This is a genomic window from Cloacibacillus evryensis DSM 19522 (assembly GCF_000585335.1).
Taxonomy (GTDB): domain Bacteria; phylum Synergistota; class Synergistia; order Synergistales; family Synergistaceae; genus Cloacibacillus; species Cloacibacillus evryensis.
Window position 1 is genome coordinate 775,344 of sequence record NZ_KK073872.1, and the last position, 115,343, is coordinate 890,686.

107 protein-coding genes, 2 CRISPR repeat arrays and 1 other annotated feature (2 of these 110 cut by a window edge) are annotated in these 115,343 nt (G+C 56.6%); of the genes, 65 read left to right on the forward strand and 42 right to left on the reverse strand.

Translation table 11 applies throughout. The features are described 5' to 3' along the window. The 3 genes in view from CLOEV_RS03345 to CLOEV_RS03355 are tightly spaced (each overlapping or abutting the next) and all read right to left on the reverse strand, a layout consistent with a single transcriptional unit that may run on beyond the window. Positions 1 to 68, reverse strand: partial view of an FAD-binding oxidoreductase gene (locus CLOEV_RS03345; protein WP_034441926.1) — the 5' end (the start) only. It extends 1,360 nt beyond the left edge of the window; the window shows 68 of its 1,428 coding nt (coding positions 1–68); it begins with the start codon at positions 66 to 68; its stop codon lies off the left edge, out of view. Next, positions 68 to 1,072 carry an electron transfer flavoprotein subunit alpha/FixB family protein gene (locus tag CLOEV_RS03350; RefSeq protein WP_034441927.1) on the reverse strand — a complete coding sequence of 335 codons (1,005 nt, stop codon included), beginning with the start codon at positions 1,070 to 1,072 and terminating at the stop codon, positions 68 to 70. The genes CLOEV_RS03345 and CLOEV_RS03350 overlap by 1 nt, the downstream gene beginning before the upstream one ends. Beyond that, positions 1,069 to 1,887 (reverse strand): electron transfer flavoprotein subunit beta/FixA family protein, encoded by an 819-nt coding sequence (locus CLOEV_RS03355; RefSeq protein ID WP_008710461.1) that lies wholly within the window; start codon positions 1,885 to 1,887, stop codon positions 1,069 to 1,071. The genes CLOEV_RS03350 and CLOEV_RS03355 overlap by 4 nt, the downstream gene beginning before the upstream one ends. A 220-nt stretch (positions 1,888 to 2,107) precedes the next feature. Between CLOEV_RS03355 and nrdR the strand changes: the two genes are divergently transcribed. The 8 genes from nrdR (at position 2,108) to CLOEV_RS03395 (ending at position 10,360) form a co-directional block, all read left to right on the forward strand. After that, entirely contained in the window at positions 2,108 to 2,584 is a 477-nt protein-coding gene (gene nrdR, locus CLOEV_RS03360) for a transcriptional regulator NrdR (RefSeq protein ID WP_008710463.1), read from the forward strand. After that, the gene (nrdD, locus tag CLOEV_RS03365; protein WP_008710465.1) at positions 2,577 to 4,700 is read left to right on the forward strand and encodes an anaerobic ribonucleoside-triphosphate reductase; all 2,124 of its coding nucleotides are present in this window, start codon (positions 2,577 to 2,579) and stop codon (positions 4,698 to 4,700) included. Before nrdR ends, nrdD begins: the two co-directional genes overlap by 8 nt. 3 nt (positions 4,701 to 4,703) lie before the next feature. Then, positions 4,704 to 5,393 (forward strand): anaerobic ribonucleoside-triphosphate reductase activating protein, encoded by a 690-nt coding sequence (locus CLOEV_RS03370; RefSeq protein WP_008710467.1) that lies wholly within the window; start codon positions 4,704 to 4,706, stop codon positions 5,391 to 5,393. Positions 5,394 to 5,466: 73 nt separating this feature from the next. After that, complete coding sequence (locus CLOEV_RS03375; RefSeq protein ID WP_008710469.1) at positions 5,467 to 6,606, forward strand: ABC transporter substrate-binding protein; 1,140 nt, start codon at positions 5,467 to 5,469, stop codon at positions 6,604 to 6,606. Between the two features lie 261 nt (positions 6,607 to 6,867). Beyond that, positions 6,868 to 7,761, forward strand: a complete 894-nt coding sequence (locus CLOEV_RS03380) for a branched-chain amino acid ABC transporter permease (RefSeq protein ID WP_008710471.1) — start codon at positions 6,868 to 6,870, stop codon at positions 7,759 to 7,761. Continuing rightward, positions 7,758 to 8,822 carry a branched-chain amino acid ABC transporter permease gene (locus tag CLOEV_RS03385; protein ID WP_008710473.1) on the forward strand — a complete coding sequence of 355 codons (1,065 nt, stop codon included), beginning with the start codon at positions 7,758 to 7,760 and terminating at the stop codon, positions 8,820 to 8,822. The genes CLOEV_RS03380 and CLOEV_RS03385 overlap by 4 nt, the downstream gene beginning before the upstream one ends. Next, positions 8,815 to 9,663 (forward strand): ABC transporter ATP-binding protein, encoded by an 849-nt coding sequence (locus tag CLOEV_RS03390; RefSeq protein ID WP_034441931.1) that lies wholly within the window; start codon positions 8,815 to 8,817, stop codon positions 9,661 to 9,663. The genes CLOEV_RS03385 and CLOEV_RS03390 overlap by 8 nt, the downstream gene beginning before the upstream one ends. Then, a complete protein-coding gene (locus tag CLOEV_RS03395; protein WP_008710477.1) occupies positions 9,656 to 10,360 on the forward strand; it encodes an ABC transporter ATP-binding protein in 705 nt (234 codons plus the stop codon). The genes CLOEV_RS03390 and CLOEV_RS03395 overlap by 8 nt, the downstream gene beginning before the upstream one ends. A 103-nt stretch (positions 10,361 to 10,463) precedes the next feature. On the opposite strand, the gene CLOEV_RS03400 is transcribed toward CLOEV_RS03395, so the two are convergent. The 8 genes from CLOEV_RS03400 to CLOEV_RS03435 all read right to left on the reverse strand — a co-directional run bounded on the left by CLOEV_RS03400 (position 10,464) and on the right by CLOEV_RS03435 (position 20,342). Then, positions 10,464 to 12,497 carry a M13-type metalloendopeptidase gene (locus tag CLOEV_RS03400; RefSeq protein WP_034441933.1) on the reverse strand — a complete coding sequence of 678 codons (2,034 nt, stop codon included), beginning with the start codon at positions 12,495 to 12,497 and terminating at the stop codon, positions 10,464 to 10,466. A 232-nt stretch (positions 12,498 to 12,729) separates the two neighbouring features. Continuing rightward, positions 12,730 to 14,250, reverse strand: a complete 1,521-nt coding sequence (locus CLOEV_RS03405) for an HAL/PAL/TAL family ammonia-lyase (protein WP_034441935.1) — start codon at positions 14,248 to 14,250, stop codon at positions 12,730 to 12,732. A 59-nt stretch (positions 14,251 to 14,309) separates the two neighbouring features. Next, positions 14,310 to 15,197 (reverse strand): FAD binding domain-containing protein, encoded by an 888-nt coding sequence (locus tag CLOEV_RS03410; RefSeq protein ID WP_034441937.1) that lies wholly within the window; start codon positions 15,195 to 15,197, stop codon positions 14,310 to 14,312. Then, positions 15,194 to 15,661 (reverse strand): (2Fe-2S)-binding protein, encoded by a 468-nt coding sequence (locus tag CLOEV_RS03415; RefSeq protein WP_008710485.1) that lies wholly within the window; start codon positions 15,659 to 15,661, stop codon positions 15,194 to 15,196. The genes CLOEV_RS03410 and CLOEV_RS03415 overlap by 4 nt, the downstream gene beginning before the upstream one ends. Then, positions 15,645 to 17,921: a xanthine dehydrogenase family protein molybdopterin-binding subunit gene (locus CLOEV_RS03420; RefSeq protein WP_051484860.1), complete on the reverse strand. Its 2,277-nt coding sequence runs from the start codon at positions 17,919 to 17,921 to the stop codon at positions 15,645 to 15,647. Before CLOEV_RS03420 ends, CLOEV_RS03415 begins: the two co-directional genes overlap by 17 nt. Positions 17,922 to 17,940: 19 nt before the next feature. Continuing rightward, the gene (locus CLOEV_RS03425; RefSeq protein WP_034441939.1) at positions 17,941 to 18,351 is read right to left on the reverse strand and encodes an aconitase X swivel domain-containing protein; all 411 of its coding nucleotides are present in this window, start codon (positions 18,349 to 18,351) and stop codon (positions 17,941 to 17,943) included. After that, the gene (locus CLOEV_RS03430) at positions 18,341 to 19,546 is read right to left on the reverse strand and encodes an aconitase X catalytic domain-containing protein (RefSeq protein ID WP_034441941.1); all 1,206 of its coding nucleotides are present in this window, start codon (positions 19,544 to 19,546) and stop codon (positions 18,341 to 18,343) included. Before CLOEV_RS03430 ends, CLOEV_RS03425 begins: the two co-directional genes overlap by 11 nt. Before the next feature lie 16 nt (positions 19,547 to 19,562). Beyond that, complete coding sequence (locus tag CLOEV_RS03435; protein ID WP_034441944.1) at positions 19,563 to 20,342, reverse strand: SDR family oxidoreductase; 780 nt, start codon at positions 20,340 to 20,342, stop codon at positions 19,563 to 19,565. A 243-nt stretch (positions 20,343 to 20,585) separates the two neighbouring features. Here CLOEV_RS03435 and CLOEV_RS03440 point away from each other — a divergent pair, with 243 nt between their 5' ends. Beyond that, the gene (locus CLOEV_RS03440; RefSeq protein WP_034441946.1) at positions 20,586 to 21,338 is read left to right on the forward strand and encodes an IclR family transcriptional regulator; all 753 of its coding nucleotides are present in this window, start codon (positions 20,586 to 20,588) and stop codon (positions 21,336 to 21,338) included. A 48-nt stretch (positions 21,339 to 21,386) separates the two neighbouring features. After that, positions 21,387 to 22,118 carry an SIMPL domain-containing protein gene (locus CLOEV_RS03445; protein WP_034441948.1) on the forward strand — a complete coding sequence of 244 codons (732 nt, stop codon included), beginning with the start codon at positions 21,387 to 21,389 and terminating at the stop codon, positions 22,116 to 22,118. Positions 22,119 to 22,608: 490 nt separating this feature from the next. On the opposite strand, the gene CLOEV_RS03450 is transcribed toward CLOEV_RS03445, so the two are convergent. Then, on the reverse strand, positions 22,609 to 23,784 hold the full coding sequence (locus CLOEV_RS03450; protein WP_245591101.1) for a M20 family metallopeptidase: 1,176 nt from the start codon (positions 23,782 to 23,784) through the stop codon (positions 22,609 to 22,611). Positions 23,785 to 23,876: 92 nt separating this feature from the next. Here CLOEV_RS03450 and ftcD point away from each other — a divergent pair, with 92 nt between their 5' ends. Together ftcD and CLOEV_RS03460 are read left to right on the forward strand one after the other, a co-directional pair. After that, the gene (gene ftcD / locus CLOEV_RS03455) at positions 23,877 to 24,554 is read left to right on the forward strand and encodes a glutamate formimidoyltransferase (RefSeq protein WP_281172963.1); all 678 of its coding nucleotides are present in this window, start codon (positions 23,877 to 23,879) and stop codon (positions 24,552 to 24,554) included. Between the two features lie 172 nt (positions 24,555 to 24,726). Continuing rightward, on the forward strand, positions 24,727 to 26,400 hold the full coding sequence (locus CLOEV_RS03460; RefSeq protein ID WP_034445245.1) for a formate--tetrahydrofolate ligase: 1,674 nt from the start codon (positions 24,727 to 24,729) through the stop codon (positions 26,398 to 26,400). 93 nt (positions 26,401 to 26,493) lie between these two features. Here CLOEV_RS03460 and CLOEV_RS15755 read toward each other — a convergent pair whose 3' ends face one another. Then, entirely contained in the window at positions 26,494 to 27,111 is a 618-nt protein-coding gene (locus tag CLOEV_RS15755; protein ID WP_051484861.1) for a TetR/AcrR family transcriptional regulator, read from the reverse strand. A gap of 299 nt (positions 27,112 to 27,410) precedes the next feature. Between CLOEV_RS15755 and CLOEV_RS03470 the strand changes: the two genes are divergently transcribed. Both CLOEV_RS03470 and CLOEV_RS03475 read left to right on the forward strand, forming a co-directional pair. After that, a complete protein-coding gene (locus CLOEV_RS03470) occupies positions 27,411 to 28,838 on the forward strand; it encodes a sodium:solute symporter family protein (protein ID WP_034441949.1) in 1,428 nt (475 codons plus the stop codon). A 76-nt stretch (positions 28,839 to 28,914) separates the two neighbouring features. Continuing rightward, positions 28,915 to 30,183 carry an amidohydrolase family protein gene (locus CLOEV_RS03475; RefSeq protein WP_034441952.1) on the forward strand — a complete coding sequence of 423 codons (1,269 nt, stop codon included), beginning with the start codon at positions 28,915 to 28,917 and terminating at the stop codon, positions 30,181 to 30,183. A gap of 132 nt (positions 30,184 to 30,315) precedes the next feature. On the opposite strand, the gene CLOEV_RS03480 is transcribed toward CLOEV_RS03475, so the two are convergent. The 11 genes from CLOEV_RS03480 to CLOEV_RS03530 form a co-directional block, all read right to left on the reverse strand. Beyond that, a complete protein-coding gene (locus CLOEV_RS03480; RefSeq protein ID WP_034441953.1) occupies positions 30,316 to 31,068 on the reverse strand; it encodes a class I SAM-dependent methyltransferase in 753 nt (250 codons plus the stop codon). A 16-nt stretch (positions 31,069 to 31,084) separates the two neighbouring features. Then, positions 31,085 to 31,528, reverse strand: coding sequence for a GNAT family N-acetyltransferase (locus CLOEV_RS03485; RefSeq protein ID WP_008710553.1), 444 nt, complete (start codon positions 31,526 to 31,528; stop codon positions 31,085 to 31,087). A gap of 127 nt (positions 31,529 to 31,655) precedes the next feature. After that, the gene (locus tag CLOEV_RS03490) at positions 31,656 to 32,936 is read right to left on the reverse strand and encodes a TRAP transporter large permease (RefSeq protein WP_008710554.1); all 1,281 of its coding nucleotides are present in this window, start codon (positions 32,934 to 32,936) and stop codon (positions 31,656 to 31,658) included. After that, entirely contained in the window at positions 32,936 to 33,442 is a 507-nt protein-coding gene (locus CLOEV_RS03495) for a TRAP transporter small permease (protein ID WP_008710563.1), read from the reverse strand. Before CLOEV_RS03495 ends, CLOEV_RS03490 begins: the two co-directional genes overlap by 1 nt. 408 nt (positions 33,443 to 33,850) lie before the next feature. Then, complete coding sequence (locus CLOEV_RS03500; protein WP_034441954.1) at positions 33,851 to 34,663, reverse strand: formate/nitrite transporter family protein; 813 nt, start codon at positions 34,661 to 34,663, stop codon at positions 33,851 to 33,853. A gap of 199 nt (positions 34,664 to 34,862) precedes the next feature. Then, positions 34,863 to 36,143, reverse strand: coding sequence for a TRAP transporter large permease (locus CLOEV_RS03505; RefSeq protein ID WP_034441956.1), 1,281 nt, complete (start codon positions 36,141 to 36,143; stop codon positions 34,863 to 34,865). Continuing rightward, positions 36,144 to 36,656, reverse strand: coding sequence for a TRAP transporter small permease (locus CLOEV_RS03510; protein WP_008710511.1), 513 nt, complete (start codon positions 36,654 to 36,656; stop codon positions 36,144 to 36,146). It abuts the gene before it with no gap. 84 nt (positions 36,657 to 36,740) lie between these two features. Further along, on the reverse strand, positions 36,741 to 37,724 hold the full coding sequence (locus tag CLOEV_RS03515; protein ID WP_034441958.1) for a TRAP transporter substrate-binding protein: 984 nt from the start codon (positions 37,722 to 37,724) through the stop codon (positions 36,741 to 36,743). Between the two features lie 61 nt (positions 37,725 to 37,785). Beyond that, on the reverse strand, positions 37,786 to 38,220 hold the full coding sequence (locus CLOEV_RS03520) for an aconitase X swivel domain-containing protein (RefSeq protein WP_008710573.1): 435 nt from the start codon (positions 38,218 to 38,220) through the stop codon (positions 37,786 to 37,788). Beyond that, positions 38,220 to 39,437 carry an aconitase X catalytic domain-containing protein gene (locus CLOEV_RS03525; RefSeq protein WP_034441959.1) on the reverse strand — a complete coding sequence of 406 codons (1,218 nt, stop codon included), beginning with the start codon at positions 39,435 to 39,437 and terminating at the stop codon, positions 38,220 to 38,222. Before CLOEV_RS03525 ends, CLOEV_RS03520 begins: the two co-directional genes overlap by 1 nt. A gap of 16 nt (positions 39,438 to 39,453) precedes the next feature. Further along, positions 39,454 to 40,749 (reverse strand): nickel-dependent lactate racemase family protein, encoded by a 1,296-nt coding sequence (locus tag CLOEV_RS03530; protein ID WP_034441960.1) that lies wholly within the window; start codon positions 40,747 to 40,749, stop codon positions 39,454 to 39,456. Between the two features lie 349 nt (positions 40,750 to 41,098). Here CLOEV_RS03530 and CLOEV_RS03535 point away from each other — a divergent pair, with 349 nt between their 5' ends. After that, complete coding sequence (locus CLOEV_RS03535) at positions 41,099 to 41,761, forward strand: GntR family transcriptional regulator (RefSeq protein ID WP_169732187.1); 663 nt, start codon at positions 41,099 to 41,101, stop codon at positions 41,759 to 41,761. 188 nt (positions 41,762 to 41,949) lie between these two features. Beyond that, entirely contained in the window at positions 41,950 to 43,140 is a 1,191-nt protein-coding gene (locus CLOEV_RS03540; RefSeq protein ID WP_034441962.1) for a pyridoxal phosphate-dependent aminotransferase, read from the forward strand. A 92-nt stretch (positions 43,141 to 43,232) separates the two neighbouring features. On the opposite strand, the gene CLOEV_RS03545 is transcribed toward CLOEV_RS03540, so the two are convergent. Continuing rightward, positions 43,233 to 44,012: a sulfite exporter TauE/SafE family protein gene (locus CLOEV_RS03545; protein WP_034441963.1), complete on the reverse strand. Its 780-nt coding sequence runs from the start codon at positions 44,010 to 44,012 to the stop codon at positions 43,233 to 43,235. 105 nt (positions 44,013 to 44,117) lie between these two features. Here CLOEV_RS03545 and CLOEV_RS03550 point away from each other — a divergent pair, with 105 nt between their 5' ends. Further along, the gene (locus CLOEV_RS03550) at positions 44,118 to 45,539 is read left to right on the forward strand and encodes an FAD-binding oxidoreductase (RefSeq protein ID WP_084482159.1); all 1,422 of its coding nucleotides are present in this window, start codon (positions 44,118 to 44,120) and stop codon (positions 45,537 to 45,539) included. Positions 45,540 to 45,652: 113 nt separating this feature from the next. Then, on the forward strand, positions 45,653 to 47,005 hold the full coding sequence (locus CLOEV_RS03555) for a YjiH family protein (protein ID WP_008710596.1): 1,353 nt from the start codon (positions 45,653 to 45,655) through the stop codon (positions 47,003 to 47,005). An 83-nt stretch (positions 47,006 to 47,088) separates the two neighbouring features. Here CLOEV_RS03555 and CLOEV_RS03560 read toward each other — a convergent pair whose 3' ends face one another. The 3 genes from CLOEV_RS03560 to CLOEV_RS03570 form a co-directional block, all read right to left on the reverse strand. Next, positions 47,089 to 48,453: an alanine/glycine:cation symporter family protein gene (locus CLOEV_RS03560; RefSeq protein ID WP_034441965.1), complete on the reverse strand. Its 1,365-nt coding sequence runs from the start codon at positions 48,451 to 48,453 to the stop codon at positions 47,089 to 47,091. A 258-nt stretch (positions 48,454 to 48,711) separates the two neighbouring features. Then, on the reverse strand, positions 48,712 to 49,212 hold the full coding sequence (locus CLOEV_RS03565; protein ID WP_008710599.1) for a GNAT family N-acetyltransferase: 501 nt from the start codon (positions 49,210 to 49,212) through the stop codon (positions 48,712 to 48,714). After that, positions 49,209 to 49,709, reverse strand: coding sequence for a GNAT family N-acetyltransferase (locus tag CLOEV_RS03570; RefSeq protein WP_169732188.1), 501 nt, complete (start codon positions 49,707 to 49,709; stop codon positions 49,209 to 49,211). Before CLOEV_RS03570 ends, CLOEV_RS03565 begins: the two co-directional genes overlap by 4 nt. 136 nt (positions 49,710 to 49,845) lie before the next feature. Between CLOEV_RS03570 and ilvD the strand changes: the two genes are divergently transcribed. The 7 genes from ilvD (at position 49,846) to CLOEV_RS03600 (ending at position 55,601) form a co-directional block, all read left to right on the forward strand. Further along, complete coding sequence (gene ilvD / locus CLOEV_RS03575) at positions 49,846 to 51,525, forward strand: dihydroxy-acid dehydratase (RefSeq protein ID WP_084482160.1); 1,680 nt, start codon at positions 49,846 to 49,848, stop codon at positions 51,523 to 51,525. A 140-nt stretch (positions 51,526 to 51,665) separates the two neighbouring features. Next, on the forward strand, positions 51,666 to 52,157 hold the full coding sequence (locus CLOEV_RS03580; RefSeq protein WP_008710602.1) for a ferritin: 492 nt from the start codon (positions 51,666 to 51,668) through the stop codon (positions 52,155 to 52,157). 91 nt (positions 52,158 to 52,248) lie between these two features. Continuing rightward, positions 52,249 to 52,773 (forward strand): flavin reductase family protein, encoded by a 525-nt coding sequence (locus CLOEV_RS03585; protein WP_008710603.1) that lies wholly within the window; start codon positions 52,249 to 52,251, stop codon positions 52,771 to 52,773. 4 nt (positions 52,774 to 52,777) lie between these two features. Then, positions 52,778 to 53,593, forward strand: coding sequence for a TIGR02757 family protein (locus CLOEV_RS03590; protein ID WP_008710604.1), 816 nt, complete (start codon positions 52,778 to 52,780; stop codon positions 53,591 to 53,593). A gap of 252 nt (positions 53,594 to 53,845) precedes the next feature. Further along, the gene (locus CLOEV_RS03595; protein ID WP_084482161.1) at positions 53,846 to 54,646 is read left to right on the forward strand and encodes an AlbA family DNA-binding domain-containing protein; all 801 of its coding nucleotides are present in this window, start codon (positions 53,846 to 53,848) and stop codon (positions 54,644 to 54,646) included. Beyond that, positions 54,591 to 54,824 (forward strand): hypothetical protein, encoded by a 234-nt coding sequence (locus CLOEV_RS17505; RefSeq protein WP_084482162.1) that lies wholly within the window; start codon positions 54,591 to 54,593, stop codon positions 54,822 to 54,824. Before CLOEV_RS03595 ends, CLOEV_RS17505 begins: the two co-directional genes overlap by 56 nt. Before the next feature lie 105 nt (positions 54,825 to 54,929). Continuing rightward, entirely contained in the window at positions 54,930 to 55,601 is a 672-nt protein-coding gene (locus CLOEV_RS03600) for a hypothetical protein (RefSeq protein WP_008710606.1), read from the forward strand. Positions 55,602 to 55,674: 73 nt separating this feature from the next. Here the strand turns inward: CLOEV_RS03600 and CLOEV_RS17390 are convergent, their stop codons facing one another. From CLOEV_RS17390 to CLOEV_RS03610, 3 genes are all read right to left on the reverse strand, one after another. After that, on the reverse strand, positions 55,675 to 55,806 hold the full coding sequence (locus CLOEV_RS17390) for a hypothetical protein (protein ID WP_256182072.1): 132 nt from the start codon (positions 55,804 to 55,806) through the stop codon (positions 55,675 to 55,677). A gap of 69 nt (positions 55,807 to 55,875) precedes the next feature. Then, complete coding sequence (locus tag CLOEV_RS03605; RefSeq protein ID WP_008710607.1) at positions 55,876 to 56,436, reverse strand: methyltransferase domain-containing protein; 561 nt, start codon at positions 56,434 to 56,436, stop codon at positions 55,876 to 55,878. 98 nt (positions 56,437 to 56,534) lie between these two features. Then, positions 56,535 to 57,518, reverse strand: a complete 984-nt coding sequence (locus CLOEV_RS03610) for a threonine ammonia-lyase (RefSeq protein ID WP_034441967.1) — start codon at positions 57,516 to 57,518, stop codon at positions 56,535 to 56,537. A 123-nt stretch (positions 57,519 to 57,641) separates the two neighbouring features. Here CLOEV_RS03610 and CLOEV_RS03615 point away from each other — a divergent pair, with 123 nt between their 5' ends. Together CLOEV_RS03615 and CLOEV_RS03620 are read left to right on the forward strand one after the other, a co-directional pair. Further along, entirely contained in the window at positions 57,642 to 58,730 is a 1,089-nt protein-coding gene (locus CLOEV_RS03615; RefSeq protein WP_034441968.1) for an alanine/ornithine racemase family PLP-dependent enzyme, read from the forward strand. Between the two features lie 374 nt (positions 58,731 to 59,104). After that, positions 59,105 to 60,514, forward strand: a complete 1,410-nt coding sequence (locus tag CLOEV_RS03620) for a sodium-dependent transporter (protein WP_034441969.1) — start codon at positions 59,105 to 59,107, stop codon at positions 60,512 to 60,514. A 35-nt stretch (positions 60,515 to 60,549) separates the two neighbouring features. Here CLOEV_RS03620 and CLOEV_RS03625 read toward each other — a convergent pair whose 3' ends face one another. Continuing rightward, positions 60,550 to 61,587: a potassium channel family protein gene (locus CLOEV_RS03625; RefSeq protein WP_034441971.1), complete on the reverse strand. Its 1,038-nt coding sequence runs from the start codon at positions 61,585 to 61,587 to the stop codon at positions 60,550 to 60,552. An 88-nt stretch (positions 61,588 to 61,675) separates the two neighbouring features. Continuing rightward, positions 61,676 to 63,064 (reverse strand): NAD(P)/FAD-dependent oxidoreductase, encoded by a 1,389-nt coding sequence (locus tag CLOEV_RS03630; RefSeq protein ID WP_034441972.1) that lies wholly within the window; start codon positions 63,062 to 63,064, stop codon positions 61,676 to 61,678. A gap of 271 nt (positions 63,065 to 63,335) precedes the next feature. Between CLOEV_RS03630 and CLOEV_RS03635 the strand changes: the two genes are divergently transcribed. The 3 genes from CLOEV_RS03635 to recD2 are packed head-to-tail and all read left to right on the forward strand — an operon-like array spanning position 63,336 to position 68,827. After that, positions 63,336 to 64,799, forward strand: coding sequence for a leucyl aminopeptidase (locus CLOEV_RS03635; protein ID WP_034441974.1), 1,464 nt, complete (start codon positions 63,336 to 63,338; stop codon positions 64,797 to 64,799). A gap of 32 nt (positions 64,800 to 64,831) precedes the next feature. Beyond that, the gene (locus CLOEV_RS03640) at positions 64,832 to 66,457 is read left to right on the forward strand and encodes an amidohydrolase (protein WP_008710619.1); all 1,626 of its coding nucleotides are present in this window, start codon (positions 64,832 to 64,834) and stop codon (positions 66,455 to 66,457) included. Between the two features lie 9 nt (positions 66,458 to 66,466). Then, positions 66,467 to 68,827 carry an SF1B family DNA helicase RecD2 gene (gene recD2 / locus CLOEV_RS03645; protein ID WP_034441977.1) on the forward strand — a complete coding sequence of 787 codons (2,361 nt, stop codon included), beginning with the start codon at positions 66,467 to 66,469 and terminating at the stop codon, positions 68,825 to 68,827. A gap of 68 nt (positions 68,828 to 68,895) precedes the next feature. Here the strand turns inward: recD2 and CLOEV_RS03650 are convergent, their stop codons facing one another. Further along, the gene (locus CLOEV_RS03650; RefSeq protein WP_034441979.1) at positions 68,896 to 69,660 is read right to left on the reverse strand and encodes an IclR family transcriptional regulator; all 765 of its coding nucleotides are present in this window, start codon (positions 69,658 to 69,660) and stop codon (positions 68,896 to 68,898) included. 226 nt (positions 69,661 to 69,886) lie between these two features. Here CLOEV_RS03650 and CLOEV_RS16770 point away from each other — a divergent pair, with 226 nt between their 5' ends. From CLOEV_RS16770 to CLOEV_RS03685, 8 genes are read left to right on the forward strand one after another with little or no spacing between them, the layout of a single operon-like run. Next, positions 69,887 to 70,051, forward strand: coding sequence for a hypothetical protein (locus tag CLOEV_RS16770; RefSeq protein ID WP_156938357.1), 165 nt, complete (start codon positions 69,887 to 69,889; stop codon positions 70,049 to 70,051). A 48-nt stretch (positions 70,052 to 70,099) separates the two neighbouring features. After that, complete coding sequence (locus tag CLOEV_RS03655; RefSeq protein ID WP_034441981.1) at positions 70,100 to 71,584, forward strand: sodium:solute symporter family protein; 1,485 nt, start codon at positions 70,100 to 70,102, stop codon at positions 71,582 to 71,584. Positions 71,585 to 71,639: 55 nt separating this feature from the next. Continuing rightward, on the forward strand, positions 71,640 to 72,857 hold the full coding sequence (locus tag CLOEV_RS03660) for a M20 family metallo-hydrolase (RefSeq protein WP_034441983.1): 1,218 nt from the start codon (positions 71,640 to 71,642) through the stop codon (positions 72,855 to 72,857). Then, on the forward strand, positions 72,854 to 73,858 hold the full coding sequence (locus CLOEV_RS03665; RefSeq protein WP_034441985.1) for an NAD-dependent epimerase/dehydratase family protein: 1,005 nt from the start codon (positions 72,854 to 72,856) through the stop codon (positions 73,856 to 73,858). Before CLOEV_RS03660 ends, CLOEV_RS03665 begins: the two co-directional genes overlap by 4 nt. Next, complete coding sequence (locus CLOEV_RS03670) at positions 73,851 to 74,936, forward strand: DUF362 domain-containing protein (protein ID WP_034441987.1); 1,086 nt, start codon at positions 73,851 to 73,853, stop codon at positions 74,934 to 74,936. The genes CLOEV_RS03665 and CLOEV_RS03670 overlap by 8 nt, the downstream gene beginning before the upstream one ends. 33 nt (positions 74,937 to 74,969) lie before the next feature. Further along, positions 74,970 to 76,637 (forward strand): FAD-dependent oxidoreductase, encoded by a 1,668-nt coding sequence (locus CLOEV_RS03675; RefSeq protein WP_034441989.1) that lies wholly within the window; start codon positions 74,970 to 74,972, stop codon positions 76,635 to 76,637. Beyond that, on the forward strand, positions 76,637 to 77,335 hold the full coding sequence (locus CLOEV_RS03680) for a succinate dehydrogenase/fumarate reductase iron-sulfur subunit (protein WP_034441991.1): 699 nt from the start codon (positions 76,637 to 76,639) through the stop codon (positions 77,333 to 77,335). Before CLOEV_RS03675 ends, CLOEV_RS03680 begins: the two co-directional genes overlap by 1 nt. Further along, the gene (locus tag CLOEV_RS03685; protein WP_034441992.1) at positions 77,325 to 78,716 is read left to right on the forward strand and encodes a dihydroorotase; all 1,392 of its coding nucleotides are present in this window, start codon (positions 77,325 to 77,327) and stop codon (positions 78,714 to 78,716) included. Before CLOEV_RS03680 ends, CLOEV_RS03685 begins: the two co-directional genes overlap by 11 nt. Positions 78,717 to 78,902: 186 nt before the next feature. On the opposite strand, the gene CLOEV_RS03690 is transcribed toward CLOEV_RS03685, so the two are convergent. From CLOEV_RS03690 to CLOEV_RS03710, 4 genes are all read right to left on the reverse strand, one after another. Continuing rightward, a complete protein-coding gene (locus CLOEV_RS03690) occupies positions 78,903 to 79,976 on the reverse strand; it encodes an iron-containing alcohol dehydrogenase family protein (protein ID WP_008710624.1) in 1,074 nt (357 codons plus the stop codon). 30 nt (positions 79,977 to 80,006) lie between these two features. After that, positions 80,007 to 81,236, reverse strand: a complete 1,230-nt coding sequence (locus CLOEV_RS03695) for a hypothetical protein (RefSeq protein WP_034441994.1) — start codon at positions 81,234 to 81,236, stop codon at positions 80,007 to 80,009. 127 nt (positions 81,237 to 81,363) lie between these two features. Further along, positions 81,364 to 81,608 (reverse strand) — a binding site (T-box leader). Positions 81,609 to 81,868: 260 nt separating this feature from the next. Continuing rightward, positions 81,869 to 83,446: an ABC transporter substrate-binding protein/permease gene (locus CLOEV_RS03705; RefSeq protein WP_034445256.1), complete on the reverse strand. Its 1,578-nt coding sequence runs from the start codon at positions 83,444 to 83,446 to the stop codon at positions 81,869 to 81,871. Positions 83,447 to 83,561: 115 nt separating this feature from the next. Beyond that, a complete protein-coding gene (locus CLOEV_RS03710; RefSeq protein ID WP_008710630.1) occupies positions 83,562 to 84,350 on the reverse strand; it encodes an amino acid ABC transporter ATP-binding protein in 789 nt (262 codons plus the stop codon). Between the two features lie 416 nt (positions 84,351 to 84,766). Between CLOEV_RS03710 and CLOEV_RS03715 the strand changes: the two genes are divergently transcribed. Next, a complete protein-coding gene (locus CLOEV_RS03715) occupies positions 84,767 to 85,882 on the forward strand; it encodes a 4-hydroxybutyrate dehydrogenase (protein WP_034445258.1) in 1,116 nt (371 codons plus the stop codon). Between the two features lie 118 nt (positions 85,883 to 86,000). Here CLOEV_RS03715 and scpC read toward each other — a convergent pair whose 3' ends face one another. The 4 genes from scpC to CLOEV_RS03735 all read right to left on the reverse strand — a co-directional run bounded on the left by scpC (position 86,001) and on the right by CLOEV_RS03735 (position 90,068). Beyond that, positions 86,001 to 87,449 (reverse strand): succinyl-CoA:acetate CoA-transferase ScpC, encoded by a 1,449-nt coding sequence (gene scpC, locus CLOEV_RS03720; RefSeq protein ID WP_008710633.1) that lies wholly within the window; start codon positions 87,447 to 87,449, stop codon positions 86,001 to 86,003. Positions 87,450 to 87,542: 93 nt separating this feature from the next. Then, entirely contained in the window at positions 87,543 to 88,010 is a 468-nt protein-coding gene (locus CLOEV_RS03725) for a nucleoside recognition domain-containing protein (RefSeq protein ID WP_008710636.1), read from the reverse strand. A gap of 28 nt (positions 88,011 to 88,038) precedes the next feature. After that, positions 88,039 to 88,683, reverse strand: coding sequence for a nucleoside recognition domain-containing protein (locus CLOEV_RS03730; protein WP_034441998.1), 645 nt, complete (start codon positions 88,681 to 88,683; stop codon positions 88,039 to 88,041). Positions 88,684 to 88,805: 122 nt separating this feature from the next. Continuing rightward, on the reverse strand, positions 88,806 to 90,068 hold the full coding sequence (locus CLOEV_RS03735; protein WP_034441999.1) for an amidohydrolase family protein: 1,263 nt from the start codon (positions 90,066 to 90,068) through the stop codon (positions 88,806 to 88,808). 633 nt (positions 90,069 to 90,701) lie between these two features. Here CLOEV_RS03735 and CLOEV_RS03740 point away from each other — a divergent pair. The 26 genes from CLOEV_RS03740 to CLOEV_RS03865 all read left to right on the forward strand — a co-directional run. After that, complete coding sequence (locus CLOEV_RS03740; protein WP_034442001.1) at positions 90,702 to 91,115, forward strand: helix-turn-helix transcriptional regulator; 414 nt, start codon at positions 90,702 to 90,704, stop codon at positions 91,113 to 91,115. 198 nt (positions 91,116 to 91,313) lie between these two features. Then, a CRISPR array of direct repeats spans positions 91,314 to 92,004; the repeat unit is 30 nt; unit sequence GAAGATAAAGTTCCTTTGAGGATTGGAAAG. 684 nt (positions 92,005 to 92,688) lie between these two features. After that, a complete protein-coding gene (locus CLOEV_RS03745; RefSeq protein ID WP_034442003.1) occupies positions 92,689 to 94,485 on the forward strand; it encodes a hypothetical protein in 1,797 nt (598 codons plus the stop codon). A gap of 26 nt (positions 94,486 to 94,511) precedes the next feature. Then, on the forward strand, positions 94,512 to 95,384 hold the full coding sequence (gene cas7i, locus CLOEV_RS03750; protein ID WP_034442004.1) for a type I-B CRISPR-associated protein Cas7/Cst2/DevR: 873 nt from the start codon (positions 94,512 to 94,514) through the stop codon (positions 95,382 to 95,384). Positions 95,385 to 95,388: 4 nt separating this feature from the next. Beyond that, a complete protein-coding gene (cas5, locus tag CLOEV_RS03755) occupies positions 95,389 to 96,168 on the forward strand; it encodes a CRISPR-associated protein Cas5 (RefSeq protein ID WP_051484866.1) in 780 nt (259 codons plus the stop codon). Continuing rightward, complete coding sequence (locus CLOEV_RS03760; protein ID WP_051484867.1) at positions 96,168 to 98,540, forward strand: CRISPR-associated helicase/endonuclease Cas3; 2,373 nt, start codon at positions 96,168 to 96,170, stop codon at positions 98,538 to 98,540. The genes cas5 and CLOEV_RS03760 overlap by 1 nt, the downstream gene beginning before the upstream one ends. Positions 98,541 to 98,552: 12 nt before the next feature. Beyond that, entirely contained in the window at positions 98,553 to 99,059 is a 507-nt protein-coding gene (gene cas4, locus CLOEV_RS03765; protein ID WP_034442006.1) for a CRISPR-associated protein Cas4, read from the forward strand. A gap of 21 nt (positions 99,060 to 99,080) precedes the next feature. Continuing rightward, positions 99,081 to 100,082: a type I-B CRISPR-associated endonuclease Cas1b gene (gene cas1b, locus CLOEV_RS03770; RefSeq protein ID WP_034442009.1), complete on the forward strand. Its 1,002-nt coding sequence runs from the start codon at positions 99,081 to 99,083 to the stop codon at positions 100,080 to 100,082. 1 nt (position 100,083) lies between these two features. Next, positions 100,084 to 100,347 (forward strand): CRISPR-associated endonuclease Cas2, encoded by a 264-nt coding sequence (cas2, locus tag CLOEV_RS03775; protein ID WP_034442012.1) that lies wholly within the window; start codon positions 100,084 to 100,086, stop codon positions 100,345 to 100,347. A 171-nt stretch (positions 100,348 to 100,518) separates the two neighbouring features. Next, positions 100,519 to 101,141: a CRISPR direct-repeat array (repeat unit 30 nt; unit sequence GCTTAGGATATTCCTGTAAGGATTGGAAAC). Positions 101,142 to 101,324: 183 nt separating this feature from the next. Then, positions 101,325 to 102,077 (forward strand): CRISPR-associated endoribonuclease Cas6, encoded by a 753-nt coding sequence (gene cas6 / locus CLOEV_RS03780; protein ID WP_034442014.1) that lies wholly within the window; start codon positions 101,325 to 101,327, stop codon positions 102,075 to 102,077. Between the two features lie 267 nt (positions 102,078 to 102,344). Next, positions 102,345 to 103,481 (forward strand): 1-propanol dehydrogenase PduQ, encoded by a 1,137-nt coding sequence (locus CLOEV_RS03785; RefSeq protein ID WP_034442016.1) that lies wholly within the window; start codon positions 102,345 to 102,347, stop codon positions 103,479 to 103,481. 41 nt (positions 103,482 to 103,522) lie between these two features. Then, entirely contained in the window at positions 103,523 to 103,831 is a 309-nt protein-coding gene (locus CLOEV_RS03790; protein ID WP_341459361.1) for a BMC domain-containing protein, read from the forward strand. Further along, the gene (locus CLOEV_RS03795) at positions 103,786 to 104,286 is read left to right on the forward strand and encodes a EutP/PduV family microcompartment system protein (RefSeq protein WP_198006153.1); all 501 of its coding nucleotides are present in this window, start codon (positions 103,786 to 103,788) and stop codon (positions 104,284 to 104,286) included. Before CLOEV_RS03790 ends, CLOEV_RS03795 begins: the two co-directional genes overlap by 46 nt. Positions 104,287 to 104,293: 7 nt before the next feature. Further along, positions 104,294 to 105,739, forward strand: coding sequence for an ethanolamine ammonia-lyase reactivating factor EutA (eutA, locus tag CLOEV_RS03800; RefSeq protein ID WP_245591103.1), 1,446 nt, complete (start codon positions 104,294 to 104,296; stop codon positions 105,737 to 105,739). Positions 105,740 to 105,804: 65 nt separating this feature from the next. After that, positions 105,805 to 107,175: an ethanolamine ammonia-lyase subunit EutB gene (locus tag CLOEV_RS03805; RefSeq protein ID WP_034442021.1), complete on the forward strand. Its 1,371-nt coding sequence runs from the start codon at positions 105,805 to 105,807 to the stop codon at positions 107,173 to 107,175. A gap of 12 nt (positions 107,176 to 107,187) precedes the next feature. Continuing rightward, complete coding sequence (eutC, locus tag CLOEV_RS03810; RefSeq protein ID WP_034442022.1) at positions 107,188 to 108,111, forward strand: ethanolamine ammonia-lyase subunit EutC; 924 nt, start codon at positions 107,188 to 107,190, stop codon at positions 108,109 to 108,111. Between the two features lie 17 nt (positions 108,112 to 108,128). Beyond that, positions 108,129 to 108,779, forward strand: a complete 651-nt coding sequence (eutL, locus tag CLOEV_RS03815; protein WP_008710663.1) for an ethanolamine utilization microcompartment protein EutL — start codon at positions 108,129 to 108,131, stop codon at positions 108,777 to 108,779. A gap of 3 nt (positions 108,780 to 108,782) precedes the next feature. Then, positions 108,783 to 109,349: a BMC domain-containing protein gene (locus tag CLOEV_RS03820; protein ID WP_034442023.1), complete on the forward strand. Its 567-nt coding sequence runs from the start codon at positions 108,783 to 108,785 to the stop codon at positions 109,347 to 109,349. A 1-nt stretch (position 109,350) separates the two neighbouring features. Beyond that, positions 109,351 to 110,838 (forward strand): acetaldehyde dehydrogenase (acetylating), encoded by a 1,488-nt coding sequence (locus tag CLOEV_RS03825; protein WP_051484869.1) that lies wholly within the window; start codon positions 109,351 to 109,353, stop codon positions 110,836 to 110,838. A 69-nt stretch (positions 110,839 to 110,907) separates the two neighbouring features. Then, positions 110,908 to 111,195: a BMC domain-containing protein gene (locus tag CLOEV_RS03830; protein WP_147564200.1), complete on the forward strand. Its 288-nt coding sequence runs from the start codon at positions 110,908 to 110,910 to the stop codon at positions 111,193 to 111,195. A 110-nt stretch (positions 111,196 to 111,305) separates the two neighbouring features. After that, positions 111,306 to 111,587 (forward strand): ethanolamine utilization microcompartment protein EutM, encoded by a 282-nt coding sequence (eutM, locus tag CLOEV_RS03835; protein WP_008710667.1) that lies wholly within the window; start codon positions 111,306 to 111,308, stop codon positions 111,585 to 111,587. A 28-nt stretch (positions 111,588 to 111,615) separates the two neighbouring features. Beyond that, entirely contained in the window at positions 111,616 to 112,380 is a 765-nt protein-coding gene (locus CLOEV_RS03840) for an ATP-binding protein (RefSeq protein WP_008710673.1), read from the forward strand. Beyond that, a complete protein-coding gene (gene pduL, locus CLOEV_RS03845; protein WP_008710675.1) occupies positions 112,377 to 113,030 on the forward strand; it encodes a phosphate propanoyltransferase in 654 nt (217 codons plus the stop codon). The genes CLOEV_RS03840 and pduL overlap by 4 nt, the downstream gene beginning before the upstream one ends. After that, a complete protein-coding gene (eutJ, locus tag CLOEV_RS03850; protein ID WP_034442025.1) occupies positions 113,027 to 113,845 on the forward strand; it encodes an ethanolamine utilization protein EutJ in 819 nt (272 codons plus the stop codon). The genes pduL and eutJ overlap by 4 nt, the downstream gene beginning before the upstream one ends. Before the next feature lie 22 nt (positions 113,846 to 113,867). Further along, positions 113,868 to 114,134: a hypothetical protein gene (locus CLOEV_RS03855; RefSeq protein WP_008710678.1), complete on the forward strand. Its 267-nt coding sequence runs from the start codon at positions 113,868 to 113,870 to the stop codon at positions 114,132 to 114,134. Between the two features lie 15 nt (positions 114,135 to 114,149). Next, positions 114,150 to 114,434 carry a EutN/CcmL family microcompartment protein gene (locus tag CLOEV_RS03860; RefSeq protein WP_008710679.1) on the forward strand — a complete coding sequence of 95 codons (285 nt, stop codon included), beginning with the start codon at positions 114,150 to 114,152 and terminating at the stop codon, positions 114,432 to 114,434. 4 nt (positions 114,435 to 114,438) lie between these two features. After that, positions 114,439 to 115,343 carry the 5' portion of a 4Fe-4S dicluster domain-containing protein gene (locus CLOEV_RS03865; protein ID WP_008710680.1) on the forward strand. It continues 442 nt past the right edge of the window, so 905 of the gene's 1,347 nt are visible here — the first part of the coding sequence; its start codon is at positions 114,439 to 114,441; the stop codon falls past the right edge of the window.

Sequence of the window (115,343 nt, forward strand, 5' to 3'; positions counted from 1 at the left end):
CCGCCGGGGCCGGTGACGGAGAGCAGCTCTTTATATATCTCTTCCGTTATTTTCCCATATCGCTCCATCAATGACGTTCCTTATATTTTTTGACGGCTTCGACGAGAGCGTTCAGCACCTCCATCGCGTCTCCCTGTACGCTGAGGTCGGCGACGCGGAAAATCGGCGCCTCCGGGTCCTGGTTGACGGCGATGATCGTCTCCGCGCCGGACATCCCGGCGATGTGCTGGACGGCGCCGGATATTCCAAAGGCGAGGTAGAGGCGCGGCGTTACGGATTTGCCCGACAGCCCCACCTGCGCCGAATACGGGGCCCAGCCGAGATCGACGGCCATGCGCGAAGCGCCGACCGAGCCGCCGAGAAGGCGGGCGAGCTCTTCAAGCCGGGCGAAGTTTTTCGCGTTTTTCATGCCCTTTCCGCCGGCAACGATTATCTCGGCCTCCTGCAGGGGAAGGCCGACCGCCTGTTCGGGGGTGAATTTTATGAACTTGATAAGCGATGAGAGAAGTTCCTCTCCTGGCGCGAACTCTATTACTTCGCCGGTACGCGACGCGTCCGACGCGAGCGGGCGTTTCGACTTGGGGCGCACTGTGCACATCTGCGGGTCGCGTCCCTTGGTCTTGATGTCAGCCATGACGTTGCCGCCGATCGCGGGCCGCGTCTGGATCAGCCGCTTGGTGGCGGGGTCGATCGCCATCTCCGTGCAGTCGGCGGTGAGGCCGCAGCCGAGCCGCGCGCTGAGCATCGGCATTACGGTGCGTCCCTGCGTCGTCGCCGAGGCGATGAGGATCGTCGGTTTGTATGTCTCGATCAGGTCGGCCAATGCCGCCACTTCGATATCGGCTTTGAAGTTTTCAAATTCGGGGGCGTCGGCGACGTATATCTTATCCGCGCCATAGCGGGCGAGCGAGGCGGCCTCTTCTTTGACGCCGCTGCCGATCACGACGCTGGCCAGCGGCGCGCCGAGCGCGTCTGCCAGTTCGCGTCCCCAGGCGAGCAGTTCGCGCGATACGGGGTGGATCTTTCCGCCGCGGACCTCGGCGAGAGTCCAGACCTCTGCGGTTTTCTTCATTTCGTGTCGCCTCCCGTCTCTTCCAGACAGTTTTTCTCTTCCAGCAGAGTCATGATTTCATTTATCGCCGCGCCGAGATCTTCGGAGGCGATGACCTTGCGCCCCTGGCGTGTCACCTTGGGGTACGTCACGTTGACGACCTGGGTCGCGGAGCCGGTGAGTCCGGTCTCCGCCGCGTCCATCGAGAGGCCGTCTGCCGTCTCCAGCGGGACCTCGGCCTCTTTGGCGCGGAGCTTGCCGCCCAGAGTGCACAGCCGCGGGATGTTCATCTCTTTTACGGGGATCACCATCGCGGGGAGCGGCGATTCGACAGTTTCGTGCCCGCCCTCGACGGCGCGCACGACGCGTATCTTTTCGTCGGTGAGCTCTTCGACGGCGCTGACGTATGAGAGGACGCCGATCCCCATCAGCTCGGCGCAGGCCGGCCCCACCTGTCCCGTTTCGCCGTCGGTGGCGCGCTCGCCCGCGAAGAGAAGGTCGAAGGGCCCCGCCTTGAGCAGCGCCCGTGAAAGGGTGCGCGCCGTAGCCAGCGTGTCGGCGCCGCCAAACTTCCTGTCGGAGAGCAGCAGCCCTCTGTCACACCCCATCGCGATGGCGTACTTGACGGCCTTCTGCGCCGCCTGCGGTCCCATCGTTACCGCCGTTATCTCAACGCCGGGACGGCTTTCTTTGATCCTCACCGCGGCTTCAACGGCGTGCAGGTCAAGAGGGTTAAGCTCGGCCTCGACGCCGTCGCGTATCATCGTGCCCGTATTCTCGTCTATTTTCACCGTGTCCACAGCGGGCACTTGTTTTACCAGTACTGCAATTTGCAAAATACCTTCCTCCTTTGAGGAATTTAAATAATATTTTAAAAAGATATACTCTATGTGCTGATGCGTCAAGGTTTTCGCGGATCTTTGCGGCGGCGTCCGCTCGTAAAAAATGAATCTTACGCCTCATTGCCATCGACAGGAGTAAAAATACCTACCGAAACACCATATATAGTGTTATAATTTTCTAGCTGAGCATATATAGCGGTTGGAGGAATAAATAATGAGATGCCCCGTTTGCGGCGCCCCGGAGACCAGAGTGATAGAGACGCGCAGTTCCGATGAGGGACGCGTCAACCGCAGACGGCGCGAATGCCCCGAATGCCAGAGCCGCTTCACGACGTACGAGCGGCTGGAGGAGAAGAGCTACCTGTGGGTAGTGAAAAAGGACGGCAGGCGGGAGGCTTTCGACAGGGATAAACTCATCCGCGGTTTTCAGCATGCCTGCGAGAAGCTGCCGGTGGCGCTGGATGTGCTTGAGGCCGCCGCCGCCCGCATCGAGGAGCGGGTGCGCGCTTCGGGGCAGGGCGAGGTATCGACGACGAGGCTTGGAGAGATGGCGGCGGAAGAGCTGCGCGGGATAAACAAGGTCGCCTACGTGCGATTTGCTTCGGTTTACAGAGAGTTCACCGATGTATCGAGCTTCACGAACGAAATAGCGAGGCTTTTGGATGACAAGGAGGCACACCGCAATGGTTGAGGAACTTATGAATAATTTCGGCAGACAGGGACATTTATTTGAAAATAAGGGAGAATCGACCGATCTTGCCCTTATGGTCGACGCGCTGGCTCAGGAGGAACGTTCCCCCTGGGACGCGAGCAGGATACGCGACGCGCTTATTATAGAGGCGGGAACGGACCCCGCCACCGCTGAGGGGATCGCCCTCGAGGTAGAGGACGACCTTTTGAAGTACGGACGCTCGAACGTCACCACCTCGATCATCCGCGAAATGGTCAACGTCAAGCTTTTCCAGCGCGGCCTCGAAGCCAAGCTCGCCGACCATTCACGCATCGGCCTTCCCGTGCACGATCTCGAGACGATGATGTTCAATAAGAACAAGGAAAACAGCAATACGAGCCATAATCCGGAATCGATCAACCTTTCGATCGCGGAGATGGTGCTAAAGGAGTACGCGCTGACGAAGGTCTTTTCAAAGGACGTCGCCGACGCGCACCTCAAGGGCGACATCCACCTTCACGACCTCGGCATGGTGAACCGCCCCTACTGTTCGGGGCAGAGCGTCGCCTATACGGCGCGCTACGGCCTCAATATTCCTTCAATAACGAGCGTTTCCAACCCCGCCAAGCACGCCGACGTCCTCCTCGCGCACATGCTGAAGATGACCTCGGTGTTGCAGAACCATTTTGCGGGCGCCATCGGCTGGGACGCCGTGAATATGTACTTCGCCCCCTACACGGTCGGCTGGGATTACGACAAATACCTCCAGCTCGCGCAGCAGCTGATCTTCGAGTTCAACCAGCTTGCGGGCGGCCGGGGCGGCCAGGTGGCCTTTACCGACGTGAACCTCTACTACGAGATACCGAACCACTTCCGCGACGTGCCGGCGATCGGGCCGGGCGGCAAGTTTACCGGCAAAACCTACTCCGAATACGACAAGGAATCGAAGATGTTCCTCCGGGCGCTCTTCGACGTCTACATGAGGGGCGACAGCCGCGGCCAGCCCTTCTTCTTCCCGAAACCGCTGCTGCACATCACCGATTACTTCTTTAAGGAAGAGGGCTGGGAGGAGTGTCTTGACCACGCCTGCCGCCTATCTTCGGAGAAGGGCAACACCTATTACGTGTTTGACCGCGGCGGAGTCGCGAAGCTCTCCGAGTGCTGCCGCCTCTCCTTCGAGCTGACGCCGGAGGACCTCAACGAGGCGAAGCATCCATGGAAGATGCGCTACTGCGCGCTGCAGAACATCACGCTGAACCTGCCGCGCGCCGCCTATAAGGCGAACGGGGACGACGGCATGCTCTTTGACATCATCGACGAAGAGATGGAGCTCGCCGCGAAGGCGCACCTCCAGAAGCGCGCCTTTATAAAGAACATCCTTGACCTCGGAGTGAAGGGGCCGCTCGCGGCGCTCTGCGTTTCGCACGACGACGAGCCTTATCTGCGTATGCGCAAGGCGAGCCACCTCATCGGCATCCTCGGACTCAACGAGATGGTGCAGGCGATGACGGGGGCCCAGCTCCACGAGAGCGAGGAGGCGGAGACCCTCGGGCGCGCCGTCATCCAGTATATGGATCTCAAATGCCAGCAGCTATCCGAGCGGTACGGCCTCAAGATCGTGCTCGAGCAGACGCCGGCCGAGAGCACGGCGCTGCGTTTCGCGAAGCTCGACCTGCGCGCCTATCCCGAAATCGCGAAGAACTACATCAAGGGGAACTTTGAGAGCGGCGAGATCTACTACACGAACAGCACGCACCTCAATTACAAGCTCGTGCAGGACCCGATCGACAAGGTGACGCGCGAGGGAGAGCTCCATCCGATGATCAAGGCGGGCGCGATCACGCACGTCTGGATGGGCGAGCACAAGCCCGATCCGAAGGCGCTGGCCTCCTTCGTAATGAAAACATTCCGGCATACGGAGAACGCGCAGGTCGCCTTCAGCCCGGAGTTCACGATCTGCAACGAATGCAGCCATATGGAACGCGGCCTCTCGGACCACTGCGAGTTGTGCGGTTCGGAGGATGTCGACGGCATCACGCGCGTCACGGGATACTTCACGCGCACTTCGTCGTGGAACGCCGGAAAACGCGGCGAACTTAAAGACCGCGCGCGCCGTCCTGTCGAAATGCCCGCGTAAGAGATGGAAAAGACAGCGGATACGAGGGCGGGGGGATATCTCCCCGCCTCTTTTTTAGACTGGGAGGGCCATGTCGCGGCGGTGATCTTCACCTGCGGCTGCAACTTCCGCTGCCCCTGGTGCCATAACGGAGAACTGGTGACGGCGCGCGCCGGCGAGCTGTCTATTGAAAAGATAATCTTCGACATAAAGCGGCGCGCGAAATTCCTTGACGGAGTCGTCATAAGCGGTGGAGAGCCGACGCTGTGGCCGGGGCTGCGCCCGCTCTTGGAGGAGCTCAAAGCGCTGGGGTTATCCGTCAAACTCGACACTAACGGGACGAACCCGGAGCTGCTGCGTGGCCTTATCCGGGATGGGCTGGTGGAACACGTCGCGATGGATGTCAAAGCGCCGCTTGACGCCGAGTCATACGCGAAGCTCACGGGAGTGCCGGTCGACATCGCGAAGATAACGGAATCTGTCGGGATAATAAAGGAGTCCGCCGCCTCATATGAGTTCCGCACGACCTTCGTGCCGGCGCTCCACGGTCCCGACGACATGCCGGCGATACGCGCCCAGCTCGGCGACGACCGGCATTGGGTGGTGCAGTGTTTTAAGCCGTCGGGATGCCTCGACGGGAAATTCCTTGAAAAAGAGGCTGCCGACCCCGAAAAATTAAAAAAAATATTGCCTGGAGTCAGAATTCGCGGCTGATATTTGATTAATTTTACGATATAATGCATTCAGTGTTCATTTCAACAAAGTCATAAAGAAGAGGTGTAGTGGAATGAAGTTAACCAAGAGTGTGGCAGTGGCTTTTTCATTGGTGCTCGTCATGGCCGGAATGGCGATGGCGGCGGAGACGGTGAAGATAGGAGTATATCTTCCCATTACGGGCGGAAACGCCATCGGCGGCCAGCTTGAACTTGACGGAGTCAAACTCGCTCACCAGCAGTACCCGACTGTGGACGGCAAAAAGATCGAACTTGTCGTCGTCGACAACAAGAGCGACAAGGTCGAATCGGCGAACGCCGTAAAGCGTCTGATCGAGAAGGATAAGGTGAGGGCGATAATCGGAACCTACGGCTCGTCGCTCGCGATGGCCGGCGGCGAAGTGGCGGAGAAGGCCGGAATCCCGATGGTCGGCACCTCCTGCACGAACCCGCTCGTAACGCAGGGCAAGAAGTACGTCTTCCGCGTCTGCTTCATCGACCCCTTCCAGGGCGCCGGCGCCGCGGACTACGCGCTTAAGGAGCTGAAGGCGAAGAGCGCCGCGATGCTCATCGAAGTCACCGAAGACTACAGCGTAGGCCTCGGCAACTTCTTCAAGCAGAACTTCACGAAGAACGGCGGCAAGATCGTCTCCGTGATGAACTACCAGAAGGGCGACCAGGACTTCACGGCTCAGCTGACTGAGATCATCAGCAAGAAGCCCGACGTCCTCTACATCCCCGCCAACTTCGCGGAGGGCGCGATCATCATGCGCCAGGCGCGCGAGCTCGGCGCGAAGTTCAGCATCCTCGGCGGCGACGCGATGGACAACCCCGAGATGGTCAAGATCGGCGGAGATTCGGTCGAGGGCTTCAGCTACACGACATTCGCCTATTCGCCCAACATGGCAGAGAAACTTATGAGCCCCATCCAGAAGCAGTTCACGGCGCAGTGGCGGAAGGCATTCCCCGGCAAAGACCCAGCGGCCCTCACCGGATGCGGCTATGACGCCTACCTGCTCATCTACAACGCGATCAAGAGCGCGAAGAGCACCGATCCCGCGAAGATCACCGCGGCCATCGCCTCAACTAAGGATATGCCCGGCGTAACGGGAACGACGACGATCAACAAGACGCATGACGCCGAGAAGTCTGTCGGCATCATCAAGATCGAAAAGGGCAAGCAGGTCTTCCACGCGATCGTCAACCCTAAATAGACAGTTGATCAGCGGCGCAGGCGCGCGGCCCGCGTCGCGACTTGATTCGGACTGCCGCGTGGTAAACATTTCCGCACGCTTGGCAGCAAAAGATATTATGGCCGCGTCCGCCCTTTAAAGGGCGGACGGCGGCCCTCGCGGTCCCGAATCAAGCCGCTTGGTGGTTTGCGCCTCTGCGCCGCCGCTCTGCTCCGGCTTTTCTGAAATCCAAAATAAAAAATGCCTTTCTGACAACGGGAGGATAAGTAAGAGGGGAAAAACATGACTTCTGACATGATGGTCCAGCATTTCTTCAACGCGCTTATGCTGGGCAGCCTTTACGGCCTTATCGCCATCGGCTATACGATGGTCTACGGCATCCTGCGGCTCATAAATTTCGCCCACGGCGACATCTTTATGATCAGCACCTATTTCGTCTTTCTTGCCATCACTGTGATGCATCTGCCGTGGATACCGGCGGTGCTGCTCTCGATCCTCGCCACCGCGGTCTTCGGCGTTATGATCGACCGCGTCGCCTACCAGCCGCTGCGCAACGCCCCGCGCATATCGGCCCTTATATCGGCGATCGGCGTCTCATTTTTCATTGAAAACCTCTGCCTCGTCATCTTCACGGGTGTCCCGAAGCCGATGCCGCGCTTCGAGCCGCTCGTCCGGGTCATGACGCTTGGCAACGTCCGCATTTTGCCGCTCGCCATATTCGTCCCGATAATCTCCTTCGTCCTGGTGGGCGCCCTGCTCTGGATGCTCTACCGCACAAAACCGGGGCTGGCGATGCGCGCGATCTCGCGCGACATAGAGACCACGCGTCTCATGGGCGTCAAGGTGGACCGCATCATCGCGCTGACCTTCGCCATCGGTTCGGCGCTCGCGGCCTGCGCCGGCATCATGTGGGCGCTGCGTTATCCTCAGATACATCCGTTCATGGGAATATTTCCCGGCCTCAAGGCATTTATCGCGGCGGTCCTCGGCGGCATCGGCTCCGTGCAGGGGGCGATGATCGGCGGCCTGCTGCTGGGATTCATGGAGATCATGCTCGTCGCCTTTTTCCCGGCGCTCTCCGGCTACCGCGACGCTTTCGCCTTCGTCCTGCTCATACTGATACTCTTCTACAAACCGACCGGCCTGATGGGTGAGAAGCTGGAGGATAAGATATGATGAAAAATTCGACCAAACTTACGCTCAACGTCATCTGCCTCGGACTCCTCGCCCTCTTCCTCTGGTGGGCGCAGGACAGCCTCGACGGCTACAAGATCCAGGTGCTGAACCTGATCGCCGTCAACGCGATCCTCGCGATCAGCCTCAACCTCATCTACGGCTTTACCGGCATGTTCTCCCTCGCCCACGCGGGCTTCATGGCGATCGGCGCCTACGTGACGGCGATCCTCATCCTGCCGGCGGCGCAGAAGGAGATGATGTACATCCTCGAACCGATGATGTGGCCCTTCTCCGTGATGCACGCCCCCTTCTTCATCGCCGTCGTCGCCGGCGGACTCGTCGCGGCCCTCGTCGGCCTGCTGATGGCGCTTCCCTGTCTCAAGCTCGGCGGCGACTATCTCGGCATCGCGACGCTCGGCTTCGGCGAGATAATCCGCGTCCTCTTCACGAACATGACGCCGGTCACAAACGGCGCGCTGGGGCTGAAAGGCATCCCGGCCTACGCCAACCTCGGCTGGAACTATTTCTGGTGCGTACTGACCTTTTATGTGATCGTCAAGCTGCTGTCGAGCAACTTCGGCAACACCCTGCGCGCCGTGCGCGACGACGAGGTCGCGGCGAAGGCGATGGGCATAAATACCTTCCGCACCAAGACGATATCCTTTGTCATCGGCGCTTTCTTCGCCGGTGTCGGCGGCGCTCTGATGGGCAGCCTCATCACCACGATAGACCCGAAGATGTTCAACTTCCAGCTCACCTTCAACATCCTGATGTTCGTCGTCGTCGGCGGCCTCGGCTCGATAACCGGCTCGCTCATAGGCACGGTGGTCATCACCGTGCTGCTTGAGTGGCTGCGTTTCGTCGAGGACTCAATAACGATCTTCTCGTGGGAGTTTGCGGGGGTCCCCGGTATGCGAATGCTGATCTTCTCGCTGCTTTTGCTCTTCATCATCCTCTACCGCCGCGAGGGAATAATCGGAGGCTACGAATTCAGCTGGGACAGCGCCGCGCGCTTAGCGAAGCGTATCTTCCGGGGAAAGGGGGCGCGCGCCAATGGCTGATACGATACTGAAGACTGAGGACGTCATGATAAAATTCGGCGGCCTCACCGCCGTCAGCGGCTTCACCATAGAGGTCGAGCGCGGCTCGATAACGAGCCTCATCGGTCCGAACGGCGCGGGAAAGACCACCTGCTTCAATATAATCACCGGTTTTTACAAGCCGACGTCGGGGCGCGTCATCTTTGACGGCTGCGACATCACGCCGCTGGAGCCGCACATCGTCTGCAAGAGCGGCGTCGCGCGCACCTTTCAGAACATCCGCCTCTTTACCGGCGGCACCGTGCTGCAAAACGTCATGACCGCCTGCTGGGTGCGCCAGCGGGCTCCGTGGTGGAGCGCGCCGCTCTATCTGCCGCTCTTCCTCCGCGAAGAGCGCGAGATACGCGGGCGTTCGATGGAGCTGCTCGAGGCGGTGGGGCTGGACAAGCTCGCGGGCGAGGTCGCCACGGGACTGCCCTACGGCGCGCAGCGTCGTCTGGAGATAGCGCGCGCCCTCGCGACGAACCCGAAGCTGCTGCTCCTCGACGAACCTGCCGCGGGCATGAACCCGCAGGAAAGCCAGGATCTGATGGACTTTATCAGAAGCATCCGCGATAAATTCGACGTTACGATATTGATGATCGAGCACGACATGAAGGTCGTCATGGGCGTCTCCGAATGGATACGCGTGCTTGACTACGGACAGCTCATCGCCGAGGGCACTCCGGCGGATATCCGCTCAAACCCGAAGGTCATCGAGGCATATCTCGGCAAAGACGCGGCCCGCGCCGGAGAAAGCCCCGCCCGCAGGGCGGCCTCCGGCGGGCGTCCGTGCGAGGGGGAGGAATCTGACCATGCTTAAGGTCGAAAATCTTTCGGTAAATTACGGCGGCATACAGGCGCTGCGCGGAATATCCCTTGACGTGCCGATCGGGAAAATAGTCACCCTTATCGGCGCGAACGGCGCGGGCAAGAGCAGCACGCTGCGCGCGATCGCCGGCCTTGTGAGAAACAAGAGCGGCAGCGTCACCTGGAAAGAAAAACACCTGATGGGACTCCAGCCGGAGCACGTCCTCGAGCGCGGCATCGCCCTCTGCCCCGAGGGACGCCGGATATTCCCGCACCTCACGGTGCTTGAGAACCTCAAGCTCGGCGGCTACAGCTGCAAGAATAAAGACGAGGAAGCTGCGGGCATAGAACGCGCCTTCACGCTCTTCCCGCGCCTGCGCGAACGCTCATGGCAGAAGGGAGGCACCCTCTCCGGCGGCGAACAGCAGATGCTGGCCGTCGGGCGCGCGCTGATGAGCGACCCGGAACTGATAATGTTCGACGAACCGTCGATGGGACTCGCGCCGATCCTTGTCGAAGAGGTCTTCAACATCATCGAACAGATAAACAAGGAGGGCAAAACGGTCCTGCTCGTCGAGCAAAACGCCTTTGCCGCGCTCAAGATCGCCGATTACGCCTACGTTCTGGAAGTCGGCGAGATCACCCTTCAGGGGCCGGGAGATGAACTCCTGAGAGATCCGCGCGTCGTCAGCGCCTACCTCGGAGGGTAAAAAAACGGATAATTTTTTATGAAACGAGCCTCCGCCATCGTCAGGCGGAGGCTCATTTGCAATATATGCCGCCGCAGGGCGAAATCAGCCGGCGCGGGCTATCCTACCAGAGGGCGATCCTCTTCTCCGGCGCGAGGTACATGCCGTCCCCGGGCTTCACATCGAAGGCGGCGTAGAATTCCGGCATCTGCTGGACGTTTACATTCGTGCGCAGATAAGAAAGCGGGTGGATGTCCATTTTTAGATAGTATTCCTCCGCCTCCTTGGTCTTGCGGCTACGCCACAGCCGGGCGTAGGCCTTGAAAAATTTCGCGAAATCGAATCCCGGCACTTCGCGGCCGATCGCCGTCACGCAAGAGATGCCGCCGAGGTCGGCGATCGCCTCGCTGATCACCAGTTCGCCGTCGGCCTTCACGCCGGGCAGCACCTCGATCGTCGAGAAGTAGTCGCTGATTTTCTTTGCGCGTTCGTCAAAGGCTTCGCGGTCCGCCTCCGTCCACCAATTGACGAAGTTGCCCTTCTCATCGTACTGCGAGCCGTTTGTGTCGAAGGCGTGCGTTATCTCGTGCCCGATCACCATGCCGATAGCTCCGAGCAATTCCTCCTCGCCTCCGGCGGGCGAATAGAAGACGCCGCCAAGAATGCCGGCGGGGATGTTGATCGAGTTGTCAGAGCCTGAATAGTAGGCGTTGACCGTTTGCGGCGTGACGTCCCACTTGCTCCTGTCCACCTTCGTGTTCACCAGCTTGATGTCGCGCAGGCGCTTGAAGTCGGCAATGGCGGCGACGGCTTCCACGAGATTGCCGCCCTCTTTCGTATCCTTAAAGTCCAACGCTGAAAAATCCTCCCACTTGTCAGGGTGGGAGACGCGCACCGTAAGATTGTCGAGCTTGATCACAGCCTTGTTTCGCGTGCTCTCCGTCAGCCAGCTCTCGCCGTGCAGCATGTTCCGGTAGTACCCGACCACCTTCGCAATAAACCCTTCTATCCGGGCCTTCGTCTTGGGGTCGGCGTATCTTTCTGCGTATAACCTGCCGAGCGGTTCTCCGAGATAGGCCGAAACCATTCCGTAGGCGTACTTTTCGTCGGGGACCGCGCCGCTGCTGCCCATTATGGCGTTTCCGCGTTCCACGGACCAGCCGCGCGTCTCGCGGTCCAGCAGGTTTGCTGTTGAAAACAGCGTACTGATGATGAGGTAGCTCTTTATATCCTCAAGATTCTCCGGGCGGTAGAGGTCGTTCAGGGAAGCTAGCCATTTCGGCTGCATGAGGACGAACTCGCGGCTGCCGCCGGAGCCCAGCGAATCGACCGCCGCGGTGAGCGGGAACCTTGTCGAAGCCTTGGCGAGCTCTTCCTTCGTGCGCACGTTGTAGAGGGCGGCCTGCGCCGCGGGCGAATAGAGCTCCTTCCGCCCCATCGCCTGCGCGGCCAGCTTTTTTTCGACGCGGAAGAGGCCGTCGTTCATCGCCTCGGCGCGGGCCTTGTCGTAGCCGGCCTTTTGCAGCAGCTTGACGATAAAAATATCGTTCGCCGCTTTGCGGCGTTTGGCCGAATCGCTGAGCTCCTTCGCGCGGTACTCGTCGGCATCCATCAGCAGCAGCCCCGTCGGGGCGATCGCCACCGTATTATTAGTAGCGTCTTTGTTGTCGGGCGTTACGCAGATGTCGAAGAGTACGGAGCCGAAGTGGGGATCGCGGACGTCGGTCAGGTAGGAAGTCAGCCCGTCCAGGTCACGGATCGCCTCGATGCGTTTGATATACGGCAGCACCGGCTCCATCCCGAGGCGGCCGCGGCTCTTCCAGTCGCGCAGCATGCCGTGGAACTTCTGCACCAGCGCCGCCTCGTGGCTTTTCAGAGAACGGTCCCTTAGCAGTTTCTTTCCCTGCGTCTCCACCTCGTCCTCTCTCTCTGAAAAGGAGCCGACGAGCATTTCTCCCTTTTGTATCTTAGCCGTTGAGAGCCATTCGTAGTTCACCGCGCGGTGAAAGTCGTCGCGGTATGAGGGCGCCTTAGCGCCGGCGGGGAAATCGGCGATGTCCGAATTGACCCATGCCGCCTCCGCGCTGCCGGCAACGCAAAAAAACGCGGCTGCAAACAGCAGTGCGCACTTAAACGCGCCGGTCCATGATTTGATCATTTATCCTACCTCCATCGTGCCTACTCTCACCATCCGCGCCGCCGACAACAGGCGCGATTCACGGAGAGGCTGCCGATATTGTAGCATAACTGCAAATACGGACCGGCGTGTCCTTCTATGGATATAACCCATGCCTTTTCACGAAAGATAATGTCATTCCTCTGACGGCATGGGTTATTTTGTTTGGTATAGATATATTGCGTTGTTCTTTAAACTTTTTCTCCGGCTGTTTTTACAGGAATTTATCCCTGACCTCTTTAAGCAGGACGCCGCCGTCGATGAACTCGTAGGCCTTGCGGATGTCGGGCGAGAGCGGCCGGTCGCTTTCGTAGAGTTTGAGTTCTTTACGGAACTCGCTGAAGGCGATTTTCGTGCCTCTGCCCAGCTCAAGCTCCTGCCCGCGCTTGCGCAGCTCCACCGCCTGGCAGGCGTGCATCATCTCCATGCCGTAGATGTACTTCATGTTGTCGATCGCTTTTCTCAGCTTTTGTACGACGAGCGGCGTGTTGTTGGCGTGGTCCTCGATCGCGCCCGCCAGCGCCATGTAGTCCACGGAGCAGGGGTTGGAGAGCAGACGGATCTCTGTGTCCATCATCGTGAAGGTCTTCTGGATGGTGCCGAAGCAGTGCGAGGCCCCGCCGTCATGGCTGAGGAAGCGCGGCAGTCCGGTAAGTTCGGGATTCGCGAGCTTGATCATGCGGTAGCAGGAGGCGCGCGATACGTGCGAGAGGACGATGGCCAGCAGTTCAAAGGCGGTGCTGAGCGAAGTCACCTCGAAGTTGGAGACGGAGATCATGCGCCTTTCCTCCGTGAGGACGCAGGGGTTGTCGTCGGTGCTGTTTATCTGTGTCAGCAGCGCCTCCTCCGCGTAGCGGACCGCGTCGCGCAGCGTGCCGTTTATATGCGCCGCGCCGCGGTAGCAGAGCGGGTCCTGGAGCGGCCGCCGCGGGTCGGGCTGATAGATGTAGCTGCCCTCGAGGTATTTGCGGATGCGTTCCGCGCTGTACTGCTGTCCCCTGTATTTGCGGGCCGCCAGAGCCGATGGGTCAAGCGGCGAGGTGTTTCCGTTCAAGCCTTCGAGCGCGAGGGCGGATACTATCTCGCCCGTGTCCGCGAGGTCTTTCAGCTCTTTGAGCGCCAGCGCCGCCTGCCCCGCGGAGAAGGAGTTGCTGCATACGATCGCCAGTCCGTCCTTCGGCCCGAGCTTTACCGGCTCGAGCCCCGCCAGTTTGTGGGCCTCAGCGGAAGAAATGCGGCGTCCCTTATAGTTGACGTCGCCCTCGCCGATCATCGCGAGCCCGATGTGTGAGAGCAGCGTGATGTCCGCTTCGCCGACGGAGCCCCTTTCGGGGATGACGGGATGGATGCCCGCGTTGAGAAATTCCGCGTAACGGCGCGCGATCGCGGGCTGTATCCCGGTGTTTCCCTGAAGCAGGCAATTCAGCCTGACGGCCATCACCGCGCGCACCTCGGCTTCTGAAGCCTCGGGCGCGATACCCAGAGAATGGGAATAGATGAGTTTGCGGTTGAAGTCGTCTATCTGGTCGGCCTCGATTTTGCGGTCTTTGTTCCAGCCGACGCCCCTGTTGAAGCCGTAGACCGGCGTTTCGTCGCGGGCAAGGTCATAGACGAGCGTTCTTGCCGCTTCGAGTTTTGCCTCGGCCTCGCGGCTTATCTCCGCCCGGGCCCCTTCGACCGCGATCGCCCAGACCTTTTCCACTGTCAGATCGTTGCCTGTGAGTATAATTTCCATTGTAATACGCCTCCGATTTTTATTGTTTTGTTATTTCATTAATAGAGAAGATGTTGTGTCTATGAAGCCGTGCCGGGCGCTCCCGCGCGCCGCGAGATGATTTTTTCAAAGACGTCCGCGGCCGCGCCTCTGATCGCATGGCGCTTGTAGGGCTGCGAGGCGCGCCCCGGGATAGCCTCGTCCACCTCGCGCGCGAGGGCCGCGGCAAGCCGTGCTGATGCCGCCTCGTCGGGATAGTTTCCTGCTATCGCCGTCATCGCCTCTCTCGCAAAGATCGGGGCCTTTGCCAGCGCTCCGAGCGTGACGGTGGGAGAGGCTATCCGCCCGTCCGCGTCAAAATTCGCTGACATGGCGATGCTGAGCCTGGCGATCGTGACCTCCGTGCGCGAGCCCAGTTTGACGAAGGCGCTGGCACTGCCGGCGGGCGGCAGCGGCAGCAAAACGGAGACGATGACCTGGCCGCCGGAGGGCGGGAGCAGTCTGCCTTTTTCTATCATCGAGGCGAAGGGACGTTCCGTGATCTCTCCCGAGGCGTGGGCGACGCGCAGGCTCGCGCCGTAGAGCAGCAGCACGGGAAGCATATCTCCCGCCGGGGAGACGCTGCCGATGTTGCCGCCGATCGTGCCGCGGTTGCGTATCTGTTTTGAGCCGACGTGCGCCGCGGCGTCGGCAAGCGCGGGGAAGTACCGGCGCACCGCCTCCGCGGAAGCTATCTCGCCGAAGGGGACCGCCGCCCCTATCTCCAGCGCGTCTGCTTTTTTTAAGACGGCGCGCATCTCTTTAACGTCGAGCACATTCAGCAGCAAGTCGGGGCGCGCGCGGCCCTCTTTGATGGCGACGACGAGGTCCGTGCCCCCGGCAACGACCTTGCTTTTTTCAGTCATCCTGGGCAGCGCCGCCGTCAATTCCGCGAGGTTTGCGGGAGAGAGCATCTTCGCGGCCTTCATCGCCGTGCCTCCGCTTCCGCCGCATCGAGGACCGCGTCGACGATGGCGCTGTAGTCGCCGCAGCGGCAGATGTTGCCCGCCAGCGCCAGCCGCACCTCCGCCTCCGTGGGGCGCGGGTTTTCCATGAGCAGCGCCGAGGCCGACATCAGCATGCCGGGCGTGCAGTAGCCGCACTGGACGGCACCGTGCTTTATAAACGCCTTTTGCAGCGGCGACGGCTCTCCGTTTTGAGCCAGTCCTTCGACCGTGAGAAGGCTTTTTTTGTTTATCTGCCCCGTGAGGACGAGACAGGCGTGGACCGCTTTTTTGTCGAGAATGACGGTGCAGGCTCCGCATTCGCCCTCGCCGCAGCCCTCCTTCGTCCCTGTCAGCCCCATCTCGTCGCGCAGGAAATCGACGAGCCGTTTTGTGGGATCGACGTTCATCCTGTATTTTTTATGGTTGAGTTCAAAGCTGATCATCATCGGGAACCCCCTCCGTCGTTATCCATTTGACTATCCTCTCTGGCGTCAGCGGCAGCGCCGTTATCTCCTTGCCCAGCGCGTCGCTCACGGCGCTCGCGATGGCGGCGGTCCCCGCGATCGTGCAGACTTCGCCGATCGTCTTCGCGCCGAAGGGCCCCTCGTCGCCGCCCTCTTCGACGAGCACGACCCGTACCCGCGGCATGTCGGCGCTGTTGAGCGTGTGATAGCGGCTCAGCCGGTCGTTTTTTGGATTTCCCGCGGCGTCCACGGCGACGTCCTCGCAGAGAGCGTAGCCCGCGGCCATCTGGATGCCGCCGCGCACCTGGTTTTCCACCATCTGCCGGTTCAGCGCGAAGCCTACGTCGTTGACGGAGAGGAAGTCGGTCACCCTTACCATGCCGGTGAGGGTATCCACCTCCGCCTCCGCGAAGTTCGCGACGAAGGAGCCGGGGTTGGAGACGCCCTTCCATTCCACCGCGTCGTAGAGGGCGACGCCTTTTTCCATCAGCGCCCGGGAGGCGGCCTCGGCGTAACTCATCTTTACCTCCGGGTGTGACGCGGAGATGACGTATTCATCGCGCAGCTCAAGCTCCGTCTCCGGCAGCCCGAGCAGCGAGGCCGCGGCTTTCAGCAGCGAATCCTTCAGGGCGAGGGCGGCGCGCCGCGCGCACTCGCCGGCGATGAAGGTCGTGCGGCTGCCGTATGAGCCGAGGTCGAACTGCGTGTATTTCGTGTCGCCTTCTGTGACATATATCTTGTCGGGAGCGACGGACAATATCTCCGCGGCGATTATCTGCAGCGAGCGCACCGTGCCGCAGCCGACCTCGTGCACCGATGTCTGCAGACAGACGGAGCCGTCCTCGTTCATCTTTATCGTCATCACGGAGAGGTTGCTGGGGCGCGGATAAAAGCCGTTCTGATAGCCGCCGTAGGCGACGCCGATGCCTCGGCGCAGGCGCCCCTTCTCACGGGGGCGCTTCCGACGCTCGTCCCAGGAGAACTCTTTTGCTCCGATCGTCAGGCAGTCTTTTCCGCGGCAGTTGCCGAGGGAGAGGCCGTGCGCGATCTCACTGTCGCCGGGGTCGTAGGTGTTGCGCAGCCGCAGCTCGACGGGGTCGAGCCCCAGCCTGCGCGCGGCGGCGTTGAGGAATATCTCGAGCGGCGTGACCATCTCGGGAGCGCCCCAGCCGCGCATGCCGCCGCCGATCGGCGTGTTCGTATAGATCGCTCGTCCCTTGAAATGGAAGGAGGGAAACTTATAGCTCCTTGTCATTTTTGCCTTCATCGTATCCTCAAGGTTGACCGCGTTTCCCGCGTAAGCTCCGGCATTGGCGTCGTTGAGCACATGGCATTCCGTGATCCGCCCCTCTTTGGTGAAGCCCATTTCGATCGCCGTTTCCAGCGAGGGCCGGCAAGTGGTGGAGACGATGGCCTGCCGCCGGCTCAGATGCAGCCTCACCGGCCGTCCGCTCTGCAGCGCCGCGTAGGCGGCGTGAGGCTCGTATATAAACTCCTGTTTGCCGCCAAAGGAGCCTCCCATCGGCACCTTGACGACCCGCACCATATTGTAGGGGAGGCCGAAGAGGTCGCAGACGACGGTCCTGACGCCGTAAATACCCTGCGTCGGCGTCCATATCGTCAGCTCGCCGTTTCTATAGTCGGCCAGATAAGCGTGGGTTTCCATAGTTATATGGTTCATCTGCTGCGACGAGAGCGACGACCGGCAGCGGCCGCTCTCCGTCAGCCCCGCTTCCGTGCCGCCGCCGCAGGAGAAATCAACATTGCAGAGGATGTTGCCGCCGTCATGTACGGGGCAGGCGTCCGGAGCCGTGCTTTCGCTCATGGAGACCGCCGCCGGCAGGTCTTCGTAATCGATGACGAGCCGGCGCGCTCCCTCTTCCGCCGCCTCCCTGCTCTCGGCGAGGACGCCAGCGACGACGTCGCCGACATAGCGCGCGCGGTCCGTGTAGAGCAGCTTGTCCTCGGGCACGCCCTGCTGGAGCGGCGTCTTGCGGCAGTTGTTGTACCTCTTATGCGGAGAATTCTCGTAGGAGAATACCTCGACTACTCCCCGCAGCCGGCGCGCCGCGCGTGAATCGACGGCGCGTATCCTCGCGTGCGGGTGCGTGCTGCACGCCAGCTCCAGATAGAGCATCCCCGGCAGTCTGATGTCCGAGGCATATATCATCTCGCCGGTCGTCTTATAGACGGCGTCGTTGATAGGATATGATCTGCCCGCGTAGCTGTAATTTTCTTTCAAGGAAATCCCTCCCGAAGAATCAGTCTGAAAGAGCGACCGTTCCCTTATCCGCGTCGAGCCTGCATAAGACGCCGTCGGCGGCGTTTTCATAAAATTCTCCCGGCAGCCGGTCGACAAGCGGGATCTTCATCAGAATGGCGCAGGTGACGAGGATCGTGTCTGCGTACTCGACGATCATTCCCCCCGGGCTCTTTCCGTTCAGCATCAGCTGATAAAGGCCGTCGAGCTGCACCGAGGAGCTGCCCTTGCCTCCGGGGAAGACGAGGATCTTACCCGAGACGTCGACGCCGTTGAGTGAGTGCCCGTCTTCAATGATCCGTCCCGTCTTCGGGTCGCACATGTAAAAGCAGATGTCGTCGGCCGAAATTAAAAGCTCACCGCCGGCCGCTCCCGCGGCGATCCCGCGGCAGCCGTATTCTTTATCCGGCATTGCATTCAGCCTCCTTCCCGAGAGCCGCGTCAAGACAGCGCGCGAGCGGCATCACGGAAAAATTCAGTTCGCGCCGCGCCGTATAGTAGCAGCATTTAGGCGAATCGGTGAGCAGGCGCTTTCCCCTCAGAAATCCCCAGCAGGGCTGGTCGACGCAGGTATCGCCGATGACCGTCACGTTGCTCTCTTTCAGATCTTTTCCCATCGGCAGGCGCGAAATCTGCGCGGCCACAGCGGCGGAGGTGAGTATCCAGACCGGGATCCCTGCCTTTCTGCCGGCAAGGCGCCGGTGAACGAGGCATATCTGCGAAAGCGAGTAATGGGGGCAGCCAAGAATGACGCCCTCCGCGCCGGCGGCTGTGCCGAGAAGCTTTTCCTCCGCCTCGGCCAGCTCCCTATCCGTCACTGTCAGCTCGCGTATCGTCCCCGTGCCGCGACGGGCAAACTCCGCCTCGGGCGTCACGCCCTCCACGTGGAACAGCGGGACGCGCCCGGCGGTATTCAACTCCGCGCCCAGATTGATCAATCCCTCCGTGCTCGCGCGGAAGACGCCCCTGAACAGCGGCACATCGCGGCCGATCTTCTTCGCAGCGGCCCAGCCGAGGAGGGAAAAATCAAATTCGTCCGCGATCTCCCGTTCGACGTTCACATATACGGAGGCCCTTCTGTTCTCTTCGAGCAGCAGCCCGTAACGCGGCGTGAGCCCGACGATCGCGGAACAGAGCGCGCTCTGCGCCGACTCCGGATTAGACCGCGCGCCGACGACGGAATTGACGAAGGCTGTCGCGCTCGATTCCGAAAAGGCGACGTTCTCGCCGAGCCGTGGCAGATTGCCGTCCAGATAGGGCGTGCAGGTAAAGTTCAGGATAAAGCCCATCTCTTTATAGGCGGCGCGGCAGCGCTCCGTCAGCTTGACGTCCCTGTCGGAGGCAAAGCCCCCGCCGCCGAAATAATCTATGTCGAAACCGGGATTGACCGTCGCGCAGATGCGGGCCCGGCTGCCGCCGGCGAGCATCTTCTCCGCGAACCACAGGTCGGCCTCCTGATTGCTCAGAGAGACATGGGCGCGCGCGACCGGCACGAATACGTCGGCCTCCATCGCTTCGCCGATGCCGGCGAGTATCTCCATGGCAAGAGCCGCGCCCTCGCCCTCCGCCCCGCGCAATATGGAATTTTCACGTTCCGTGAGCCTCACCTTGCCCGCCCCCCTCTCAGCTGTGACAGTTTTCCGTAAAACCGTCTATTGCCAGCGATTGCCCGCTGATTTTTTCACCGGACGGCGAGCAGAGGTAAACGCACATATCGGCGATGTCCTGCGCTTTGATAAAGGTGCGCAGAGCGGTTTGACCGAGATAACCCTCACGGACCTCCTGCGGCGTCAGTCCGAGCTTGGCCGCTTCGCGCGCGATCACGCCCTCGATGCGCGGCCCCTCGACGCAGCCGGGACAGATGGCGTTGACCCTGATCTTAAATTCTCCCAGCTCCAGCGCGACTGATTTCGTAAAACCGATCGTCGCCCATTTTGATGCCGCGTAGGGGGTCCGGTGCGGATAGGCGAAGAGGCTGGCGGTGGAACCCAGATTGATGATCGCGCCGCCCCCCGCCGCGATCAGAAGCGGCGCGGCGAGCTTCGTGCAGAAGAACTGGCTGTCGATATTTGTCTTCATCGTATGCGCCCACTCCTCCGGCGTCACCTCATCGACGCGGCCCGTCGGCCCCGCGATCCCAGCGTTGTTTACAAGGAAATCAAGCCCGCCCATTCCGGCCTTTATATCGCCGAAGAGCTTCTCCACATCTTCATAGCTGGCGACGTCCGCCACGGAATATGTCAGTCCCGGCATCTCCTCGCGGCACCGCTCCAGTTTCTCCGCCGTGCGCCCGCAGATATGCACGCGCGCGCCGCTCCCGTAAAAGGCGGCCGCGATGGCCTTGCCTATCCCATCCGACCCCGCCGTGACGAGAACTCTTTTATCTTTTAAAAAGTGTGTCAAGTGAAAAACCTCCGATTATCAAAATTTGTAATTCTGTTTGATGTTATGTTGTGATAAAAATGGGACACTTTGTCCTGATTTGCTTACAATGATGGTATCATTATTTTTTTTGCCTGTCAAGATTTTACGGGAGACAATTTAAAAGTGCGCGCGGGTACTTTTTAAGGAAAACCGGTAATATGGTATGATAATTTATCAAGGCTGAAAAATGGCCTTGCCAATATGTTCGGGACGGTGAAAGGCATGGAGATGTCCGCAATAGACAAGGCGGTAACGCTGCTGGAGATACTGGCCGCGTCAAAGGAAGAAATGAGTATAAGGGAGTTGGAAAAGCAATCCAATATATCAAAATCGACGATCCACAGGGTGCTGCAAAATTTGCAGCAGCGCAGCTGGGTCGCTCAGAATACGGAGACCGAACGTTATAACATTGGGCTGCGGTTTCTGTTTTTATATAACACCGATTCGTTCTACCGCCATTTTTTGGACGTGGCGAGGCCGTTGATGGACCGGCTGGTTTCCGCGACGGGGCAGACGGCGCTGATCTCCGTCCTGGATAAGCTCGAGGGGCACTGCATATTTACAAAAACGCCGCCGACGCTGCTGCAATACGCGGCCTACCCGGGAATGCGCTTTCCCATATATGCCGGAGCGACCGGAAAAATTTTGCTGGCCTTCGCGCCCGACGATATCAGGGAGAAGGTCATCAATGACAACAAGGTCCAGGTCGCGCCGAATACGATCATCGACGAACAGCGCCTGCGGGAAGAGGTCGCGAAGATACGCCGCGACGGCTACGCCTTCAGTACGAAGGAGCTCCAGAATCAGACGTCGGGAGTCAGCGTCCCCATCCTGACGGCTAACGGCGAGTTGATAGCGCAGTTCGGCATAGCGGGCCCGGCGGCTGATTTTGAAAACAAATTCGAATCGATGCTGGAAGAGGTACAAAAGGCGGCTAAGGCATTCAGCGACGCTCTGAACGCGAGAACGGCCTAAGGGCCGCGCGGCGTTGCAATATATATATGTATGAAGGGAGAAATCACAATGAAACATTCAGGCAAACTTATGGCGGCCCTTGCCGCGGCGGGGCTGATGGTACTTTTCGGAGCGGGGGCGGCGCTCTGTGCGGAACAGACGCGCGACTCGATCTCCGTTACCGGGTACGCGTCGCAGGAGTCCGAGCCGGACATGGCGGTCGTTTCGCTCTCGCTGACGGAATACGGCAAAACTGCCGCGGATACGCGCGCGGCGCTTGCGTCAAGGATAGACAAACTCAATAAATACATCGCGTCGCTGCGCATCGCCGCGAAAGACGTCAAAACGTCCGGCTACGAGCTTGCGCCGAATTACGAGATGGTACGCGAGAAACGCGTGCAGAAGGGCTATGCCGCCTCCGCCGTGTTCACGGTGACGGTGCGGAATATGGCGGGCCTTGGCGCTGTTATTGACGGCAGCGCCGAAAAATGTTCCGCTATGATAAACGACGTATCATTCGGCCTTCAGAACAGGGAAGAGATCGAGCGCGGCCTGCTCGCGGCCGCCGTTGAGGACGCAAAAGGGCGCGCCGCGGCCGTCGCCTCCGCTGGCGGGCGCAGGCTCGGCGCGCTGATCAGCGCGAGTATCGGCTCCGCCGGCGCGGCGCCGCAGCCGCGCATGATGAAGGGGTTTGCGGGCGACGCGATGAACGCTGCCGCGGCGCCCGCGACGCAGCTTTCCCCCGGCGTGATAAAAGTCGCCGTCTCGATGTCGCTCGTATTCGAGCTGGCGAACCGCTGATAAGCGCGCTCCGCCATGCGCTTTCCGTATCCCGCCGCTAACGCCGCTCTCGACAGTCAGGCGGATGGCTATTCCTCACGGATTCAGCCGGATCCGCTGCCGGGTAGTGTCCGCTTAGCAGCGGTGTTCACAGCGGCCCGAAAACTTTAACGAAAAATTATCCAAACGACAAGTCGGCGCGGCGGGAATCAAATCTCCGCCGCGCCGATCGTTATACGTTTATATTATTTTTTCCTGCGAAGCGCGAGCGAGCCAATGCCGGCGCTGGTTTTGACGATCACCGCTGGGGCGGTCACAGTGCCTTTGACGCCGTCCATGTCATATCGTCCGCCGTATACTCAAGTTTTACCGCCAGGCGGGGCAAATGTACAATTAGCTCCGCGGCAGATAATATCACACAGGAAAGGAGTATGTGATATTTTTTCTGTTTATTGACAATAAAAACGAAAATACACAAGGCGGACATGCGGCGTATGCTTGATTGCAAAGGTTATTTTTTCGCCGCCTCAAACTCGGCCTTGATCTTCTTTCTCAGCTCTTCGTCCGTAAATACTTTGAGGCAGATGTCGGCGATGATGCGTGCTCCCCGGACCAGCGCTTCGTGCCCCTCTTCCGATGTCGTCGCCGCGGCGAATTCCCGCGTGTGGAGGTCGAGGTTCCGCGTCGTGATCGCGAACTCGGGCTGGATCGCGGGACAGCGGTAGGAGACGTTGCCGACGTCGGTGGAGCCGGTCGCCGGATGTCCGTTGGTGCAGATGACGCCGTATTCGGCCATTGTCTCTTCGGCGAGTTTTTCCGCCGTGAGGTTCGGCAGCATCGGCGCGAAGCTGCCCTCAAAGTTTTCCCAACTGACCTCGGTGCGCGTCGCTGTCGCCGCGCCGCGCGCGCATTCCAGCACGGCGGCGGTCAGCTCCCTCTGGATGTCCTGTCTCGGCGCGCGCGCTTCCACGCGGCAGACGGCGCGGTCGGGGATGATGTTCACCGCGCCCTTGACCTCCGTGATATAGGCGGCGAGTCGGCAGTAGTCGTGCATGTGGATGCGCAGCATGTTCAGCGCGTCGATGAAGAGCAGCATCCCGCTCTGCGCGCTCCTGCCGCGCCACGGGGAGGCGGCGGAGTGCGAGGTCTGCCCCGTGAAGGCGAAGTCGAAGCCGTCGATGCCGAGCGAACGATAGTCGGCGAAGCTCTCGCCCGCGAAGGAGTGGAACATGACTGCGAAGTCGACGTCGTCAAAAACTCCCTCGCCGGCCATACGTATCTTCGCGCCGTCCGTCTCCTCCGCCGGCGTGCCGATGACGCGCAGTTCGCCGGCGACGTCTCCCATCGCCTCACCGACGGCCATACCAGCGTAGAGCGCCATCGTGCCGTGCAGGTTGTGGCCGCAGGCGTGACCGATCTCCGGCAGCGCGTCATACTCGACCATCACCGCGACGACGGGTTTATCCGCGCCGTTCTTCTTTTTCGCCATGAACGCGGTCGGCAGGCCAAGGTATGGGTACTCCACCTCGAAACCGGCGGCGCGGAGCTTTTCCGTCATCAGGCGGCTCGTTTCGTACTCCGCTTCCGACAGTTCAGGGTGTGCCGCGAGGTAGTCGCTGAAGGCGGCCATCTCGCCGGCTCTCTCTGTTATATGACTCTGTGCCTTACCGAATATTTCTTTAGACATTATCATCATCTCTCTCATGGACATTTTTCTACATTTTATCACCAGAGAAACTTATATCCTAAAATATTCGGGGACGGCTGAAGGTCGAAGAGATCGACATGGCGGGGCACCACGGCAGCCACCCGCGCCAGGGCTCCGTCGACGTAGTCCCCTTCGTTCCCGTGCGCAGCGTGGAAAAAGACGAGGCTCTCAACATCGCCCGGCGCTATGGAAAATTCCTCGGCGGGCTCGGCGTCCCAGTCTATTACTACGAGGATGCCGCCACTAAACCGTCGCGCCAGAACCTTGTCGATATACGCAAGGGGCAATACGAGGCTCTGCCGGAAAAGATGCGGGATGAAGAGTGGCGTCAGGACGAAGGGCCGTTTGCCTTTATTCCAAAATCCGGGGTGACCGTCACCGGCGTCCGCTTCCCGCTTGTCGCGTATAACGTGAACCTGCGCACGGACGACCTCGAAATAGCCAAAGCGATCGCGAAGCGCATGCGGTTTTCGACCGGCGGCCTGCGCTTCTGCCGCGCGATAGGGCTTGCGTTGGAAGACAGAGGGCTGGTGCAGGTCTCGATGAACCTGACCAACTTTGAAAAGACTCCCATCCCCGTAGTATATGACCTCGTCAAGTCGCTCGCCGACAGCTACGGCGTCGGAATCGCCGACGCGGAGTTTGTCGGGCCGCTGCCGTTGGCGGCGCTGGAAGAGGTCATACGCCATTCCCTGAGAGTCCGTCATTTCGATATGAACCAGATAATAGAGACACACCTGCTCGGTTGAGAAAATATAGGGGAATTTTGACTGATAATTGACGGGAAAGTGCTTAAATAGCGGCCGGACGGTTAAATATTTCTGCGAAATAGTATAAAATATACTAATGTTGCCGCGGAACGGCGGTCTTAGTTTTATGCGGGCAAAACATGAATTTAAGAAAAAACAGGAGTGGTCAAAAATGGCTTTTCTTAGCGACATTGAGATAGCGCAGCAGGCTAAAATGGAGCCCATCGCAGAAGTTGCGAAAAAGCTCGACATCGACGCGGACGATCTTGAGCTCTACGGCAAGTATAAGGCGAAGGTATCCTTTGACCTTTGGAATAAGGTCAAGGACAACAAGGACGGCAAGCTTATTCTTGTCACGGCTATAACCCCGACTCCTGCGGGGGAGGGCAAGACTACGACGTCGGTCGGACTTGCGCAGGCGCTTGCCAAACTCGGCAAAAAGGTCACTCTGGCGCTCCGCGAGCCCTCTCTCGGCCCGGTATTCGGAGTGAAGGGCGGAGCCGCCGGCGGCGGTTACAGCCAGGTCGTGCCGATGGAGGATATCAACATTCACTTCACGGGCGACTTCCACGCCATCACCTCGGCGAACAACCTTCTCTCCGCGATGGTAGACAACTCTGTCCAGCAGGGCAACCCGCTCAACATCGACCCGCGCAAGATCGTATTCAAGCGCGTTCTTGACATGAACGACCGCGCGCTTCGCAACGTCGTCATCGGCCTCGGCGGCAAGCCAGACGGCGTGCCGCGCCAGGACGGCTTCGACATCACAGTCGCCTCGGAGGTAATGGCCATCCTCTGCCTGTCGACCGGCATAGAAGACCTGAAAGAGCGTCTCGGCAACATCATCGCGGCCTATACCTACGATGACAAACCCGTGACCGCCAAAGAACTGGAAGCCCAGGGCGCGATGGCGATGCTCCTCAAAGACGCCATCAAGCCGAACCTCGTGCAGACCCTTGAGCACGTCCCCGCCTTCATCCACGGCGGCCCCTTCGCGAACATCGCCCACGGCTGCAACAGCATCATGGCGACAAAATACGGCCTGAAACTCGCCGACTACTTCGTCACCGAGGCTGGCTTCGCCGCCGACCTCGGCGCGGAAAAATTCCTCGACATCAAATGCCGTCTCGCGGGGCTCAAGCCGAACGCCGTCGTCATCGTGGCGACCATTCGCGCCCTCAAAATGCACGGAGGCGTGGCGAAAGAGGATCTCGGCAAAGTCAACATGGCGGCCCTTGAAGCGGGCATCCCGAACCTTGAGAAGCATGTCGAAAACATGCTCTCCTTCGGCCTGCCGGTAGTCGTTGCCCTTAACGCCTTCCCCACTGACACAGAGGAAGAACTCAAATTCATCCAGGAAAAATGCGCGAAGCTCGGCGTGCCCGTCGTGGAGTCCGACATCTGGGCGAAGGGCGGCGAGGGCGGCATCGAAATGGCCGAAGCGGTCATCAAAGCCTGCGATAAAGAAAACAGCTTCCACTACCTCTACGACGAAAAACTCTCGCCGAAAGAGAAGATCGAGACCATCGCGACGAAGATATACGGAGCCGACGGCGTAGTGTTCACAGACAAAGCCGAAAAAGACCTTAAGAAAATCCACGAACTCGGCAAAGACGGACTGCTCATCTGCATGGCGAAGACGCAGGCTTCGATCTCCGACGACGCGAGCAAAAAAGGCCGTCCGACCGGATTCAAGCTTACGGTGCGCGAAGTGCGCCTCTCGGCCGGAGCGGGCTTCATCATTCCCATCACGGGAGCCATCATGACGATGCCCGGTCTGCCGAAACGCCCCGCCGCCTGCAGCATCGACGTCGACGCGCAGGGAAAGGTCACCGGACTGTTCTAAGCGAATCAATAAAGCAAAAGATCTAAAATTATCGGAGCCGCAGTATGAAGCGGCTCCGATTTTACATGGAGCGGGCAGCTTTTGTAAGGAATTCTATGCGGCAATCCCGCGCAGGAAGCTGTCTAAAACTGATTTTGAAAAATCTCGCATACGCTTATTCGAATGCTCTATCGCCCAATCGGTAAGGCAGCCGCGGCTGACTATCGTCAGGTCGTGTACAAGTTGTGCGACCGGGATGTCTTTCCTGATCGTTCCCTCGTCCTGTCCTTTCTCCATGAGCTCAGTCATAATCTTGTAATACTCGCGCCCCATGTCTGTCATGATTGTTGCGAACTCGGTATTGGAAAGCAAATAAGAATATATCACACTGATATATTCCGTCCCGTAATTGATACAAGTTTCCTGTATGTATAAAAGCATTTCCTTGATGATCTCTGGCGCCGTGGCATTTGCAAAATGGGGATCATTTTTTATGTTTATGTAATATTTTGCATATTGTTCGTCTAGTCTGTCATGCCATGCCGTCAAAAGTTCGTATTTATTTTTAAAATGATGGTAGAGCGCCCCCACGGAAATATTGGCGGCATCGGCGATCTCTTCGACCGTAACGTTATAAAATCCCCGCTCACGGAACATTGTATGCGCTATATCAAATATCCTGTTTTTTGTCTCTATGGCTTGAAGCTTACGTTTATTGCTGCGAATATACAACGGTATAACTCCCTTTATGAAGACACGAATTAGCTATGTTTTTTGCCTGTAGACTTCATACAGCAATACTATCATATTTTTATGATTAGAATTATATATATTTCTCGGAATATACTTGAAGAGGTGAAAATTTCAAAAAAAATATTGACTTGTCTTTTATATTAAGCTAGAATCTTCGTTGGCATAATACGTTCACCGAATATATTCTATAATGTGTTCACAAAAGGAGGTATGGGGCAGAACGTATTCTGCGGGATTCTTTCTATAATTATTTATAATATATCTGAGGAGGGTCTTTTATGCACGAATTGCAGTATGTTCCAGCTATGTTGTGGGTTGTTATAGCTTATATGTTGGCAATGATCGCTGTGGGAGGATATTTTTACAACAAAGCAAAAAAAGCGGGAAATGAATCAAAAGAAGATTTTCTGCTTGCGGGGCGCAGTCTTGGAAAGATAGTCATTATAGGTACGATCTTTGCCACGTACCTCGGTGGCGGAACTGTGACCGGAGGCGGAAACTCGCTTGCGTATAATTTCGGTATATGGCCAGGAATCTGTTTTATGCTTCCTCCCATATTCAGCCTGTCAGTCCTCTATCTGTTGAGTGAAAAAATAAGAGAGAGCGGCTGTTATACAATAGCGGAGCTGCTAGAAAAAAAGTTTGGCAGTACGGCGCGTACTATAGCGGCAGCTATCATTGCAATATCATTCATATCCATAGTTTCTTTCCAATATCGTGGGCTTGGGTTTGTCTTGAATACCACTACGGGGCTTCCGATTACGTCTTGTACGATAATATGCGCGGTTATCGTCATAATACTGGCATACTCAGGCGGTCTGAAAACAGTAGCTACGACGGATGCCATGAGCGCTTTTTTGATGCTGATCGGCATTGGCGCCGCTGTTCCGATGCTTCTTTCCAAGGTCGGCGGAATTGAGTGGGTAAGAGCTACGGCCACGGCAGATCAGCTCAGTTTCCTGGGGGGCCAGTCGTTCTGGGGATGGCTCGGAGCCTATTTGCCGCTGACGTTCCTCACCATTGGAGACCAAAATTTTTATCAGAGGATAAATGCGGCAAAAGATCTGAAAACGGCACGTGCCGGCTTGATAGGCTGTCTTGCGGCGTCGCTTGTGGTAATGCCGCTGATCGCATGTATTTCGTTTATCGGACGGCTGTATTTCGGAAGCAATATCGCGGCAGGACAATCCCTGATCGCGACAGCGTCTTTGCTCCCAGTATTCTGGGGCGGCCTGTTGTTGTCTGCGGCATCGGCGTTCATAATCACAACCGCCGACTCCTTCCTTCTTTCCGCATCGTCAAACTTTACAGTTGATATATATACTAAGGTAATAAACCCGCATGCATCGGAAAGGGAACAGATGTGGGCGACAAGGTTGTTTATAGCCGGAGCCGGCGTACTGGCGTATGTTATTCTTCAATTCTATCCCAGTATACTTGCCGTTCAGTATATGTCTTACACGATTTCCGGCTGCGCGATAACTCCCGCTGTCGTCAGCGTACTTGTGTGGCCAAAGGTTACCAAGTTCGGCGGCATCGCCTCGATGGTATGCGGTACTTTTGCGACAGTTATTTGGGAAGTACTCAAGTATCCCTACGGAGTACAGACAATCTATGTTGCGCTCCCCATATCGATAATAGTTCTTTTAGTCGGTTCTCTCTGTACGCAGCCTAAAACCGGCGCGTGTGCGGCCGATAATCTCTAGTAGATCTGCCTGCTTTTTAGCTTTTTAGAACAAGGCTGAAAAGCGGGCTTTATTGTGAAAAACAGGAGGCAGTGCTATGGAACAGAAATACACCAAAATCAAATGTGGAAAATTATATGACGGGATCAAGCCATGTTTTCAGGAAAATATGGAGATCCTTATAGAGGGGAGAAAAATTAAAGCCGTAGGGCATTGCCTTGAATGCCCGGAAGGTACTGAAACCATTGATCTTTCCGCTCTGACGGTAACCCCAGGCATGATTGACGCACATATGCACACGCAATACTTTCATTGGAAGGATGTCTATCGCGACACGCTTTATAATTCTGACGGTTACAGGACGCTGGCGGTGGCGACATGCGCTAAAAGATGCCTGTATTCCGGTTTTACAACGGTAAGGTCGCTTGGCTGGTGGAGCGAAGCATATGAGCTAGATGTAAAAAGAGCTATAGAAGAGGGCTATGTGGAGGGCGCGCGCCTGGTGGTCTCTTCCCATTTCCTCTGCACGCCAGGAAGCCATGGCGATATGACGCAGGTGGTACGTACCAATCCGTATCTTTCCGACTATCTGATCAGCCAATACCCAACCTGTGGAAACGGCGCGGATTTTTTCACTGGCGCCGTACGCCGTGAGAAAAAAATGGGAGCTGATTTTTTGAAAATAATGGCCACCGGCGGTTTTGCCACTCCAAATGACGACCCGGACGACATTCAGTTGAATGACGAGGAGTTTAAGGCGATATTCGACACCGCTAAAGAGGTAAAGATATCCGCGACGGCGCATGCCTATGGGCCGCGTCTGATGAAAAAGCTTATCAATTATGGAATCACCGGCATTGAACATGGTTCGTTGATGGATAAAGAAACAGCGTCAATGTTTGAGAATAGCGGCACATATCTTGTACCGACCTTTATGCCATACGAAGATGCCATCCATCCCGATGAGGAGAGCCTTGCGCTGAAGAGCGAAGAATACCGGAGAAAGCTTCGTTTCTACCAGCGTCAGCTCCAGGAGGGGCGCGAAATTATTATCAACAGTAAAATAAAGCTTGGCTATGGCACGGATATGGTCGCCGTTCACAATAATTACGAAAGCGGCTGGGAGTATTATGCCTGGCATACAAATGGCATGGACCCTTTCCGTATACTCCGGGCAGCGACAAAAACGAACGCCGAGATATGCGAGATAGACGATAAGGTCGGTACGATCGAGCCTGGCAAACTTGCAGACATTGCGGGTTGGGGGCGCGACCTGATGAAGGACCCGCATGCTCTTCGCGATTGCTCTTTCGTAATGAAAGAGGGTGTGGCATATCCGGCCGTAAGCCGTATGAACGAGGAATAACTCGGTAAGAATCGTAAAAGCGTATCGTATATAAAAAATTCCGTCTTAGGGATGTTCGGCATACTGTGAACAACTTAAGACGGAATATTTTTTGTCGTCTGTGAAATAATTTTTCCTAACGAAGGCGGACGATCATTGGCCGTTTCTAAGGGAGAGTTTCTTTCTTGCCGCCGCGATGAGCATCATCGGGCGGCGCATTTCGTCTTTCATGCCCTCGATGCAGAGCATCCGTTCAGGCGGCTGCGGCTCGGCTACGCGCAGCAGTTCAAAGCCGTTCGTCAGCAGCCCGTCGATATAGGTGGTCAGCGTTTTGTGATATTTGACGACCTCTTCTCCGAGAAAGCGCGCGCGGCGCATACCTTCGTAAAAGTAGTTGTCGACGGGGAAGTGCAGGATATTGCCCGCGCCGTCGCGATACCAGTCCTGCGAACCCTCCGCAGTAAATATCGGATGTTCCGCTGAAAAGATGAAATACCCTTCGTCGCTGAGGAAACGGTTCACCTTTTTTGCGATCTCGTCGAATGACTCGACGTAATGCAGGGCCAGCGAGCTCAGGACGATGTCGAAGGAGCCCGCGGGGAAATCCATATCCTCCAGTGCCATGCACATGTATGTTACCTCAGGACAGCGCGTCTTCTCCCTCGCCACGGAGAGCATCTTTTCGGAGATGTCTATCCCTGTGGCCGCGGCCGCGCCCTGTTCCATCGCGTAGATGCAATGCCAGCCGTAGCCGCAGCCAAGGTCGAGGAGTCGCTTTCCTTTGAAATCCGGCAGCAGCTTCTTCAGCGTCTCCCATTCGCCGGAGCCGGCCAGCCCCTCCTGGGAACGTTTCATTCCCGCGTATTTTTCAAAAAATACGCCGTCGTCGTATTTGTTTTCTTTCAAGAAATTCTCAGCCTGCTTATTTCAGCTTCATATAGAGCAGCGGGAAGGGGTGCCCCTGCTCGTCGCGCTCAGTGCGCTTATATACCTTAAACCCCATGTGTTCGTAGAATCCGAATGCCGAGGTGTTCTGCTCGTTGACGCAGAGCCGGCTGACGGAGTATTTGTCGATCGCGTGACGCAGAAGCTTTTCGCCGAGGCCCCGCCCCCGCTCCTCCGGCAGGAGGAAGAGCATCTCCAGCCGGTCGCCGTCTATTCCCATGAATGCGACGGGCTCGGAGTTCTCATTCTCCGCCGTCAGCAGGGTCGGCACGGAGGCCAGCGCATCATCGACATCTTTTGAAATGTCCAGCATGTCGTCCTCGGTGAGAAACAGGTGCGTGGCGCGCACCGACTTTTCCCAGATAAAGGATACTCTCTGTATCGCAGCTTCGTCTCTTTTTGTTATTTCGGTGATTGTCATTTTGTCATTTCTCCTCTATTTAAGAGTTTGGACAGCATAGCACATAATGCCGACATATGAAAGACGCGTTCTGCCCATTGGAGAACGCGTTTCTATCTCAAGCTCAAACCCGGTTAAAGAAAGAAATTTACCTCAGCCATTGCAGCAGTCCCAGAGAGAAGATCGGGAAATAGGTGAACAGCAGCAGGCAGGCGACCATCGCGAGGAAGGAGGGGAGTATGGATTTTGAGATGTTTTCTATACTCTCTCCCGAGATCGCGGAGGCGACGAAGAGGTTTATCCCGTATGGCGGCGAGATGAAGCCGCAGGCGAGGTTGACGGTGATTATCAGCCCGAAGTGTATCGGGTCTATGCCGATCGTCTTTACCACCGGCAGCAGGATCGGCGTGAGGATGATCACCGCCGCGATGTTGTCCACGAAGCAGCCGATTATCAGCAGGAAGATGTTGATGATCATCAGCAGCATGAACGGATTGTGCGAAAAGTTCGTCAGCCACTCCGCGACATGCATGGGTATCTGCGCCATCGTCAGGTAGCTCGCGAAGGCCATCGAAAGGCCGATCATGAATTCCGTCGCGCCGTTGATGAGCCCCGATACTCGCAGGCATTCATAGAGGGACTTGCCGTCCAGCTCCTTATAAACGAATTTACCGATCAGTATCGAATAGACGACCGCGACGACCGCCGCCTCCGTCGGCGTGAAGATGCCGCCGTAGATGCCGCCCAAGATGATGACCGGCACCATCAGCGCCCAGATAGCGTCGATGAAGGCCTTCCCGACGACGGACAGCTTCGGGCGCTCCGCGAGGCTGACGTAATGCCGCTTTTTCGCGGTGCCGTAGCAGACGATCATCAACGCGAAGCCGATTATGAGCCCGGGGATTATTCCCGCGATGAACATGTCGCCGATCGAGCACTGCGCGACGACGCAGTAGATGACGAAGGGGATAGACGGTGGGATGATGACGCCGATCGTACCCGCCGCCGCGGTGATCGCCGCCGCGAAACCCGCGTCATATTTGCGTTCCTTCATCGAGGGGATCATGAAAGAGCCGATCGCCGAGACCGTCGCCGGCCCCGAGCCGGAGATCGCCGCGAAGAACATGCAGGCGAGCACCGTCACCATCGCGAGGCCGCCGGTGATGAAGCCGACGAGGCTCTCCGCGAGGTTGACGAGGCGGCGCGAAATGCCGCCGTTGCACATCAGCGCCCCCGCGAGGATGAAGAAGGGGATCGCCAGCAGTGGGAAAGAATCTAGCCCCGTCACCGACTTTTGCGCGAGCATCAGCATCGGTATATCCGAGGTGAGCCACATCGCGAGCCCGGTCGCCAGCCCGAGGGTTATTCCGATCGGAATGCTCAGCGCTATCGTTACAATGAGAATGGAGAAAACTATTACGGCTTCCATCAGCATACCTCCTCAATATTGTCGTTTTGCGGGCCGAGCGGCTCGCCTTTCCATAGTTTGTACATTTCTATGAGGAGTCTGACGCACATCAGCAGGCAGCCGATGGGGACCGAGGCGTAGGGCCAGGTCATCGGCAGCTCCATCGCCGCCGAACGCTGGCCGGTATCGGCGATGAAGATGACCAGTTCCGTGCCTATCCAGGCAAGGATGAAGCTGAAAACGAACCAGACGATCAGCACGAAGTATTCGAAGTACCGGCGCGCGGCGCCCGGTATCATATTCGCGAACATTTCGACGCGAAAGTGGCTGCGCTCCTTCACCGCGTAGCTCGCGCCGATCCACGACAGCCAGAGGAAGATGAAACGGGCCATCTCCTCGCTCCACGAGAGAGAGTTGGAGAACACATAGCGCATTACCACCTGCACAAAGACCAGCAGCGTCATTATCGCCATTGTCCAAACGCAGAAATACTCCTCAAAGTTGTCGAGGAATTTTTTTATCGTCATACTGTATAGCACCTCCGCTTTCTTTCTGATAGGCCGTTATGATTTTTATCTACGAGGATATATTCAAATGGTATACAACATTAGTATGTACCACCTTTCGCTACGATACATAGAAAATAAAATATTCAGCCGGGACAAACGGCATGGACGGTGTTTCTTGTCTTTTCAAGAAACATAATATTATTAAGTAAAATAGTTGTCAATATGTATAAAATATGAAGATTTTAGGTATTTATGAAAGAAAAACTGGAAAAACATCGTAAAACTTGAATAAGGTATTTTGGGTGAATGTTGTTGTTTATTAAAAAAGGCAAACAAAACAAATACGTCTTTTGCGGAGGATGCGGAAAGCCGTCGTTTAAAAATCTAGATACTATAAGTTATCAAAAATATCATATGTTGGGAGAATCAGTCTTTTGTGAGTTCCCTCCTGTAAATGACAAAGTAGATCGCCCCCAGAAAGAATGCGGCGCCGATGATGTTGCCGAAGGTAACGGGGAGCAGGTTGCCGGCGACGGCGGACGCCGTAAGTTCCTGCGCGGCACTCGGAATCCCTTCCGCCGTCAGCCCGGATTTGATCATCATTCCGAGCGGCAGGAAGAACATATTCGCGACACAGTGTTCAAACCCCATCGCGACAAAGGCCGCTATCGGCATCAAAAGCGCGATAAATTTACCGGACATGTCGAGCGCGCCGAAGGTCAGCCAGACGGCTAGCCCCACGAACCAGTTGCAGAGCACGCCGCGCACGATCATCTGAAAAAGCGGTATCTGTACCTTGGCGGCGGCGATGGAGAGCGCGTAGTCTGCGCAGCTCTTCGTCAGTACGCCGCTTTTGAATATCAGCAGCGCGAAGAAGAGAGCTCCCGCGAAGTTCGCGAGATATACGACGGCGAGGTTGCGCAGCATGCCGCCGCACGTTATCTTTCGCGACAGCAGCCCGATCGGCATCAGGCAGTTGCCGGTAAAGAGTTCCCCTCCGGCGGCCACCACCAGAAACAGTCCCAGAGAGAAGGCGACGCCGCCGAGGAATTTCGAGATGCCGACGCCGGCAAACGCGGCGGCGTCCTGTGTCACGACGATCATAAAGTAGCCGCCCATAGCGATATAGGCTCCGGCAAGAAATCCCAACAGCGCCATCGGAAGGAGCGGCAGGCCGGTCTTGGATATTGCGGCCGCGACCGCGCTTTTTGCTATTTCCTGTGGTGTTTTGTAGTTCATATCGACTGGACCTCCGTATATCTTTAAACTGATCGTCGAAATTATATCCATATTTCATAAAACCATCATCAAACGCGGCTCGCCGTTTAATATAAACCGCTGTGAAAAATTGATGATCCTGACGAGTTTTCTTGATCTGCCGCGGAGCGCGTCCGGAAATATATGGCAAACTCCGGACGCGCGGCGCTCGGCAATCCTCTTATTTCAGCACATTCAGCAGCCCCATAGAGAAGATGGGGAAATAGGTAAAGAGCAGCAGGCATACGACCATGGCGAAGAAAGACGGCAGTATCGCCTTTGAGATATCCTCGATGCTCTCTCCCGAGATCGCGGAGGCGACGAAGAGGTTTATCCCGTATGGCGGCGAGATGAAGCCGCAGGCCAGGTTCACCGTGATTATCAGCCCGAAGTGTATCGGATCTATCCCGATCGCCTTCACCACCGGCAGCAGGATCGGCGTGAGGATGATCACCGCCGCGATGTTGTCCACGAAACAGCCGATTATCAGCAGAAAGACGTTTATCACCATCAGCAGGATGAAGGGGCTGTGCGCGAGGCTCGTCATCCATGAGGCGATATGCGCCGGTATCTGCGCCATCGCCAGATAGCTCGCGAAGGCCATCGAAAGGCCGATCATAAACTCCGTCGCCCCGTTGATGAGGCCCGTCGTGCGCAGACACTCATATAAAGTCTTGCCGTCGAGCTCCTTATAGACGAACTTGCCGATGACCACCGAATAGACGACCGCGACGACCGCCGCCTCCGTCGGCGTGAAGATGCCGCCGTAGATGCCGCCCAGAATTATTACCGGCACCAGAAGGGCCCAGAAAGCCTCTCTGAAGGCCTTCCACACCGTGGCTAACTTCGGACGCTCCGTAACGCTCACATAATGGCGTTTCTTCGCCGTGCAGTAACAGACGAGCATCAACGCGACGCCGATCATAACGCCCGGCACTATGCCGGCGATAAACATATCGCCGATCGAACACTGCGCGACGATACAATAGATGACGAAGGGGATCGAAGGCGGGATGATGACGCCGATCGTACCCGCCGCCGCGGTGATCGCCGCCGCGAAACCCGCGTCATACTTGCGCTCCTTCATCGAGGGGATCATAAAAGAGCCGATCGCCGAGACCGTCGCCGGCCCCGAGCCGGAGATCGCCGCGAAAAACATACAGGCGAGCACCGTCACCATCGCGAGGCCGCCCGTGATATAACCGACGAGGCTTTCCGCGAGATTGACGAGTCTGCGCGAAATACCGCCGTTGCACATCAGCGCTCCCGCGAGGATGAAAAATGGGATCGCCAGCAGCGGGAAAGAATCGAGCCCCGTCACCGACTTCTGCGCGAGCATCACCATGGGGATATCCGAAGTGAGCCACATAGCGATGCCGGTGGAAAGCCCGAGAGTGATGCCGATCGGGATACTGAGCCCGATCGTTACAATAAGCAGAGAGAAGAGAATAACGGCCTCCATCTATATCATCTCCTCCAATTCTTCCTGTCCCTTTTCCGAACCGACCGGTTCGCCCTTATAAATCTTATACATCTCAACGATCAGGCGGATACACATCAGTCCGCAGCCCACCGGCACCGAGGCGTAGGGCCATGTCATCGGGATATCCATCGCGGCGGACGCCTGCCCCGTATCATAAATAAAAATGACCAGCTCTGTGCCGAGCCATGTGAGAATGAAACTGAAAACGAACCAGACGATCAGGACAAAATACTCAAAAAACCTGCGGCAGCTTCCTTTTATCATATTGGCGAACATCTCGACGCGGAAATGACTGCGCTCCTTTACTGCATAACTGGCGCCGATCCAGGAAAGCCAGAGGAAAATAAAACGGGCTAACTCCTCGCTCCAAGAGAGCGAATTAGAGAAGACATACCTCATAACGACCTGGATAAAGACGAGAATGGTCATAATGGCCATAGTCCAGACGCAGAAATACTCCTCGAAATTATCAAAAAACTTTTTGACGGTCATCCTAACAACAACCTCCTGTGGTGGCATAAAGCGCGTCCCTTTTGCAAGGGACGCGCGTATAATTGCTCAAGGTCTGAGAAAGAATTACTTCTGGACCTTCCTTGCGATATCCATGATCTCCTTGCCGAGATCCTTCTCGAACTGCGCGTAAACCTTTTTGGTCGCTTCGACGAAGGGCTTCTTCTGCTCCGGCGTCAGTTCGTTCGCCTTCAGTCCGGCCTTTGTGACCTTGGCCTTGAAAGCTGCCTCTTCTTTTTCAAGGCTGGCGCGCTGGGCCATGATGGCTTTGTGGGCGGCGTCGACGACTACCTTGCGGAGATCGGCGGGGAGCTTATCCATAAACTTCTTGTTGGCGATGAGTATCTCGTAGGAGAAGACATGTCCCGTCTCGGAGACGTATTTCTGCACCTCGTAGAACTTGCCGTCGTCGATCATCGCGTAGGGGTTTTCCTGCGCGTCTACCGTGCCCTGCTGCAGTGCCGTGTAAAGCTCGCCCCAGCTCATCGGGGTGGGGTTGGCGCCGAGTTCTTTGAAGAAGGCGATGTGCATCGGGTTCTCCATCGTGCGGATCTTGAGTCCCTTGAGGTCAGCGGGGCTCTTGATGGGGCGCTTGCTGTTGGTCACGTGGCGGAAGCCGTTTTCCTGATAGCCGAGGACTTCAAAGCCCTTCTTCGCGAGGTATGAGTTGAGCTTCTGTCCGAGCTCGCCGTCTACCGCGTCAAAGGCCGCTTTTCTCGTGGTGAAGAGGTAGGGCAGGTCGAGGACCTGTATTCTCTTGTCAAATCCGGCGAGAGCCGATGTTGAGGGGATCGCCATCTGGATCGTGCCCATCTGCACGCCCTCGCAAAGCTCGCGGTCGCCGCCGAGCTGCGCGTTCGGGTAGAGCTCTACCTTGATCTTGCCTTTTGAACCGGTATCCACATCCTTGGCGAATGCTTTCATCGCCTGCATCGTCGGGTGGGTGTCGGAGCCGATGTAGCCGACCTTGATCGTGTACTCTGGCGCCGCGAAAGCCGCGCTCGCCGCCGTGATAGCCATGAACATAACTGCTGCCAGAAGTTTCTTCATATTACGTCCTCCCTGTTTTTTGTATTTGCCTGAATAATTTAAAAAGCTGCGCTCTATGAGATCAGTCCGCTGCTTTTCCTCCCTTCCAAACGCGCACCTCCTGGGCGTCGGCGTCGACCTCTACATAATCGCCGTCTTCGATCGCCTCGAAGGGGTCCTTCTCAAGGCGGTCGACCATCGTCGAGCCGACCATGACGGCGGAGGATACGATGACGGGTTCGGGTACGTTTATTATTATAGCCGCAGGCAGGTTGTTTCTCACCCACAACTGATAGAAACCGTCCGCCTGGACCACGGAGCTGCCCTTGCCGGACTGTAGCACCAGCACTTTCCCGGCGATGCTTTTGCCCTCGATCGCGTGATTTCTCTCAATGACGACGCCGGTGGTCGGGTCGGTAAGGTAGAAGCACATCGCGTCCTTCGATACCACGGCCTCGCCCGCGCCGGAACCGCGAACTATCGAGCGGCACTTGTATACCTTCATGTTGTCAGCCATTAGTCGAGCCTCCCTTTTACTGCCGCGTCTATGCACTGCGAAAGCCTGCGGATGGCGAACGGCTGTCCGCGGCGTTCTCTGTAATAGGCGCACTTCGGCGAATCCGTAACTCCAAGAGCGCCTTCGAATGATTTCCAGCACGGCTCGTCGATGCAGGTGTCGCCGACCATGCGCACGCCGAGCAGTTCAAGGCGCTGGCGCAGGTGCGAACGTTCCGCGAGCTCGACGGCTCCCGATTCCGCGAGGATCCAGAAGGCCGTATCGTTGCAGATGTGTCTGCCGTCCAGCAGCTTTTCGACGTCGAGCAGCTGATTGTAGGTGTAGTGAGGGCAGCCGAGCATGACGAGGTTGATCTTGCCGGTGGCGGGGGTGAGCATGTCTTCACGCTCTTTGAGATCTTTGTTGGTGAGCACGCATTCCGCCGCGGGGATTTTCCTGTTGCCGAAAGCCGCCTCGATCGTCGGGGCTTCGGGGGTTATCCCAACCATGTGGTACATCGCGACCGCGCCGCTTGTCGCGGCCTCCGCGCCGAAATAGAGGAAGTCTTCCTGTGTCGGCCTGATATCCTTCTTGAATCTGAGCACTGGGATGCGGTAGCCGGCGATCTTGCCCAGACAGTGTCCGAGAATGCCCCAGTCATAGCAGCTTTCAAGGTCGGCGTCCACGTCGACGAGGAAATCTCCGTACCTGTTCTCGTCAAGATGGTATCCGTAGTAAGGTGTCTTGCCGATGACGGCGGCGGCGAGGGCGCTCACCGAAGACTCGCGGTTTGAGCGTGCGCCGAGGGCTCCGTTGACGTAAGGTGTGGCGCTGGACTCGGAGAAGGCCACATGTTCGCCGAAGAAGGGAACGTTGGAGCAGACTCCGGGCGCGCAGTGGTAGGTGAGCTTAGCGCCGATGCGGCGGTAAGCGTCGCCGGTGCGGTCTGCGAGGTCGAGCTCCTCCTTCGTCACGTCAAAGAACTTCGTCAGATAGGCCGTGTCCCAATAGGGGTTTGTCGTCGGTGGCACAACGCAGGTGGCGCCGCCGTTTACCAGCAGCTCGCACCAGTAAGTGTCGCCCTCCTGTCCGCTCAACGCGACATGTGCGCGCTTGACGGGTATGAGCTTTTCCGCGTCGAAGGTGAGGCCGAGAGCGTAAAGCATCTCCATGGCCTTCTGCTTTCCGGCGCCTTCGGCTCCGTCAAGGATTCGTTTCTCTTCATCTGTTAAATACATTTCGTACCGCCTTTCTCTATGCTGTTTTTTTCGTTAATATCGGTAGGGAGATGCCGCCCAGCGGGAGTATGCCGAGGGTCGCCCGCGGCCTCTTCGCAAGCGCCGCGTCGAGCGCCTCCTGCACGTTTGCCGCCGGAATATAGTCCATCTTCTCTATCTCTTCCCTTGAGAGGCCGTCGCTGATCATATAGACCTCGGCCCTGTCGAGCACGCGCCGGCTGCCCAGCGCGACTACGGCGGAGATGACGTCCGTTTCAAGGTCGTAAGGAGAGGCGCCCTTTATTGCCTCCACAAGAGCTTCCGTGGGCTGCGCGAGCCAATGGGCGTAAAGCGGGTGGTTGTGGACAAGTCCTTCGTAACAGGGCGCGGCTAGGATCACGGCGCCGCCCGGCTTCACCGCGAAATATGCGGAAGTCAGTCCTTTGATGCCCTGCCAGTAATCCATATCGGCGGGAGAGGAGCTGACGACCACGACGTCGGCAAGTTCGTCGAGCTCCACGCTGTACGATCTTTTCGCGAGCTCCACGCCCGCGCGGTGCGCCTTTAAATAATCGCCGCAGAAAAAGCCCGCGATCTCGCCGCTGAAATTTTTCACCACGTTGACGATAAAAGCCAGCTTTGCGATGCCGCCGACGGCGTCGATGCCCATGCGGCAGGGATTGCCCTCAAGCATCCCGAGCGGGATGTCAGGGCAGAGCCCGGCGCCCCGGTGCGTCGCCTGCGTCGTTACAAAATCGCAGATCCCGGGCTGGACGATCTTCGCTCCGCCGGAAAAACCGGCGTCGCTGTGCGGGATGATGTTGCCGACGCCGACGAGAAGGTCGGCCTCCAAGGCGCGGCGGTTGATGCGGACGGGAAGTTTGTAGCCGCCGGCTTCGATCTCGCCGAGGTCTGCCAGCTCGTCCGTGTTTGACGCCTCGTGCTGGTAGACGGTGAAATTATCGACGATATAGTCTCCGAGCTTCTCGCGCACCTCTTTGTCGGACATAAGCCTGTGCGTACCGGGGGCGGTCATGAAGCTTACGGCGCTGCGGGGAACGCCCGCGGCATCGAGATATTCCATGACGACGGGCAGTATCTTCGTTAACGGAGTGTCGCGCGTATTGTCCTCAACGAGAAAGAGAATATTCTTTTTGTCCTTCGCGAGCGCCGCGAGAGGTTCTGATGCGATCGGAGCGTCGAGCGACCTGAATAATTCCGCTCTGATATCTGTGACAGGAGGGACATCGGTCATCTCTCCCGAGAAGAGGACCCTGTTTGTGTAAGTATCGAAATCCAGAAAGCTATTTCCATATGGAATACTATATTTCATTGCCGATTCCTCCCAGCGATAAAACTAAAATGCGGAATGCATTGAGTACGCTATCTGTATACAATGAAAAAATACATACTATATCACTATCTGTTTAATTAAATAAAAACTTTTCAAAAGCCACACAACTATCTTGACGAAGATGATAATATCGCCGTAAATAAATGTCAACAAGAAAGTTGGAAGAAAAATTGCGATGTTTTTTACGCGAAGTTATGGACAAAAAGGCAAAATGTTGTATAGTTGCTGTATACAGTTGTTTTAAAAATAGAAAAAACTGATGGTTTGCGCGGCAGCTGCTTTAACGGCGATATCGCCGCGGGACCTTTACCAAGCAGGGGGAATGGAAGTGGCGTCTAAGAATGAAAAGGCCAGCTGGATAAAGGTTTACGATTGGATAAGGGAGGGGATCGACTCCTGTGCGCTCAAGATGGGCGAACCGCTTCCCGAGACCTTTCTCGCCAATGAGATCGGCGTGAGCCGCACCCCGGTCCGCGAGGCGCTGCGTGTTCTCGAACAGGACGGGTACATAAAGATAGTTCCCCTCAAGGGCGCGTTTGTCTCCGAGATATCCCTCGAAGACGTGCGTGAGATATATGACATCAGGAAGCTGCTCGAACCCTTTGCCGCGCTCTCCGCGGCCAACCGTATTCCCGACGGGGAGATAAAGGAGATGTCCGCCGAGTGGGAGCAGCTCGGCAAGCGGGTGAAGAACGGCGAACATATAGACTTTTCAAGCGTCGCCGACAGCGATATCAGACTCCATTTCACGATCGCTAAGTACGCGACGAACAGGCGCATCGGCGCGATACTGATGAGCTACCATGTGCAGATAAAGCGCTTTCAGCGCCTTTCCGCGCAGTCGCTCGCCGATATCCAGAACTCCATCAACCAGCACATTATCATCATAGACTGTCTCAAACGCCGAGACCCTAAGGCCCTCCATAACTGCCTGTATGAACATGTCGTCAACAGCGAGGGGTACATAATGAAGGATTATTTCCTGCGCTGAACGCCCGCCCGCGCCGCGCGCCTTCGTCCCGCCGGGCGCGCGGTGTTTTCGCATCCTTATTTGCGCGGCTTGCCTGAAAGGCAAAAAAATTAAGCCGGATAAAAAAGCCCTTGTCTCATGAGGTCATGTAATATATTATGAAACGCTATAAATGGAATAATTTATTAAATGTTCAGGAGGCAAATAAGATGACGACGAAGGTAAAATTTCCCAACAGCCGCATGGCTTCGATCAGTATGTCCGGCGGCATCCGCGAGATTCTTACGCGCGCCGACGAGCTGGAGCGCGGGGGCAGAAGCATCGTCCACATGGAGATAGGACGGCCGGATTTTGATTCGCCGAAATGCGCGAAGGACAGGGCGATCAGGGCGCTCAATGAGGGCAACGTCCACTACACCGACATGGCTGGGGCCTATGACCTTCGCTGTGCCGTCGCGGACAAATACCGCCGCGAGAACGGCATGGATTATGTCGAGGCCGACAAAAACGTCGTCATCACGAACGGCGCGATGGAGGCGCTCACGGCGACGTTCCTCACGCTCTTTGAGCCCGGCGACGAGGTGATCGTTCCCGCGCCCTACTTCTCGGCCTACGCGGACGAGATCGCCATTGCCAATGCGGTGCTTGTGCCCGTGCCGACGCGGATGGAAAACGGTTTCCGGCTCCAGGCGGAGGAGCTTAAAAAGGCCCTCTCGCCGAAGACCAAGGCCATTCTGATCAATTCGCCGAACAACCCCAGCGGCGCGGTGCTTACAAGAAAAGACCTTGAAGCGATCGCGGTCTTCGCCATTGAGAACGATCTCTGGGTGATCTCCGACGAATGCTACGAGAAGTTTCTCTACGACGGCGAGCATGTGAGTATCGCGAGCTTCCCCGGCATGGAAGAGCGCACGGTGACCGTAGCCGCCGCCTCCAAGACCTGGTCGATGACCGGCTGGCGCATCGGCTGGGTGGTCGCTCCCGCGTCGATGCGTCCCTATGTCAATAAATGCCACCAAAACCTCACCACCTGCGCCAACTCCTTCGCTCAGGCGGGGGTCGTCGAGGCCTTTGCGAACGCAGACGGCGACGTGACCGCGATGGTATCGGAGTACAAGCGCCGCCGCGACATGGTCGTGAAGTGGCTGAACGACATCGAAGGTTTTGAGGCGATCACTCCCGCGGGGGCGTTCTACGCCTTTCCGCGCATTTCGCGGCTTGGCATGGACGGATTTAAATTCTGTTCATGGCTGCTCGAGGAGGCCGGAGTATCGACCGTCCCCGGCGAAGTCTTCGGAATGCAGGGGCACATCCGCCTCGCCTACTGCCGCTCTTACGATTATATCGAAGAGGGGATGAAGAGGATCAAAGAGGCGGTGGAGGGCCGTCCCGGAAGGTAGTGTTTCCTTAAATAATTTTTGCTGATAGAGATTGAGATAAATGCCGCGCATCTTTGAGGTGCGCGGCATTTTACGCGCCGCGGGACGTATTTTTAAGAGAGGATGTCCCACAGCAGCTTCAGCAGCAGCAGCGCCAGCACGGCGAGCATCATCGGGCGGATGAAACGCGCCCCTTTCGTCAGCGCGCAGTGGGCGCCGAGGTAGTTTCCGGCGATGCCGCAGACCGCGGCCGGGATCGCCACGCCGTACATTATCGTGCCGGCGAAGGCGAAGGTTATCAGTGAGGCGTAGTTTGAGGCCAGGTTAAGTATTTTTGCGTTTCCCGAGGCGGTCTTGAGATCGAACTTCATGAGAGACGAGAAGGCCATTATCGCGAAGGTCCCCGTTCCCGGCCCGAAGAGGCCGTCGTACCCCCCGATCAGCAGCCCGATCATAAAGGCGATCGCTGCGGCTTTGTCGCGCCCCATTTGAGCGGAATCGTCACTGTCGCCGAGGTTTCTCTTGAGAAATATGACCACCGCCGCGCAAGGCAGTATGATGAGGAGCATCGTCTTGATCGTCTGGTCGCTTAGCATCAGCGCAGTCTTAGCGCCGACGGCTGATCCGATGAAGGAGCCGACCGCGGCGATCGCCGCCGCGCGCAGGTTGACGGCGCCGCCGCGCCAAAATTTGAACACCGCGAGAGTGGTGCCGCAGGAACTTGAAAACTTGTTGCAGCCCAGCGCCAGATGAGCCGGCATACCCGTGAATATATAGGCTGGCAGTGAAATGATCCCGCCGCCGCCAGCCGAGGCGTCGACGAATCCCGCGAGAAATACTAAAAAGCATACCAATATCAGCGACATTGTTGAAATATCAAAACCAGCGGCCATAGAAAATCTCCTTATTATAAAGTCAAGTGCCGAGTATTATATTATAATATACTCTTATAAATATACATGGTTTTTGAATATTATTCGCCGGAAGAGGGGCGTTTTATGATGGAGTACGGCATTATAACTGACGAAATACTGGCGGCGCTGGCGGAGATAGCCGGACCCGCGCATGTGTGGACGGCGGAGGAAAAGCTGGAGGCCTGTTCGCGCGACGAGACTACGACGCTGCGCGCCGGCGAGCGTTACCTGCCGGATGCCGTCGTCGCGCCGGCTTCGGCTCAGGAAGTATCCGAAATATTGAAACTTGCCAACAGGCATGTGATACCGGTCACCCCGCGCGGCGGCGGCACAGGGCTGTCGGGCGGAGCGCTGCCCGTATGCGGAGGCATAGTCATCTCCGACGAGAGGCTGAACCGCATAATAGAAATAGACGCGGAAAACCTCGTGGCCGTCACCGAACCGGGCGTCATCACCAGCGAGATAAACGCCGCGGCCGCCGAAAAGGGGCTCGCCTATACTGGATACCCGATGAGCGTGCTCTCCTGCCATATCGGCGGCAACATCGCGGAAAACGCGGGCGGCGGCAACGCCGTCAAGTATGGCGTCACGATGCGTTATGTGCTGGGACTGGAGGTAGTGCTGCCGACTGGAGAGATATTGACGCTCGGAGGCAAGCTGATGAAGGACGTCTCCGGCTACAGCCTGAAGGAGCTCTTCGTCGGTTCGGAGGGCACTCTCGGCTACGTGACGAAGATAATCCTCAGACTCCAGCCCCTCATGAAAAACCGCGCCGCGCTGCTCGCCCTTTTCTCCGATACGGAAACGGCGATAAAGGCCGTGCCGAAGATGATGGCGCACGGCGGCATCGTCCCCTCTTCGATCGAATATATCGACGCCTATTGCTACCGTAAAGCATGCGGCTTCCTCAATGAGGAGCTGCCGATGTCCGGCGTCGAGGCGGTGCTGCTCGTCGAAGTCGACGGAAGCAATCAGGAGTCGCTTGACATGGATATCGAACGCGCCGGCGAGATACTCTCGGCGGAGGGCGCGGCGGAGATCTATGTCGCGGATACGCGTTCCACACGCGAGCGCATCTGGTCCGTGCGCCGCAGCATCGACGAGGCGCTTCGCCTTACGGACCCGGTGCAGGCAGACGAGGACATCGTCGTGCCGATCTCCAGGATACCCGAAGTCGCCCGCGGCCTGCGCGAAATAGAGAAAAAATACGGCGTGCCGATCGCCAACTTCGGCCACGCCGGCGACGGCAACCTCCATCCGACGATTCTGAAGCCCGCGGAGATGACGCTCCCGGAGTGGGAGCGCGTCGAAACGGAGATAGAATGGGATATATTCCGCCTCACAGACTCGCTCGGAGGCGTCATCAGCGGCGAGCACGGCATCGGCAGCAAACGCAAACACTATTTTATGGAGCTCTGCCCGCCGCAGAACCTTGAACTCATGAGAAAGATAAAGCTGGCGCTCGATCCAAACAACATAATGAATCCGGGCAAAATTTTCGACTGAAAGATCCGGTCGAAGCGGCGCGCCGAAAAAGGGGGGACGACAGCCTGCGGCAGGCCGCGTTATGATGTCTCGCATTTTAAGTCAAAAAACCACTATGAAAGGGAGTATTGAAAATGGCGGCAAAACAGAAATACACATCCGCGCAAATCATGCATTTTTTGATCCCGTCGCTTATCGGTGCCATAGTCTTTCTTCTGCCCATTCCAATGAAGGGCAGCCTCAATACCATACTTGGCATCGCGATCGACTGGGGAAAGGCGATCCTGAAGCCGTGGCTGCCGGGCACCGCGATGGTGCTCGTCGTGCTGTCGGCCCTGGCCTCGCTGTGGGCGACGCTCTGCAAACCTGAAAAGATCGCAAAGGATTCTTTCTGGGGCGAACTGTTGATCGTCAGGCCCTTTTGGCTCGCCTCGCGTCTCCTCGGCGCGGCGCTCTATATCGTGATTTTCTTCAAACTTGGTCCCGAGATAGTCTGGAACATGGATAACGGCGGCACTCCGGCGATCATCCTCGCCCCGGCGCTACTCATAATCTTCATCGTCCTTGCCGGCGTCGTGCCGCTGCTGACGGACTACGGCCTCATGGAATATGTCGGTACCTACGCGCGCCCGATCATGGGCCCGATGTTCAAACTCCCGGGCCGTTCCGCCGTCGACTGCCTCGCCTCCTGGGTCGGCAGCTGCTCTGTCGCCGTCGTCATCACGACCAAAGTCCACGACCAAGGTTACTACTCCGACAGGGAGGCCTCGATCATCACGACGGCCTTCTCCGTCATCAGCATCGCCTACATCTACGTCATGGCGGATTTCGTCGGCCTGCCGAACATGTATTTCCAGATAATGGCGGCGGTCTACGCGGTGACGTTCATCCTCGCGCTCATCATGCCGCGCGTCTGGCCGCTCTCCTCGATGCCGGACACCTTCTCCGGCAAGGCCGGCAAACAGCGCATCGGCGACGACATCCCTAAGGGATATTCGCTCGGCGACTGGGCGATCAAACTTGCGGTCGAGCGTTCGGCGAAGCAGACCACGGCGATGACGATCGATTCCGGCGTGAAGACCTTCGTCTCGCTCGTCGTCAGTACGATGCCGCTTGTCGTCGCCTGGGGAACCGTCGTCCTCATCATCGCCAACAACACGCCGGTATTCCAGATACTGTCCGCGCCCTTCGCCTGGTGCCTCCAGCTCATGAAGATACCCGAGGCCAAAGAGGTGGCCCCCGCGTTCCTGCTCGCCTACGCGGACCAGTTCCTTGCCGCCGTCGTCGGCTCCGGCCGCACAGCCGTCGCCGCGAAGTTTATGTGCGCCTGCATCTCCGGCACCGGCCTCATCTACATGACCGAAGTCGGAGTCCTCATCCTCCAGTCGTCGATACCGCTCGGCTTCTGGAAGCTGACGGGGATATACTTCATCAGGGCGGTGCTCAGCGTATTCCTGCTCGCGCCCTTCGCCTGGCTCTTCTGTTAGCTGTGCGACGCTGATCATTCACGATAAAAAACGGGAGGCATCCCTCGTTGAGATGCCTCCCGTTTTCTGTTGTCTGGAAAATTTTACTTTGCCGCCTTCAGCCGTCCGTCCTTCTCGTATTCGTTGAGCTGCTTTGAAACTATCGAGGCCAGGCCGAGCAGTGCGACGAGGTTCGGGAAGACCATTATTCCGTTGAAGAAGTCCGCAAGCTGCCAGGCGAGGTCGAGCTGGAGCACCGAGCCGAGCACCAGGAAGACTACGACGATGAGGCGGTAGGGGAGAAGTCCCTTCTCGCCGCAGAGGAAAATTATGTTCTGCTCGCCGTAGAAGTACCAGCCGATGACTGTCGAGAAGGCGAAGAAGAAGAGGCAGAGCGCCACAAACGGTACGCCGAGCTGGCCGAGGCCGATGCTGAAAGCCTTCTGCGTAAGCGCGATGCCGCTGGTATGTCCGTCGATCGCTCCCGTTACGAAGATGACGAATGCCGTCATGTTAAGGACGCAGAAGGTGTCGATGAACACGCTGATGATGGCGGCGTAGCCCTGTTCGCAGGGATGCTTGACCTTTGCCACCGCGTGCGCGTGAGGCGTGGAGCCCATACCGGCTTCATTGGAGAAGAGGCCGCGTGCCACGCCGTAGCGTACCGCCTGTTTGATCGAGACGCCGATGAGGCCGCCAGTCGCCGCCGCCGGGTTGAAGGCGCCCTTGAATATCATCCAGAAGGCGTGGGGGAGCTGCGTGAAGTTCATTATAAGGATGATCGCGCCGCCGATGAGGTACATCGCCGCCATTACGGGGACGAGCTTTTCTGTGATGGCGGCGATGCGTCCGATGCCGCCGAAGAATACGTAAGCGCCGAGCGCGGCGAGGAAGATGCCGACGTATAGCTTATTCCAGCCGAAGGCGACGTTGCAGGCGTCCGCTATCGAGTTCGTCTGCACCGCGTTGCCGATGAATCCGAGCGCGATGATGAGGGAGACGGAGAAGAATACCGCGAGGGGTTTGCAATGCAGCCCGTTCATTATATAAAAGGCCGGGCCTCCCACCACTCTGCCGTCTGGTTCCTTATGCTTGAAGACCTGCGCGAGCGTCGCCTCGGCGAAGATCGTCGCCATTCCGAGGAAGGCCGCGACCCACATCCAGAAGATGGCCCCGGGGCCGCCCATCGCGATGGCGGTCGCCGCGCCCGCGAGGTTTCCCGTTCCCACCTGTCCCGCGATCGCCGTGGTGAGGGCCTGGAACGAACTCATGCCGTCCTTGCCCGCCCGCTTCCCAAAGAGGTTGATGCCTCCGAAGACCGCCTTGAATGCCTCGGGGAACTTTCTGATCTGGACGAACTTGAGCCGGATCGTGAAGTAAAGTCCCGTACCGCAGAGAAGCGGGATAAGACACCATAAGCCCCAGATAAAGCTGTTAATATCGGTTACCAGTTGAGTGAGCTGCTCCATAATAATGAGTTCCTCCTATGTTTTTACCGCCGTTGTTAAAGCTAATGACGGCACGATTGTGAATACATTCTCTATTATTGTCATTAACCCGCTGCGTTTAATAGTAAAATCAATGAGAAGAGAGCAAGCATAAAACTCTTGACGTAACAGAGGCATTAAAAATAAGATAAATCCGATAATTGTTGATAAAATAAAACGGCCTGAAAAATTCAGGCCGCGTTTCGTGTCAGTGTCAGACGCCGCGTAAGATAGGGTCCGCTATTTTGCGTTGCGGCAGTGCGCCATGAGATAGGCGTCGACGAAATGTCCCTCGTGGCTGCGCATCCAGTCCTTCGCGATCCCCTCGACCTTGAATCCCGCCGACTTGCAGAGCTTCAGCGCGTTGACGTTGTCCGTCGGTATCTCGACTTCGACGCGCTCCATCATCAGTTCGTCGTCGGCAAAATCGAGCGCCGAGGCCATCAGCGCCTTTCCAAGCCCCTGCCCCTGCCATTTCGGGTCGACGATGATCCTTAAAGTGGCCATCCGCCTCAGGAATATCTGATGATTGACCTGCAGCAGCACCACGGCGCATATCTCCTGCGGCTCCGTCTCCGTCTCGAGCACGAACATGTGATCGAACTGCGTGAGCCCCGCTATCAGCTGTCCCACATCCTCAAATTTCCCGGTGGAGAAGTTGAACAGCCGTCCCTCCGCCACCTTAGCATTTATTTTATCGATGCCCTCGGCATCCCTGTGAGTTACGGGCCTTATCCTCATATCTCCGCCCCCTCTCCGCGAAGCCTTCCCATCAGGTATTCGCTGACGAACGCCCCCTTCACGACGGCGGCGTGTTTTTTCGTCGCCTCCACCATGAAGCCGAGGTCTTTGTAGAGCTTTATCGCCCTTTCATTCTCCGTCAGTACGAGCAGTTCCAGGCGGTGGAGCATCAGTTCGTTGTCCGCGCGGTCTACCAGGTGTTTCAAAAGACGGTGTCCTATCCCCATTTGCTGAAAGTCTGTGTCTACCATCACGGCGATGAAGGCGCTGTGCGAACGGCAGGGCTCCCTGTTCGCCATCATTACGGAGAAGCCGACGACCTCGCCGTTTTCTACCGCTACGTAGCCTCTGTCCCTTCCGGTGAGTGAGTTTAAAAAATCTACAGTGGTATTGATCCTCTCGCTGGAAAGGGCCAATACGCCCTCACACACGCCGTTCTGCCTTCTGATGGAGGCGATCGCCTCCGCGTCCTCAAGCATTACAGGTCTTATTTCCAAAACGCCGGACCTCCCGAACATTTGTGATGGCTTCTATTGTACTCTAATCACACCTCAATCGCAAAAAGAAAAAAGCGGGTAAAATTTTTTCATGCCGCTGTGATATCATCTTTGAGAAGGAGTGTGACGGTAAAAAATGAAATATAAAAGCACACGGCAGCTGGAAAACATGAACTTCAAGGAGGCGCGCGCCCTCTATAAATCGATGGGATGTTCCGACGCCGACCTCAAGGGGCCGGTCATCGGCATAGCCAACTCCTGGAACGAACTGGTGACAGGCCATTTCAACCTGCGGCAGGTCGCGGAATTCGTCAAGAAGGGCATATACCGCGCGGGGGGCGCGGCGGTCGAGTTTGGGATGATCGGGGCCTGCGACGGGCTCGCGAGCGGCCACGGCGGCATGAAATACATACTGCCGTCGCGCGAACTGATCGCTAGCGACCTTGAGAGCATGGCGAGGGCTCACAACCTCGACGGTCTCGTGATGCTCGGCTCGTGCGACAAGATAGTCCCCGGGATGCTGATGGGCGCGGCGCGCCTCGACATTCCAGCGATCATGGCCGTCGGCGGGCCGATGCTCGGCGGCGTCGAGTTCGACGGACGGAAGAGCGACTCGACCTCGCTCTCCGAGGCGGTCGGCATGTTTGAAGCGGGGACGATAGGGGAAGACGAGCTGAACAGGCTGGAGGAGACGTCATGCCCGAGCTGCGGATCGTGCTCCTTCTACGGCACCGCCAACTCGATGGGGGCCCTCGCGGAGGCGATGGGGATGTCGCTTCCGGGGTCGGCGCTCATTCCCGCCGTCTACGCGGAGCGCCTCAGAAGTTCCGAAGAGGCGGGGCGCCGGATCGTCGAGCTTGTGAATAAAAATATCACCGCGCGCAGCGTGATAACGGAGGCCTCTCTGGAGAACGCCGCGGTCGTGATGCTGGCCACCGGAGCGTCGACGAACTGCGTGATGCACCTCTGCGCGATCGCCTACGAGGCCGGGCTCGACCCGAAGAAAATATTTGCGGCGATCGACGCGCTCAGCGAAAGGGTCCCTCTCGTTGCGAAGGTGAATCCAGCCGCGCAGTACGATATGGAGGCCTTCTACCGGGCCGGCGGCGTCCGGCAGGTCATGCGCGAGGTGAGGAGCCTGCTTCACCTTGACGCCGTTACCGTGAACGGCCGCGCGCTGGGGGAGAACATAGACGATTTCCGGAATCCCTACGGCGCCGACCTGAACGTGATAAGAAGCGTGGATGAGCCCTTCAGCCGGGAAAAGGGATTGTGCCTGCTGCGCGGGAACCTCGCGCCCGAAGGCGCGGTGGCAAAGCCGGCGGCGATGGACCCGTCGATGTTTTGCTTCACGGGGCCGGCGCGCGTCTTTGATTCGGAAGAGGAGGCGAACCGCGCGATCCTCGCGAAAGAGATAGCGCCGGGCAGCGTCGTTGTGGTGCGCTATGAGGGGCCGAAGGGAGGCCCGGGGATGCGCGAGATGTTCCACGCGATGAAATTCCTCTACGGCATGGGGCTTGCGAAAAAGGTCGCGCTGATAACCGACGGGAGATTCTCGGGGACCAACAACGGCTGCTACGTCGGGCACATCTCTCCCGAAGCCGCCGAAGGCGGCCCGCTCGCGGCCCTGCGCGACGGCGACATGATCACCATAGATATAAATAAAAAAGAGGTGTCGGCCGACCTGTCCGGAGAGGAGATCGCCTCTCGCCTTAAAGACTGGCGCGCGCCCGTTCCCGACGCGCCGGACGGCTGGCTGAAGATATACGCCAAACTGGCGGCCTCGGCCACAGACGGAGCGATGATGAAAATATAAGGTCAAAACTACAAAAATTGGATCAAAATTGTCTCAATACGTATTTTAATCTTGACTTTAATGATAACTGGGTTATGATATTAATAATGATTTTGATTTAGAAAAGCAGATTTCATAAAGACAGAAAGGTGCGATTCAAAATGGTTATCGATGCGAAAATGGAAAAGGCGTTAAACGGGCAGATACGTGCGGAGCTGGAGTCCGCCTATCTTTATCTCTCAATGGCCTCCTGGCTTGACGCCAACGATCTTCCGGGCTGCGCCCACTGGATGAAGAAGCAGGCGGCCGAAGAGCAGGAACACGCGATGAAGATATACGGGTATGTCGTCTCCCGCGGCGGCCGCGTCGTTCTCGAGGCCATCGCCGCCCCGCGCAGCGAGTGGAAGAACGCGACGGAGATATTCCAGCAGACCCTTGAGCACGAACAGAAGGTGACGGCCCTCATCTACGGACTCGTCGAACTGGCGATGGAGATGAAGGATTACGCGACACGCGGGCTGCTCTCCTGGTTCGTCGAAGAACAGGTCGAGGAAGAGGAGCACGCGATGGAGATCCTCGCGAAGTTCAGGAAGCTCGGCGAGATCCCCATTTCGCTGGCGATGATTGACAAGGAACTCGGCGAAAGAGCATAGTATCTTTGAGATATGAATGTGCCGGGCTTTAAACGGTCCGGCACATTCGATATAAGGGTGTCGCCAAAAATATGACAGGGAGGTAAATAGGATGGGCAATATAGATATGAAGGCGCTTTTTTCACTGACCTACGGGATGTATATCGTCAGCACGGATCTTGAGGGCAGGCTCAACGGGCAGATCGCCAATACCGTGATGCAGATCACCTCGGAGCCGGTCTGCGTCGCCACCTGTCTCAACAAGGCCAACCTTACGACGGATATGGTCGCGAAGAGCGGACGCTTTTCCGTCGCGATCCTCGAACAGGATGTGCCGATGACCTTTATCGGCCAGTTCGGCTTCAAGTCCGGCCGCGATATCGACAAGTTTGAAAACGTCAAGTACAGCCTCGCCGGAGCCGGGACCCCGCTCATCGAAGAGTGGAGCGTCGCGGCCTTTGACGCGAAAGTCGTGAGGACGATAGAGATGCCGAGCCACATGCTGTTCATCGGGGAGGTCGAGGAGTCGGTCTATTTCAAAGAGGCCCCGCTGCTCACCTACAGCGACTACCACAAGATCAAAAAGGGTAAATCGCCGAAGACCGCGCCGACCTTTGGCTTCAACACCCTCAAATAGCGCATTGAAACCGCTTGAGGAGACGCCGGCAAGGATCGCGAGCCGGGAGATTTTTGAAAAGATATACGACGATTACAACAAGCGGATCTATGTGTCACCCGACCCGCTTCAGTTTTTATACGATTATGAAGATACCGCCGATAGGGAGGTAGTCGGGCTCATAGCCTCGGGGCTCGCCTACGGCAAGGTGGCTCAGATATTGAAGAGCGTCAGAAAGGTGCTTGACGCGCTCGGACCTCACCCCGCCGAATACCTTAAAAACAGCTGCCGGCGCGATCACGAAGAGAAGCTCTGCGGTTTTGTCCATCGCTTCACCGACTGCGGCGAGATGTGCGGCTTCCTTGCGGCGACCGGCGAGGTGCTGCGGCGCTGCGGCAGCCTTGAAGAGCTCTTCGTAACCGGATATAAGGGGGATATGGGGGCGGCGATGGAAAACTTTGCCGACACCTTCAACCGCTGCGCGGGGCGCGAGAACATGTTCCTGCTGCCGCGTCCCTCCAAGGGCAGCGCCTGCAAGCGCATGGCGCTCTTCCTGCGCTGGATGGTGCGCCGCGACGACGTCGACCCCGGCGGCTGGCGCGGCATATCGCCGGCGGAGCTGCTGATCCCGCTCGACACCCACATGTTCAATATCACGACGACGCTCGGGCTCTGCCGTTCAAGGAGCGCGAACGGCAGGGCCGCGGCGGAGATCACAGAGAACTTCCGGGAGATATGCCCCGGCGACCCCGTGAAATACGATTTCGCGCTGACGAGATACGGCATCCGCGAGGAGATGACGGTGGAAGAGCTGTTCGCGAAGTGGCATCTCGACCGCTGATGGAAAATACGGAAAATGGCGCCCCAGACAAAAGAGCCGCGGAAAGATACAGCGGCCCTCTTGCCTGAAAAATACCGCCTCCGTAGTTCTTCAGGTTCTCTCGCCATTCATTCGCGTTCTCTTGGATTCTCTCGTTTTTCGGATATAGTTATGTATATTTGCGAGATAAAACGAATGAAAGCGAGAGAATCAGAGCGAAAGAGAGGGCGGCGTGATGATCCCATTTGAAGATTTAGATGTCGAGTTTAAAGAGTGTTACGTTCCGGATATAAAAAAGAGGTATTGGCTTTTGTAAATACAGACGGCGGAGTATTGTCTGTCGGAATCAGCAGGGACGGCAAGGTCGTCGGCGCGGAGGACCCCGACGATGCAATGCTGCGTATATCTTCCGCGCTGAGAGATTCCATCAGGCCGGACGTGATGCCCTTCGTTCAGCTCAGGGCGGCCGAACGGGAGGGAACGGCTGTCATTGAGATTGCGGTTCAAACAGGTACGGCGAGGCCTTATTATTTACAGGATAAAGGACTGAGGCCATCCGGTGTATACGTTCGCCGGGGCAGCGCCTCTATACCCCTGAGCGACGAAGGTATTCGGGAGATGATCATACAGAACAGCGGAAAATCCTATGAGGACTGCCGCAGCATGGAACAGGATCTTACCTTTCGCGCCTTTGAGAGTGAGATGGCGGAAAGATCGGTCGAACTGGGAGATTCCCAGATGCGGCCCCTCCATCTCATAGGGGAGGACGGACTTTACACGAACCTGGCGAGGCTGCTCTCCGACCAGTGCGGCCATACGATCAAAACAGCTATTTTCCAGGGTACGGATAAGGCTGTCTTTCGCAGCAGGCAGGAGTTTTCCGGGTCGCTTCTCAAACAGCTGCGCGACGTCTATCAGCTGGTAGATATAAACAATAAAACAAAGGCGACCTTTTCCGGCCTGAACCGCACGGACTTCGCAGTCGCGGAACCCCAATCTTGCCGCGGTATTTTATCGTATGAGGCTGATCGAGAGCTATGGGACCGGCATTGGGAAAATCATCCGCCTCTATAGCGGCGAGGGGAAAGAGCCCCAGTTTGAGACGGCCAAAGGAGCATTCCGCGTCACACTTCCAAACCGCAACGAAGATGGGCCGAAGGCACGGTTTGCGGAACCGATAGATACGCTGCCTGAGAATGCCGTCGGCGCCGGCTTGAAGGAAGCGGCAAAAACAGCGTATACATGCCGGTGAAGTAACGATCTGCCTATGGCCGCGTTTTGATTTCGGCGCGGCGATTTACCGCGACGCCCGGTGATGCTATAATCATCCCAAATAGGAAAAAGGAGGCTGCGGCTGATGATAAATTCTGTACTTCCCTACTGGGACCAAAATATCGACCTCGACATCGCGCCGTGGGTTCCTTACGGAAAAGATTACTCGCCAGTGACGGTGAACAGGCTCTATGATCCGCTCCTTGGCAGCCTTGCGGGGCTTGCGCTTGAGATGAAGAGCGAGTTCCTCTATCTGCGCAGTTTTCAGAGCGGAAATATTGGCACGATGGCGCGCCAGAATATGATCGATCCCGGACGCAACGGAGGGATAGAGCTTGGCTTCACTATGGTCTTCTCCTACTCCGAGATGCTTGAGCATTCGGTCCTGCCGTTGCTGCGCCAATATCCGGGGCTGATGGCGGGGCTCACTCTATGCGATATATGGAGCGAGAACGTCCTTGTGGATGAATGCAAGGTGCTGCTGCTCGTCAACGAAGACCCGTTCTTTAACGAGGGGGCTTTCATGGAATCGCTCTATAAGTCGTTTCAGGTATTTGCGGGACGCGAAAACTCAAATCTTTCGTTCTTTGCCGAGAAGTTCGGCTATCGGCGTTTTTCCATAAGCTATGAAACGGACAATCTCACGCAGATGCGGATAACGCAGGCTCTGTTCGACATGGAGCTGGACGCGACGAAGGACGTCCTCGGCCCCGTGCCGGAGCTGAAGATCCCGCCGCTGCCGTCGATCGGGCAGTGAGGGCCGGGAAGGAAAGAAAATAGGGGAATAAACAAGAGGCAGGGCCGCGCGTAAAAGCGCCCCCTGCCTTTTGCTATGGTTTCACCGCGGTTATGAGGGCGCTTGCCGACACTCCCTCGATATCTCTCATGTCGTCTGCCGTGAGGTCCATGACGCTGCTCTTTACCACTTCGATGTTTATCTCGTGCGGTTTGGTTATCGTCACGCTGACTTGCGTAAATCCCGCTTTCTTGAGTTTTTCCGCGTACTCTTCCGCCGGAAGAGCGCCGGCTACTCACCCTGACCAGGCGGCGGGGCTCTTTTTCAGCTTTTCAGGCACCCTTTTCATCAGCACGACATCCGAGACGCAGAAGCGTCCGCGGCTTGAGAGTACGCGGAATGCCTCGCCAAAGACCCTGTCTTTGTCCGGAGAGAGGTTGATGACGCAGTTCGAGATCAGCACGTCGACGCCGCCGTCGTGCAGCGGTATATCTTCGATGTAGCCGCGCAGCAGGGTTATGTTCCGGAATCCGAGCCGGTCGATGTTCTTTCTCGCCTTGTCGAGCATCGCCTTCGTCATGTCGAGGCCGTAGACGTGCCCCTCCGTACCGACGCGTTTGGCCGCCAGCAGCAGGTCCAGCCCCGCGCCGCTTCCAAGATCGAGCACGCGCTCGCCCGGCTTGAGCAGGGCCGCCTCGATGGGGTTTCCGCAGCCGAATGTCTGTACCGGCAGGTCCCGCAGCGTCTCTTCGTCATAGTTGTCTTTTGTCATATCGCTGATCGAAAGCGTCTCTTCGCCGCCGCGCGATACCGCCTCCGTATATGCCTGTTTGATCGATTCCCGTATATCCGGCAATTCGCACACCGTTCCTTCAATATATTCTGATACTTTATCGTATTGACAGATGTCGATACGATTATATTATAGCAATATATTCAAGAAAATCAATATGTCTATCTGTTTTCCGCAAGGACTTTGAGGAGCTTTGCCTCGTCGATGTTTCCGCCAGAAACGACGATGCCGGTCCTGCGTCCCCCGACGGGGGCCTTTCCGGCCAGCAGCGCCGCGATGCCCACGGCGCCGGCCCCCTCGATCACCTGGTGCTGTTCGCGGTGCATGAAGGCTATGGCCGCGGCGAGTTCTTTTTCGGTGACTTCCAGTATCCCTTTTACGCGCAGCTTCGCGAGCGAGAGGAGGCTCTGCGGAATGCCGCCGGCAAGTCCGTCCGCGAGCGTTTCGCCGTATTCGACCTCTTTTACGCTCCCGCCCTCCCAGGAGACGACCCAGGGGTTCGAGGTATCCGTCTGCACGCCCCATATCTCAACGTTCGGATTCAGCGCCTTCGCGGCGATGGCCACGCCGTTCATCAGGCCGCCGCCGCCGGCCGGAACCAGCAGCAGCTCGATCTCCGGTTCGTCCATAAACATCTCAAAGCCAGCCGTTCCCTGCCCCGCGATGACCGTCGCGTCCTCGAACGACGAGACGTAGGTTATGCCGAGAGACTCGGCGTATTCGTGCGCCGCCCTTTCCGTGAAATCATAATCGCCGTCGGCGACCACGAGCTCTGTGAAGTCCCCGCCGCGCCGGCGGATCGCCTCTTTTTTCGTCTCCGGGCAGGTGTCGGGGACGAAGATCCAGGTCTTTATCCCCAGTTCACGGGCGGCCATCGCCACGCCCTGTCCATGATTGCCGCTCGAGCAGGTCACCACGCCGAGCGCCCTCTCCTCAGGAGAGAGGGAATTCATCTTGTAAAGCGCGCCGCGCAGCTTGAACGAGCCGCAGAGCTGCTGATTTTCGAGCTTCAAATAGACAGGCGCGCCGGCCCTTTCGCTCAGCGCGTACGAATATTCCGTCGGCGTGCGGCGCACGCGGCTTTTGAGAAATTTATAGGCCTTTACTACGTCGGTTATGCCGGGGTTTATCGGGAGCTTGTCCATCGTGATGCCTCCTTGGATGAATTGATATATAATGATGCAATATTAACACAGAGTGGATAGTTTTAGCTAAAGATGTATAATCAGCCGCTATAGCGGGTAATTTCCCGCCGGGAGGTATGATCGATGCCGTTGGAACAGAAAAAGACAAAGTACCCGCTTTTGAGGGTGAAGCTGGACAATATTAGAAAAAACGCGGGCTCTCTCGTCGCGGAGTGCGCGCGGCACGGCGTGAACCTCTGGGGGGTCTCGAAGGGCATATCGGCCTTTCCCGAGGTCGCGCGCGCCTTTGCGTCCGGCGGGATAAAGATAATCGCGGACAGCCGCCTAGACAACATCCGCAGGATGCGCGAAGCCGGGGTGGCGCTTGAATACGCGCTGATCCGCATACCGATGCGTTCAGAGCTGGAGGAGCTCGCGGAGCTATGCGACTACACGCTCATTTCCGACATAGGGACGCTTGAGGCCCTTGCGGAGATTTGTGAGAAAAGCGGCCGTGAGGTGAAATGCGTCGTGATGTTCGACATGGGAGACCTGCGCGAGGGTTTTTGGTTCAAAGAGGCGGAGCGTACCGCGGCCGGGCTGGCTAAGTTTACCGGAAAAATGAAGATCGCCGGCGTCGGCGCCAACTTTGCCTGCGCGAGCGGCGTACTGCCATCCGCCCGGAACCTGACGGAGCTTGCCGCCTGCGGCGCGGCGGTGGAAGCCGCGCTCGGACGCCCGCTCGCGATATATTCCGGCGGAGGCACCGGTTCTTTTGTCATGATGAGGCGCGGCAGCCTCCCGGGAGCCTTCAACAACCTCAGGCTCGGCGAGGCGCTGCTGCTTGGCCGCGACACCTCCTTCGGCATGCTGCTCGACGGGCTGTCGCAGGATACGATGCGTATAGAGGCGGAGCTGGTCGAAGTCCGCACGAAGCCGACGCTTCCGGTCGGCGAGATCGGGCATGACGCCTTCGGCAGCGTGCCCGTATTTGAGGACAGGGGCGACCGCCGCCGCGGCATCCTCGCGTTGGGAAAGCAGGATGTGAACATCTCCGGGCTTGAGCCGCTGGACGATGGAGTGCGTATCATCACGGCCTCCAGCGATCACCTGCTTGTCGATATAGAGGAGCGCCCCGATCTCAAAGTGGGCGACGTCCTGTCTTTCCGGCCCGACTACACGGCGATGCTCTCGTCCTCGACATCGCCCTACGTGACTAAAGTTTTCGAATAAAGGAACCGCTGATTATATGCACCATCCGCGTCACAGGCAGCCCCCGACCGTGGCTCCAACGTATGCGAATACGCCTACGCCCCGCTCAGGGACTGCCTGTTTAGCGGCTGGCACATCTGATGGACAAACCAGCCGATTCGCACGAAATCAAAGATTTCGGCTCTCTGGCCGTAATCAGCGGACGATACGCCAGGTTTTATATAACAAAGTGAATGAATCAGTGTTTTTCTAAAGAAAAATTCTATAAATAGGCAACCGCGGGTCTTTTGTTATATATCGTGGTGTTAAAGAGCCTGGTTTGGTGTAAAATTAGACGGTCAAATCAGGCTCTTTTTTAACTATTATCTGCCATCACTACTGAAGGAGAGATATTTATGTCCACAGGAAGCAAGAGAGACGGTTTCAGTTCCACGCTGGCGGCCCTGATGGTCGCCCTCGGCTCCGCCGTCGGCCTCGGCAACATCTGGAAGTTCCCGTACATGACCGGTACCGGCGGAGGCGGGGCCTTTCTCGTGATCTACCTTTTCTTCGTATTCTGCGTCGCGGTCCCGATCATGATCAGCGAATTCGTCATCGGCCGCCGTTCCCGCATGAACGCGGTGGGGGCTTTCCGCAAACTCACGGGAAATCCGCGCACGCCCTGGTCCGGCATCGGCTTCCTCGGCGCGGTCTCCTCTTACCTTATCATGTTCTTCTACAGTTGCGTCGCCGGCTGGGTCTACTGTTACACGTTTAAGGCGGCCACCGGAGTCTTTGCGGATATCACCAAAGAGGGCGCCGGCGCGATGTTCGCCTCGACGATCGGCGTCGGCGGCGCAGACGCCTCGTTTTTCTCCTCGACGGTGCTCGCGCCGATATTCTGGCAGATACTCGTCCTCGTCGTGGTTGGGACGATAATTTCTCTCGGCGTCGCGCGCGGCATAGAGCGGGCCATTAAATTTATGATGCCCGCCCTCTTTGTCCTGCTGATAATCTGCGTCGTTCGCGCCCTTACCTTGCCCGGAGCGGGAGACGGTCTCCGCTTCCTCTTCCATGTGGACTTCAAACAGGTCACCCCGGGAGTGATCCTCGCGGCGATGGGGCTGGCCTTCTTCAAACTTTCTCTCGGCATGGGCACGATGATCACCTACGGCTCATATTTTACCGATGACGCCGACCTTTCCGTCGCCCCGCTCAAGATCGCGATCGCCGACATCTGCATCTCGATGCTTGCGGGGCTCGCGATCTTTCCGACTGTCTTCTCCTTCGGCGTCGAGCCGGGGGCTGGACCGGGGCTGCTCTTCATCACCATCCCGCTCGTCTTCTCGCAGATGCCCTTCGGACAGGTGCTGCTCTTCGCCTTCTTCCTGCTGACGGCATTCGCGGCGAACGGCGCGATGCTCTCGCTCGTCGAAGTGCCGACTATCTGGATGTCCGAAGAGTTCAATATCTCGCGTAAAAAATCCGCGCTCATCAACTGTGTCATCATCGGCGCGGTAGGCATACTTGCCGCCGGTTCCGCCGACGGTTCGGGGTACTTTGGCGGCATCACCATCTTTGGCAGAGGCTTCTTCGACCTGTTCGACTACCTGTCCTCGAACGTCACGATGCCGGTGGGCGGCCTATGCATCGCGGTGTTCACCGGCTATGTGATGAAGCGCGGCGACCTCTTCGACGAGCTGAGCAACCACGGCATGCTCCGCAACGAGTGCAGGGCTGGCTTCATCCGCGTGCTGCTGCGCTACGTGACGCCGGTGCTCGTCATGGTCATCTTCCTTAACGCGCTGGGGATAATAAAGATTTAGGCTGTCGCTGTTTGTATGCGCAGCCCAGGCTGCCGCTATTTCTGAGGTTCCCGGGGTTTTGCCGGGGCCTCTTTTTTGTCTTCCGCCGCCGGCGCGTCAGGGGGAACGGCTCCCGCCCCGTCGTCTTTCTTCCGGGCGATACTGGCCTCCACCTCGAGCCCGTCCGTCATTATTCCGGCAAATTTCGTGCGCACCCATTTTACGAAGGGAAGGTTGCGCCACCTCAGGTCGAGATCCTCGACGGCGTTGAAGGCGTCGATCTTCTCCCTGATGTCGGAACCGCTGATCTTCTGGTGGTGCTTGAGGCTTTTTAGAACGAGACAGAGCTCTTCCACCTCATCTTCCGAGAGCAGAGAGAAGCGGCGTATCTGCCGCTCGACGGCGATCAGGTGCGGATTGCTCTGTTTTGGGCCGGAGCTGTTCATGATGCGCCCCGCGAGGATACTCGTAAAGGAGCTGATACAGGCGACTCCGATGACCATGAGAAAGACGGAGACGACGCGTCCAGCCTCGGTGTGCGGCACGATGTCGCCGTAGCCTGTGGTGCTGACGGTCACGAAGGAGAACCAGATCGCGTCTCCGTAGCTGATCCGCTCAAAGTTGGAGAAGAGCAGCGCCGCGACGACGATAGAGACCATCGTGACGCCGCCCGCGTAGTGGAGCAGGTTCGTCTTGAAGAAACGGCTCTGCGTCGTGTAGGCGCGCCCGAGGTAGGCGAGGAATTTTATGAAGAATATCAGCTGTATGAGCAGCGACGAGGTGTCGTCCCAGTTCAGCAGTTCAAAGGCGTAGTTGATCATTATGAAGGGGAATACGGGGATGATCGCGACGAATTCGGAGATGTGCGCGGCGATGAAATCCCTGAGGCTTTTGGCGAAGCAGAGGCGCACGCAGAAATCAACGGCGAAGACGGCCCAAATGATATGATCGACGACGAAGATAAAAAAGGGCTGTTTTTCGGGATGAAAATAAAACGCGCCCAGCGCCACGAGCGTGAAGAGGGAAAACAGCGCCAATACCGGCAGCATCACCTCATAGATGAAGAGAAACTGCTTTTTCCTTTGCGGTTTCAATTTTTCTGCCCCCTCTCCGGCCCTATTATAAAAAAGAAGCCGCGGTCCTCCATCCGCAAAAGCGTCGGGTTCCGCGGCGCGAATCCATCTATTTGCCGAGGATGCTCCTCGCGGCCCAGAGGCCGCTCGCCGAGGCCTGGATGACGCCGCGCGTCACGCCCGCGCCGTCGCCGGCGGCGTACAGCCCTTTGATAGAGCTCTGAAGCCCCCTGTCGAGAGCCACCTTGAGGCTGTAGAATTTGACCTCCACGCCGTAGAGCAATGTGTGGGTGCCGTTGATGCCGGGGATGATGTTGTCGAGCGCCGAGAGCATCTCCATGATGCCGACGAGGTGGCGGTAGGGGAGCACGCAGGCGAGGTCGCCCGGTTCGGCGCTTGCCAGGGTCGGCGTGACGAGGCCGCGCGCGATGCGGTCGTGCGTCGAGCGTCTTCCTTTGCGGAGGTCTCCGAGCCGCTGTACGAGGATGCCGCCGCCGAGCATGTTCGCGAGCCGCGCGATGTGGCTGCCGTAGCCGATGGGGTCTTTGAAGGGCTTGGTGAATTTTGTCGAGACGAGGATCGCGAAGTTCGTGTTGCCCGTCTTTTTGTCGTTCTCGCGGTTCGAGTGGCCGTTGACGGTGAGGATGTCGTGGTGGCTCTGGAATTCCGTCGTCACCTCGCCGTGCGGGCACATGCAGAAGGTGCGCACGCGGTCGTCGAAGGTCGGCGTGTCGAGGATCGCCTTTATTTCGTAGAATTGGTCGGTGATGTCCTCCGCCCAGGCGGCGGGGATCTCCACGCGCACGCCGATGTCCACCGGCAGCGACTCTATCTCCAGCCCGAGCGCGTGGACGGTGCGCTCCATCCAGGCCGCGCCTTCGCGTCCGGGCGCCAGCAGCACGTTGTCCGCGAATATCTCTTCGCCGCTTTCGAGCGCCACGCCCGCGGCGGAGCCGTCCTGCTTGAGCAGCACGCGGTCGACGGGCGTGCCCGTCATTACGTCGCAGTTGCCCTTCATCGTTTCGTACATCGCGCCGAGAATGTATTTCGAGCGGTCCGTCCCCATGTGGCGGATCGTCGCGGGGATTATGTCAAGTCCGGCCTGCAGGGCGCGCGTGATCACCTTCTTTGCCAGGTCGCCGCTTGGCTCGAAGAGGGTCTTGCTCGCGCCGTGGCGCAGATATATCTCGTCGGCCTCGGAGATGAGGGAGAGCAGCTTTTCACGGCCGCAGTATTCCTCGAGGTTCCCGCCGAACTCCGGGGTGAGCGTGAGCTTTCCGTCGCTGAAGGCCCCGGCTCCTCCCCAGCCGCAGACGACGTTGCAGGGGCGGCATTGCACGCACTCGGGGCTGCCGAGCTTCATCGGGCATTTCCTGTTTTCGATCGAACGCCCCTTCTCGATGACGATGACCTTTTTACCTTTATCCGTCAGCTCCATCGCGGCAAAAAGGCCTGCGGGGCCGGCGCCCACTATTATCGCGTCGTAACGTTTTGTCATGTTAAATTCCTCCGTAAAAGCAGAACATTTCAAATACTTTTGGACAATTTTAGCATTATACTTGAAACTGACCGCCGGTGGAATGAGTAAAAGGCGTTAACGGGGAGAAACTATGGTACCATTTATATTTTTTATGGCCCGAGTTTATACAGAAATTGAAAAATTTGTGCAAATGCCGCTGTTCTATGTAAAAAAATATGCAATAATATTTCATTAGTGATATGATAAATACGAACGTACTAAAAAGCGGTTGATTCAGGAGGAAATATAAATGGTAGTTAAGAAACAGGACGAAGATTTCAACGCCGAGTCGCTTCAGGCGATCGGCATTATTTTGCAGCAGGGCGATCCCGAATCGCTTTCACTTGATCCGCTTCGCGGCGAAATGCGCGATTTCTGCCGCCGGATAGTCGTCGGCGAGAAATTTAAGGCGGAGTCCGGCTCCTTGCTCGTCATCCCGCTCGCGGATAAAAACGTCCGCTGCGTCGTCCTCGCTGGGACCGGTTCGGAGAGCGAGAGCACGACGGACGCGGTGCGCGAGGCGGCCTTTCGCGTAACGCGCGCGGCGGCCTCGAAGGGACTCTCGTCTCTTTCTCTGACGATGGCGCGCCCGCAGGACGAGAGACGCGCGCGCGCGGCGGCCGAGGGCGCGGTGCTCGCGGGTTATCGTTTCAGCAAATACATTGAAAAAGATGAAAAGGACAGATTCGCGGCTCCTGAGACGGTCGTGATCGTCGACGGAAACGAAAAGGGGATAGCCGAAGGCGGGATAATGGCGGAGGCCCAGTGCTGGACGCGTGACATCGCGAACGAGCCCGGCAACGTGATAAACCCGGTCGCGCTCGCGGCGAAGGCCGCGGCGCTCGCCGACGAGCTCGGCCTTTCCTGCGAGATATGGGACGAGGACCGCATCCAGCGGGAAAATATGGGCGCTTACTACGCGGTGGCGCGCGGTTCGGCGAACCCGCCGCGTTTCATACACCTCGCATACGAACCGAAGGCCGCGGCGAAGGGGCACATCGTACTCGTCGGCAAAGGCCTTACCTTCGACAGCGGCGGCCTCGATATAAAACCGGCCGATTTTATGACGACGATGAAGGGCGACAAAAGCGGCGCCTGCGCGGTGCTCGGCGCGCTGCGCGCGGCGGCGAAGCTCGAGCTGCCCTGGAAGGTCAGCGTCATTATCGCGGCGGCGGAAAACATGCCGGGCGGCGCGGCCTACAGGCCAGATGACATCCTGCGCGCGCGCAGCGGCAAGACGATAGAGATAAACAACACCGACGCCGAGGGGAGGCTTACGCTCGCCGACGCGCTCGCCTACGCCTCCGAGCTCAAACCGGATATGATCGTGGATATCGCCACGCTCACCGGAGCCTGCGCCGTGGCGTTGGGTACGACGACCGCCGGCCTCTTCACGAACAACGACGATCTGGGCGAAAAGATCCTCAAGGCGGGGGAAATGAGCGGCGAACGCTTCTGGAAGCTGCCGATGAACGACCCGAACCTCCGCAAGCAGATCAAGTCGCCCTGCGCAGACCTCGTCAACAGCGGCGGCCGCTACGGCGGCGCGATCACGGCGGCGATGTTCCTTGAGGCTTTTGTCGGCAAGGATATTCCCTGGGCGCATCTGGACATCGCGGCGGCGGATTTTGTGAAGACTCCTTACAGTTACTACGTAAAAGGCGCCTCTGGCTTCGGAGCGCGCACGCTCGCGGAGCTTGTCAGAGAGCTGTAATCAATCGAGAAGGCAGAGGAATTTTTCAGAAAATGGCAGAGAGCATCAGAACAGACTCCATAGCGTTGATAAACAGCGTGATATACCCGATGGCCTATCCCGGGCGCGCGCAGGCGATCTTCGCGCGTGGCGGCGTCATCGAGACGCTGGGGACCGATAAAGAGATACTTGCGAAATGCGACACCAGAACGGTGGTCCTTGATATGAAGGGACGCTATATCCTTCCGGGCTTCACTGACACGCACAATCACCTCCTCGCGGCGGGGCGCAGCATCGAGACCCTCGACCTCGGCGACGCGCGCTCGATAGACGAGATGATCGGCAAGGGACGCCACTTCCTCGCCGAGAACGACATTTCACCCGACGGCTGGTTCTTTGCGCGCGGCTGGGATCAAAACCACATGGCGGAGAACCGTTTCCCGAACAGGTTCGACCTGGACCTGATATCGACGGATATCCCTCTCTTTTTCGAGCGTTCCTGCGGCCATATCGCCGCCCTCAACAGCAGGGCGCTTGAGATATTGAAGATCGGCCCCGGCTTCCGCATTTCGGGAGGCGTCATCAACACGGACGAAAAGGGCGAGCCGAACGGAGTCGTCAGCGAGGCCGCCGTCAACTGGGTGCGCATGAACATCCCCGAACATTCGACGGAGACGCTGCGGCACTGGTACGGCCTTGCCACGGAAAAGATGATACGCTGCGGCATTACCTCCGTGCAGACCGACGACCTTGAAATGGTGGGGCGCGCGCAGGGGGTCTTCGATCTCTACGAGTCGATGGAGGCCGACGAAAAAATGCCGCTGCGCGTCGCGCAGCAGTGGCACCTGCGTGACGAGGAGGAGCTGGCGGCCTTCATCGAAAACGGAAATAACAAGAGGAGCGGCCGCTATTTTCATTCCGGCCCGCTTAAAATACATGTCGACGGCACCCTCGGGGCGCGCACCGCGGCGCTGCGCGAGGAATATTCCGACGATCCCGGCAACCGCGGCGTCTACGCGCACTCGCAGGGAGAACTCAACAGGCTCGTACAGCGGGCGCAGGAGGCGGGGATGCAGGTCGCCTTTTACGCGATCGGCGACGGCGCGATCGAACGCTGCCTCAACGCGGTGGAGACCGCGAAGAGCGCCGCGAACAACGGCATCGCTCACCGGATAGTACACTGTCAGGTCGGCGGCGCGGACCTCTATTCGCGTATGGCCTCGCTTGGAGTGATGGCCGATATCCAGCCCGCATTCGTCACCTCCGACTGGCCGATCGTCATTTCGCGCCTGGATACGGAGCGCGCGCGCTGGAGCTACGCCTGGAAATCCCTGATAAACTCCGGCATCCCCGTGGGAGCCGGCTCAGACGCGCCGACCGAGCCGCTCAACCCCTTTGTCGGCATCCGCGCCGCGATCCTGCGGCAGGACCTCAACAACGAGCCTGAGCACGGCTGGATGCCCTCGCAGTGTCTAGACCGCGTGGAGGCGTTTTCCATGTACACCAGCGGCGGCGCTAAGATCTGCGGCGAGCTTTCATGGCGCGGCACCCTCGAACCCGGCAAGGCGGCCGACATGGTGGCCTTCATGGAGGATCCCTTCATCGTCTCGGAAAACGAACTGCTTGACATCACGACGGGACTGACCGTCGTCGACGGAAAGATAAGATACATAAAATAGGAGCGGCGGTTGGCGGATAAAGAAGATAACCAGATCGTCTCGCCGGTCCTGATGATCGAGCTCAAAGGACAGGTCGAGCGCATAACCTACCACAACGCGGAGAACGGTTACACCGTTCTCCGCCTGAGCGTGCGCGACCATGCCGAGCTCATCACCGCGGTCGGCCTCATGGCGGAACCGGCTCAGGGCGAGATGCTCACCCTCTCCGGGCGTTGGGAGGAGAACGCGAAGTACGGCATGCAGTTCCACATCTACAAGTGTGAATCGACCCTGCCGGCGACGGTGACGGGGATAGAGAAATTTCTCGGCTCCGGCCTCATTCGCGGCATCGGCCCCGCGATGGCTAAGAAGATAGTCGATAAGTTCGGCGAAGAGACGATCCGCGTCCTCGACGACGAACCGGCGCGCCTCGCGGAGATAAAGGGCATCAGCGAAAACAAGGCGGAGGCCATCGCGGAATCATGGCGCGAACAGCGTGAGATACGCGAGGTGATGGTATTCCTCCAGAGTTACGGCGTCGGTACTGGCTACGCGATGCGGATATTCCGCCAGTATGGTTCCGGCACGGTGGCTGTGCTCAAAGATAACCCCTACCGGATGGCGATCGACATCCCCGGCATCGGTTTCACGATCGCCGACCGGATCGCGCAGAAGCTCGGCATCTCCGCCGACTCGCCGATGCGCGTGCGGGCCGGCGTCCAGCACGTCCTGAACCAGCTGATCGCCGAGGGACATGTCTATGCTCCCTCGGAGCTGCTTGCCGCCCATTCGGCACAGACCCTGCAAGTCACCCTCGACATGGCGCGCGAGGGGATAGAGCAGGCTCGGCTCGCGGGGGAGATCATCGTCGAGAGGTTTGCCGACCGCGAGGGCAAAGAGCAGGAGGCCGTCTACCTTCCCGCCTTCCACTATGCCGAGGTGAGCTCCGCGAGGAACCTGCGGCTCCTGATAAACGAACCCTACAACAGCCAGTGCGTCGATTGTGACAGGACGCTGCCCTGGCTCGAGCGCGAGATGGGCATTACGCTCGCCCAGGCGCAGCGCGAGGCGATCATCACCGCCGTAAACTCCAAAGTGATGGTGATAACGGGCGGTCCCGGCACGGGAAAGACGACGATCATCCGCGCCGTGCTCCGTATGCGCGAGGAGGGCGGCTTTCGCGTCATGCTCGCCGCGCCGACGGGACGCGCCGCGAAGCGCATGACCGAGGCCACGGGGCACGAAGCGAAGACGATCCACCGCCTGCTCGAATACGTCGGAAGCCCGGGAACGGGCGGCTCCTTCATGCGCAGCGAGACCAACGCCCTCGAATGCGACCTTCTCATCGTCGACGAGGCATCGATGATAGACCAGATACTCTTCCACCATCTGCTCAAAGCGGTGCCGCGCGGCGCTTCGCTGATATTCGTCGGCGACGCCAACCAGCTGCCCTCCGTCTCTCCCGGCAACGTCCTCAAAGACCTGATAGAGTCCGGCGTCTGTCCCGTGGTCATGCTGCGGGAAATATTCCGTCAGGGACGCGAGAGCCGCATAATCGTCAACGCCCACCGCGTCAACGACGGCGAAATGCCGATACTGCCGGAAGACCAGAGCCTGGAACTGTCGGATTTCTATTTCATCGAACCGCGCGTCGATCGCGAGGGTCTAGGCGAGGACGAATATAAAAAACTTTTTGAGAATAAAGTGCTTCAGACGATAAAAAAACTTGTCGCCGAAAACATCCCGAACCGCTTCAACTTTGACCCCGTGAGCGACATCCAGGTGCTTGCGCCGATGCACAACGGCAACGTCGGCACCAAGCGGCTCAACCTTGAGCTGCAGAAGATACTCAACACCGGCAAGGGCGCCTCCGTACAGCGGCTCGAACGTGTCTTCAAAGAGGGCGACAAAGTTATGCAGATAAAGAACAACTACGACAAAGACGTCTACAACGGCGATATCGGCACGATAACCAAGGTCGACGGCGACGAGTCGCGCGTCACCGTAAAGATGGACACCGGGTCCGTCAGCTATGAGTTCGCCGAACTGGAGGAGCTTGTCCACGCCTATGCGGTTTCCATCCACAAGTCGCAGGGTTCCGAATATCCCGCCGTCGTCATCCCGCTGCTGACGCAGCACTACGTGATGCTCCAGCGAAACCTGCTCTACACGGCGATCACGCGCGGCAAAAGGCTGGTCGTCATCGTCGGCGCGAAAAAAGCGCTGCGAATAGCCGTGGAAAACGACCGCACGCGCACAAGATACACCAGGCTCGCGCAGCGCCTCAGCGGCCCGGAACCGCCTTCCGAGATACCGGGAGAGCTGTCGCCCGACGAGGACGAACTCGAACGGATGTTTGAGGAGCGGCAGAAAAAAGAGACTTTACGATAAAAAAATTCCGCCCGGTTTTTATATGGGGCGGAATTTCTTTGATTAAAGCGGTTTCTGTACGGTATAGATCATAATTTTATGGAAAGTATCCTGATATGGTCGGTGATGCGCCGCGCTGCCTGCGTCAACTGGCAGACGATATCCGAAACGCCCTTTTCCTCAATGCGCGCGATCGGTCCGGCGACGGAGAGGCCATAGAGGAACGCGCCGCCGGCGTCCATCACGGGTACGGCGATGGCGCTGACGCCGTCGTCGAATTCTGCGGAGGTGAAGGAGTACCGCTGCGCCTTGATCTTGCGCAGTGATTCTTCAAATTGCTGGCGTGAGACCGGGATGTCATCCTGATTGTCCTGATATACCGCGTCGATAAATTTTTCTGATTGGAAGGCCAGCAGTATTTTTCCCGTTGCTCCGCGGTGGAGGGGGACGGTGCTTCCCGGCTTTGAGCTGGTTACCAGCGCGTTATTGGAGACACATTTTTCAATACACAGGCCGACGCCGCTGGAGACGGCGCTCAAGACGACGTCCTCGTTGATCGTCTGCGCGATCGTTTCCATTTCGTGGAGGATGGCGTCGCGCTCGTTGTTGTTTTGTAGGGCGGAGGCCGCGACCTTCAGCGGGCCAAAACCAATGTGGTAAAGGTTGGTCTGCTTGTTTTGGACAAGCCAGCCGCACTTCTCCAGAGTCTTGACGATATTGAACGTTGTGGATTTGTGCAGGTCCAGCCGTTTGCTGATATCGGTGATCCCCATACTGAGGCCCTCTTCGGCCATAATTTCCAGAATGTTGATCGCGCGCATTATTGAATTTATGTATTGCAAGTCTTCTTTCATTATGTACCTCATTTTTTTAAGCTTGGGCAAAGTATACCCACAATCACGTCAATAGGCAATAGAATATGGCGGCTCACCCGGTGAAGAAAATTGAAGCAAGCTATTGACATCCAATGCGTGCATCAATATAATAACAAATATCAGAACATCGTTCATATATTATGAACATAAAAATCAAAAGCATCCCGGCAACAGGCCGGATGTTATAAAAGAGGAGGTAAGTACATTGTCTTATATTCCCAGAAATTTGCAGGTCATGTGGCTGCTGTTCACGCTCTTCTGCTGTATCCCCGCTATCCTCGCCTACTGCGGCAAGACCATCTGTGAACGGAACCAAAAGCGGCGTATTGCGAAAAAGCTGGCGCAAAGAGGCATCCGCATCGATGGGTAACGGTGTGCGGCTGAAAATCATAGTTGATGAAAGATGGAGGAGAAAGTAATGTTTGCATATGCTGCAATTATTGGCTCATTTTTACTGCTCATGATCGTGTTGGGGCTTTATGTTTCCAGAAGGGTCGACAGCGCCGACGACTGGGCCGTCGCCGGACGCAGCCTCGGCGTAGTCGTAAGCACAGGTACCTATTTTGCCACGATCGTGAGTTCTGTCTCTGTTATCGGCTACACCGGCTACTATTATGAGCTTGGCTGGGGAGGTTTCTTCAACTGGACCGGAGCCGTCATCAGCTCGAGCCTTTTGGCGCTCTGGTTCGCCGGCCGCATCCGGCGCTACGGAAAGGTGACGCTGGCGGACTATTTTGAGGAACGCTTCGGCCGGACCAACGGCCTTATCTGCGCCGTCATCGTAATGGGCTCGGCATTTGTTCTGCTCTGCGCCCAGCTTGTCGGTATGGGGGCCATGCTCAACACACTCTTTGGATTCAACCCCGTCATCTCCGTCCTGGTGCTCAGCGTAGTGTTCATTATCTTCACCGTCGTCGGCGGCATGATCGCCGTCGCCTATACCGACACGCTGGCCAGCTTCATCATAATCATCGGGCTCTACATTATGATGTTTATCATGCTCGGCAAGGTCGGCGGCTTCGGCGCGCTGCACGCGACGCTGGCCGAGACCAATCCCAAATTCCTGGACCCTTTTTCCGGCGGCGATATGAAATGGCCGCTGATCATCTCGTGGGGGATCGTCAACGGCGTCGGCAACATCGGCGCGGCCCAGTATGTGACGCGCTTTTATTCCAGCAAGGATGAAAACACCGCGCGCACCTGCCAGGGAATCACGCCGGTCATCATGCTGCTGGCCTTCATTCCGCTGATGCTCATCGCGCTCAGCGCGAGTATTTTAATCCCCGGAATCAAAAGCGCGAACGTAGTGATGCCCACCATCCTCCTGACCCAAATGCCGGTATTCGCAGGAGGAGTGGTCGCATCGGCTCTGCTGATGGCCTCCATCTCCACCGCCGACTCGGTGCTGCTGCTGGCGGGTACCACGGCGTCAAGGGATATATATCAAAAGTATATCAACAAAAACGCCGGCTCCGATGAACTGCTCAAGATATCGCGCTGGGCAACTCTGGGCATCGGCGTGGCGGCGATGGGAGCCTCTCTCTTCATGAGCGCTTCGGTGCTGTGGATCCAGACCAATATGCAGAACGTCATCTGCTCGACGCTGGCGCTGCCCGTTATCGCCGGCTTCGTCTGCAAACGCGTCAACTCTACCGGCACGCTGGTAGGAATGATCGGCGGCGGCCTTACGGCGATGGTCTGGTTTGCGATCAAACAGCCGTTCGGCGTGATGCCCTCGGTTCCGGGACTCGCGGTCTGCGCCGTTCTGATGTTTGCGGTCAGCTATGCCACGAAGGCTCCGAGCGCCGAAACGGTTGAAACGTTCTTCGGCGAAGGCCAGTTTGACGAGGAAGATGAAAAAGAGATCAAGCGGATACTGGATTGCCGTTCTATAAACGGTTAAGCGTCACGACTGGAAAGTATATCGATTCATCAGCAACCGGGAGGAAATAATTATCATGCAGATCAACATTGAGCGTCTCATGCGCACTTTCAATCAGGTGGGAAATATCGGCGGCGGGGAAAACGGCGTTACGCGCCTGCCGAACAGCCCCGCTTATAAGGAGGCCGCCGTGGTTTTGGCCGGACTGATGGAGGAGGCCGGAATGACGGCACACATCGACTCGGTCGGAAACGTCATCGGCTGCCTGCCCGGAAAGGACGCTTCTCTTAAACATATCGCGATGGGGTCGCACCTTGACACAGTCGCGGACGCGGGGCTCTATGACGGCAATCTCGGCATCCACGCGGCGCTGGAGTGTGTGAACGCGATGCGCGACGCGGGGTATAGGCCAAATCGTTCGATCGAGGTGATCGGGTTCAACTTTGAGGAGGGCAGCGAACTGGGCGGGACCTTCGGCAGCCGCGCGATGATGGGCTGCGGCGACGCCCTTCTGCCGGAGGTGAAACGCTATTTTGATAAATTCGGTCTGGACGAGCGGAAAGTTTCCGACGCGAAGATAGACGCCGGCCGGCTCTTCGCCTTTTTCGAGCTGCACCCCGAGCAGGGGAGCCGGCTTGAAAAGCAGGGGCTGCCGATAGGGGTCGTAGACAGCATCATCGGCATCGAAAGGTATGTTGTCACCGTCAACGGCGAATATAACGCGGCGGGAACGACGCCGATGTCCATGAGGAAGGATTCTCTCTTCGCCGCGGCGCGCCTGATCTGCGAGATTGAGAGGCTTTCCGGAGAGCTGACGGACCCTTTCGTGGCCACCGTCGGCCGTATCGAGGCTTTTCCGGGGCTGCTCAACGTGATCCCCGGCAAAACGGAGCTCTATCTTGAGATACGCGACATCAGGGCGGAAAATATGCGCGGCTTCATGGATCGGCTCAATGACTTTATCGCGGCGGAAAAAGACTTTAAAATCACGGTGGAACAGATCATCGATAAACCGCCTCTCGCCCTTGACGCCGGGCTCGTCTCCATGCTGGAGGATCTTTGCCGCGAGCGCGGCATATCCTCCGTCACCCTGCCGAGCTTCGCGGGGCACGACGCAAAGGTGATGGCCGCCTACGTCCCCGCAGTGATGATCTTCGTCCCCAGCGCCGGAGGCATAAGCCACAACAAGCTGGAATACACCGACCCCGCCGACATCAAGACCGGCACGGAATTGCTGCTCGAGGCGGTGCTTAAGCTCGACGCGGCCCCGGAAAGCGGAGCGTGCGCGTTATGAAGGTCCTTGTGACAGGAAGCGGCGGATTCATCGGCTACAATATGTGCCTCGACCTGCTCAGGAGGGGACACAGCGTAGTGGCCGCCTACCGCAGCAGCATGCCCGACGACCTCGCCCGGGCGGCGCGGGAGTATGGCGGACGGCTGGAACCGGTCAAGGGCGACCTGCTGGACCCCGCCACATATGAGCGGCTGGCTCCGCTCGGGATCGAGGGCGTCGTCCACTCGGCCGTGATCACCTGCCCGAACATTTCCGAGCGGGACGCCTATGTCTATATGGTGCGCAATAACATCGACAGTACGGTCAACCTAGTTGAATTTTGTATGAAGCATGAGATCATGAATTTCGTGTATGTCAGCTCATCCGGCGTTTACGGGTCGCTTTACGGAGCGGGCGCGACCGTTTCGGAGGAGGCCCCTCTAGACCTCTACAGCACCTATACCGTCACCAAACGCAGCTGTGAACTGATCGTGGCGCGCTTCGGCGCGATAACCGGCGCGCGCGCCGTTTCAGCGAGGATATCTTCTCCCTACGGGGATTTCGAGCGTGTTACCAACTCCCGCGCGAACATGAGCCCGCCCTACATGATGGTCCACGCGGCGCTGGATAAGCGCAGGCTCGTCATTCACGGCCCCGACCTCGGGCGTGACTGGACCTACGTCGACGACATCATAAACGGCATATATCTGCTGCTGACCGTGCCGCGCGAACAGCTCCGCCATACCGAATATAACGTCTCCTGCGGCGAGCCGGGTACAAACAGAGACATCGCCCAGGCCGTGCTGGCCGCGGAACCCGATTTTTCATATATTTTCTGCAAGGATACGGAAGAGGCGGATATGGTGCTCTTCCCGCCGATAACGCGCGGCGCTATGGATATCGGCAGGCTAAAAGCCGATACCGGTTTTCAGCCCCGCTTTTCCCTGAAAGAGGGCATCGCGAAATACTGCGCGCATCAGAAGAGGCAGAACGAACGTGCGGGGGACGGCGCAAATGGCTAGCCGCGTGCTTTCCGTCAAAACTAAATATATGGAATTTGAGAGCCATGTCGGAGAAATTTTCGACTTCGCCGGCATGGAGCTTTCCGGCAAACGGGTGCTTATCAAGCCGAATATCCTCTATTACACGGAGGACGAGCAGGCGCGCAACACAAACCCCACAATGGTGGAGGCCGTAGCCAAAGAATGTGAACGGCGCGGCGCGGCGAGGGTGCAGATCGGCGACAACGCGGGGCAGATGCTCTACGGCAACTCGCGCGACGCTTTCGACGTCAGTCCGGGCTTTGCCGACCGGATGGCGCGCTACTATGTCAACCTCGGCATCGACCTGGTCCCTGTCAGGCTAAAATCGGCGGAGCGGACGGTATACCTCTCCAAAGCGCTCTTTGAGGCCGACGTCGTCATCAATATGCCAAAATTCAAGACTCACGGGCTGACCGGCGTATCGGCTGCCCTGAAAAACACCTTCGGCTATGTGCCCGGCGGGCAAAAGGCCAGGCTCCACGTCATACTTGGCGATTACGACCCATTCGACAGACTGCTGGCCGAAATACATTCCATCCGCAGGCCTGACCTGAACATCGTGGATTCCGTCCTCTGTATGCAGGGGCGCGGCCCCTTCAGCAGATACCTCTATTACGCAGGGCATGTCGTAGTCTCGACAGATCCCGTGGCGCTCGACAGCGCGCTTTGCCGCATGATCGGCCTCGACCCGCATACTATCGGCCATATACGGTACGCGAACCAGATGGGGCTGGGCGACATCGACGGCTGCGAAATGGTGGGGGAACTGCCCTTCATCGACCGCTATCTGCTGCCGCCCGGCTTTGACGGCGAGAGAAAGCTCAATCCGGTCTTTTGCAGCCAGAGCATCAACATCGACGGCCATCGCACGAACTTTACGCTCGACCGCGCCAAATGCGTCCGCTGCGGTAAATGCATAGAGCAGTGCCCCGTCGGCGCCATCGAGCCGGCGGAGGGCTATCCGCGGGCCACCGGACGGGAGTGCGTCAGCTGCCACGCCTGTCAGGAAGTCTGCGGCGCGAAAGCGATCACTATCGAATCAACTTACAAAGTATAAAAAGAAAGCTGTTTTTAGAGCTGAGGTGATTTTATGATTAAGCGTCGAACGGAGGTACTTATCGTCGGCGGAGGCGGCGCGGGGCTGATGGCCGCGGTGCGGGCCCGCCGTGAGGGGCGGCGCGCGGCGCTGGTCACGAAAGGGCTGCTTATGCGCAGCGGTTCGACCGTCATGGCGCCCGGGGCCTTCGCCGCGGTGGGGCCATGGAGCCAGCCCGGCGACAGCGCCGCACGCCACGAGCTTGACACGCTGATCGGAGGCGCGTGGCTGAACAACCAGCGTATAGTGCGCCGCTTCACAGGCGAGATGCGGAGCTTGATCCCGGAGCTGGAAGGGTTCGGCGCGCTGTTTGAACGCGGGAGCGATCCCTCGCGCCCGGCCCTCAAACGGGAGGGAGGCCACAGCTTCGCCCGCGCGGTCTATATGGAAAACCGCATCGGGCGCGAGCTGATGCGCGCCTTGTATGGTGAGGCCGTGCGTCTGGGCGTTGAATTCTACGAACGGGTATTTATCGACCGCCTTTTGCTGAACGACAGCGGCGTCTGCGGAGCCGCCGGCCGCCGGATCGACGCTCCTGAGACGATGGCGTTTGAAAGCGGTTCCGTCATTCTGGCGACGGGCGGCGCGGCGATGACCTATCGCCTCAACGACAACTCCACCGACTCGACGGGAGACGGCATGGCGCTCGCGCTGCGCGCCGGCGCGTCGCTGATGGATATGGAATTCGTCCAGGCCTTTCCCATCGGCTTTTTAGCCCCTCCCTGCGTCGAAGGTTCGGTCGCCGGCTTTCTGCCGCTTGCCAGGCTTTACAACAATCTGGGAGAACGCTTCATGTCCCGTTATGACCCGCGTCTGGAACAGGCGACGCGCGATAAAATATCCAGGGCGATAGCGACGGAGGTCCGGCAGGGCCGCGGAAGCCCCTTGGGAGGCGTTTACTGCGTCTTTGAGGACGCGGAGCCGGGTTACATCGAAGAAAACCTGCCGGATTTTGCCTCCACTTACAAAATGTGCGGCATAGACCCGCTGCGCGAGCGTATCGAAGTCTGCCCGACCTGTCATTTCTTCATGGGCGGCGTGAAGGTGGACGACGATTGGCAGAGCGACATCCCCGGGCTTTATGCCGTTGGGGAGGCCGCGGCCGGCGCGCACGGAGCCAACCGTGTAGGACAGAACGCGCTCGCGGAGATGCTCGCCTCCGCCAGTATCGCCGCCGGGCACGCTTCGCAGAGGAACGCCCTTGTATCAGGGATCAACTGTATTCTTGAGGATGACGGCGGAGAGGCGTCAGGCGCTGCCATGCTCTCCGTCCCGCGCCTGCGTCTGGAGCTGCAGGCGCTCATGCAGCAAAACGCCTTTGTGGTGCGAAGCGGAGCCTCGCTCAGGCTGGCGCTCGAGGGGATAGAGAGGCTGCGGAGCATGGCGGGACGCGCCGTGGGTAAAGAGCGGCGGCATGGCCGCGCGGACATTGAGGCGCTGGAAAACGACAATATGCTGCTGGTCGCTCAGTGCGTCGTAAGTTCGGCGCTGGGCAGGACCGAAAGCCGCGGCGCTCATTTCCGTACTGATTTTCCGGAGGCCGACGATGCCAACTGGCTTAAAAATACCGTGGTGAGGCGGCGTGGGGAGAATCTTTGCCTCTCCTACGAGCCGGTGGAATTCTGTTATCATTCCCCGCGGGAAGATGGAGGCGCGCAGTGATGATGAGCTGGGTGGATATTCGCCGCTTCGACCCGCTTGATAAAAACGCCTGCCGCACGCAGCGCTATCAGGTCTCACTCGCGCCCGGCATGTCGGTGCTCAACCTGCTGGAACAAATTTATTCCGAGCAGGACGAAACTCTCGCCTATAGCCGCTGCTGCCGCGCCGGGGTCTGCGGCCTCTGCGCCGTGATGGTGAACGGCGAGCCGCGCCTGGCCTGCCGCACTGCCGCGTCGCCGGAAATGCTGCTTGAACCGCTGCGGGGTTTCCCCGTCAGAAAAGACCTTCTGATCGACAGAGAAGCCTACGAGGCTCACCGGAGCCGGCTGCATCTATACCTCGAACGGCAGAGCTGCCGCGGGGCGCGGGCGGAGGCTCTCGAACCGGTCGCGAGGGAGGATTTTGAAAGGTTCAAGATCCCCAGCCGCTGTGTGGAATGCTATTGCTGTGTGGCGGCCTGCCCCGCATACAAGGCGCACCCTGATACATTCCTGGGTCCCTGCTCGTTGGTACTGCTCGCGCGACACAGCTTCGACCCCCGCGACACGATGGACAGGAGGCCGCTGGCGCTGGAGGCCGGCATATCACGCTGTATCAACTGCAAAAAATGCGACGCCGTCTGTCCGATGGGGATATCCCCGTCTTCGGTCATCGCCGCTCTCAAACAACAAATAGAGGAGGAACATCATGATCTATGATCTTGTGATCAAAAATGCGAAAGTATATCTGAACGGAACCTTTCAGCCCTGCGACGTGGCAGTGTCGGGAGAGACCATTTCATGCGTGGCGCCGTGGGGAAGCGAGTGGCAGGCGGCACGTGAAATAGAGGCCGGCGGACAGTATCTTATCCCGGGGACGATCGACACTCACGTACACTTCCGCGATCCCGGCCATCCTGAGCGCGAGACCTTTTACACCGGCTCGATGGCGGCGGCGGCCGGCGGCGTGACGACCGTTCTTGAGCACCCGATCTCCAATCCGCCGCAGCATAACAAGGCCATTCTCGATCACCGTATTGAAGTCGCCAAGCCGCAGGCATGCGTAGACTTCGCCTTTTACGGAGCGGCAGGCGGACGGAGTCTGGAAGACATCGTACCGCTCTCGCACGAAGGGATCGTCGCCTACAAAACGTTCCTGCATGAGGCTCCCGAAGGACGCGCCGCCGAATTTGAAGGCCTCACGATGGGAGACGACGCCCAGCTCTATTACGGAATGCTCGAAGTGGCTAAAACAGGCCTCATGCTGGCCACGCACGCGGAAAACAACGACCTTGTGACGGAGATGACCAGGCGTATGCGCGCGTCCGGGCGCAGCGATCCCATGTCCCACAATGAAAGCCGCCCGCCGATCGTCGAGATCCAGACTGTCGAAAAACTCATCCGTTTCGTCCGCGAGACCGGCGTCAAACTTGAGCTGGCCCATATTTCGACCGACGGCGCGATGGAGCTGGCAAAGCGCGCCAAATATGAGGGGCTGCCGGTATTTCTCGAGACCTGCCCGCATTACCTGTTCCTCGACGAGAACGCCATCGTCGAATACGGTTCGTTCGCCAAGTTCCAGCCCGCCCTTCGTAAACGGGAAACTGTCGATAAACTGTGGGACTACATCAACGACGGCACCGTCGATTATATCGGGAGCGACCACGGCCCATTCACGCTGGCGGAAAAACTTCGCGGCGGCGGCAATATCCACGACGCCTTTGCCGGCACGCCGGGGATAGACCTGCGGCTGCCGCTGATGCTCGACGCGGCCTATAAGGGAAAGGTCTCTTTGGAACGCTGTGTGGAACTGCTTTCCGTCAACCCAGCCAAGTGCTTCGACCTCTACCCCCAAAAGGGTTCGGTCTCTCCCGGCGCGGACGCCGACTTCGTGCTTTTCGACCTGGACGGCACGACGACGGTCCGCTGGGAAAACAGCTACTGCAAATCGAAAGACGCGGGCCACGTATACGAGGGCTGGGATCTGCACTGCCGCCTGCACAAGACGATCGTCCGCGGGCGCGTGGTGATGGACGAGGGCGCCGTCGACCCTTCGGCGCGCGGCTGGGGCGCGCTCGTCAAACCGCTTACGAAGCGTTAACCGGCATCAGGTTTTAAAATAGGAGGGTCCGTGTGAAAAGCAAACGCTTCACACGGACTCTTTTTTAGCGGGAAGGGACGAACATGATATGCCTCTCAACGAAGGGAAACGGGGAGCTTAGCCGTCCCGTCAGAAGGGGCCTCTCAATTAATGGGAGGCCCCCCGTTCGATCAGGCCTCCCGCCGTTTATTTTGTCCGGCCGCTGTATTCGTCCAGTTCCATAATTCCGGAGATTATCATATCCCTGGTGACCTCGTACGGATATTTCCGCACGTCGATCCCCGCGAGCGCCTTCTCCGCCACGGCGGGGAGGTCCGCGGGCGATGCGTGGATGTCGGCGAGGCGCGTCGGCAGTCCGATGGAACGGCTGAAACGCAGGATCTTGTCGCGTTCGTCAAATTGCCCGTCGACGGTGAGCATCGCCAGGACGCCGAAGGATACCACCTCGCCGTGAAGATGATGGTTCGCCTCCGTGCCTGGCAGAACGGTGAAGCCGTTGTAGATCGCGTGCGCCATGCCGGTCGTATAGTCCACCTGTACAAAATTTGAGACAAGGCCGGTGGAGACGATGATGCTGAGGATCACCTCGGACAGCTCATAGGTCACGCGCCCGGCACGGCAGTCGGCGAGGGCTTTTTCGCCCCAGCGCAGGATCGGCGCGGAGCACATGGGGCTGAGAGCGATGCCCATGGCGTCGGAATGAGAGGGGGTGTCTCCGCGGGAAGAGATCGTGCATTCATAACACTTTGCCATCGTATCGCCCATCCCGGCCCAGAGATAACGGTCGGGAGCGTCGGCGATGATCTGCGTATCGATAAAAATATGGCAGGGCGGGACCTTGGAGAAGGAATAGTCCCGCAGGCTCCCGTCCGGGTGATAGACTATCCCCAGGCTTGTGCACGAGGCGCAGGTCGAGGCGATGGTGGGGAATGTGAAGAAAGGCCTCCCCGTGCGATGCGCCAGCACCTTGCAAGTGTCGATGGCTTTGCCGCCTCCGACCGCGAAAAGCATGTCGGCCTCCCGCACCTGCGGCTCCAGCATATCCACATTTTCATAACTGCATTCGCCGCCGTACCAGAAACAGCCTAAAGATTCGATGGGGGAACCGTCGATGGCACGGAGGATCTTATCCCGCGCGGCGGCAAGAGCCTGCCTTCCCCCGATGATCGCGGCCTTCTTACCATATTGAGCGCAGATGTTCACGATGTCGTCATAGGCGTCGGCCCCGATGGTATAGCCGGGGATCAATGTTCTTTCCATGTATAACCAGTCCTTTCAGAAACTTGTCTTTTATTCCGCTTTTCCGGGTTCCGCCCTATCAGGGGCAATTCTCCCGCCTATCCCCAGAGAACCGGCCCGCGCGGCGGAGCCGCGATATTCAGGGTGGACCTCCAGGAATTTTCTGTTTTTGTATATGCCGGCCGTCATAAAGGGAATGATGACGACGGCGATGGCATAATAGCCGCAGTAGCCGTAGCCGTATTTGATGATGTTGGTCAGCCCCGCTAGGGAGATGCCCATGGAGAGCGCGATGATGAACGCCGCTACGATGGCGCTTCTGGCCGTTGAGGAGGAGATGCCGTGAAAGAGCGGCAGCTTCTCAAACCTTGCCACAAAGCCGAAGGTCGTTGTTACTCCGGTGGAAATCAGACACAGCAGCAGGCACATCCCGTACATCGCCGTCAGCCAGCCGATACCCATCTCTCGGCAGGAGGTCAGCGTGGGGATGACGGAGCCGCCGTCCACCGACGTATAAAAAGACTTCCAGGAGAGCAGCATGAGAACGGATAGTACCAGCGCCACGGTGTTCATGGCGAAGGATATCCACATGGAGCTGTCACAGGCCTTTTTGTTTATCAGCGGCGTCCCGCAGGCGACCATCGTCGGCAGCGTCACGCACTGGAAGGCGGCATAGGTGAAGCCGTTGAGGATCGCCTGGGGAAGGTCGGAAAATCCGCCGGCCTTAAAATCCGCGGAGAGCACCGTGCCGATGCCGCCGTTTTTAACGATGCCTATAATGTAGATCGTAATGGCGGTCGCGAGGATGGCGATCCCCATGTATGTCGTCGCCATTCGCACCAGCCGAGCGCCGAATATGGTGAGCGCCAGAACGAGGGCGCCGACGAGGGCGATGCCCAGATAGTAATTGAGGGCGAAGTACTCGCGCAGCGCGGAGGCCGCTCCCGAGATCGCCGCGGCTACGGCCATCAGCACCATGATGTAAAAGAATATCTCGAACATGACATACAGCCCGTCAAATGGGTGGTAGAGGGTCTGAAACAGCTCCTTGTAGGAGGAGAGCCCCCGTGAATTGTACATAAACATCGCCTCGCGCATGGTTATGGCCAACAGGAGCATGGCGAGGACGGCGGAAAAAGGTCCGAGCCAGCCGAGGCTGACATAGTAGGTATTCGCCTGGTTTCCGGTGGCGAAACCGCCGCCGGCGTGGGCGGAAAACAGCACCGAGCCAACGGAAAAGGCGACGGCAAAGGGTACTTTCACAGATACGTCTTTGTTCATGTTAAAAATCCTTTCTTTCTTCTTTTTTCTTGCGCCGCACTGCGGCGCCTGGCCGAGTCCGCAGGCCAGGCCGAATCAGTTTTTCGGAACAAAAAAACCCTTCCGTCTTTTCTGTTCCGAAACGGACAGAAGAGACGAAAGGGGAAGGCTTCCGCGGTACCACTCTTCATTCATTCTAAAAAGAATGCTCTTATAGGGGATACAGACATATCCCCGCCGCTGTAACGGGCGGCCGCCCGTCTGCGCTTACTGAAAAACTTCTGCGCAGCCGCTCCGTGACGAGTTCGGCAGCATACTCTTCGGATACCTTGCACCAACCGGCACCTCTCTGGATCGGTATGGCCGCCTACTACTTCACATCATTGCGTTGATCTCAACGACGACTGATTATAATAATTTATTTTTGAAAGTCAAGAGAAGATATTAATGTTTTTACGTGTTTTTACGATAATGTTATCTTTTAAAATTTCACGCGCGGCCGTGCTGTCGGCGGCGATGGATGCGTCCCGGGACAGCCCCGGCCTGTGTCCGCCGCCGGAACTGGCCGGTGGCATAAGCAAGAGGACGCGGCCCGCAGCCGTGCCCTCTTGCTTAACGTTAGATCATCTCAGTTGTCATGCGATGGCATATGCCTACAGATATCTTGTACTTCTTCTGTATATATTTTCCCTGTAGCTCTGCTTGCCGTCGTTTTCCGCGGCGGCGAGCCGCTTTTCCGTGAAGCGCGCGAAGCGCACGAAGGGCAGGCCGAGGATCAGGTAGATGATCGCGACGATGATGCCGGGGCCGAAGTAGTCGTAGTAGGTCGCCGAGACCTGGCCGTAGACCTTGGTGAGGTCTACCATCGTGATGATCGAAACGAGCGAGGAGTCCTTCAGCAGCGAGATGAAGTCGTTCGTGATCGGCGGAATGACGACGCGGACGGCCTGCGGCAGGATCACCTCGCGCATCGCCTGCCAGCGCGTCATGCCGAGCGCGAGAGCGGACTCCCACTGGGTGCGCGGAATGGCGAAGAGCCCCGTGCGGTAGATCTCCGCCTCGTAGGCGGCGTAGTTGAGGCCGAGGCCGATCGCGCCCGCCCAGAAGGGCGAGAACTTTATCCCCACCGAGGGCAGCCCGTAGAAGATGAAAAAGAGCTGTATCAGCACCGGCGTGCCGCGGACGATCTCCACGTACCAGGTGGCGATCAGCGCGAGCCAGCGGGGCGCGAAGACGCGCGTCACCGCGAGGAAGAGGCCGAGCGAGATCGCGATCACCATCGCGACGATGGAGACCTCCATCGTGACGAGCGCGCCCTTTGCGAAGAGCGGCATCGCGTCCCAGTATCTTTCAAGGCGCTTCTGCATCGTCAGGTCTGGCCTGTGGGCCTCGGCCCACTCGTTGTAATAGACCGGCTCGTACTTCGGCGGGTCGAAGTCGTTGAACTCCGTCGCCATCACCGGTGTCCAGAGGTTCCACTTGTCATATATCTCGCGCAGCTTGCCGCTGTCGCGCAGCGCCACCAGAGCGCGGTTGATCTCCGTGAGCAGCTCTTTATCCTGCTTGCGGATGGCGATGGCGTAGATTATCTCTCCGATCGGCGGTCCGACGAATTTGATCTCGGGGTTGAAGCCCGCCGAGTAGAGCGCGATCGGCTGGTCGAAGAGCGCCGCGTCGAGACGTCCGTTGGCGAGGTCCTCATAGGTGTTGGCCTCGACGATATAGGTGCGGATCTCAACATTCCCCACCTCTTCGAGGACCATCTGCGCGTAGCTTTCCTTCAGCGTCCCCGCGACCTTGCCCTTCAGATCCTGAAGGCTCTTGATCGAATCGTCCTTGCGGCGCACGGCGAGCTGAAGGTAGGTCTTGTAGTAGGGGATCGAGAAGTTGACCGTCTCCTCATGCTCTGGGGTCACCTCAAGGCCGTTGATGGCGATGTCGTAAAGGTTGCGGTCGAGGCCGGGGATCAGGTTGTCCCAGGCGTTGTTGACATAGACGGGTTTGCGTCCCATCTCCGCGGCAAGCGCGTCGACGATGTCCACCTCGAAGCCGATGAGTTTCTTCGGGTCCTTCGGATCGGGGAACATATAGGGGAAGCCGCCCTCGGAGTCGCCGCCCCAGCGTAAGATCTTTTCCCCTTCCCCGGCGGAGACGGCCGCCTCGCCGGCAAAGAGCGCCGCCGGTGAGAGCAGCGTGAGAATAAGCGCAAAAAGCGCAATGAATTTTTTCATCAGCATGTCACCCCCGCGTTGACGAATAAGCGGCGAACCAAAATCTTCGATTTTGTGCGAGCGCTTAGTCCCTTCATGTACAGGCCTGTTTGTGTATGAACAACGTAGGCTCTCATCAGCATGTTACCCCCGCGTTGACGAAATGGCGCAGGAACGCGCGCGTGCGGTCATTCTTCGGATTGGCGAAGAGGATGTCCCCGTCCTCGTATTCGACGATCTCGCCCTTATCCATGAAGATGATATAGTCCGAGGCGTCCTTTGCGAACTTCATTTCGTGCGTGACGATGATCTGCGTCATTCCCTCGGCGTCGAGGTCCTTCATGACCTGGAGGACTTCGCCGACCAGTTCGGGGTCCAGCGCCGAGGTCGGTTCGTCATACAGCATCACGCGCGGATTCATCGCGAGAGCCCTTGCGATCGCCGCCCGCTGGCTCTGGCCGCCTGAGAGCGTCGAAGGGTATTTCTGCGCGAAACCTTTCAGCCCGACTTTTTCAAGCATCTTCATGCCGAGCTCGTGGGCCTCGTCCTTCTTCATCCCCTTGACGACCATCGGCGCGAGCATGATGTTCTGCAGCAGGTTCTTGTTAGGGAAAAGGTTGTAGCTCTGAAAGACCATGCCGACCTCTGTGCGCAGCTCGTGGACCTTTTGCAGCATCGCGTCGCTCGGCACCTCCCCCGGTTTGCGCGAGACGGTGACCCCCGCGACGGTGACGGAGCCGGAGTCCATCAGCTCAAGACAGTTTATGCAGCGCAGGAAAGTCGACTTGCCGCAGCCCGAAGGCCCGATGATCGAGGCAAGGTCGCCTTCGCGGATGGTGAAACTGATGTTCCTGAGCACGTCGCCATCCTCGAAACTCTTACAGAGATTTTCGATTATTATCAATGGTTTGTTGGTAGTGTTCATCTATATGCCCCCCTCTGGATTTTTATGTGAAGACCAAAGGAGTATGTCATATACGAAGATATTCGCCATATAACATCAAAGCTGACAGGCTGGCAGCTTTAGCCATAAAGCCGAAAGCGGTTCGGCGGGAAGTTAGCATGCGGAAGTTTTGGAGTTTCGCTCCATGTCTGACACACCAGACACCAGTGTTTTTTTTCAATTTACGTCTCACGTCCCTTCCGTGTAGCGACATAGGATGCATAAAGCAGGAACAGTTTAATTGTTTTCCCGATTAAATGCAAGGATTTGTTGGGACTGTTCCCGACGATATTTGCAAAATGAGAGAAAACATTTTGCAGTGCGGACGGCTGATATCTTTCGCGCGAAAACTGAGTATAATAATGAAGAAAATAAAAATCGCCGGGGAGGCGCCGCTCATGAAAGAAATCATCCTAAAGACGGAACTGCACAGATTCAAGACCTGTAAGGAGTTCGCGGAAGATTTTGCCCTTGGACGCGGGGATTTTATCTTCACCATCCGCCCCATATACGAGAAATACTTCGCTCCGCTGGGGCTGCCGCTCAAGAGCCTCTTCATGGAGGATTTCGGCGCGGGCGAGCCCACCGACGTGATGACGGACGAGATAATCGAGGCTGTGACGGCGCTCGGCTTTGAACGCCTCATCGCCGTGGGCGGCGGCTCGATCGTAGACATCGCGAAGATCGTCGCGGCCTCCGGCGGCAAAAAGACCGACGAACTCTACGCCGCCCCTTCCGAAATACGGCGCGGGCGCGGCTTCGTCATCGTGCCGACGACCTGCGGCACCGGCAGCGAGGTGACGAACATCTCGATCGTCAACCGAACGCGCGTCGGCACGAAGATGGGACTCGTTGCGGACGCCCTCTTTGCCGACCAGGCGGTCCTCATTCCCGAACTTCTGCACGACCTGCCGTTCGACGTCTTTGCCGCGAGCTCGATAGACGCGCTTGTGCACGCCGTGGAGTCCGCGCTTTCACCGAAGGCGACCGCCTTCTCCAAACTGCTCTCCTGCAAAGCCGTAGAGATAATAATAAAAAACTACCTTAAAATAGCGGAAGAGGGCCGCAAGGCGCGCATCCCGCTGCTCGATTCCTTCCTTACCGCCGCCAACTACGCCGGCATCGCCTTCGGCACCGCCGGCTGCGCCGCCGTCCACGCGCTCTCCTACCCGCTCGGCGGAAAGTACCACGTTCCGCACGGCGAGAGCAATTACGCCGTCTTCACCGGCGTGATGAAGAACTACATCGAGATAAAAGAGGACGGGGAAATAGCGGAGATGATGGGCTTCATATCCTCCCTGCTCTGCTGCCGTAAAGACGATGCCTGGGAAGCGCTCGAAGACCTGCTTAACAAGATCCTCCCGAAAAAATCGCTGCACGAATACGGAGTGGAAGAAGAGGAACTCGAAGAGTTCACCGACTCCGTGATGCAGCGCCAGCAGCGCCTGATGTCGAACAACTTCGTCCCCCTCGACAGAGACCGCGTGCTGAAGATTTATATGGAGCTGTATTAAAGGCATAGAAAACCATATAAGATACACGTTGGAATTTTGAAAGAGCCTCCTTTAAGCAGCGGCCTGGCAACAACCTATCTTGACCGGGGCGGTGCGTATTATGCCGGGTGACTTTCTGTCATGCGCCTGTTTCCCGTCTGCAATGCCGCATTGATCTTAACCTTTTATAAAGTCCGCATCGATGTGAAGGATGGGCGCACTTGCCTATGATCTCTTTTGCCCGTTCGGTTCGAGTGAGTCCTCTTAAATCGGCGACGCCGTATTCTGTAATGATCACGTCGACATCGTGTTCCGTATGGTCGACATGTGAACAGTTAAATACGATATTTGAAGAACCGTCTGTTTTGTACAAAGACGGGCAGACGAATATAGTCAAATACGCGTTCCTTGCGAAATCACCGCTGCCGCCGATGCCATTTACTATGTCATAACCGTTATGGCTCGAGTTTACATTGCCGAAGATATCGGCTTCCAACGCGGTATTTACGGCGATCACTCCCAGTCTGCGGATTATTTCCGGGCTATTGCTTATCTCTTCCGATCTCAGGAGTATTTTTTCTTTGTAATCTTCAAGATGCTGAAATAATCTTTGCAGGCCGCCTTTTGTCATCGTAAGAGAGGTGCCGGAGGCGAAAGCTAATTTCCCCGCGTCTATGAGGTCCAATACGGCGTCCTGTAAAACCTCGCTGTAGATTTTTATGTCACCGCGAACAGTCTTTGCCAGTTCCGACAAAACTATATTCGCCACCCTGCCGACGCCAAATTGAAGCGGCAGCTGATTTATGGGAATTATCGGCCTTTTATTTTCCAGGTCTAAAAGGTTCAGTACGTTGGCGGCAATTTTTTCACTGACTGGGTCGCAGCGTTTGTCGTAGAGTACGCCGCAGTCAGGTACAGAAGAGGGAACGATTCCCAGTATCTTACCTGCGCCGCACTCAATAAACGGAACGCCTATCCTGTCTCGTACCGATCTCAATGGAAGAGGTTTCCTGTAAGGAGGGTCTTGGGGAATAAATATATCATGCATACCCTCTAATTCGGCAGGCTGTGTCAGGTTTATTTCAATAATGACCTTATTCGCGCAGCGAACATAAGCGGCGGCGTCGCCGACGGCCGTGCTTGGTACGATTCCGCCGTTTTCCGTTATGGCGGCGGCCTCTATCAGCGCGACATCCATCTTTCCGTAGAATCCGTACCTTAAATTTTGTCCTCCCATTGAGAGGTGGATGTCCGAATATTCTATTTTCCCCTCGTTGATCATACTTCTCATTACCTTGTTCGATTGGTATGGGTACCGGCGCTTGATACAGCCTGATGAAGCAAGCTCTTCGTCTATCTCGCGTCCGGACGAGGCTCCGCACCATAAGGTCAGCGGCACAGGTCCTTCCGTTTCCGCTCTCTTTGCGAGAGCCGCGGGGATTACTTTAGGATATCCTACAGGGGTAAACCCGCTGCATCCGATGAGCATGTTCGGTTGAATATACTGAGATGCTTCTTCCGGCGACATGATTTTAGACAACAGAGATTTTTTTCTGATCCTATCCTTGAAGTTAGACAAGCTGTCCATAAAAACTCCTTCTTTGTAGTCAGTTCCGTTTGTCATTAACCGGTTTCAGCGAGCCCCGCCGCCGGAAATCCTCAGCGGCGGAGCTCGCGCGTTTTAAAAGGCGAGTATCACGAACTTCATGATCCACAGGGCGATCAGGCCGTTGCAGATTGAAATCAGACAATGCAGGACCCAATATTTTTTCCTGGCGTCCGCCGTCCCCAGGCAGCGTCCCATATACTGGACCATTGCCCCGGAAAGCAGGACACAGGGAAGCAGCTGCGTCATATTATCCATACTCAGTTTACCGGCAGCTGCAAGGGCGGCGGCCGCGCCGCAGCCTCCTCCAATGCTCATGAAACCGGTAACCAGAACGATCATCGCGTCGCCCGGCAGGCCGAACAGCGCCATAACCGGAGCTGCGGCCTTAGATATCAGCGGCAGGAAACCGCTCATGTCGAGAAAACGGATTATAACAAATGCCATAACAACATTTGGCAGCATACCTGTCATACTGATGTTGAAACCGCGCCGCGCCCCGCTGACAAACAGATCTATGATTCCGGGCCTCTTTTCAGCCATATCTTTTACCTCCTTCTATCCTCGTGTCCTATCTTCCAGCCTGTCTTTTTAAATCCCAACGGATGGCAAACCTCATGACATTCGCTCCGAATATCTTCATAATGAATACCATAAGCAGAGGAATTCCCAGCGGCACGGCAAGAAAAGGGAAGAACGCCGCCCCCGAACCGAAATAATTTGTGATCGTAGCGCCCGCGCTGAGCTGCAATTGACAAAATATCGACCGCTCCTCGTCTGTGATAAAGTTATTGTCAAAAAGCTCTTTCGTCATACCTGCACCGGTATCCGTGCTCTGCAAACTCGCGATAAACGCCAGCCCGCAGATTCCGGGGATTCCCAAAAGCGGTTTGAAAAAGGGAGACATCAGCCTGTTGGCAGCCAAAAGCCCTCCGAACCCCTCGCAGACGGAGACTATCCCCAAAGCCAGAATCACGGCCGGCGTCAGTGTTATTGCCATCATAAAACCATCTCTGGCCCCGGAGCCGCCCACCCCTTTGAAATTGAATCCTTTTTCAAAGGGGATATTTCCAAACTGGCCGTTAAGCTGACTGAAATCAAAGGCCTTCAAAATCCCGCCGCTGTTGGCGAATATCCCGGAAAACATGATTACCACGATAAACAGCGCCACATAACTTGCCCACGTCACTTTAGGTTCATTATTTATATTTTCCATTGCCAGATTCTCCTTTACGGCATGCCAACATCAAGGGTAAGAGAAGAAGACGCCTGCCTGTTCGGCTTCACTTACCCTTATATCAATAAACTTATTACCGCTGCTTACTTAAGTTGCGTATATTATTCGGATTTTTCGGTGGGGTAGGCTACTCCATCCTTCATTACGAAACAGCAGTCAAGGAGAGCTTTGGAATCCGTCATTAAATCACGGGGCCACGCGGAAATATCGGCGAATTTTCCGGGTTCTATCGTCCCTATCTCGTCGGCCATCTGCAAAATCCCGGCGTTTATGGAGGTGGCGGCCTTTAAAATGCGGAAGGGATCGATCTTGCTCAACATCCACGATTCATATTCGTACCCGCTGTCATACGGGTGGTGTACGGCGACAAAATCTGTCCCATAGCCGAGCCGCAAATTACTCTCCAGAATTATTTTGCGCCCCTCTATCAGTCTTCCCTGATATTCCCGCAGCTTCCGCTGGAAAAAGATTGGCTTCTTGGCAAGGGACTCCTCATTGATATCGATCACGTCGTCATAGACCGCCATATTGGAAATCAAATAAATGTCGCGCTCTTCCATTATCCGGCAAGCCTCTTTATCTATCATTGCCCCGTGTTCCATGCCGTCTATCCCCATGAGCGCCAGCTTTTTCATCAACGGGCCGGCATATACGTGCGCGGTGCAGGTCTTGTGAAGCTCATGTGCCGTGTCTATGATAGCCTTCATTTCGTCGTCGCTGAGCTGCTGGTCTTCGGGAGAATCGTTGGGTGTTGAGAAACCGCCGGTCGCCATGATCTTTACAAACTCCGCGCCATATTTGACCTGCTCTCTGACGGAATTCCTGAAGAAATCAACGCCGCATCCCATTGTCGGCGCGGTCTTTGCCATCAATTCCGAAATGGCCGGATTCTCCGCGAGATACTGGCTGTGGTCGCCGTGGCTTCCCGGGCTGTAATGATAATGCGGCAAAGCGACAAGCCGCGAGCCCTCAAAATATCCCATATTGATCAGCTTCTTAGCGTTGACCACTCCGTAAGCGTCATAGGTGGAACTGCCTACGGTCCTTATCGAGGTAAAGCCGCGGTGCAGGCTCTTGCGCGCGTTATAAAGAAAAGCCATCGCCTTCCATGACGCGTTGTGAAATACGATCTCATTGCGCCGCTCCTTCCAATTGAAGTGCTGAAAATGGACATGAGCGTCTATCAGCCCCGGCGTTACTGTAACGGAAGATAGGTCTATTACATTTACATTGTTGGGGACGCTTAAATTTTTGCCGACCTCTTCGATCTTGTTATCCTTAACGACGATTTCAACATTTTCTTGGAGCTCTTCTTTTATCCCGTCAAAAAGTTTCCCGCATTTGATCAGCGTGTAGTTACTCATTTTTGTTCCCCCTATTTGTTCTCTTCGTTGAATACGCATGAAATGCATATAAAAAATGGATGGGTATAACTAGCTTTTTACCGACAGCGGTTAAAAACAGAAAGCCGCGCCGGTTGGAAAATAGGCGCTGTCCTTGCCCCGCGTATCGGCGGTGATAAAAAAAGATGCCTTGATAGCCGAATCTTTACGTCAAACCTCTCCATGATGCCTACGCCTCCTGTGAGATAAAGATTTCCAACGCACGCTGCTTTATCTTTAAGAAACTGTTTCTGCGGAGCGTTGATAAAAAATAATTGTTAACACTCGTGTCACAACTGCCGCATTCTCCCGACAGTAGCCGCGTATTTTGTGTTCCTTCGCAATAGTCGTCTGCCTTAAGGACATACCTCCTTCCAATAAACGACACATCCATGAAATTTTGAGGATTTTTTGGCACCTATTTTTGAGACAAAACGTTCCTTACAGCAGGCCGCATCGCTTCTTGTCTCGGTCCAAAGTGTTGTTTTTATTAAATCCTCAAATTGATAATAAGTATATTTGCAAATTGAAAAAAGTCAATCCTATAAAACATATTTCATGGTTATCTAAATATAGAAAATTCTTATTTTGAGAATAAATCAGGAGGAGCTTTGAATGATTGGCAAGGAAATTATAGTGAGAAGGAAAAGGATGAGCCTCACTCAGCGTGAACTTGCGAGATTAATAAACGTGAAATCAACGACGATGCACCAATATGAAGTTGGTTTGCGTAAAATCCCTCTCGAAGCGCTCGGAAACATCGCGAAGATACTGCAATGTTCCCCAGAAGATTTGGCCTTTGAAGAATTTGGGTTGCCGGCTCCATCGGAAACTACAGCGGGAGATTCGGAAATAAAAGGTAGTGCGAATGATGACGGCGGCAAACTAATTTTCGCCGACCCTCTGGATAACGAAATAGTGGCCCTATTAAAAGACCTGGACCAAATAGCGAAAGAAAAGGTAATTACATACATGAGAGACCAGAAGGTGATAACGGGATATTATCGGGCGGTGAGGGAGAGGAGGTGAAAGCTAGGAGGCTCATTATAGGGCCTTTTTGCTCGTCGATCGGCAATAGTGTTAAAATGCAAGGGGATCGACAGACTTTGTGAAGAGTCAGATTAATTGCTGGCTGCCTAATGTTGTCGTATTTTGCCGGATCCCTATATCAAATGTAAAGGCAAGTGGTGAACCATGAAAATTGTTGCTATGGCTATGTTTTTGGGGGAAGATAAAGTTCCTTTGAGGATTGGAAAGCGGGCACCGGCTCGATATGGTATTTGTGCTGTCGGGAAGATAAAGTTCCTTTGAGGATTGGAAAGTGCCCTCGCGCGCGGCCTGTACGACCAGCGGTATAGAAGATAAAGTTCCTTTGAGGATTGGAAAGAGATAGGTCTGTCCCAGCCAGCGCGAGAAGGTTTCTTGAAGATAAAGTTCCTTTGAGGATTGGAAAGTAACTCTGTACAGATGCTGGCTTGATACCCCTAACATCGAAGATAAAGTTCCTTTGAGGATTGGAAAGACGGCGACGGCGCGCCACGCAAGCTCGAGCTGAGCAGAAGATAAAGTTCCTTTGAGGATTGGAAAGTCGAGAGCCGTCCCGTGTCCGATACTGAGCATGTCAGAAGATAAAGTTCCTTTGAGGATTGGAAAGAATTTATTGGCCGCTGCGGTTCGGCTACGATGTCGCGAAGATAAAGTTCCTTTGAGGATTGGAAAGAGCGGCCGATCTGCTCGGCGAAGCCGTCTGTCGCTTGAAGATAAAGTTCCTTTGAGGATTGGAAAGAGCTGCTCGGTGATCGCCATCTCCGTCACGTCGTCGGGAAGATAAAGTTCCTTTGAGGATTGGAAAGGCACCTGCCGCTCGCGCGGCGTCCACGCCTCTTTGGAAGATAAAGTTCCTTTGAGGATTGGAAAGACACGTGATGGTGTTGCTTCTCGGCGGCTACCATGGAAGATAAAGTTCTCTTAATCTCCAAGTTATCGGTTAAAAACTATTGCTGAAAGCTGTAATAGCCCGACAATATGAGTTTTTACGGATTCACCCATTGGGTTTTATATAAGGATTTATGGACGTTGACCGGCACAGATAAGCCACTGGTATACGATGCGGAACTTGGAGATTAAGGATAACAGTTGACCTTGACACGCACAGACAATTATCATAAACTATCCACATACAATGAATAGAAGATGGCGCGTGGTACGTGGTAGAATTTGTAGGCTTTGTCCAGGTAATTGTTGATGGCTGGAGCTCTTGGCTTCTACTTCTTTGTGCGGCGAACATATTATTACGCTCTTGTAGAAAAGAAACGACAAATAGCGATAATAATCATTGTATATTTTTATCTTTTAATTATTGTTTGTAGTGACAATGATTTTTTGTCGTTATAATATATAGCGGTATTCCTTATTAGGATTGGAAAGTTGCTCGTAGAAAGTTTGTGCCCGATTTTCCTAGAAGGTTTGTTGTCTTAAAACACAAATATCTTTAAGAACATCAACATAAGATATCAGTTAGTATCAGTTAGAAAATTTTTGTTGCGTTATCATTTTAATAATTTGCATTCCTGATACAAAGGTACAGAGAGAAAAATATCGCTTGGAGGTGAAGGATATAGATTATCTGTTCAAGCTCCGCAACCATTGGTGGTTTGATGCCGGAATCGCGGCGTTTTATGATATTGCTGGCAGACTTAAGAAAAGTGACCGGCAAAAGTGGTCGGAGGTTAAGGTAATAGTGCGTCCCGACGGTATCGTCGTCTCGGCGCCGGATAGATTGCTGAAGCCTTTCGTAGATGCGTGCTATGAATATTTGGGAGCCCAGTGGTGGAATGTTTCGTCCTCTAAGCAAGAAGAGGCGAAAGACCTTGTTGTTTATAATAAGAGTAAAAAAACTTTCTTATGCGTTCCGCGGCGTAATCCAACGCCTGTCGCGGCGCTTTCTGTCGGCGGCAGCAGCTGGAAGGCTGATTATGATATATACGATGATCTCCCTGATGAAATGAAGAAAAAAACGGATGAATTTCTGAAAGAGAGCGGTAAAAGTCTTTGGGGGATAAAGAAGGACAAGCTCCCTTATGAACAACCGGTGTGCCATCCGCATATAGAAACTTTTCCCGTTAAGGGCAAGAAAAGGGTCTGTTCTGTTTGCGGACAGGAGTTGGTCTGTGAGGGTGTGAATCAAACGGTCTTTCCTCTCTTTTCCAGCCAAAGCGCGGCCTTTTCGTTTAATTCAAAATTCGGCACGCCGGATATCGTGTGCTGGGAGTGCGCGATGCTGGGGAAGTTTGCCGTTCACAGCGCCCTTTATAAGGTTGCTGATCCTTATACTCAGATTATGCAGATATATTCCAACAACATGGAGGCGTTGATCAACGCGCACGATGTGATGGGAAATTCCAGCGATATCCGCATTTTTGAAAGAGATAAATTGTATTTCCGTGATTTTGGCACAAGTGAATCACTCGTAGAACTGGCAAGGCTGCCCTATGAGGTATTATGGAGCTTCTTCCTGGTTTCTTTTGATGAATTGGATAAGCGGAAAAAGAATGCCATCGACGCTGAGGATAAGCTGAAGCGGGTCGGGAGTCTTAGTGAAGAAGATTTGGATTGCCTTGCCGCAACTGGCGTGGTGACGATGTCGCTTGAAAAGAAGGGACAGACTTTCATCACGAAAGAGCTCGTTGACTTTCATGATTCGGTCTATATCTTCCGCCTGATTGATTATGTCGAAAGGGAGATAAGAGAAGATAAGATCATAAATAAGGACAAGGGTGATTTCTGGAAAAATTTGTTCTGGGACCTCCTTTTGGTACAGAACAAGCAGAAAAAATTTGACCCTGTGAATGGGCTTTACCGCAACAGAATGCTGCAGAAAGTTTTTGAGAAGAGTTCTATTTTGAGGGATGCCGAAAACTTTGTCTTTAAGAAATCTTTGATCGAGAACTATCCATATTTATATCGTATCTTATTTTTTGTCACACTGTATGAACGCGTAATCAACAAAAGAGATGGAGAGCATGAAGGGGGAAAGGGTATGACGAAGGAGCAGGTTGCGATAGCGACGAGCCTTGGAGCGCAGATTATCATAGGTGGTAAGAAAGCGCTGATGGAGGATAGCAAAGACGTCAATAAATTAAAGCCTTTAAAGGGAGATTTGTTCTCTCTGCGAAAAACGAGGAGTGCTACGGATTTTTTAGAACAGCTTGGGAGATTGCAATTTAGATATGGCTTGGTGCTGAATCAAGAGATAATCAAGGGTATATTGGTCGAAAAAGATGTAAAATTTGAAGATTTTAAAGCCTATTGCATGATTTCCGCTCTGAATGGTTACAACAGGGAGTTTGGGTTTGCGGAAAAATCAAACAGCGCTTCCGGCGCTGCGGAAAATAAATAAGACTTTACGAGAGGAGATTTGCCAAGATGGAAGACAAGTGCCTAACGATAACATATTTGACCCGCGCCTCCTATGCTTCGCTTAACGGTTCCGATAAAGAGGCTGATAATATCTCCAGCATTAAAAAGATAAGGATGAATGACGGGCGGGAATATCCCTATAAATCGTCGCAGGCGATCAGACGCGATATCAGAGAGCAGCTGGCGGTGATGGGATGGGAGCTTTCCGAGGCTGCGGTCGCCAAGCAGGCGAAGGGCGCCTCTTCCACGATGGGCGAGCCGGAAAAGTACATAGACGACGATCTCTTTGGTTTTATGATCGCCGATACGAACACGACGAAGAGAACCGGCCCAGTACGCGTTTCCCCTCTGATTTCACTTGAGCCGTACCGCGGCGACTTGGATTTTGCCACAAATTACATGGGGGTAAAGGCCGGCGGCAATCCCAATATATTCGAGACAGAAATTCACTCCGGCGTTTACAGGGGGACTATCCTTGTTGAATTGGATAGGGTCGGAGTTGCCGACGCAGCCAATTATGATCTTGAACTTAAGGCGGATGAAAAGAGAAAACGTGTGGAGGCTCTGGTCGACGCGATTCAAAACTTGTGGGGCATTGGACGCCAAAGCCGTTTCCTCGCCGATATATCGCCCAAGTTTATTTGTGCCGCACTGATGAAGGTAAAAAATCCCATCTATATGGAGTGCCTGCGGGTCAAAGACAATTGTGTTGATGAAGAACTGATCAAAAATACGGAGGCTGATTTCAAGAACCAAATCAGCAAGTCTGTCATTGGCGAAAGAAAAGGCTTTTTTGAAAAGGATACGACGGGCGCGAAGCCGTTGGGCGAGGCCTTTGACGAAATCAGAAAGTGGGTCGCCGAGACCTATAAAGGCTAGACTCATGTATGGTTTTTCTGTGAGCCTTGCCGCGCAGACGGCTTCATTTCGTGAGCCGTCGGCGCATCTATACCAGAAAACTTATCCTCTGCCGCCGATTTCGACTATCGCCGGTATAGCTGGCGCCGCCTGTGGGTTGGAGTTTTCGCGGGCTTGGCGGTATCTCAAGGAAAATAACCTTTATCTAGGCGTCACCGGCAGCTTCTGTGGCACTGGCATTGATCTGTGGCGTTACAATAAGATAGCCGTACCCAAAAGTAAGGAAGAAAGAGATAGCGCCAAAAAACTAAATCTGGCGAAAATACTGAGAAATGACATCCTTAATAGAGAGTTTCTCTATGATACTAAGTTTACTCTCTATTACGCTGCTCAAAACAGTGATTTTGTGTGCCGTCTAGCCGAAGCTTTCAAAGATCCGGGATATGCAATCTCTCTCGGAAACAGCGACGATATAGCAATGGTGCGATCTGTCTCCGATATATATGAGGTCGGCACGTCTGCCGCCACATCGTTGAAAAATACTGTCATTGAGGGAGACCTCTCAAAAGAAGTCGGTTTCGACTGGGATGCTTTGCAGAAAACCAGCGTGTCGCAGACTTTAAGAGCGCCGGTTATCGGCAGGTTGATAGTGGACTTTGAATTTAATGATATGGAGCGAAAGCCCAAAGCTTATCAGCAGTTCACTTTTTTGTTCGGCGAACATGTTTTGCGCACACCGCGGCCGGCACATTCTTTCTGCGGCACGAATGTCTCTCTCTACTGCATTGGCGATAGGCATCCGTGATGACGCGTTATTATGCGAAGCCTCTGGTCGGCGAAGAGGGAAGTTACGAATATCATGTAACGAGATGTCTTGAAGTGGCTAACAATTTTTTCAAAGTGAATCGCCAAGCCATCGAATCATTTTGTCAGATCAACGGTCTTTCCTGCGATGTCATGAAGCGTATATGCTTCATGGCAATTTTTTTACATGACCTTGGCAAACTGGGGACTTCATTTCAAAACCGGATGGAACATATTGTAAACAAGGTGAGTGGCAAAGAGCTCGTCTATTTCAGGCACGAATTGATTTCGGCGTTGATTCTGTGGCAGCGCTATGAATACTTTGGCGGCAAATATTCCGCCGAGGATTTTCCTTATGAGATATTTGCCGTTTTGGGACATCACAAAGGGCTCGATAAAAAATGGCAAAGTTTTGAGAGAGAAAGAGAAAAACAGGCCGATAAAATTTCACGCGAAGCTTTAGCTTTTGCTCTTGCTGTTGAATTTCCCCATAAAGATTTAATAAAGGAGTTGCTGGACGGAATCTGTTTTGATGAGAACCTGTTTGCTTACAGGGAAGATACGAATGAAAATTGGGTAGAATATTTTTTCCGCCATCTCGACAAACATTTTAAGAGAACGTCGTTAGATAGATTAAAAGATAAAGACAGGCTGACGAGAATCTGTACGTTTGTCAGAGGGGTGCTTTGCTATTGCGATTGGCAGGCATCGTCGTCGGGAAGCGAAAGATTGAGCTTTTCTCACGGCTATGACAGCGAAATAATGGAATCAAAGATAAACGCCGCCATGCTTGCAGAGAATGGAAAACCGTTTATTAAAAGGAATTTCCAGTGCCGGTGCTGTCGGAAAAAAGGAAATGTGCTGGCTATCGCACCGACTGGAAGCGGTAAGACTGAGGCGGCCTTGTTATGGGCGACGTGCGTAGCGTCGAATAAAATTATCTTATTGATGCCGACGAAGGTTACCTCCAATAGTCTGTATGAGCGGATGATAAAATACTTTGCCGAGGCAGACTGCGGCATCACCCATTCAGGCGCGGCGATGTATCTTTCCATGTCTAAAGGCGATTCTTATGGGGCTTCTGATGAAGAGCACGGAGATGTATTTAAGCTCTTGAATAAATATCGCACTTTTATGGCACCGGTCACAGTCGCTACGGTTGATCAACTGCTTTCGGCCAATTTCAGAGTGGGACACTGGTATCTGAAAGAAATTGCGACGTTGGGAGCCTCCGTTATCTTTGATGAAATACACTCTTACGATCCATATATGCTTGGCCTGATAACGAAAAGTATCGAACGTATCATGCGTATGCAAGGGCGTGTAATGGTGATGAGTGCCACAATGCCAAGGGCACTGAGGGAACACTTTCAGGATTTGTTGGGCGTAGATGAACCGATAACAGCCGATGAATTGATGGGACGCAGTAATTGCACCTGGGAATATACCGACAATAGCATCGAAGGGTACATGGCTGAGATAAAAGATGCGCTGGCGGCGGGGCGGAAGGTCGCTGTCGTGGTAAATTCCATAGGCAGGGCGCAGGAGCTATATAGGATGTGGGAACGCGAACTTGAAGGTACCGAGTTGGCGGATAAGATCATGTGCTATCACAGCGCCTTTATTATGCGGGACCGCATTGCGAAGGAAGAGAAGCTGATAGGTACCGGCAAACGCGATGAATATGGCAGGCCGAAAGAGATATCTCTCATCATCGCAACGCAGACGATAGAGGTATCGCTCGATATCAGTTTTGACTATATGTACAGCGAACTGGCGCCGCTGGACAGCCTTATCCAGCGGGCGGGAAGATGCAACAGGAAGGGAAATATTGAGGGAGCTAGGTTTATTGTATTTCCAATAAGCGACGTAGCCCAGAAATATGTATATAAAGACGCTGTCGCCATTATTGGCAAGACTGATGAGATATTGAGGAAACGGCAAGGTAAACTGAGCGAGAATGAGATCGGAGCAATGCTCGAAGATGCCTACCAAAACTACAGCTTTACCGACCATAAGGATTACAAGACGGCGCGTGATAATATAGAGGTGATTTGGGATGAGAGGGCGCCAATATTTGATACGGTTGATTACAATGAAGAGTGCGTGACTCGTCTCATAAGTTATGTCAAGGTACCGATAATTCCACAAAAGTTTTATGGTGAAGTTACAGAACTCTGTCGTAGCGGTGAAAAGAAGGATAAACTGAAGGTCGCGCTTTATGAGGTGCCTGTTGGAATGAAAACCTTGAAGCTATTTAACAATAAAAAATGTGTAATGCCTCCGGATTTGGCGTATTTGGATATATATGAGATTCCGTATGATGAGAAAATAGGTGTTCCAAGCAACAATGATGATCCGCTCTTATACTGATGAGGTGTTATCATGTTCTCTGAGAAGGCCAGAATAACCGGAATGATTTTACAGGCGTATGGTATATGCCATAGACAGGTATGGTTCTTAACGCACAGTGTGTTTGCCGACCAGGAAAACGAACTCCTTTCGTTGGGGCGCATTGTTGATGAGAATAGTTATGCCAGAGAAAAACATCAGGTAATGTTCGGAGGAAACAAGTTCGACTTTATGCGAAATCAAGATGGCCTCCTTGTCATCTCTGAAATAAAAAAGAGCAGCCGTGCGGAAAAATCCTCAATACTACAACTTGCGCATTATCTCTACGAACTTGAAAAGGAGGGAATCGCGTCAATGGGGGTGCTGTTATATCCGACAGAAAAGAAACGAACAGCGGTTATTTTGACAGAAGAATTGAAAAGAGTCCTTGATCAGTCATATGCCGTTATAGAAGAGCTTGCGTTGTCAGAGAAACCACCGCATCTGGTGCAATGTAAGTATTGCAAAAAATGTGCCTATGGAGATTATTGCTGGAGTTAAGCAAGGCAGGGGGGAATATTGATGGGAAAGACACTTTACCTCTTAAGTAACGGTGAATTAAAAAGAAAAGACAACACGCTGTTTATCGCCAGAGAGAACGAGAATCCTAAGTTCCTGCCGGTAGAGACATTAGATGAGATAAATATATTTGGTGAGGTGGATTTCAACAAAAGCCTGCTGGAATTTATATCGCAAAAAGAGGTCATCCTGCATTTTTATAATCATTATGGGTATTATGTCGGAACGTTTTATCCAAGGGAACACCTAAACTCAGGGGCAGTGATCCTCGCGCAGGCGGCGTATTATATGGACGCTGCGAAAAGAATAGAAATAGCTTCTTCATTTGTTATTGGTGCTATAGATAATATGAAGAGGGTGATGGAATATTACCAGCGCAGGGCGATGGTGGAGATAAGCGATATCGTCGAAGCTTTAGACGTTTACAGCGAGCGGGCGCCGCAAAGTAAAGATGTGGCTGAATTGATGGGAATAGAGGGCAACTCGCGGGAGAAGTATTATGAATTCTTCGACCGTGTCGTGAAGGATGACGCCTTTAAGATGGTAAACAGAACCCGGCGTCCGCCGTCAAACCGCATGAACGCTTTGATAAGTTTTTTAAATACGATGTGCTATACACTGGTCCTATCCCAAATCTACCGAACGCATCTGGATCCGAGGATCGGTTTTCTACATGAGACGAATTTTCGCCGGTTCAGCCTGAATCTTGACGTCGCGGAAATCTTTAAACCGATTTTGGTGGACAGGCTGATATTCTCACTTATCAACAAACGTGAGATCCAAGAAAAGCATTTTGAAAAACAGAGCGGCGGAGGGATTTATTTAAGCGAAAGCGGCCGCGAGATCGTCTTGCGCGCGTGGGAAGGGCGGCTCAATGAAACGATCGAACATCCGGCGCTTGGCAGGAAGGTCAGTTACCGTGGCCTGGTACGCATGGAGATATATAAACTGCAAAAGCACATGATGGAGAATATAAAATACGTGCCATATACGAGCAGGTGGTAAGATGTTTGTCATCATGTTTTATGATGTGGGGGAAAAAAGGGTAAATAAAGTTTTGAAAACGGCAAGAAAGTATTTGACGTGGATTCAAAACTCCGTGTTAGAAGGCGAACTGACACCGGCGACGCTCGAAGCGCTGAAAGTCGATGTAAAAAATATCATTGACAATGAATATGATAGCGTACTGTTTTATGTGTGGAGGACAGAGCGGTATATGACGCGAGACACTATTGGCATAAAACGTGGCAGCGTTGACTCATTTATTTAGAACCTCGTCGATCTGCAATAGCGTAAAAACCGCCGGGGGGCGACAGACTTTGTGAAATGGCTGTTTTTATAGCAATGCCCCAGCATGTTTAACTTTACCTTGTTCAAAATATAGCGCATGGCGCTATGTTTGGCATAGTCAAAGATGCAGTTAAAATCATAGTTGGGACGGGCTTAGGATATTCCTGTAAGGATTGGAAACCGGATACCATTATTCCGCATGAAGTATCCGAACGCCCGCTTAGGATATTCCTGTAAGGATTGGAAACAAATATGCGTCAATTTGTCCATAGTTTTGGCGCTGGCTTAGGATATTCCTGTAAGGATTGGAAACAAAACAAAATTGGCCGAAAGCGCTTTTTTCGGGTTGGCTTAGGATATTCCTGTAAGGATTGGAAACTGTTCCTGCAAATTCACATCAGCCCCGGCATCTATGCTTAGGATATTCCTGTAAGGATTGGAAACGTTATTAGCTCGATCCTTGCATAGAACTGAGGTTTTTGCTTAGGATATTCCTGTAAGGATTGGAAACTAAAACCTTGTAATACATTATTATCCATAGTAACACGCTTAGGATATTCCTGTAAGGATTGGAAACTACGATATGGGCCAGCTGGGGGCCCCGACCCCGGGCGCTTAGGATATTCCTGTAAGGATTGGAAACCCATGACGTCCATGTCGATGATAGTGAGCTGAACTTGCTTAGGATATTCCTGTGAGGATTAGAAACTTTCCAGCGGCCTACAAAAAGCACTTTCGCGTTGCGCTTAGGATATTTCTATAAAGATTGAAAATTACACCTAAAAACGCTGCTCCTCCGGGCTGACCCTAATTTCGAACCTTCCTATGAGGAGTTTAATCACTGTGGTTGGTATCGTGCCTTGAGATGTTCATCTTGTTTTTTGTTTTCAAAAGGAGCCGGTCATGGTAATCTTGGGGTAGGTAAAAAGTATAACTACGGTAATTGGAGGTGTGGAAATGCACATATCGCTGTTTATTAATTCTCATGAATCGAGAGTATTAAGGCTGCCATGCTCCAACTTGCATCTTTTCCAATCGTTGATATATAAACTTCTTCCTCCTGACAGGGCTGCGTTTCTCCATGATCAGGGCTATATAATCGATAACCGTCCGCTAAAATTATTCGCGATGAGCTGGCCAATAGCGGAAAAGCCCCCAAGACTTGCCGGAGGTTTTTTAGAATTTGATTTGCCGATTCGTTTAGTAGTATCCACTCCGATAACGTCGACAATGGATGGCATTGCGAGCGGTGCGTTAATGAATAAATATATGCATATAGGGGCAAATACTGTGTGCTGCGAAAGGGTTGAGGTGAATTGTTACAATGCCGCATCTGATGAAATAATGATCAGGACGCTTTCTCCGATTAGTTGTTATTCGCAGATGCTGCGGCATGACGGGCGTAAATACACGGCTTACTTTTCTCCATTTGAAAAGGACTTTTCAAATTCTATACATAACAATCTTAATCGAAAATTTCGGGCAATACACACAGCGGCCGAAGTTCCGGAAGGCGTTGTTGAAATACTTCCAATAGGCGTGCCAAAAGAGCGAGTTGCGAAATTCAAGGAGGACAACTCTTTCCCCATAAAGGGCTGGGAGGGCAGATTCAAACTGAAAGGCCCCAAAGAGTTGCTTCAGGTGGCTTTAGACTGCGGCCTGGGGGCAAAGAACAGCCTGGGCTTCGGCTGTATCATGCCAGCCTGTTAGGCAGTGTCGATGTCCACTCGTATAAAAATACGCAAATAGACGTACATTAAACATTAAATTTCAGCTGCAATCACCCCTCTCACGAGATTCTGCCTGCACAATATCTGATGTCATTCCCCCGGTTCCTCTGCGCAAAATACGCAGGGGGACCGGTTTTTTTTGCCTACCTTCCGTTGCGTAGATAGACCGTGGTGTGGCCGTCTTTTATTCTTATACTTAACTTACGTATGATAAATAGATCTCCGGTAATGTTTAAGGAGGAAAGTTATGGAAAAATTTTCTTCAATTACCACTATATACATGGGAAAAGACGCATTGGCCGATGCCGTAGGCGGCGCGCGGCGGGTCTTCATCGTCTCCGACCCTTTTATGGTTTCAAGCGGCAAGGTATCCTATGTCACCGATTATCTTCAGGGCTCCGGAGCGGAATATGAGATTTTCTCCGATGTGCAGGCCGACCCGGATATAGAGACCGTCGCCGCGGGGATGGCGCGCATCGTGGAGTTCAAGCCAGATCACGTCGTCGTGCTCGGCGGCGGTTCGCCGATCGACGCGGCGAAGGCGATCGTCTTTTTCGCGCACCGTCAGGGGGCTATTCCTCCCTGTCCTTTCACTGCGATCCCGACTACGAGCGGCACGGGCTCCGAGGTGAGCAGTTTCGCCGTCATTACGGATCATAAAAAGAATGTCAAATACCCGATGGTAGACGACAGTTTGCTGCCGACCTCGGCGGTGCTGAACGCGGAGCTTGTGATGAGCGTGCCGCCGAAGGTGACGGCCGACGCGGGGCTGGATGTGCTGACGCACGCCATAGAGGCTTTTGTCTCAACGAACCGCACGGATTTTACGGACGCGATGGCGGAGAAGGCGATCAAGCTCATTTACCGCTATCTGCTCACCGTCTATCGGGAGCCGGGCGATTATGAGGCGCGGCAGCGCGTGCACAACGCCTCCTGCATGGCGGGCATCGCCTTTTCCAACGCCGGGCTAGGCCTCAACCACGCGATGGCGCACACGCTCGGCGCGAAGTTCCATATCGCCCACGGGCGCGCGAACGCGATCCTGCTGCCCTATGTGATGAGTTTCAACGCCGGCTGCGCGACCCAATTGACGGATACGGCGAAGCGTTACGCGAAGATAGCCTATCTTTGCGATATTTCGACGGTCAGCGTAAGGCAGAGCGCGCTGAACGTCATCCGCACGATACGTTCGTGGACCAGGAAGATGGATATCCCCCCGACGATCAGGGAGGCCGGCGTCAGCGAGGCGGATTTCCGCGGGAAGCTGCCGGAGATGGTGGAGGACGCCCTGGCCGACGGCTGTCTCACGACCGCGCCGCGCCGCTGCACCGGGGATGATATCCGTCAGGTCTTTGAAAACGCCTATAACGGCAAACTGCCATGACCGGTGAATTTGAGAATAAACAGCGGATAATCCAGGAGTTTGTGCCGGGTAAACAAGTCACCTTGGCGCATGTCATCGCTCATCCTGTGGCGGATCTTTACGGGAAGCTCGGCCTCTTCGAGACGGAGGGGGCGATCGGCATCTTCACGATCACGCCGAGCGAGGGCGCGATGATCGCCGCCGATATCGCCTCCAAGGCGGCGAATATCTCGATCGGCTACGTGGACCGTTTCAACGGCTCGCTGCTCATTACGGGAGATGTGGCGGCGGTGGAGGCGGCGATGCGCGACGTCATGTCGGTGCTTTGCGACCTGATGGCCTTTACGCCGGCGCGCATAACGCGCACCTGATGTCCGTCGCCGGCAAGGGGCGGCGCGTCATCTTTATCGGAGCCTCGATGGCGGGCAAGACGACGCTGACGCAGGCGATGATGCGCGAAGAGCTGCGCTACCGCAAGACGCAGACGCTCGACATCGTCGGAGGCTTCATCATCGACACGCCGGGCGAGTACCTTGAGAGGGGCGGCCTGCGCGGGGCGCTCTCTGTGGCGTCCGCGGAGGCGGGGCTCATCGTATTTCTCCAGAGCGCGGCCGCCGTACAGAGTTTTTTCCCGCCGGCGTTCGCCTCGATGTTCGGCAAGCCGGTCGCCGGAGTGGTGACCAAGGCCGACATCGCCTCGCCGGAGGAGATCGAAGAGGCGAAGCGGCGGCTGGCGCGCGCGGGAGTGAAGCGGGTATTTGTTACCAGCGCCTATACGGGCGAGGGTATTCAGGAATTTATAGATTTCATTGATTCATTAGATTAAGAAAGAGGTGGGCAGATTGGGCGGAGAGACGATCACAAGCGTCGGCATAGATGTCGGCACATCGACGACGCAGCTCATTTTCAGCAGGATCAAGATAGAGAACCGCGCCAGTTCTTACACGGCTCCGCGCATTTCCATTGTCGGCAAAGAGGTCTTTTACCGGAGCCCCATTTACTTCACTCCGCTGCTCTCGTCGACGGAGATCGACGCGGAGGCGGTGAAGAGGATCGTCACCGAGGAGTACAAACGGGCGGGAATGACGCCGGCCATGGTGAATACGGGGGCGATCATCATCACCGGAGACACGGCGCGCAAGAAGAATGCCAACCAGCTGCTTTCGGCGCTCTCCGCGCTGAGCGGCGATTTCGTGGTGGCGACGGCGGGGCCGGACCTTGAGTCCGTCCTGTCGGCGCGCGGCGCGGGTACGGACAAGATATCCGAGGACAACCGCGCGGTGGTCGCGAATCTGGATGTCGGCGGCGGCACGAGCAACATCGCGCTCTATGAGAAGGGCAGCCTGCGCGGCGTCACCTGCCTCGACATCGGCGGCCGCCTTGTGAAGGTGGAGAACGACTTCATCACCTACGTCTATCCGAAGATAGAAAAGATCGCCGCCGACAACGGGCTCGCCGTCAAAGCGGGCGAGAGGGCGGACGCGGAGCGGCTGCGCAGCCTCTGCCGCCTGATGGCGGGATACCTCGCGGAGGCTGTCGGCCTTCTGCCGCGGTCGGAGAGCTGCCGTTACCTTTATACGAACGACGGCAAGGGGCTCCCCGAGGGGCTTCCCGCTATCACGGGAGTGACCTTCTCGGGCGGCGTGGCAGACTTTGTTTACAGCCCTTCGCAGGGCGACCTTTTCCGTTTCGGAGACATCGGCGTCATCCTAGGGGACGAGATCAGAAAGCAGCCCGCCTTCTCGCAGGTGAAGCTCTATACGCCGGCGGAGACGATCCGGGCGACGGTGGTCGGCGCGGGGACCTGCGCCACGGAGATCAGCGGCAGCACGATCGCCTACACGCCGGGGATACTGCCGATACAGAATATCCCGATCCTGCGCGTGCCGGATGAGGATGAGGCTACTCCCGAAAGGGTGGAGCGCTCGATAAAGTTCCAGCTGCCGCTCTTTATGCCGGAGGGGCGGCAGGAGCAGATCGCGATCTCGCTCTCGGGCGACCGCTATAAGTCGTTTTCCGCGGTACAGCGGCTGGCCGAGGCGGTGATCTCCGGAGCCCGCACGCTGATAGACGGCCCCTTCCCGCTGATAGTCGTCGTCGAGACGGATATCGGCAAGGCGCTGGGGCACGCGCTCAATGTAAAGCTTGATCACAAAAAGCCGGTGATCTGTATCGACGGGATACATTCAGCCAGCGGTGATTATATAGATTTAGGCGAGCCTGTATTTGGAGGACATGTGCTGCCGGTCGTGATAAAGACGCTTATTTTCAATTCCTGAGCGGAAAATTTTTCTTCCGGCCTCAGATTTCGTAGTTACATCAAAAATGGAGAGGTGATAGCTGCATGAAGCTCAAGACAAAACTTTTGGGCCATACCTATGAATTTAAGTCACTGCGCGAGGTAATGGCCAAAGCGAACGAGGAGAAGTCGGGCGACAAACTTGCCGGGATCGCCGCGGAAAACGCGGAGGAACGGGTCGCCGCGAAGGTCGTCCTTTCCGAAGTGACGCTCGCGGAGCTGCGCAACACCCCCGCCGTGCCCTATGAGCAGGACGAGGTTACGCGCATCATCCAGGACGACATCAGCGAAAGGATCTATGACGAACATAAGAATATGACGGTCAGCGAATTCCGCGAATGGCTTCTGGACGAGGAGACGACGACGGCGATGATCCGCCGCGCTTCGCGCGGGCTGACGTCGGAGATGGTCTCCGCCGTCTGCAAGCTGATGGGCAACCTTGATCTCATCTACGCGGCGAAGAAGATCCCCGTCACGGCCCACTGCAACACGACGATCGGCCTGCCGGGGACCTTCTCGTCGCGCCTTCAGCCCAACAACACGACCGATGATCCCAAGGGCATCATCGCCTCGGTGATGGAGGGTTTCAGCCTCGGCTGCGGCGACGCGGTGCTCGGGCTCAACCCTGTTGACGACAGCGTTGAGTCGGTGGCGCGCATCCTGAAGATGTTCGACGAGTTCAAGAACAAGTGGGAAGTCCCGACGCAGATCTGCGTTCTGGCGCACGTTACGACGCAGACGGAGGCGGTGCGCAAGTTCAACGCGCCGATAGACCTCATGTTCCAGTCGATCGCCGGCTCCCAGAAGGGCAACGAGGCCTTCGGGCTCACCGCCGCGATGCTTGAGGAGGGGCGTGAAATGATGCTCCGCCACGGCACCTCGACGGGGCCGAATGTAATGTATTTCGAGACGGGGCAGGGCTCCGAGCTCTCCTCCGACGCGCATAACGGCTGGGACCAGCTGACGATGGAGGCGCGCTGCTACGGCTTCGCCCGCCATTACCACCCGTTCCTGGTCAACACCGTCGTCGGCTTCATCGGGCCGGAATATCTCTATGACTCGAAGCAGGTGACGCGCGCGGGGCTGGAGGACCATTTCATGGGCAAGCTGTCCGGGATACCGATGGGCTGCGACGCCTGCTATACAAACCATATGAAGGCCGATCAGAACGACATCGAGAACCTCGCGGCGCTGCTCGTGGCGGCCGGCTGCAACTACATCATGGGCGTCCCCCAGGGCGACGACTGCATGCTCATGTACCAGTGCACGGGCTATCACGAGGCCCAGACGCTGCGCGAGATATTCGGCCTGCGCCCGATCAAGCCCTTCGAGAAGTGGCTCGAGAAGATGGGCTTCCTCAAAGACGGCCGCCTCACGCCGCTGGCGGGAGACGCCTCGGCATTCGCGGGCAGATAGGAGGCTTTGAAAATGGTAGATCAGAATATGCTTAAAACGATCATAGAGCAGGTACTGACGGAGATGAATCTTGGAAACGCCGCTCCGGTCCGGTCGCCGGCCGCCGCCGAGGTCGCGGACGTCGTTAAAAATTCCGACGGGCTGACCACGGAAAGCGTCGTGAAGGTGGACGACGGCTTCATCCCCGACGTTTCGGCGATCGATATCCGCAAACAGTATCTGGTGGAAACCCCGCTGAACCGCGACGCCTATTACGACCTCAAGCAGTACGCTCCCGCCCGCCTCGGCATCGGCAAAGCGGGCGCCCGCTACAAGACGCTGCCGGTGCTTGAGTTCCGCGCCGCGCACTCCGCGGCGCAGGACGCGGTATTCTCGCCGATGGATCTGGAGTTCGTCGAGAAGCTGAACCTCTTCGTCGTCCGCACCATGTGCACCAGCAAGGACGAATACCTGACGCGGCCGGACCTCGGCCGCAAGCTGACTCCCGAGGGAGTGGCGATGATAAAGGAAAAATGCAAGAAGAACCCCACGGTGCAGATATTCGTCTCCGACGGGCTCTCGTCGGCGGCGGTAGTGGCGAACATCCCCGACCTGCTTCCGGCTCTCATGCAGGGACTTCAGAGCTACGGCATCGACGTAGGCACTCCCTTCTTTGTGGAATATGGGCGCGTCGGCGTCGAGGATGAGATCACGGAGATCACGGGAGCCACCGTCACCTGCGACCTCGTGGGCGAACGCCCCGGCCTGATCACCGCCGAATCGATGTCGGCCTACATCACCTATAAGGGTACGGTCGGCATGCCCGAGGCACGAAGGACGGTAATCTCAAACATCCATAAAGACGGCACGCCGCCTGTCGAGGCGGGGGCCCACATCGCGGAAGTCATCAAGATAATGCTGGAAAAGAAGGCCAGCGGAACAGACCTGAAACTGTAACAGGGGAGGCACGGGCTATGAAAAGAGATCCTTTAAAGGCTAATGTACTTGCAACACAGATAATTCCCAACGTTGACCCCTCTCTCGCCAAAGAGCTGGGGCTGTCGCCCTCTCAGCGTTCGCTGGCGCTCATCACCTCGGACTCCGACGACGTCACCTACACGGCGCTCGACGAGGCGACGAAAGCCGCCGACGTTCAGGTCGTATACGCGAAGAGCATGTACGCCGGGGCCGGCAACGCGACGACGAAGTACGTGGGAGAGATAATCGGCATCCTCGCGGGGCCGAACCCCGCCGAGGTCAAGAGCGGTCTGGCCGCCGCGGTGGATATGATAGAAAATGTGGCGCACTTCGTCTCGGCGAACGACGACGACTCGGTGCCCTACTACGCCTTCTGCATATCGCGCACCGGCTCCTATCTCTCGAAGGTGGCGGGCATCGCCGAGGGAGAGGCGCTCGCCTACCTCATCGCGCCGCCGCTGGAGGCGGTCTACGGCATGGACGCCGCGATGAAAGCCGCCGACGTCAGCATGTGCGCATTCTACGCGCCGCCCTCCGAAACAAACTTTGGCGGCGGCCTGCTCACCGGCTCACAGTCGGCTTGCAAGGCGGCCTGCGACGCCTTCGCGGCGGCGATAGAGTACGTCGCGGAGAACCCGAAAGTATAGACGATGAAAGCGTTGGGGCTGATGGAATTTCTCGGATACCTGCCCGCGGTAGACGGGTTGGACGTCGCGCTGAAAGCGGCCGGCGTCCGGCTTCAGAGCTGCCGCCGCGACGGAGGCGGCCTCGTCTCGCTCCTGATAACGGGCGAGGTGGCCGCGGTCAAGGCGTCGCTCTCCGCGGTGCGGGCGGCGTCCGGAAAGGCGCTGCTCTCATCGTCAGTGATAGCGCGCCCCGCGGATCAGCTTGCCGCGATGCTCGAGGGGATGTCTCCCTCTCCTCTGAGAGCTCCCGGGGCCGAAAAGAGGGAAGCGGGCGCGGATAAGTCCGAAAAAAAGTCACTCCTGCCGGCGGCGCTTCCGCCGGAACGTGAAGAAGAGGCGGCTCCATCAAAAGAGCCGGAAAAGGAGCTGAAGCGCGAAGAAAGCTTCGTCGATAAGGAACTCGGCGCAATGACGCTCAGAGAGCTCCGCGCGCTGGCGCGCCGGCTGGGGCTCTCCATGGGCGAGGAAAAGATACGGACCTCCAACAGGAAGACCCTCATTGCGGCGATAGAAAGGGAACAGGGGAGATAATATGCAGCTGCGTGACAAAGACCTTCTGTCCGTTCAAGAGGTGCGCGAACTGGTGAGCGCGGCGAAAGAGGCGCAGGCGGAACTTGCGGGCAAGAACCAGGAATACGTCGACCGGCTTGTGAAGTCGATCGCCGGCGCGGGCGTGAGAAACGCCGAACGCCTGGGACTCATGGCCTGCGAAGAGACCGGCTTCGGCATCCCCGCGGACAAAAAAATAAAGAATGTATTCGGAAGCCGCGCGGTCTATGAATATATCAAAGACCTGAAGACCGTCGGCGTAATAGACTGGGATGAAAAGAAACGGGTGCGCACGATCGCCGTCCCGCTCGGCGTCATCGCCGGGATCATCCCCTCGACGAACCCGACCTCGACGACCTTCTACAAGGCGCTCATCTCGCTGAAGGCGGGAAACGCCATCGTCTTCTCGCCGCACCCGCAGGCGAAGCGCTGCATCATGGAATCCGTCAAGGTGATAAAACAGGCGATCAGCGAGGCGGGCGGCAACGAAGACCTTGTCGGCTGCATCTCCATGCCGACGATGCAGGCGACCGAGTCGCTGATGCGCCACACGGACGTCGCGCTCATCCTGGCGACGGGCGGCGCGGCGATGGTGCGCGCGGCCTACTCCTCGGGAAATCCGGCGATCGGCGTCGGTCCCGGAAACGGGCCCTCCTTCATCGAGCGCTCCGCCGACCTCAAAGAGGCGGTGGCGCAGATAGTCGCCTCCAAGACCTTCGACAACGGCACGATCTGCGCCTCGGAACAGTCCGTGATCTGCACGGACGACTACTTTGAGGAGGTCAAGGCCGAGATGGAGCGGCAGGGCTGCTGCTTCCTCGACGACGGCGAACGGGCGAAGCTCGGCAAGTACATCCTCCGCGCGAACGGAACGATGAACCCCGAGATCGTCGGCAAAAGTGCGCAGGTCATCGCGAAACTCGCGGATATCACGATCCCCGCCGGCACCAGGATAATCGTAGCGCCGGAGGACGGCGTCGGCTACGGCCACCCATACTCGAACGAGAAACTCGCGCCGATACTGGCCTTCTACCGCGCGCCCGATTATAAGCAGGTCTGCGAAAAATGCGAAGAGATCCTTTGCTACGAGGGGGCGGGGCATACCTTCTCCATCCATTCGCAGAACGAGGAGATCATCGCCCACTTCTCGGCGCGCATCCCCGTTTCGCGCGTCATCGTCAACGGGGGAAGCACGCTGGGAGGGATAGGCGCGACGACGGGACTGGTGCCCGCGCTGACGCTCGGCTGCGGCGCGGAGGGCGGCAGCTCCACCTCCGACAACGTCGGGCCGCTCAACCTCATCAACAAGCGCCTCGTCGCCTATCCGCTGAAAACGACGGCGGAGGTGAGGGCCTCGATGCCGCCGTGTCCCGACGGCATCTGCGAAAGCGGCATCGACGAGGCGGCGCGGTTTGACAACGTGGACGTGAACGCGGTCGTGGCGGAAATACTGAAAAGATTAAGAGCCTAGCCGCCGGACGATACCGGACAGCGGTCAGGCAAAGTTTAAAAAATAAACTGACGGAGGAATGTAAAGATGATGAATCAGCAGGCGCTTGGAATGATAGAGACAAAAGGGCTCGTCCCCGCCATCGAGGCGGCGGATGCGATGGTAAAGGCGGCTAACGTCAACCTCATCGGCAAGGTTCAGGTGGGCGGCGGCCTCGTCACCGTCATGGTGCGCGGGGACGTCGGCGCGGTCAAGGCGGCGACTGACGCCGGCGCGGCGGCGGCGGAGCGCGTCGGAGAGCTTCTCTCCGTGCATGTGATCCCGCGCCCCGCGGAGGACGTGGACTACCTTCTGCCCACACTTAAAACAGAGGCGTAAGCGCGCCGAAAACATCGTGAGCCTCCGCCCGGCCGTTCACGGCCCGGACGGAGGCCCATATCGGAGACTGTCAGCGAGACAGGATTAAAAAGACAAAAGGAGTGGCGAAAATGGCAGACCAGCAGGCGCTTGGAATGATAGAGACAAAGGGGCTCGTCCCCGCGATAGAGGCCTCCGACGCGATGGTGAAGGCGGCCAACGTGAAACTTATCGGCAAGGTGCAGGTGGGCGGCGGCCTTGTGACCGTCATGGTACGCGGAGACGTCGGCGCGGTCAAGGCGGCGACTGACGCCGGCGCGGCGGCGGCCGAGCGTGTCGGCGAGCTGCTTTCCGTTCATGTGATCCCGCGTCCCGCGGCGGATGTCGACTACCTTCTGCCGACCTTGAAGTAAACCGGGACGCTCTTAGGAGTTGATTCCCTTGAGAGTTATTACAGAGGCGATGCTGCGCGACGAACTCAAAAGAAGCGAAATCGCTGAATATCGCGTGCCGGCGGGCATGATGCTCTCGCCCGCGGCGCGCGAGTATCTGCAGCAGCGGAAGATAAAGATAGGCAGGGAGTCCGCCTCCGAGCGCCCGCAGGCGGCGGCTCCCGCCGAAAAAAAGCCTGAGACGGCGCTCCCGCCGCAGGCGAAATACAGGGATTACGAGACGGGCGCGCTCTATCTTGAAAAACCGGAGTACATGACTCAGATCGAGGGAGACATGCTGGTGGTGAAAAACCATCCGCGGATAGCCTTTCGCGGCAAGCTGGACAGCCTCCAGGCGCTCATCGTGCTCGACCAGGCGATCTTGAGCGAAAAGGCGGGCTACGGCAAAGTGATCGCGGACCTTGACGACATCCTCGGCGTGCTGCGCGAGATAATGCGCTGCGACGCCCTGAACGAGCCGCTGCGTGTGGAGAAGATAATCGGCTTCACATCCGCAGAACTGCGCGAGCGTTCGCACGCGCCGATGAAATTCTTCCATGTGAAATACATGCGTCTGCCCGATTACAAGATGGGTGTCGCATACGCCCTGCTGAACCAACTGCGCGCGGCGGTGCGCGAAGCGGAGGTGACGGCGGTGAACGCCTTTAAGAACGGTACGAACTATGAGCGGCAGGATATCCTCGAAATATTCAACCGCCTCTCGAGCGCCGTACACATCATGATGTGCCTCTATTTGCAGGAGAACAACATATGAGCGGCGCGATGAACGGAATAACGGCGGAGATCGTGAACCGCGTGCTTGAAGCGATCGCGGAGGCCGGGCTCGTCGAGGTCGAGGTCTCGGCGCGCCATGTGCACCTCTCGGAAAAAGACTGGGAGATACTTTTCGGCTCCGCCCAAAAAGACCTGACGCCCAAGCGCCCCCTGTCCCAGCCCGGGCAATACCTCTCGGAAGAGCGCGTCAGCCTCATCACTCCGAAGGGCAGGATGGACAGGGTCGCGGTACTCGGCCCCTTCCGGGGCCAGACGCAGGTCGAACTTTCAAAGAGCGACTGCGTCTCCCTCGGCATCGACGCGCCGATAAGGGAGTCTGGGCATATCGACGGCAGCGGCCGCATCACGATAGAGGGGCCCAAGGGAGCGGTGACGATCCCCCAGGGCGTGATCATCGCGAAGCGCCACGTGCATGTGCCGGAGGCCGCCGCGCGGCACCTCGGCTTCAAAAACGGCGAGATCGTCAGCGTGCAGCTCTTCACCGACAGGCCGGTAATATTGCAGGACGTCGTGCTGCGCGTAAGCGATAAATTCAGCTACCGTATGCACATAGACTTTGACGAGGCGAACGCCGCGGACGTGCGCGGCTTCACGCTGGGACAGATATTGAAACAGGGGCCCGTCAAATGATGGACCTGAAAAGGGTGAACGCCTGCATGGCGAAGGTGGCGGCCTCCGAAAAGAGATGCTTCAAGCCGGCGGGGAAAAAACTCAAGGCCGGCCTCGATCTCGGTACCGCCTACATTGTCATCGTCGTGCTCGACGAAAACGACGACCCCGTGGCCTGTGAAAAAGAGGGGGCAAGCGTGCTCCGCGACGGCGTCGTCGTCGACTACCAGGGGGCGCTTGCGGTAGTGCGCCGGCTCAAAGGCGAGCTCGAAAGGCGGCTCGGCACCGAGCTCGGCAAGTGCGCGATCGCGATGCCCGCCGGGACCGAAAGCAGCGCCCGCACCCACCGGTACATCGCGGAGGGCGCAGGCTTCGAGGTGACCGAGATACTTGACGAGCCGACGGCGGCGAACTCCGTCTACAAGATAGAAAACGGCGTAGTCGTGGACATCGGCGGCGGTACGACGGGGCTCGCGATATTCAAAGACGGCGTCGTGGAGAAGATCTACGACGAACCGACCGGGGGGACGCACCTCAGCCTCGTCCTTTCGGGCAACTACCGGATACCTTTTGACCAGGCCGAGGTGATAAAGCAGGACTATCGGAAGCACGCGGAGATATTCCCCATCGTGCGCCCCGTGATCGAGAAGATGGCGACGATCGTCGCGCGCAACATAGACACGGACGAGACCGACACGATATACCTCTGCGGCGGAACGAGCTGCCTCACCGGCATCGAGGAGGTCTTTGAAAAGGTTACCGGCGTTCATACGGTGAAACCGGAAAATCCCTTCCTCGTCACCCCGACGGGGATCGCGATGAACTGCAAGGTATAGAGGGAAGGAGGCCTGCTTGAAAATGATCAACGAAGAGCTGATCGCGGAGATCGTGACGCGCGTCATTGAGAAACTGGCGGCGCTGGAAAACGCGCCCTGCGCCGCGGCCCCGGAGACGGGGAAAGACGCCGGCGAGATAAAGATCGAAAAACGCGTGATAACGGAAAAAGACATCATCGCCGCGCGCGGCGGCGGGGCCTCGGCGGTCTGTGTCGCGCGGCGCGCGATAATGACGGACCTGGCCAAAGAATACGCGCAGGCGCACGGGATCGTTATAAAACGCTGCTGACGGAGGGAAGATACGATGAAGGTCGCAAGAGTGATCGGCAATATATGGGCTACGCGCAAAGAACAGAAGCTCTCCGGCTTCACGCTCTTGATCCTTCAGCGCATAGATATAACGACGGGTCAGGACGACGGGGCGCCGATAGTCGCGGTCGACCTGATCGGCGCGGGCTGCGGCGAGATGGTGATATTTGTCGGAGGAAGCTCGGCGCGCAGCGCCGCGGGCGACATGTCAGTCCCCGTGGACGCCACGGTGGTGGCGATAGTTGACAACTTTGAACTGCCCGGCTGCAAGAGGGAGTGAAAAGATGGAATTATTAGAGGCGATAAAATGGGCGGGGGTAGTCGGCGAGGGCGGCGCGGGCTTTCCGACCTACGCGAAGCTTGATACGCGGGCCGAGTGCTTCATCGTCAACGGGGCCGAATGCGAGCCGCTCATCGAGACGGACAAATACCTCATGCGCACCTTCCCCGACGAGATCGTCGCGGGGACGGCGGCGGTGTCCGCCCACCTCGGCGCCAAACGTACCGTTATCGCGCTCAAGTCAAAATACAAGGCGGAGTCGGAGGCCCTCTCGCGGGCGATCGAAAAAAGCGGCGCGGCAATCGAGATCGTGAAAATGCCCGCCTTCTACCCGGCGGGAGACGAGCATACAATGGTCTACTACGTGACGGGCCGCAGCATCCCCGCGCGTGGCATCCCGATCAGCGTCGGCTGTGTCGTGGACAACGTCGGAACGATGCGGAGCGTTTACGAGGCGCTTGAGGGCAGGCCGGTGACGGACAAATACCTCTCCGTCACCGGGGACGTGCGCGAGCCGGTCATGCTGCGCGTGCCGATCGGCACATATTTCCGCGAATGCGTGGCGCTCGCGGGGACCGGGCTCTCCGAATACGCGGCCGTCAACGGCGGCCCGATGATGGGGCTGGTCCTCTCGGAAAAAGAAAAGATCGACGCGGCGGTGGTGACGAAGACGACGGGCAATATACTCGTCCTGCCGCCCGACCATTACCTTGTGGAACGTTCAAAACTCAAGATGCAGCGGATACGCCTCCAGTCACGCAGCGCCTGCATACAGTGCCGCTACTGCACCGACCTCTGCCCGCGCTGGCTCATCGGGCAGGAGATGGAGCCCCACCTGGTGATGCGCGGGCTGTGGATGGAGAGCCGGATAAAAGACGACGCGGAATTCGTGCGCGCCTTCGGCGACGC

Coding starts and splice junctions, on each gene's coding strand:
- CLOEV_RS03350 (WP_034441927.1), bottom strand. CDS start 1,072: ATGAAGAAAACCGCAGAGGTCTGGACTCTCGCCGAGGTCCGCGGCGGA.
- nrdR (WP_008710463.1), top strand. CDS start 2,108: ATGAGATGCCCCGTTTGCGGCGCCCCGGAGACCAGAGTGATAGAGACG.
- nrdD (WP_008710465.1), top strand. CDS start 2,577: ATGGTTGAGGAACTTATGAATAATTTCGGCAGACAGGGACATTTATTT.
- CLOEV_RS03370 (WP_008710467.1), top strand. CDS start 4,704: ATGGAAAAGACAGCGGATACGAGGGCGGGGGGATATCTCCCCGCCTCT.
- CLOEV_RS03375 (WP_008710469.1), top strand. CDS start 5,467: ATGAAGTTAACCAAGAGTGTGGCAGTGGCTTTTTCATTGGTGCTCGTC.
- CLOEV_RS03380 (WP_008710471.1), top strand. CDS start 6,868: ATGACTTCTGACATGATGGTCCAGCATTTCTTCAACGCGCTTATGCTG.
- CLOEV_RS03385 (WP_008710473.1), top strand. CDS start 7,758: ATGATGAAAAATTCGACCAAACTTACGCTCAACGTCATCTGCCTCGGA.
- CLOEV_RS03390 (WP_034441931.1), top strand. CDS start 8,815: ATGGCTGATACGATACTGAAGACTGAGGACGTCATGATAAAATTCGGC.
- CLOEV_RS03395 (WP_008710477.1), top strand. CDS start 9,656: ATGCTTAAGGTCGAAAATCTTTCGGTAAATTACGGCGGCATACAGGCG.
- CLOEV_RS03400 (WP_034441933.1), bottom strand. CDS start 12,497: ATGATCAAATCATGGACCGGCGCGTTTAAGTGCGCACTGCTGTTTGCA.
- CLOEV_RS03405 (WP_034441935.1), bottom strand. CDS start 14,250: ATGGAAATTATACTCACAGGCAACGATCTGACAGTGGAAAAGGTCTGG.
- CLOEV_RS03410 (WP_034441937.1), bottom strand. CDS start 15,197: ATGAAGGCCGCGAAGATGCTCTCTCCCGCAAACCTCGCGGAATTGACG.
- CLOEV_RS03415 (WP_008710485.1), bottom strand. CDS start 15,661: ATGATGATCAGCTTTGAACTCAACCATAAAAAATACAGGATGAACGTC.
- CLOEV_RS03425 (WP_034441939.1), bottom strand. CDS start 18,351: ATGCCGGATAAAGAATACGGCTGCCGCGGGATCGCCGCGGGAGCGGCC.
- CLOEV_RS03440 (WP_034441946.1), top strand. CDS start 20,586: ATGGAGATGTCCGCAATAGACAAGGCGGTAACGCTGCTGGAGATACTG.
- CLOEV_RS03445 (WP_034441948.1), top strand. CDS start 21,387: ATGAAACATTCAGGCAAACTTATGGCGGCCCTTGCCGCGGCGGGGCTG.
- CLOEV_RS03450 (WP_245591101.1), bottom strand. CDS start 23,784: ATGTCTAAAGAAATATTCGGTAAGGCACAGAGTCATATAACAGAGAGA.
- CLOEV_RS03460 (WP_034445245.1), top strand. CDS start 24,727: ATGGCTTTTCTTAGCGACATTGAGATAGCGCAGCAGGCTAAAATGGAG.
- CLOEV_RS03470 (WP_034441949.1), top strand. CDS start 27,411: ATGCACGAATTGCAGTATGTTCCAGCTATGTTGTGGGTTGTTATAGCT.
- CLOEV_RS03475 (WP_034441952.1), top strand. CDS start 28,915: ATGGAACAGAAATACACCAAAATCAAATGTGGAAAATTATATGACGGG.
- CLOEV_RS03485 (WP_008710553.1), bottom strand. CDS start 31,528: ATGACAATCACCGAAATAACAAAAAGAGACGAAGCTGCGATACAGAGA.
- CLOEV_RS03490 (WP_008710554.1), bottom strand. CDS start 32,936: ATGGAAGCCGTAATAGTTTTCTCCATTCTCATTGTAACGATAGCGCTG.
- CLOEV_RS03495 (WP_008710563.1), bottom strand. CDS start 33,442: ATGACGATAAAAAAATTCCTCGACAACTTTGAGGAGTATTTCTGCGTT.
- CLOEV_RS03500 (WP_034441954.1), bottom strand. CDS start 34,663: ATGAACTACAAAACACCACAGGAAATAGCAAAAAGCGCGGTCGCGGCC.
- CLOEV_RS03505 (WP_034441956.1), bottom strand. CDS start 36,143: ATGGAGGCCGTTATTCTCTTCTCTCTGCTTATTGTAACGATCGGGCTC.
- CLOEV_RS03510 (WP_008710511.1), bottom strand. CDS start 36,656: ATGACCGTCAAAAAGTTTTTTGATAATTTCGAGGAGTATTTCTGCGTC.
- CLOEV_RS03515 (WP_034441958.1), bottom strand. CDS start 37,724: ATGAAGAAACTTCTGGCAGCAGTTATGTTCATGGCTATCACGGCGGCG.
- CLOEV_RS03520 (WP_008710573.1), bottom strand. CDS start 38,220: ATGGCTGACAACATGAAGGTATACAAGTGCCGCTCGATAGTTCGCGGT.
- CLOEV_RS03525 (WP_034441959.1), bottom strand. CDS start 39,437: ATGTATTTAACAGATGAAGAGAAACGAATCCTTGACGGAGCCGAAGGC.
- CLOEV_RS03530 (WP_034441960.1), bottom strand. CDS start 40,749: ATGAAATATAGTATTCCATATGGAAATAGCTTTCTGGATTTCGATACT.
- CLOEV_RS03540 (WP_034441962.1), top strand. CDS start 41,950: ATGACGACGAAGGTAAAATTTCCCAACAGCCGCATGGCTTCGATCAGT.
- CLOEV_RS03545 (WP_034441963.1), bottom strand. CDS start 44,012: ATGGCCGCTGGTTTTGATATTTCAACAATGTCGCTGATATTGGTATGC.
- CLOEV_RS03550 (WP_084482159.1), top strand. CDS start 44,118: ATGATGGAGTACGGCATTATAACTGACGAAATACTGGCGGCGCTGGCG.
- CLOEV_RS03555 (WP_008710596.1), top strand. CDS start 45,653: ATGGCGGCAAAACAGAAATACACATCCGCGCAAATCATGCATTTTTTG.
- CLOEV_RS03560 (WP_034441965.1), bottom strand. CDS start 48,453: ATGGAGCAGCTCACTCAACTGGTAACCGATATTAACAGCTTTATCTGG.
- CLOEV_RS03565 (WP_008710599.1), bottom strand. CDS start 49,212: ATGAGGATAAGGCCCGTAACTCACAGGGATGCCGAGGGCATCGATAAA.
- ilvD (WP_084482160.1), top strand. CDS start 49,846: ATGAAATATAAAAGCACACGGCAGCTGGAAAACATGAACTTCAAGGAG.
- CLOEV_RS03580 (WP_008710602.1), top strand. CDS start 51,666: ATGGTTATCGATGCGAAAATGGAAAAGGCGTTAAACGGGCAGATACGT.
- CLOEV_RS03585 (WP_008710603.1), top strand. CDS start 52,249: ATGGGCAATATAGATATGAAGGCGCTTTTTTCACTGACCTACGGGATG.
- CLOEV_RS17505 (WP_084482162.1), top strand. CDS start 54,591: ATGAGGCTGATCGAGAGCTATGGGACCGGCATTGGGAAAATCATCCGC.
- CLOEV_RS03600 (WP_008710606.1), top strand. CDS start 54,930: ATGATAAATTCTGTACTTCCCTACTGGGACCAAAATATCGACCTCGAC.
- CLOEV_RS03610 (WP_034441967.1), bottom strand. CDS start 57,518: ATGGACAAGCTCCCGATAAACCCCGGCATAACCGACGTAGTAAAGGCC.
- CLOEV_RS03615 (WP_034441968.1), top strand. CDS start 57,642: ATGCCGTTGGAACAGAAAAAGACAAAGTACCCGCTTTTGAGGGTGAAG.
- CLOEV_RS03620 (WP_034441969.1), top strand. CDS start 59,105: ATGTCCACAGGAAGCAAGAGAGACGGTTTCAGTTCCACGCTGGCGGCC.
- CLOEV_RS03630 (WP_034441972.1), bottom strand. CDS start 63,064: ATGACAAAACGTTACGACGCGATAATAGTGGGCGCCGGCCCCGCAGGC.
- CLOEV_RS03635 (WP_034441974.1), top strand. CDS start 63,336: ATGGTAGTTAAGAAACAGGACGAAGATTTCAACGCCGAGTCGCTTCAG.
- CLOEV_RS03640 (WP_008710619.1), top strand. CDS start 64,832: ATGGCAGAGAGCATCAGAACAGACTCCATAGCGTTGATAAACAGCGTG.
- CLOEV_RS03650 (WP_034441979.1), bottom strand. CDS start 69,660: ATGAAAGAAGACTTGCAATACATAAATTCAATAATGCGCGCGATCAAC.
- CLOEV_RS03655 (WP_034441981.1), top strand. CDS start 70,100: ATGTTTGCATATGCTGCAATTATTGGCTCATTTTTACTGCTCATGATC.
- CLOEV_RS03660 (WP_034441983.1), top strand. CDS start 71,640: ATGCAGATCAACATTGAGCGTCTCATGCGCACTTTCAATCAGGTGGGA.
- CLOEV_RS03665 (WP_034441985.1), top strand. CDS start 72,854: ATGAAGGTCCTTGTGACAGGAAGCGGCGGATTCATCGGCTACAATATG.
- CLOEV_RS03670 (WP_034441987.1), top strand. CDS start 73,851: ATGGCTAGCCGCGTGCTTTCCGTCAAAACTAAATATATGGAATTTGAG.
- CLOEV_RS03675 (WP_034441989.1), top strand. CDS start 74,970: ATGATTAAGCGTCGAACGGAGGTACTTATCGTCGGCGGAGGCGGCGCG.
- CLOEV_RS03680 (WP_034441991.1), top strand. CDS start 76,637: ATGATGAGCTGGGTGGATATTCGCCGCTTCGACCCGCTTGATAAAAAC.
- CLOEV_RS03685 (WP_034441992.1), top strand. CDS start 77,325: ATGATCTATGATCTTGTGATCAAAAATGCGAAAGTATATCTGAACGGA.
- CLOEV_RS03690 (WP_008710624.1), bottom strand. CDS start 79,976: ATGGAAAGAACATTGATCCCCGGCTATACCATCGGGGCCGACGCCTAT.
- CLOEV_RS03695 (WP_034441994.1), bottom strand. CDS start 81,236: ATGAACAAAGACGTATCTGTGAAAGTACCCTTTGCCGTCGCCTTTTCC.
- CLOEV_RS03705 (WP_034445256.1), bottom strand. CDS start 83,446: ATGAAAAAATTCATTGCGCTTTTTGCGCTTATTCTCACGCTGCTCTCA.
- CLOEV_RS03710 (WP_008710630.1), bottom strand. CDS start 84,350: ATGAACACTACCAACAAACCATTGATAATAATCGAAAATCTCTGTAAG.
- CLOEV_RS03715 (WP_034445258.1), top strand. CDS start 84,767: ATGAAAGAAATCATCCTAAAGACGGAACTGCACAGATTCAAGACCTGT.
- scpC (WP_008710633.1), bottom strand. CDS start 87,449: ATGGACAGCTTGTCTAACTTCAAGGATAGGATCAGAAAAAAATCTCTG.
- CLOEV_RS03725 (WP_008710636.1), bottom strand. CDS start 88,010: ATGGCTGAAAAGAGGCCCGGAATCATAGATCTGTTTGTCAGCGGGGCG.
- CLOEV_RS03730 (WP_034441998.1), bottom strand. CDS start 88,683: ATGGAAAATATAAATAATGAACCTAAAGTGACGTGGGCAAGTTATGTG.
- CLOEV_RS03735 (WP_034441999.1), bottom strand. CDS start 90,068: ATGAGTAACTACACGCTGATCAAATGCGGGAAACTTTTTGACGGGATA.
- CLOEV_RS03740 (WP_034442001.1), top strand. CDS start 90,702: ATGATTGGCAAGGAAATTATAGTGAGAAGGAAAAGGATGAGCCTCACT.
- cas7i (WP_034442004.1), top strand. CDS start 94,512: ATGGAAGACAAGTGCCTAACGATAACATATTTGACCCGCGCCTCCTAT.
- cas5 (WP_051484866.1), top strand. CDS start 95,389: ATGTATGGTTTTTCTGTGAGCCTTGCCGCGCAGACGGCTTCATTTCGT.
- CLOEV_RS03760 (WP_051484867.1), top strand. CDS start 96,168: ATGACGCGTTATTATGCGAAGCCTCTGGTCGGCGAAGAGGGAAGTTAC.
- cas4 (WP_034442006.1), top strand. CDS start 98,553: ATGTTCTCTGAGAAGGCCAGAATAACCGGAATGATTTTACAGGCGTAT.
- cas1b (WP_034442009.1), top strand. CDS start 99,081: ATGGGAAAGACACTTTACCTCTTAAGTAACGGTGAATTAAAAAGAAAA.
- cas2 (WP_034442012.1), top strand. CDS start 100,084: ATGTTTGTCATCATGTTTTATGATGTGGGGGAAAAAAGGGTAAATAAA.
- cas6 (WP_034442014.1), top strand. CDS start 101,325: ATGCACATATCGCTGTTTATTAATTCTCATGAATCGAGAGTATTAAGG.
- CLOEV_RS03785 (WP_034442016.1), top strand. CDS start 102,345: ATGGAAAAATTTTCTTCAATTACCACTATATACATGGGAAAAGACGCA.
- CLOEV_RS03805 (WP_034442021.1), top strand. CDS start 105,805: ATGAAGCTCAAGACAAAACTTTTGGGCCATACCTATGAATTTAAGTCA.
- eutC (WP_034442022.1), top strand. CDS start 107,188: ATGGTAGATCAGAATATGCTTAAAACGATCATAGAGCAGGTACTGACG.
- eutL (WP_008710663.1), top strand. CDS start 108,129: ATGAAAAGAGATCCTTTAAAGGCTAATGTACTTGCAACACAGATAATT.
- CLOEV_RS03820 (WP_034442023.1), top strand. CDS start 108,783: ATGAAAGCGTTGGGGCTGATGGAATTTCTCGGATACCTGCCCGCGGTA.
- CLOEV_RS03825 (WP_051484869.1), top strand. CDS start 109,351: ATGCAGCTGCGTGACAAAGACCTTCTGTCCGTTCAAGAGGTGCGCGAA.
- CLOEV_RS03830 (WP_147564200.1), top strand. CDS start 110,908: ATGAATCAGCAGGCGCTTGGAATGATAGAGACAAAAGGGCTCGTCCCC.
- eutM (WP_008710667.1), top strand. CDS start 111,306: ATGGCAGACCAGCAGGCGCTTGGAATGATAGAGACAAAGGGGCTCGTC.
- pduL (WP_008710675.1), top strand. CDS start 112,377: ATGAGCGGCGCGATGAACGGAATAACGGCGGAGATCGTGAACCGCGTG.
- eutJ (WP_034442025.1), top strand. CDS start 113,027: ATGATGGACCTGAAAAGGGTGAACGCCTGCATGGCGAAGGTGGCGGCC.
- CLOEV_RS03855 (WP_008710678.1), top strand. CDS start 113,868: ATGATCAACGAAGAGCTGATCGCGGAGATCGTGACGCGCGTCATTGAG.
- CLOEV_RS03860 (WP_008710679.1), top strand. CDS start 114,150: ATGAAGGTCGCAAGAGTGATCGGCAATATATGGGCTACGCGCAAAGAA.